This window comes from Pseudorhodoferax sp. (genome assembly GCF_047601025.1).
GTDB lineage: Bacteria > Pseudomonadota > Gammaproteobacteria > Burkholderiales > Burkholderiaceae_C > Pseudorhodoferax.
In genome coordinates this window covers 168,518-281,456 of the sequence record NZ_JASGJZ010000001.1, presented here as the reverse complement: position 1 = coordinate 281,456, position 112,939 = coordinate 168,518, and the positions used below count along the sequence as shown (strand labels likewise).

The window sequence follows — 112,939 nt, the reverse complement described above, 5'->3', positions numbered from 1 at the left end:
TTGTAGTCGGCCTGGGTGCGGATGGGGCGGACTTCCATGTTCACTCCTTGCTCTGGTCCACGGTGGTGGCATCCACCTTGTCGCAAATTGAGAACTGCGTCAGCAGATCTCGACGCCCGCGCGGGGACAGGATCACGATCGCTGTTCATGGCTTGCGTTCCGCGGCAGCCACGATGCGGCTGACCATGGAGACGGACAACCCCGCCTGCGCCGCCAGCGCGGACATCGTCATGCCATGCTGCCGATAGCCCAGCACCAACGCCCGGTTGCGATGGCCTTGGCTCTGTGCCAACAGCGTCGCCCAGTCCACGGGGCGCTGAGCCTGGCGCTGCACTTGAGGCGTTTCGGCGCTGCCCAGCCGAGGCGGTTCGGCCCGGGCCCGCATGCGCTGCGCAAAGTCCTCATCGCCCAGGAACACCTGCCCGTGAACGGCGCGTTCCCAGAAGCCGGCGTCATCGTGTCTTGCCTGCACCACGAGGCGGGCGTAGTGCTCGGTGGCCAGCGCGCGGTCTTTCGGGGTGGCGACCGGGCGGCCGAGCAGGTGGCCATGCAGGCCGTCACTGTCCAGCCACGGCGGCGTGGGCGCCAAGCCGATGTGGGCGCGGCAGCTGGACCAGGGCCAGTCGCAGGCCTGTTGCACCAGGCCTGCGGCCACAGGATTGCGCTCCACGTAGCGGCACAGCGCCAGGAGGTAGGTGTCGGTGTCGACCAGGATGGCCTTGAAGCGCCCTTGCAGCAGATGGCCCACCAGGCCATGCCGGCGGTTGAACGCTTGCGTATAGACGCCATTCACATGGCGCATCAGCCGCGACAGGTTGGCCTGCCGCGTGTGCAGCACCAGGTGATAGTGGTTGCCCATCTGGCAATACGCCAGCGCCTGGGCATCGAAGCGGTCCATCGCTTGCGCGATGACGTCCAGCTGCGCGACGCGGTCGTCGTCGCCCGGTAGATGGCTTCGCGGCGGTCACCGCGGGAGGTGACGTGGTAGACCGCGCCCGGGAACTCGATGCGCAGGGGGCGGGACATGACGCATCAGGGGCGCCGCAGTTCTTCGCGGATCGTCTTGCGGATCACGCTTTCGAGGCTCTCGGCCTGGATGGCTTGCTTCAGCGCTTCGTTGATCAGCGTCTGGTAGCCCCGGTCTCCGGCCTTCGCCTTGAAGTGCTCGATCACAGCGCCGTCGAGGAAGATGTTCACACGCTGCTTGTTGGGCAGCACGACTCCTGTGGCGTTGCGCTTGCGCAGCACCAGCTTGCCGGCAGCGATGTCTGCTCGCCGCAGGGGCGCGTCCTCGCGCGTTTCAGCCGAGGTTTTCGCGGCAGAAGCCTTGCTCATGTCGATCTGCCTTGCGCATTGAGATGATGCGAATGTGGTCCTCGGTTTCCGCCGTCACGATCACGACGAGCATGTCGCCCAGCGACCCCAGCGTCACGAATCGTTCCTCGCCGTAGTCGAAGCGGCGGTCCTCGAAGGCGACCGTCTGGCCCGACTCGATCACCTGCTGAGCGTCGGCCAAGTCGGAGGCCGTGCTTCCTGAGGTTGCTCGCTTGCTTGGCAGGGTCGAAGCTGTAGCGCATGGTGTGAGTGTGTGTATAAATATACTCACAGTCAAGCTGACAAGGAGAAGGGATGTTGGGGATTTTCGAGCAAGGTAATGCAAGGCAATGCAAAATTCAAGACCCGACCCCATCTCACATCTCCATCTCACGTGATGGGCCGATTAAGTGCGAGGAATATCAGTGTTGATCTGCTTTGTCACCACCGCGCTGGATCGAGCAAGCGGTAGAGCCAAGCTTCGGTTGCCTGCTCTCGGCCGAAACGGCCGGCGAACTCGGGGTGGTGCTGCAGCTTCAGCGGCCGCAACACCTTTTCCATAACGGCATACAGGTATGGAAAGTCACGCCGATTGCGATCGCCCAGTACTGGCTTGACCCCGGCGCGGAACAGCCCGGCGTACTGGAGCCGCTCATAGGTCACACCCTCCGGCAATTCGTGTGCTCGGTCGGGGTGATCCATCAACTGCGCCCAGAGATTGTGGCCTACCAAGGTGAGCCAGTTCGCGCCCTTGATAGCGTCGCGCATCAACGGTAAGGTCAGATTCAGGTCTTCCACCTCTACGCCTAGATAACGTTTAGCCCAAGCATAAATCTGGTCGAAGGCTGCGTTTTTAAGCCGCGCGTCGAACTGCACCGTATATCCGGCATGCCCGGACAAGAGCGGTAGCTCGTCCGCCAATCCGCGCGCCAGCCCATACAACACCTCGCAGTCAGTGTCTTCGGGTAGTTGGATCTGGCAAAAGGAAGCTGTGTCCGCCCCCAGCTTAGGATCCAGCCAACCCTGGATCCAGAACATCCAGTGCTCGGCCGGTTTACCGTCCCAGATCACAATGCCTTCGTCGTGGCGGCGATCCTGCATGCTCAGGCTGCGATGCACGTGACTGAGGTCGTCGGCGTCCAGCGGCAGGTACAACGGTGTCCTGACGGTCGTGATCAGGTGCCGGCAATCGGGTGGACAGTGATTCCGATAAACCGAGTAGGCGCGCATGACCTCGTCCCGGGTAGGCGCCTGCGGCAGATATAACGTGATACCGAAGGTGACGCGACATAGCACGTCACCCTTATAAAGTCGCTCCAGCAACATGCAGTGCCTTCTCGCTTTAACGCAGCTTTGCCCGCTCCTTTGCGATGCGGCGCTGGAGCAGTTCGACGTGATGCTCCAGATAGGCCATGAAGCTCGGGGAACGGTGATACTCGCGTGCGCGCGGGTCCCACCGAACTACGTCGGCTGTGCCGTCCGGTCTTTGCGTGGCCGGGTCGATATAGGCAATATCTGACCCGGAAATCGACGCGTTGATGATGAAACCGCGTAGGGCTGGATCGTCGTTCTCCTCTTGAATAGACCTAGTATCGGCAATGGAATCCGCCATAGCCCCAGGCGTCATCTGCTCGGCAGCTAGGATATCGTTCTCGCCAACGAATTCATGCCAACCATTATGCAGCTCGAGAAAAGCGCGATAGTCGGGTGGCAGCGGGAACCCTGCCACACGTTCGATCTGCGCTATCTGCTCGGGCGTGGCTGGACGGCTCAGTTCGTGAGGATCATCCCAATCCTGCAAATGACCTAACTCGTCAGTCAGCTCGCAGATGCGCGCGATTATCGACTTAAGCCGTTCCTTCAATTCGTCATTCATGGGATCAACTTCCTTCGCGATCATGAAATGATCTTACTGTCCGAGGTCTTCGGAGGCGCGCAGTAGGTCGCCTCCGCTGGACAACAGTCTGCCGAGACGCTTTGCTTCTTGGAGGCATCGTAGCTTTTGCCCACTGTAGCTGTGATGTTCTGGACGGACTTATTAACGCTGGGATCGAGCCAACGCAGATTACGTACATTGGTCGGATCTCCTCCGGCTTGGATTTCGTGAATATGGTCTGGCTCACCCATCTCCGCCGTCATCGTATAATTATTACTCTTTGCCTTGGCGTGCGCGCAGTCGGCATAGTACTGCTTCTTGATCGCTTCTTCATCGTGGGCGGCGAACACACCCGCAGCGGCGGCTTGGTTCCAACACCGGCGGTATTTCTTTGCAGCATCATTCCCCTCATCGCGTCGTTCATCGTAGTTATCAGGACGTTCTTCGAAAGTTTTGCGTTGCACCTGATCATCAACCTCGTCGATCTTTGCACAGTACTGCTCCAACTGACAACAATCCCAGTCCTTCTTTTTCGTTGAATTGACGTTACATTCGACAACAATTACCTCTGTTCCCGGAGTTGGTCCCTGAGCATTGGTTGCCATGCCGCACCTATAGGGTATTATCGTGATTGTGGGTCATTTTATCCCACAAACGGCAGGCATTCTGACCTTCAAACTTCACGTCGAAGGAATAGGAGATCCACTTAGCCTCCTTCATATTGACGCCCGATTTGACTCCCCCGGCCACGCCCGCTTCGTCTCCGTTGCTGCGCGAGTATTCCGATCCCTTGATGGCGGCGGACTGGCCATCGGTTTTGACAGTAGTAGTGCCGTTGGCCAAGCTGCTGGACATCGCAATGTTGGGGTAAGGCACTGGCACTGGTCCGCCCGGACTTGGCGTCTTACAGACATCCGGCGCCATGGCGGTGGAGATGCCGTTGCTGCCCTTGTGGGCAACACTTAGCGCAGGCCGAATGGCATTAATACCCACGGTCAGGGGCATGGCAGGCTTCCTGTTACTGCACCACACCGATCAGGGCTGCGGCCCGATGCGGCCCGTCGGAACTGGTCCATACGAGAAGGTGGTGGCCTCTGAGCCAGCGGCATTTAGCCGCTTGCCAAGCCAGCGCGAGCAGTTGGGCGCCAGTGGCGGCGCCCACGTCGCCCCAGCAGTCGGCCGGCGTGAGCGCAGCGGTTGCATCAACGAAGCTGCCGCTGGTACGAACTACTGCGAAGCCATACTCATCTGCGCGGTCCCACTCTCCGTTGAAGTCGCAAAAGACGTCGTCGACTAAAGCTGTGTCGGGTAGATAACCGATTGCATCCTGTATTGCTGTCGTGAGCCCCCATCCAAGGCAAGGCTCCTCGCCTCGACGCGGCACGGTCTCTGATGCCACGCCGGACCCAAGCACCTCTAACGTAGTGTCAGAAGATAGCGTACGCGATGTGTTGAGTACCACACAGAAACCTGCCCCTTCACCCGGGATGAATCCGTAAGGATTAGCCGCGTTGTGCAACCGGTCCTCTGCCTCCAGCCACTCCAGCGTTTCGGGCTCCAGCCACGAGTCCATGCCACCGAAGAGTGCCCAGCCTCCATATTTCTGCGATAACGCGCCACAGGCCTCGCGTAGCGCCACTAGACCGCCGGAGTGCCCAGCTTCAACCAGCGTCAGAGCGGGCTTGTACCCGGAGCGCACGATTTCGCGCACTACAGCATCGACCGCTCGCTCAATCGAGTGACGGTTCAGCCCCGGCCGCGCACTCGGCACAGCAAGAAATACTGGCACAGTACCGGAGGCCGATCGCTCCACATACCCCTCAATTGCCTCTAGCACCGCTTTGCTGGCGAGCATAGCCATTCGCTGTGCTGCGTCGGCACCATCGTCAATTCCTGGCATCTGTGCCACGACAACTCTGTCACCGGCGGAGTCAACCATCCAATCATGAACATTGAAGGCGCTCAGTCCGGCCCGCACTGCTGCCGCGCTGCTTCGCGCGCATAGGCCGAGGGCCGTACAGACCCCAACCGAAGCGATTCTCATGCGCCCGCCCTTCTTCGCATCTGCGCACCCAATCCGACGCGGGGTTTCTCGCGGACATGAATGCGGCGGATACGCGTCGCACGGCCATGGCAGCGCAAAGTGCTGACCCACGTCATCTCGACACGGCGCTCATCCGGCACCAATACAAGTGTGTGGAGTTGGGCACGATGCCCTTCAACATCCAAACCGATGGTAGTGTTCAAAGTTAGCCAAACCTTGGGTATTACGAACCGCAGTGAGCCGTCCGGCGTGAGATTCTCCAGGTACGCCGGTTCGCCGCCGATCAAATGCTGTCGTGGTTGCTGATCGGACGGTGCTGCGTTGTAGAAGCGCGGATCGAAATCTTCGGGTGGAAGTGGGAAACGCTTGCTGCGCCAAGCTTCATTGTGTGTTCCTGCCAACTCCACACGCGGCGACCAATGTCGCGAGATTGCGCCCAACCCAGCCGGAGCTTGGCGACCGTCTTCAGGCTCTATGTTGGGCAAGGGGTCGCCTTCTCTACGAAGCTCTGCAGCCTTGAATCCGCGGCCGATTGGATTGCGAGGGTCGCATGACCAGATGCCATCGGCCCTTGCAGCACCGGCGCTGCCACCGAAGGCTCGCTCGTACAAGAGAGGCACACGCTCGAACGGCAGCGGCGCGGACGCACTCCAACGTAGCGCGCTGCGCTCCCAGTGGCGATCTCCCCAGACTCGCAGCCGCTTTGCGATTGGCCCAACTTCCATCGTCACCATGGTTGACGTGCGGCGAGGTGCGCCCGCGTAGGCATGACCCGATACCAAAACATCGGTGGTCGGCTTGTGCAACACGAAGTCGGTATCGCGCAACAGACTAGAGCAGGCCGGGACGCCAGCGTATTGCGGCACCTGAACAATCGGCGTCTGCTCGCAATCAGGGCAGCATTGCCCGTCGGCGCGAATAACGAAGCTTCCCTTTGTCACCACCGCCAACGTCTCAGCACCGCTGGCGTCACGCAGCAACTGCGCCTCGACAGCATAGGGCGTGGTATTGGCAATGGTCCACATGGGAAGCTCAGTTCAGTTGTACCGACCCGCCCTTGACGCGGTTCACGCCGGTCGAGCGCGACAGCAGGTACGAGCCTTCGATCAGCACCTTGCCCGCCTTCGTCAGCGTGATGCTGGCCTTGCCGCAGCGCAGGACGAGTTGTTCCCTGGCGCTGACGACCAAACGCTGCCCGTCGGCATCGACCTGCACCGTGTCCGGCTTCTGGTCGGCCGGCCAGCCGGCGGCGCCGCGCAGCACGCCGATGACGATGGGCCGGCTGGGGTCGCCCGCTTCGTGCACCAGCAGCACGTCCTGCCCAATATGGGCACCGTGCAGGTCCACCGTGCTGCGCGCCGGCATGGCCGCTTGATCGTCGCCGCAGCTCACCAGCGGCGTGCGGCCCTCGTCGGTCAAGGCCAGCAGGCGGCCGACCACGACGCCCGGCAGCGGCACGCTGGGCATTGGGTTCGCGCTGCCGCGCAGCAACGGCGGCAGCAGGCTGGCCTCGTCCTCTTCGGGCACTGTCGCCGATGCCGGCAGGTCGTTCGGATGCATGCGCCGCTCCCCTTGCATCAGTTCTGCAGGATCTTCGATCCCTTGACAACCACGTCGCCCGACGCCTTGACGTTGATCTTGCCCGAGCCGTCGATCGTGATGTCCTTGCCCTTGATCTGGATCGTGCCGTCCTTCTTCATCGTCAGGCTGGCGCTGCCAGTCTTCAGCGTGATCGAGTCGCCGGCGTCGACGACCAAGTCCTTGCCCACCTTCAGGCTGTCGCCCTCGCCCACGCTGGTGCTGCGCGCCTTGGCCACGCTGGTGCTCTGCGCGCCGCCCACCTGCACGCTGCGGTCCGCAGCCACGTCGGTGCTCTGCTTCGCGCCCACGCTGGTGGATTGGTTCGCACCCACCGTGATGGTCTGCATCGCGCCCACGGCCACCACCTGCGCGGCGCCGATGGCAATCTCCTGCGCCGCGCCGATGGCGATGGTCTCGTTCACGCCCACCGAGTGCGTGCGCTGCAGCGCCACGGTGGCTGTCTCGCTGGCGCCGACCGTGATCGTGCGGTTCGAGCCGATGCTGATGGTCTCGTTGGCACCCACGGTCTCGGTGCGGTTGGCGCCGATGCTGATGGTTTCGTTGCTGCCCACGTCTTCGGTGCGGTTGACGCCGATGCTGATCTTCTCGTTGTTGCCCACGCTTTCCGTGCGGTCCACGCCGATGGTGATGGTCTCGTTGTGGTCCACCGTCTCGGTGCGGTCGTGCTTGACGCGCACGGTCTCGTCGTTGTCGATGGTCTTGCTGCGGTCGTGGCCCACCCAGTGGGTCTCGTCGTTCTCGACCTCGATGTCCTGGTTCTTCTCGGCGTGCAGCCACACCTGCTCGGCACCCTTCTTGTCCTCGAAGCGCAGCGCGTTGGCGTTGCCGTAGGCGCCGCCCTTGGACGAGCGCGACAGCACGCCGCTTTGCGTGGCGTTCGCCGGCAGCTCCCAGGGCGGCATCTGCTGGGCGTTGTAGACGCGGCCGGTGATCAGCGGCTGGTCGGGGTCGCCTTCCAGGAAGTCGACCACCACCTCCTGCCCGATGCGCGGCACGTGCATGAAGCCGAACTGCTGGCCGGCCCAGGGCTGCGACACGCGCACCCAGCACGAGCTCTTGCCGTCCTTCTGGCCCTGGCGGTCCCAGTGGAACTGCACCTTCACGCGGCCGTACTTGTCGGTGAACAGTTCCTCGCCCGACGGCCCCGTCACCACCGCGGTCTGCGGCCCCTGCACGAAGGGCTTGGGCGTGCGCCGCGGCGGGCGGAACTGTTGATCCGTAGGAATGGCCGAGAACTCGCACTGCCAGCTGCCGGCGCTGCCGCCGGTTTCATAACTGTCGTTGCGCGCGTGCACGGTGGTGCGCGTCACCAGGTATTCGGCGTTCTGGTTGTCGCACGGGTGGCGTTCCAGCGCCAGCAGGTGGCCGGTGGCTATGCCGTGCGCGTTGGTGCTGCCTTGCGCAGTCTCGTGGCGGGTCTGCTGTTCGTCCAGCCGGTCTTCGGCCCACTGCGTGCCGTCGGCCGCCTGCACGTAATCGCCTTGCCAGTCGTACTGTTCCAGCGCGCCGATCTTGTAGGGGGGCGATTTCTGCGCCTTCACTTCCAGCAGCGCCGAAGGCCGCTCGAAGTCGTAGCTGCGCAGCAGCGTGTGGTCGGTTTCCACGCTGCTGCCGAACTGCCAGCCCGAGACGCATTCGGTGTCCGGCGGCGCCTGGCCGGCGTCCTCGTAGTAGGGCAAGGCGGCGCAGCCCGGCGCGGCGTCGTGCACGCTCTTCGAATCGACCAGCACCAGCTTGTGCTGGCCGTCGCCGTGCTCCAGGTACCAGTAGATGCCCTCGTGCTCCAGCAGCCGGGCGACGAAGTTGTAGTCGCTCTCACGGTACTGCACGCAGTAGACCCACTTGCGGTAGCTGCGGAACAGCTTGAACTCGAAGCTGGCGCCGGCATGGTCCTCGAACACCTTCTTCACGATGTCGGGCACGCTCAGGTCCTGGAAGATGCGGCAGTCGGTGGTGCGCGTCAGGAACCACAGCCAGGGCCGCACGCTGGCCTGGTAGCCGTAGTAGCGGCCGCTGCGCGCGCCGATGGAAAAACGCGTCACGTAGCCGTGGAAGTAGCGCTTGGCGTCCTCGCGCAGCTGCACCGTCACGCCCATGGTCTTGCCCAGCAGGTCTTCGGGCTTCAGGTCTGACCGTGCGCTGACCAGCGCCAGCTGCATCTCGCCCAGCACGCTCAGGCCTTCGGCGCAGCTCATGGACTCGAACAGCAAGTCCTCGGGCGGCAGCGGGGAGGTGAGCGTGAACTGGGCCGGCATGGTGGGGGCGTGTTGCAGGGCAACGGTACGGGCCGCCGGCGGGGCCGCCAAGCGACCAAAGTCATCACGCAGGATGGACCGACTGACGCAGTGGGCCGGGCCGGCCCGCCCGGCGCCGGGCCACAGCTACTTGCCCCGCACCGGCCTCGCCGGGTAGTTCTGCAAGTACGCCAGCAGCGTCGACACCCGCTGCTTGACGAGGCGGTGGCGGTAGTCCGCACGCGACAGCGCAAACGAACTGCCGAAGTTCTGCGGCGTCCAGTTCCGGTCGATGAAGCGCAGTTCGGCGTCGCGAAACCGCAGCCACTCGCGCTGTGCCTGCACCAGCGCCTGCCGCGTGTCCGGCGCGTCCATCCGCGCCAGCAGGTCCTGGTAGGCCCGGTTCAGTTCAGCGTCCAGGAATGTCGAATACGCCGAGGCGGCTGCGGTCGTCTCGCTGGCGCTCGATGCCTGGGACAGCCGTTCCTCGTACGGCCGGGCACGCTCCAGGAACGCGGCGTTGTAGTCCGGCGCATCGGGGTTGTCGATGGCGTGGGCGGCTGTCCAGCACGACAGCGCCGCGGCAATCAGGATGCGGCGGCGCGTCGGCAGCAGCCCCAACGGTGTCACTTCAAACGGCAAGGCGCCTACTTGCACGTGCCGAGATTCAACGCGCTGTCAGCATCGCACGGCAGCAGGTTCTTGAGCGCACCGAGTCGTCCGGTGATGGGGCTGGTGCAGGCGATCTCGCGTTCTTTGGTATCGGTGCTTGTGATGCGCACACCGGCGCGGCGCTGGCCGTTTTCGTGGTAGTCGAAGACCGTGTATTCAGTGCCTTGGTGGTCGAAGCGGACCTCGACCCGATCGGTCTGGTAGCGACCGTACTCCGAGTACAGCATGGGCCCGGCTTGGGGCTGCGTGCTGGGTGGGTATTGCAGCTCGATGGCGCCGATGCGACCGAACCGGTAGAGAACCGATTTGTCAGCGGCGCTGCACAACGCCAGTACACGGCCGCGCGCTGTCGCACAAGAGAAGGCCGTTTCCGCCGGAGCGCAATGGGTCGGTTGGGCGTCATGTCCAGTTGCTGTCCTGCCGCAGAGCGCAAGGCACAAAAAAACGGTCACGCAGGCAATCGGCTTCATGGCAGCCTTGATGGATTGACCGGGGCAGCGGCAGGTTGGCCTACAGGCTGCACCGCTTTGGGCGCAAGTCGTTCGTAGGCGTTCTTGAGCTTGTCGTCATACAGGTTCTTCCGGTATCCCTTGCCGTTGTACGCCCTGGCGAAGCCGGCCCAGTCCTTTTTCTGCAACGCCTTCACCATCGCCGGGTTGTTGCTCACGAATCGGGCAAACGCCTTCAAGTGTTCGGCTTCGGATCGTGTCATGGCCAGCACGAACTGGCGAACGGATGTGAAGCCTGCAGCATGGTAGTTGCTGCCCATGATCTGGAAGCGCCCCCACGACGCCGAACTCAGAGCCGCATCGGCATCCAGGGCGAAAGCTTCCTCTAGTTTGTCGTACTGCGCCGAGAACTTGCCATAGCCGCCGGCCAATTTCGCCGAGATGGTGGCATGGCTCTGGTCGTATCGGCCACCGGTGAGACGATGAAAGTAGTGGCGCTCGAACAGGATGCGGGGCCGACCGAGCGTGTCGAAAGCCTTACCGGAGGTTTCCACTTCTGCCACAGCCTGGATCGTTGCGACGTCGACGCCAAGTGTTTTCGCTGCCGCGGCGTAGTCGTCGTCTGTCAGGCCGACCAATGGGTTCAGGCAACTGCGAAACAGCATGCCGAGATCGGCCTGCGCGATTTCGCGGCGTACAGCCGCAGACCATGAGGCATCCAGGCAAACCGGCCCTGGCGTTGGCGTCGACCACAGCGCCGACGTGCCGTCCCGTATGGACCAGGTCAGGTCCTCGACGCACACGGGACCTGGAATGCGAAAGCCGCTCATGGCATCACCCGAACTCGTAGTAGAAATCCCCGCCCTCCACCCCCACCCGGATGCGCGTCAGGCTGTCGCCCGCCGCCAGCCGGCTCAGGTACTCGTGCGACACGCGCGGCAGCACGGTGTTCGTCAGGATCGCGTCGATCACGCGGCCGCCGGATTCGGCCTCGGTGCAGCGCGAGACCACCAGCTGCACCACGTCGTCGTCGTACTCGAAGGGGATGCCGTGGTTCTCCTGCACGCGCCGCTGGATGCGGCCCAGCTGCAGCCGCACGATGTCGCCCATCATCGCGTCCGACAGCGGGTAGTAGGGCACGACCACCAGCCGGCCCAGCAGCGCGGCCGGAAACACCTGCAGCAGCGGTTCGCGCAGCGCGGCGGCGATCTGCCCGGGCTCGGGCGTACGTGCGGGGTCGCGGCACAGCCGCATGATCAGGTCGCTGCCAACGTTGCTGGTCAGCAGGATGATGGTGTTCTTGAAGTCGATGCCGCGGCCCTCACCGTCTTCCATCCAGCCCTTGTCGAAGACCTGGAAGAACAGCTCGTGCACGTCGGGATGGGCCTTCTCCACCTCGTCCAGCAGCACCACGCTGTAGGGGCGGCGGCGCACGGCCTCGGTCAGCACGCCACCCTCGCCGTAGCCCACGTAGCCGGGCGGCGCGCCCTTCAACGTGGAGACGGTGTGAGCCTCCTGGAACTCGCTCATGTTGATGGTGATGACGTTCTGCTCGCCGCCGTACAGCGATTCGGCCAGCGCCAGCGCGGTCTCGGTCTTGCCCACGCCCGAAGTGCCGCACAGCAGGAACACGCCGACCGGCTTGCCCGGGTTGTCCAGCCGCGCGCGCGAGGTGCGCACGCGGCTGGCGATCATCTCCAGCGCGTGCTTCTGGCCGATGACGCGCTGGTTCAGCGTGTCGGCCAGGCGCAGCACGGCCTCGACCTCGTTCTTGACCATGCGGCCCACCGGCACGCCGGTCCAGTCCTGCACCACGCTGGCCACGGCCTGCTCGTCCACGGTGGGCAGGATCAGCGGCGCGTCGCCCTGCAGCGCGGCCAGGCGCGCCTGCAGCGGGGTCAACTCGGCCAGCAGCGCTTCGCGGTCGGGCGGCGGCGCGGCGCCCTCGCCTACGGGCGCAGCCCCGTCAGTCGCAGGTGCTGCCCCATCGGCCACGGGCATTGCTCCCGACGTGGGCGCCGCTTCGGCTTGCGGCGCCCGCAGCAGCGCGCGCAGTTCCAGGATGCGGTCGACCACGGCCTTCTCCTCGGCGTGGCGCTGCTGCAGCACGGCCAGGCGCGTCTGTTCCTCGTCGATGGCCTGGGCGGTGCGCCGGCTGCGCGCGGCCGTGTCGATGCCGATGGCGGCCTCGCGGGCGATGATCTCCTGCTCCACCTGCAGCGCCTCCAGCCGGCGCTGGCAGTCCTCCAGCGCCGGCGGCGTGGCGTGCTGGCTCACGGCCACGCGCGCGCAGGCCGTGTCCAGCAGGCTCACGGCCTTGTCGGGCAGCTGGCGCGCCGGGATGTAGCGGTGCGCCAGCCGCACTGCCGCCTCGATGGCCTCGTCCAGCAGCGCGACGCGGTGGTGCTTTTCCAGGATGCCGGCCACGCCGCGCAGCATCAGCACGGCCTTGGCCTCGTCCGGCTCGGCCACCTGCACGACCTGGAAGCGCCTTGTCAACGCCGGGTCCTTCTCGATGTACTTCTTGTACTCGGCCCAGGTGGTGGCGGCGATGGTGCGCAGCTTGCCGCGCGCCAGCGCCGGCTTCAGCAGGTTGGCAGCGTCGCCGGTGCCGGCCTGGCCGCCGGCACCGATCAGCGTGTGCGCCTCGTCGATGAACAGGATGATGGGCTGCGGCGAGGCCTGCACCTCGTCGATCACGGCGCGCAGCCGGCTTTCGAACTCGCCCTTCATGCTGGCGCCGGCCTGCAGCAGGCCCACGTCCAGCATGTGCAGGCGCACGTCCTTCAGCTGCGGCGGCACGTCGCCGCGCGCCAGCCGCAGCGCGAAGCCCTCGACCACCGCCGTCTTGCCGACGCCGGCCTCGCCGGTCAGGATCGGGTTGTTCTGGCGCCGGCGCATCAGGATGTCGACGATCTGGCGGATCTCCTCGTCGCGGCCCGCCACCGGGTCGATCTCGCCGTTGCGCGCGCGTTCGGTCAGGTCGACGGCAAAGCGCTTCAGCGCCTCCTGCTTGCCCATCGCAGCCGGGGCGATGGCGCCGCTGGCTTCGCCGGGCGCAGCGCCGCCGGTGGTCGCGGCGCTGGCGGCCTGCCCCTCCTCGGGCGAGCCGGCGACGATCTTCGCGAAGTCCTGCGCCAGGGCGTCGGCCTGGATGCGCTCGAACTGGCGCGAGATCGAGACCAGCACCGCGCGCAGCCCGGTGGTCTTGAGCATGCCCAGCAGCAGCGTGCCGGTGCGCACGCGCGTGTCGCCGAACATCAGCGAGCCGTAGACCCAGCCGCGCTCCACCGCGCTCTCGACCCAGCTCGACAGGTCGGTGACCGACGAGGCGCCGCGCGGCAGCCGGTCCAGCGCGGCCAGCAGGTCCGTGGCCAGCGCCGCGGCGTCGATGCCGGCGTGCTGCACGATGCGGTGCAGGTCCGAGTCCTGTCCATTCAGGATCTGGTAGAGCCAGTGCTGCAGCTCCACCACCGGGTTGCCGCGCAGCTTGCAGAACACGGTGGCGCCCTCGATGGCTTTGTAGGCCGTGGCGTCGAGCTTGCCGAACAGCGCGGCGCGAGAGATTTCAGGCATGGTGGCCTCCATGGCGGCGCAGGAACGAAGAGCCGGGGCGCAGGTGCAGGTCGCCGCGATCACCTTGATCGCGCGGCGCACGCCGGCGGCCCAGCCAGCAGGCCACGCCCAGTGCGAGCTGCCGGCCCAGGCGCGGCGCGGGCAGCTCGGCCCGCGCCAGCACCAGCTGCACGTCCCAGCGCAGGTCCAGCCCGGCGTACTGGCGCACCCAGTCGCGCAGCGGCGGCCAGGCGCGGCCGGCGGGCAGGAAGTCGTGGTACTGCGCCAGCGTCAACGGGCCCAGCACCACGCGGAACCTGAACTGCCGGTCGGGCACGGCGTGGCCGGCGTTGGCGCTGCGGCCCAGCTGCGCGGCGGGGCGGGCCACGCGCTCGGGCCGGTTGCGCGCATGGCCCAGGCGGCTGCAGTCCTCCGGCGCGATCGTCAGCCGGTGCGCGACGTGCTCCTCGATGCGCACCGGCACGCGGAAGTACTGGGCCAGCAGCTTGGCCAGGCCCTCGGGGTGGCGGCTGCGCGCGCCCAGCAGCCCGGCCTGGAACAGCTGGGCCTGGCGCGGCAGCGCGCCCTGCAGCGGCGCCGCAGCAGCCTGCCCGAAGCCGGCGCCCAGCCAGGCGGCGAAGCGGTCGTGCCCGGGCCGGTCATGCTGCACGGTGGGTTGGGCATCGGCCCAGGCACGGTAGAACAGCGCCAGCATGCGGTGGTGGAACATGTCCAGGAAGCGCGCCGCCGTCGGGTCGTTGCGCCAACGCAGGCGTTCGCGCACGTACTCGGTCAGGTGCAGCGGCATCGGGCCCTGCGGGCCCAGCAGGCCGAAGAAGCGCACGCCCAGCCGCGGCGCCGGCATGTGCTTCTCGTGCGCGAAGCTGGCCAACGGGGCGGGCGCGAAGTCCAGTTCGGGTTCCTGCCCCAGGCGGATCGGCTCCTGCGACGGGCGCAGCGCGCGGCCGATGCGCGGGGCCTCGGGGTGCAGCGCTTCCAGCCGGCGCAGCAGCGCGAAGAAATCGTGCGCCCAGGGCGCGTCGCGCAGCGATGCGAACAGCGCCTCGCGCGCGGCGTCGCGCTGCGTGTTCGCTGGGGTATCTCCGCGCTGCGCGCTGCGGTGCTGAGCACCTTGGGGCGGCCCGGCGGCGCTCACACCCGCTCCCGCAGCCCGATGCGCGGCGGCCAGCGCATCACCTCGCCGCGCTGCGGCGTGCGCAGCACCAGCTGCGTGAAGGCATTGATGGCCGCGTGCCGCGCGAAGAAGCGCTCCAGCACGCTGGCGAACAGGAAGGCACTGCTGCCCTGGAAGGCCAGTTCGTCCAGCTCCAGCACGATCTCGATGCCGCTGCCGAAGCTCATCGGCCCCTTGAACGGCAGCCGCCGCACGATGGGCCGAACCTGCAGCGCCTGCACGCCGGCCACCTGGCGCGCCCAGGCCGCGTCGTCCGGCGGCGCGTACAGCCGCAGCATGGTGCGCAGCGCGGCGGCCGCGTCGGCCGGCGCCGCGCCGACCAGCGACAGGTGGTTCAGCCCCAGGTGGCTGACCAGCTGCCAGCCCAGCTCACCGACCGGCCGGCGCGACACCGGCCGCGTCGGCCCGCGCAGCGCGTCCACGCGCCGCACCGGGCCGGCCGCGTCCAACCGCCACAGCGGCGGGCGGTCCGGGCCGGCGCCCTGCGGCAGCAGCGTCGGCAGGTCGCGGTTGCTGACCCAGGCCGCCACCGAGAGCTGGCGGATGTCCTCGCGGTACGGCGCATGGCGCGGGTCGACCAGCGCCAGGTACACCTCCTCGCCGATGTACGACGAGCGCGTGCCCTGCTGCATCTGCCGCTGCGAGCGCACCCGCGGCTCGCGCCGCAGCGTGTAGTAGCCGTGTGCCGCGGGCCCATCGCCATGGCCATCGCCGCCGCCGGCCGCCTGCGGCGTGGCGTACAGCGGCAGGAACTGCTGCTGCGCCACGGCGCCGGTGCCGTGGCCGGTGACCGATTCCAGGCTGTGCACCTCGAAGTCCATCGGCCGCGTGCGGTCCGGCACCACGTGGTATTCCCAGGCGCCGGGGCCGAGCTGGATGCGGTCCAGCCGCTTTTTGAACAGGTTGATCGCCGGCGTGCAGTGCAGCGCCAGGCTGGCGCGATCGACCAGCGCTTCCAGCGGCGCGTCACCACGGCGCAGCAGCACCACCAGCTCCACCTCGTCGCCGCGCACGTGCGCCAGCCGCGCCGCCAGCTCGCCGATCTCGAAGAACAGCAGCCGCTGCGGCATGGCAGCCGCCTCCTGCAGCAGCCGGTAGCCGGAAAACGCGCGCAGCGACTCCGGCAGCAGTGCCTCGTCGGCGGCGAAGCCCAGCGGCCGCAGGCTGTCCGGCCCGCGCCAGGCCGGTAGTGCGTTGCCCGCGCCGCTCTCGCCGGTGGCAACCAGCGTGCCGGTGGCGGCGCCGTGCAGCAGCTCGTGCAGGCGCAGCGCCACCTCGTCGGGCGCACTCAGGTAGAAGGCCAGCCGGTCCATGCCCAGTTGGTCGAAGCCCAGGCCCCCGCCGGTGCGCAGCTCGATGCGCAGCCCGCCCTGCGTGCCCTGGGCCTGCGGCAGGCGGGCCAGCGGCAGGTCGGGCGCGTGGGTGAAGTACTGCACCGCCACCAGCTCCACCGGCCACAGCGTGGCGGCGTGCGCGGTGCGGAACTCGCAATGCGTGTCCTGCCCGCGCGCCAGCTCGGCCGTGATGGCGCTGCCGCGCGGCACCACGTGGCCGCGCGCGAGGTTCGGGTCCAGCACGTCGACGTCGAAGCGCGCCACCATCATCGACGGCACCGGCGCCAGGAAGTTGGGGTAGCTCGCCTCCAGCAGCTGCGCGATCAGGCGCGGCTGCTCGGCCTCGATCTTGAGCTGCACGTGCGCCGCCATGAAGGCGAAGCCCTCCAGCAGCCGCTCGACGTACGGGTCGGCGACCTCCACGCCCTCCATACCCAGCCGCGCCGCGATCTTGGGAAAGGCGTGCGCGAACTCGCCGCCCATCTCGCGCAGGTGGGTCAGCTCGTCGCTGTAGAGGCGCAGGAGGTGGGGGTCCATGCCGTGATAGCCGCTTGTGACCGCGTATTGCCGCTCAGGTCCGGGCGCGGCCGCTGCCCGCCGCATCCCGCACCTCCACCTGCCCCGCCTCCAGGTCCATCTGCGTGCGCAGCAGGATCTCCAGCGGCACCGGCTGCGACCACAGGCGGCCGCGGATCTCGAACTCGATCACGTTGTGCGTGTCCAGCACGCTGCTGGGCTCGACTGCGCGCACCTGCAGGCCTTCGGCGAGGATGCGCGGCTCGTAACGCAGGATGGCCTGGCGGATGGCGCGCTCCAGCACGCCGGCGTCGAGCCGGGACGCGAGTTGGCCCGACAACGCCGGCAACCCGAAGTTCAGCACGCTGCCCGCCACCTGCGGGTACGCTTCCGCCGCGCCGCCCAGCGGCTGCACGGCGTTGAACAGCGCGCCCAGGTCGCGCAGCACGGCCTGGCGCAGCTGCGCGCGGGACATCACGCGGCGGTCTTCCGCCTCGTGGCGCTCGCCGGGCGCGTCGTCGGTCAGCCGGTCCAGCAGGGCCGGCTGTAGGCGGTTGCGGACGTCCACGGTGGGCATGGCGTGGCCTTTCAACTGGGCAGGACTTCGTCGTCGAAGCTGAAGGTGCCGGAGCCCAGCCCGGCGCTCTCCTGGGGCTGGTAGGCGATGCCGACCTTGGTGAACGCGATCGACACCCGCTCCAGCGGCCGGCCGTCGTCGCCGACGTCGATGTCCACGGCCACCACGCGCGCGCCGTTCAGCGTCATCGTGAAGTAGTCCAGCGCCTCGCCGCCGGCCTTGCGCATGGTCAGCACCGCTTCCTTGATCTCGTCGTTGGTCGCCAGCGCGGCCAGCAGCGCGGTGGAGGCCGAATCGATGCCCTTGGTGACGACGAGCTGGCGGTACACGCGCCGCGCCGTGCGCTCGGTCGAGCCGATCGCGGTGTTGGCGCTGACGCCCCAGTTCCAGCGCAGCAGCTGGATCTCCTCGGCGTGGCCCTCGGTCGTGGCCTCGCCCTTGACCTTGCCGGCGCGCTTGGTCTGCACGCGCAGGAAGAGGTCGGACGCGGCGTCGCCTGCCGCTGGCGAGGGGAACATCTCAATGCTCCACGGCGCTGGCGCGCCACCCGCAGCGCAGGAGCCCAGGCCGCCCGCAGCGGTCCGAAGGGCCGCGGAGCCGGCCATGCCAGCGGCCGCCGCGGGGCGCGCGGGGCCGGACCGCCGGCGGCGCCCCCCGGGGGCGGATGGGACTTCCACGCGCCGTGAGGCAGTCCAGGCGGCGGCGAGTCACGTCACACCTTCTTGTTGGTCGTGATGTCCCAGCCGCCGACGACCTCGCCGCCCAGGCCGCCCTTGCCGTCCTGCGGCTTGTACTTGAACTCGATCTTCCCGTAGTTCAGCGATACCTGTTCCATCGGGATGATGTCCGCGCCGCCCGAGCCGCCGTTCTGGTAGCTGCTGACCATCACCGGCGAAAGGATGATGGTCAGGAATTCCTCCTGCTCGCCGCCGGCCTTGCGGCACACCAGCGTGGCGGTGGCCAGGTGCTCGCCGGTGCAGCACGCGGTCAGCAGCTTGGCCGAGGCCTTGTCGGTCTTCTTCACGAAGTGGAAGTCCTGCAGCGCGACCTTGCCGCTGCCGCCGCCGCCGCCGCTGTTGAACGAGCCGGCATTGCTGCCGCCCACGCTCCAGGATTCGAGCTCGATTTCGCCGGAGTGCTTGTCGTCGGTGCTTTCGCCTTCGACACCGTCGATTTTCAGGAAGTAGTCGACATGGGCCATGATTTCCTCGCTTCAGGGGTTGGGTTGAACGTCGTGTGGTGGACAGGGACGGCAGGCGCGCACGACGGCTCGCGCCGGGTCTCTTGGTGCCGGGTTCAGGCGCCTTTCTGCGACGGCAGCTTGGACACCAGCCGCAGCGACACCGTCAGCCCTTCGAGCTGGTAGTGCGGCCGCAGGTAGAACTTGGAGGTGTAGTAGCCGGGGTTGCCGGGCACCTCCTCGACGACGACCTCGGCGGCGGCCAGGGGCTTCCTGGATTTGGTCGCCTCCGACGAATTGGCCGGGTCGCCGTCCACGTAGTTCATGATCCATTTATTCAGCCACTTGGCCATGTCGGCGCGTTCCTTGAACGAGCCGACCTTGTCGCGCGCGATGCACTTCAGGTAGTGCGCGAAGCGCGAGCAGGCGAAGAGGTAGGGCAGGCGCGCCGACAGGTTGGCGTTGGCCGTGGCGTCGGGGTCGTCGTATTCCTCGGGCTTCTGCAGCGACTGCGCGCCGATGAAGACGCCGAAGTCCGAGTTCTTGCGGTGCAGCAGCGGCATGAAGCCGTTCTTGGCCAGCTCGGCCTCGCGCCGGTCGCCGATCGCGATCTCGGTCGGGCACTTCATGGCCACGCCGCCGTCGTCGGTCGGGAAGGTGTGCGTCGGCAGCCCTTCGACCGCACCGCCCGATTCCACGCCGCGGATGCGCGTGCACCAGCCGTACAGCTTGAACGAGCGGTTGATGTTGACCGCCATCGCATAGGCCGAGTTGGCCCAGGCGTAGGCCGAGTGGTCGGCGCCGGTGGTCGCTTCCTCGAAGTTGAACTCTTCCACCGGCGCGGTCTTGGCGCCCCAGGGCAGGCGCGCCAGGAAGCGCGGCATCGCCAGGCCGATGTAGCGCGAATCCTCCGAGGCGCGCAGCGAGCGCCAGGCCGCGTACTCGGGCGTGGTGAAGATCTTGGTCAGGTCACGCGGGTTCGACAGCTCCTGCCACGAGCCCATCTGCATCAGGTTGGGGCTGGCGGCGGCGATGAAGGGCGTGTGTGCGGCGGCGGCCACCTTGCTCATTTCGCCCAGCAGTTCCACGTCCGGCGGGCTGTGGTCGAAGTAGTAGTCGCCGACCAGCGCGCCGAAGGGCTCGCCGCCGAGCTGGCCGTATTCCTCTTCGTAGACCTTCTTGAACAGCGGGCTCTGGTCCCACGCCGTGCCCTTGAACTTCTTCAGCGTCTTGCCCAGCTCCTTCTTCGAGATGTTCATGACGCTGATCTTCAGCATCTCGTCGGTCTCGGTGTTGTTGACCAGGTAGTGCAGCCCGCGCCAGGCGCTTTCCAGCGCCTGGAACTCCGGGTGGTGCAGGATCAGGTTGACCTGCCGGGTGAGCTGCTCGTCCAGCTCGGCGATCATCGCCTCGATGCTGGCGAGCACGTCGCCGTCGATCAGCTTGGTGGAAGCCAGCGCCTGCTGCGCCAGCGTCAGCACCGCGTTCTGCACGGCGTTCTTGGCGTCGTCGGACTTGGGCTTGAACTCGCGGTTCAGCAGCGCGGCGAACTCGCCGCCCTGGTACTCGATGCCCTGCAGCGGCGCTGGGGTCTGGAGGGTGTCTGCGTCCATGGTGGGTATCTCCCGGGGGCGGATGGGGGGTGTCGTCGAGGCGGAAGGCTGCGGCGGCTCAGGCGGCGTCGGCCGGCTTGTCGGCGGCGTCCGCCGTGGCGTCGGGGAGCGCCTCGGGCTTCTTCGCGGCGGCCAGCGCGGCCAGCAGCGCCGGGTCGGCCATCACCCGGGCCAGCAGCTCCTCGGCGCCGGTCTTACCGTCCATGTAGGTCAGCAGGTTGGCCAGCTCCTGGCGCGCCTTGAGCAACTGCTTCAGCCCGTCGACCTTGCTCGCGATGGCGGCGGGCGAGAAGTCGTCCATGTTCTTGAAGGTCAGTTCCACCGCCAGGTTGCCCTGGCCGGTCAGCGTGTTGGGCACGGGGAAGCTCACGCGCGGCTTCATCGACTCCATGCGCGCGTCGAAGTTGTCGACGTCGATCTCCATGAACTTGCGCTCGCTGACCGGTGGCAGCGGGTCGGCCGGCTTGCCCGACAGATCGGACAGCACGCCCATGACGAAGGGCAGCTGCACCTTCTTCTCGGCGCCGTAGAGCTCGACGTCGTACTCGATCTGCACGCGCGGGGCGCGGTTGCGGGCGATGAACTTCTGGCTGCTGGTGGCCATGGCGGGCTCCTGGTGGTCGTTGCGGCGCGGTGGGCGGGTGGGTGTGGACGGGCCTTCGTTCAGGCCTGCTTGGTGGAACCGGTGAGCTTCTCGATCTGGCCCACGCCGTCGGGCATCAGGTCGCGGACGATCTCGAGGAAGTTCTTGGTCATCAGGCGCTGCGCACGCTGGATGAACAGCGGGGCAGGGTTGGCCGGCTCGTTGCGCTCGATCCATTCGCTGACCCGCTGCAGCATGCGGATCGCGTCCTCGCGCGTGGCGATGGCGCCGGGCGCTGCGGCGGCCGCCGGCGGCGCGGCGGGCACGGCGCCGCCAGGCAGCGCGGGCACATCGGCGGCCGCGCCCTGCGCCTGCCGGCCGGCCAGGGCCACGGCGCGCAGCAGCGCGAGCAACGGCTTGAGGTCGGGCGAGCGGCCGGCGCCGAGATGGCGGTCCAGCGCCGCGGCCATGCCCTGCACAGCCAGCAGGCCGGCCTGCATCGCCTCGGCCAGCGCCGGCACCTGGGCCTGCGCGGCGGCGATCGCCGGGGCCAGGCCCTCGGCGGTGGGCACCGCTTCACCGCCGTACGGCTTGGCGCCGCCGAAGGCCAGTTCCAGGTCGCGCACGGTGACGGCGCCGCGCGCAGGCGTCAGCGCCGCGCGGCGCAGGTCGGCCAGGCCGTCCGCGGTGAACAGCGGCCAGATCGCGCTGATGCGGGCCGTGGGGTCGTTGCCGTCGCTGGCGTCCAGCAGCGGGTGCACGTGCTCCCAGTGATGCTCCAGCAGGCCGTGCACCAACTGCAGGCCCTGCACCATGCCGACCAGGCCCTGCACGTGGGCGGCGCTGCGCGCCAGCCAGGTGGCGATGCGCAGGTCGTGGCTGCGGGTGGCCAGCGCCAGCGCATGCTGGTGCACGGCCGCCCAGTCCGGCGGCGCGGCGGCGATCACGGTCTGGCCGAACTGCCGCTCGGGTTTGCCGGCGCCCGCCGCCTGCAGCGCCAGGAAGTCCGGGTCGTGCTCGAGGTCAGGCCCGCCAGGCGCGGGGCCTGGCAGGGGAGCGAGCAGTCCGTCGAGGTCGAGCGCAGCGGGCATCACGTCGTGCAGCCGGGAGTGGCGATGCGATGCACTCTAGGCAGGCGCGAGGCGGTGCGCAGTGGTCGAAAGTCACTTTGGGGGTGGCGTACGGAGGCAGCGTGCGGGCGCGGCTGCCGCCTGCCGGGCCGTGGCGTGCGCTGCCATGCGGGTGGACCGCCGGCATGAGGCATCTCGCTCTTGGCTTGCGGCAGCTCCCCGGGCTGCTGCTCGCTGTTGTCCGGCGAGACGGCCTTGAGCCATTGGTACGAGCGGTAGGCCGCCCCCCCGATCCGGGCGGCGGCCGTCGTGACCGCGTACCCGCGCGCGTTCACCTGCCGGACCGCCTCTTCCTTCCTCGAGTTCCGGCGTCAACCTTGGAGTGCCCACTGACCACGCCTGGACCCGACGAACGCGGCCTGGCTGCGCGACCTCACTGTCAGCCGCGCCCGGGTCGCGCGGCTGGCCGTTCAGAGCTGAAACGCCACCGCCAGCAGCAGCCCCTCGGCCACGTCCCGCGCCAGCCCCGGCCGCTGCGGCCGGTACGGCCGTCCCAGCGCCCGCTGGCCTTCGATCCAGTGCGCCAGCCAGCCGATCTCCGCCGCGCCGTAGAACACCACGCCGGCCTCGTGGTTCAGCAGCAGGCTGCGCAGGTCCAGGTTGATCGAGCCGGCCAGGGCCAGGGTGTCGTCCACCACCAGGCCCTTGGCGTGCGACATGCCGGGCAGCAGGTGGAAGGCCACGCCGGCCTCGGCCAGCTCGCGCATCGCGCGGCTGCGCGCGAAGTCGGCCAGCCGGTGGTTGGAGACGGCCGGCAGCACGATGTCCACGGCCACGCCGCGGCGGGCCGCGCGGCGCAGCGCGTCGCGCAGTGCGTCGTCGGGGATGAAGTAGGGCGTGACGGCCAGGATGCGGTGCTCGGCGCGGTAGCAGGCGTCGATCAGCAGCGCGTCGGCCGTGTCCTCGGCCTGGTCCGGGCCGCTGGGCAGGAATTGCGCCGGCGCGCTCGTGGCCACCGGCGTGGCCGGCACCACCGCGCGCGGCGGGCTCTGGCGCACGGCGCTCCAGTCGCGCGCGAACTGCCAGGCCGCGGCGCTGGCGACCGGGCCTTCGATGTCGAAGGACAGGTCGGTCCAGGGCGGGCGGCCGTCCGCGCCCTCGAAGTACTCGGCCGCCAGGTTGCGCCCGCCGGTCCACAGCCGGTGGTCGTCGGCGACCACGAGCTTGCGGTGGTTGCGCAGGTTGCGCGGGCCGTGGCCGCGCAGGCTCAGCAGCGGGCGGAACACGGCGACCTCGCCGCCGGCCGCGCGCAGCCGGTCGAAGTGCCGGCGCGGCAGCCGCAGCGCGCCGAAGCCGTCCAGCAGCACGCGCACGCGCACGCCGGCCCGGGCGCGCCCGGCCAGGCGCTCGACCACCGCGTCGCCCAGCGGGTCCGCGCCGATGATGAAGGTGCAGACGTCCAGCCGGTGGCGGGCGCCGTCGATGACTTCCCACAGCGCCTCGCGCGCGGCGCGGCCGTCGGCATGCCAGCGCGTGCGGTTGGCGCCGGGCGGCGCGAGCTCGAAGCCGTCCAGCAGGTCCGCGGCCCAGTGGCTGAAGCGCGGCGGGCCGCTGCCGCGCAGCCGCGGCCGGCCGGCCGGGCGCAGCTTGCGCCGGCCGAACAGCAGGTACAGCGGCAGCATCAGGTAGGGCAGCAGCGCCAGGCCCATGACCCAGGCGATGGCCGTGGTCGGTGCGCGCGGCTGGCGGCGCGCGCGGTTGGTCAGCACGTAGACGAGCACGGCCAGCGCGCCGAACAGCAGGTGCTGCGAGACGCTGGGCAGCCACTCCAGCAGCGCGTGCGCCACGGCGCCGGCCGATCCTCAGGGCGGCGTCAGCCCCAGACCTCGCGCGCGGTCTCGACGACCAGGCGCAGCTTGTCCCACTGCGCCTGCATGGCGATGTTGTTGCCGTGCACGGTGCTGGAGAAGCCGCACTGCGGGCTCAGCGCCAGCTGCTCCAGCGGGGCGTAGCGGGCGGCCTCGTCGATGCGGCGCTTCAGGTCGTCCTTGCTTTCCATCTCGCCGAACTTGGTGGTCACCAGGCCCAGCACCACGGTCTTGCCCTTGGGCAGGTAGCGCAACGGGCGGAAGTCGCCGGAGCGGTCGTCGTCGTATTCGAGGAAATAGGCGTCCAGGTCCATCTCGCGCAGCAGCGCCTCGGCCACGGGCTCGTAGTTGCCGGCCGCGGCGTGGGTGCTCTTGAAGTTGCCGCGGCACAGGTGCATGGCCAGCAGCATGCCCGGCGGCTTGTGCGCGACCACCTTGTTGATGAACCGGGCGTAGCGGTGCGGCAGCTCGTTCGGGTCGTCGCCGCGCTGGCGGGCGGCCTCGCGCATCTTCTCGTCGCACAGGTAGGCGAGGTTGGTGTCGTCCATCTGCACGTAGGTGCAGCCGGCCGCGGCCAGCGAACGCAGCTCGTCGCCGTAGGCGCGCGCCACGTCGTCGTAGAAATCGGGCTCCAGCTCGGGGTAGGCCGCCTGGCTGATGCCGGCGCGCCCGCCGCGGAAGTGCAGCATGGTGGGCGAGGGGATCGTGACCTTGGGCGTGCAGCCGGCGGCGACCTGGCTCTTGAGGTACGCGAAGTCGGCGCGCTGGATGTCCTTGGCGTGGCGCACCTTGTCGGTCACGCGCATCACGGGCGGGGCCAGCTCCTCGGTGCCGTCGGGCTTGCGGACCGTGACCGGGACGTCGGTCTGCACGCCGCCCAGCTGTTGCAGGAAGTCGATGTGGAAATAGGTGCGGCGGAACTCGCCGTCGGTGATGCTCTTCAGGCCCACGTCCTGCTGGGCCTTGACGACCTCCGCGATGGCCCGATCCTCGACCTCGCGCAGTTGCTCCGCGCTGATCGTGCCCTGCGCCTTCTGCTCGCGCGCCTGCAGCAGGTAGGCCGGGCGCAGGAAACTGCCGACGTGGTCGTAGCGGGCGGGCAAGGCGTGCATGGCGGGTGGCTCCTCTTGGTGGTGGATGGGTGGGTCGGATGGCGGCGCAGTGTAAGCCGCGGTGCCGGCGCGCCGCGGCAATCACCCCAGCCAGTCGGCCAGTTGCGGCAGCGCCTGCTCGACGGCCTTCTCGCCCTGGGCGATGGCCAGGGCGGCGCGGTCGAAGTCCATGGCCGCGATGTCCGACAGGCGCGGCCGGATCAGCACGTCGGCTGGCTCGCCGGCCAGCCGGCTCTGGGTGATGCGCACCTGCATGATGTTCAGGCTGGTGGTCAGCACGTCCATCAGCGAGGGCATGGGCGGCGGCACGGCATCGGCGCCGCCGCCGTTGGCCGGGCTGGCGGCGCGCGGCGCCGGCTTGAGCCGCTCCAGCAGCGCGGCCAGCGGGCCGGGCGGCGCCAGGTTGGCGGTGGCGACGGCGGTGTCGTCGCTGGCGCGGGCGCGCCGGCCGACCAGGTCCCAGTTCAGGTCCACGGCCACGACCACGTCGGCGCCCATCGCGCGGCACAGCGACACCGGCACCGGGTTCACCAGTCCGCCGTCGACCAGCAGCCGCCCCTCGCGCAGCGCCGGCGTGAACAGGCCCGGCAGCGCGATGGAGGCGCGCACCGCGTCGATCACCGGCCCGTCGCGCAGCCAGACCTCGCGGCCGCTGGCCAGCTCGGTCGCCACGCAGCCGAAGGCCAGTGGCAGCTGGGCGATGCCCCGGTCCTCGAAATGGCGGCTGAAGAACTCGACCAGGCGGTTGCCCTCGATCAGGCCGCCGCCCATGCGCAGGTCCAGCAGCGACAGCACGCCCTGCCAGTTCAGCCGGCGCGTCCAGTCCTCCAGCCAGTCGAGCCGGCCGGCCGCGTGCACCGCGCCGACCAGCGCGCCGATGGAGCTGCCGCAGACGATGTCGGGCGCGAAGCCGGCGCGCACCAGGGCGCGGATCACGCCGATGTGCGACCAGCCGCGCGCCGAGCCGCTGCCCAGGGCCAGGCCGATCCGCGGGCGCCGCCTCATGGGGCGAGCGCCTTGAGCTTGACGAAGGCCAGCGCCGCCATGATCGCGTCGGACAGGGCGTCGTGCGCGTGGCGCTGCGGCAGGTCCAGGTCGGCCATCATGGTGGCGAAGCGCAGGTCGGTGTAGCCGTGCCGCGCATGCGCCTCGCGCAGGCGGTTCACGTGGTCGTAGTAGAGGCCGGAGACCTCGATCTTCGGCTGCGGCAGCCCGCAGCCCAGCAGCGGCAGCATCACGCGCTCGACCATGGCCACGTCGAACTCCAGGTAGTAGCCGACCAGCGGCCGGCTGCCGACGAAGCGCAGCAGCTGGCGCACGGCGTCGTCGGCGGGCAGGCCCTGGGCCACGTCCTGCTCGCGCAGCTGGTGCACGCGCACGGCCTCGGCCGACACGCGCTGGCGGCTCGGGCGCACCACCAGCTCCAGCCGCTCGCTGGTCAGCACGCGGTTGCCGCGGATGCGCACGGCGCCGATCGCGACGATCTCGTCGGCCTGCCGGTCCAGGCCGGTGGTCTCGCAGTCCAGCGACACCCATTCGTCCGGCGGCGGTGGATCCCACAGGAAGGCGAAGGCCGGGTCCTTGAGCCGGCGCAGGCCCCACCAGCGCCGGGCCTGGGCGGCCCAGCCGGTGGTGGGCATCGGCGCGGCGGTGGCAGCGGGCGCGGGCATCACATCTGGTCCAGGTGGAAGCGCGAGCGCAGCGTGCGGCGGAAGCGCTTGACGACCTCCAGCGTGTCCTTCAGCAGGTCGCGCTCCAGGCTGGACAGCCGCCGCAGGTCGATCCGGCCGCTGACGGGGTGGCCGGTGTCCATCTCGTGCAGGCCGGCCTGGAGCTTCAGGCCCATGAAGAAGTGCAGGCTGTCCACCACCTCGGCGGCCAGGGCGGGGTCGATCTGGCCGGCGGCCACCAGGGCTTCCAGCCGCGCGGCCGTGGAGGTCTCCTCCAGCCGCGCCCGCAGCGCCAGGCTGCGCACGCCGTGCACCAGCGGGAAGATGCCCTGCTTCTTCACGTCCAGGCCCTCGCGCCCGGCGCTGTCGCGCGCCAGCAGCCGGCTCCACCAGTGCGGGTCCTCGGCCGCGAACTGGTCGATCGCCGCCGCGAAGCGGGCCAGCATGCCGTCGTTGTCGGTGGCCAGCGCGAACAGCCGCGCGCGCACGGCGCCCAGCAGTGTGGCGTCGCCGCACACCGGGTGCGCGTCCAGGAAGATCGCCAGCGCCATCAGGTGCTCGCCGCTGGGCTGCAGCAGCCAGCCGCGCGCGCGCTCGGCGAACGCGGACTGGCTGCCGCGCCAGGCCGGGTTGGACAGCATCACGCCGCCGGCGCAGGGCGGGTAGCCGAAGCGGCCGAGTGCCTCCGAGAAGCGCGCGCACAGCGCCTCCAGGTCCGGCGGCGGCGCATAGCCGTCGCGCAGGATCAGGCCGTTGTCCTGGTCGGTGCGCAGCAGTTGCTCGCCCCGGCCCTCGCTGCCCATCACGAACAGGCAGCTGTTGGCCACCAGCTCGGCCGGCGCGATCAACTGCCAGGCGCGCTCGAACAGCCGCGCGTTCAGCGCCTGCACCAGGCTGGCGATCTGGCCCACGCGCGTGCCGCCGCGCGCCAGCAGCACCACCAGCCGCGTCACGTGCCCGGCCGCGCGCGCCAGCGCGTCCAGGTCCCCGGCCTCGGCGATGTCGCGGCTGATCAGGTAGGAGTGGTTGGACAGGAAGCTGAACAGGTCCAGCGCCTCCAGCACGCCGACGATGCGCTGGCCGTCGTGCGGGTCCAGCACGACGGCGCGGTGGATCTTGTGGCGCACCATCACCGTCAGCGCGTCGCCCACCGGGTCGCTGGCGCGCACGCCGATCAGCTCGAAGCTGGAGAACTCGCGCAGCGGCAGGCGATCCAGCGGCCGGCCGTCGAGCACCGCGCGCTGCAGCGCGTTGGAGGTGAAGATGCCGGTGCGCGGCGCCGGGCCCGCGCCGTCGCGCACCAGCACGCTGGTGGTGCGCTTCTCGCGGAACAAGCGCACGGCCGAGAGCACGTCGTCGTCCGCATCCATGAACACCGGGGCGCGCACGTAGGCCTGGTCCACCCGCGCCAGCGTCAGCGACTGCAGCTCGTGCCGGCCCTGGCGCTCGGCGATGGCGCCCAGCTTGTTCGACAGGTCCGCGAACAGCAGCGCGCCGAAGGTGGCGTTGCGGGCGATCAGCTCGCGCACCGCGTCGCGCGCGAGCTGGTAGCACAGCACCTCCTCGGCCGCGACGAAGCGCCCGTTCACCCGCCCGGCCACCAGGCTGCGGCCGTCGAAGCTGTCGTCCGGCCCGTAGCTGGCCACGGCCTGGGCGGCGTCGCCGTGCTCGTACTGCTGCACGAAGCCCTTGATGATCACGAACAGGTGCTCGGGCGCCGCACCGTGCGCCAGCACGGTCTCGCCGGCGCGGAAGTAGGCGATGTCGATGCGCTCGCGCACCAGCGCCTGCTCGTCGGGCGTCAGGCAGTCGAACGGCGAGGCGGAGAAGTTGAAGGCGCTGGGCATGGGCGTGGCGGCGGGAGGTTGCCGTTCATTCTGCGGCGCATGCCGGGCAGGATGCTTGTCGCGCGTCAATTCGTTGCAGGTCCTGGCCGCAGGCGCGTCCATCAATTGGATGATTCGCAGCGGGTTGTAGACGTTTCGCCTGCTTGTTGCACGATCCTCGCTTGTATACGATGCGGCGAGGAGGTGGGCCGTGCCGGATGTCTATTTGTCGTCGACCCTCGAGGATCTGAAGGCGGAACGCGCAGCCGTGCTGAAGGTGCTCACGGACCAGGGCTTTGGCGTCAAGCAAAGCTATGGCGCCAGCGAGACGGACCTGGTCAGCACCTGCGTCCGCGACGTGCGTGCCTGCCGCATCTACGTCGGCATCGTGGGCGACCGCTACGGCTACTGCCCGGCGAGCCCGATGCCCAATCCCGACGGCCTGTCGATCACCGAGCTCGAGTTCCAGGCCGCTGCCAAGCTCCCGTACCGCTTCGTGTTCGTCAAGGACCGCAGCGCCATTCCCGTCCCGTTCACCGACGTGGACAGCGGCGAGAACGGCGCCGGCAGCCGCATCGCCGATTTCCGCAAGCGCCTGGGCAACTCCGAGGGTGTCGTCGCCGGGCAGTTCAGCACCACGGAAGACCTGGAGAAGCTGGTGCTGGCCGCCGTGCTGAAGGTGCCCGCGCCCCAGGCCGATCCGCTGATGACGTCGGACGACCGCCATCCCAGGGAGATGATGACCCCCGTCGGCATCGTGGTCGACGCGCTGTCCTCGCAGCAACCGGCCGATGCCGAGCTGGCGCGGCAGGTGCAGGCCGACCCGCGCCTGCGGCTGATCGTGGTCGATCCGGAGCCGCCGCACTACCTGGCGCGGCTCGAGGAAGCCTGTGCCGGCTGCCGCGCCGTCGTCTGGCGGATGGACCGGCGCGCGCTGCCCATCTACCGCGACCTGGGCGCCTTGATGCCCGCCGCGCTGGCGGCCCAGCGCCTGCGCCGCGGCGGCGCGGGGCTGCTGCTGGCGGAGGACGTCGGCAGCGATCCCCTGCCGGCCGACTGGCAGGCGGACGCCGTGGTGCGCGTCGACGACACGCTGGGGCTGGCGTTCGACGAGCTGTGCCGCGGCCTGCGGCCGCACGTCGGCGCGCTGGCCACGGGGCTGGCGGATGCCCGGCCGGTGGCGGTGCCGGTTGTCGTGCTGGCGATGACGCAGGCAGAGGCCCGGTCGCTGGCCGACGGCACCGCGGCGGCGGCGGACGGCGGGCCGGACCCGCTGCGGCAGGAACTGGGCCGGCGGCTGGCGGCCCAGCAGGCGCTGGCCGCCGGCGGCGGCTGGCCGGCGGGGATCTACGGCCCGCAGCGGGAGGACTGGCACCCCTTCGGCCCGGGCCAGCCGGGTGCCATGGCCTTGCTGCGGTCCGCGCTGGAGCGCATCAACACCGAGCGCAGCAAGCGCGACCGCGTGTTCATCCGCCACGATGGCATCCGCCTGGTGCTGCACGTCTACCGCAGCGACGACGTGCTGCAGCCCGCCCACGGGGCGCAGAAGCTGCTGCGGCAAGTCCGCGACCGGGGTTGCCTGGTGCTGGTGGACGAGCTGAGCCTGCTGCATCCCCTGCTGCGCGAGCAGGCCGGCCTGCTGCTCAAGAGCGACAACGTGGCCGTGGTGTCGTCCCAGCCGCTCGACCCGCCGAGCGAGCCCCTGCGCGCGATGCTGGCCGAGCGCTCCTGCCTGGACGTGGGTGCGCTGCTGCGGCGCTTCGGCCAGGAGCACGACCCGCGCTGCGAGCTGACCGTCTCCAACCCCGAGCGCCTGCGGCGCTGGCTGCAGATGGTGCTGCCCGAACTGGTGTCCGTGCTGGGCGGGGCCGAGGTCAACCCGCGCTTCACGACACGGCATGACGAGCTGTACGCCCCGACGGGCGGCGCCGCATGATCTACACCTTCTATTCGTTCAAGGGCGGTGTCGGCCGCTCCATGGCCCTGGCCTCGGCCGCCTACCTGCTGGCCGAGCGCGGGCTGCGCGTGCTGGTGATCGACTTCGACCTGGAGGCGCCGGGCCTGGAGCGCTACTTCTTCGAGGAGAAGGATGCCGCCGGCGCCCGCGAGAAGCCCGGCCTGGTCGACCTGCTGCTCGACTACCGGCGCGCCCTGACCAACGAGGAGGATTTCGAGGCGCGCGCCTTCCGCCAGTGGTGGCAGTACGTGCAGGATGCCGCTCCCAGCGTGACCGGCGCCGGGCGGGTGGACCTGATGAGCGCCGGGCGCCGCGAGCCGCAGGCGCGCTTCGCCGCCTACGCCCAGGCCGTGCGCAGCTTCGACTGGCACGACTTCTTCCACCACTGGAACGGCGAGCGCTTCTTCGACTGGCTGCGCGCCGAACTCACCAGCCCGTCCGGCGGCCGCGGCTACGACGTGGTGCTGGTGGACAGCCGCACCGGCATCACCGAGATGGGCGGCGTCTGCGCCTACCAACTGGCCGACGCCGCCATCATGCTGTGCGCGGCGAACGACCAGAACATCGAGGGCACGCTGCGCGTGGCGCGCGACTTCCGCTCCGAGGCCACGCTGGCGCTGCGGCGCGGGCGGGAGCTGCAGCTCCTCGTGATCCCGGCGCGGCTGGAAGGCCAGAACGCGCGCCGCGGCGAGTTCCTGCGCACCTTCGAAGAGAAGTTTCCGCGCGCCACCTACCTGCCGGCCGCGCTGTACCAGCACGGCCTGGACTACACGGCGCTGGCACTGCCCTACGACCCGGAGTTCGCCGTCATCGAGCGCTTGGTCGGCGAGAAAGCCACCACCGCCGGCGGACAGGCCGTGCTGCAGAACTTCCGGCGGCTGGCCGATGCGCTGGTCTGGATGGCGTCGCGCCCGGGCAAGCTGAAGGCGCTGCAGGATGCGCCTGCGGCGGCGCCGGTGGTGCCGGTGGTCCCGCTGGCCGATCCCACGCGCAGCCATGCCGACTACGACTTCCTGCTGGACGACCGCTGCCTGGCGCTGGAGCGGCGCGGTGCCCTGCGCCAGGGCCTGCGGGCGCTGGGCCTGCGCGTCGGGGCGCTGGACGCCAACCTGCTGCCCGGCGTGGACATCGTGGAGGCCAGCCAGCGTTTGCTGGAGGCCAGCCAGGGGCTGGTGCTGCTGCTGGCGCCGCCGGGGCTCAGCGCATGGCAGCGCGCCGAGCTGACCCTGGCGTTGCAGCGCGGCCTGCGCGTCCTGCCGCTGCGCGTCGGCGCGGAAGGCGGCGCGGCAGATGCGGCCGAACTGCCGCCCGAGCTGGTGCAGGTGCACGTCGCCACCCTGGACGGCGATCCCGCCGCGTGGCCGGCGCGCATCGCCGCGCTGTGGCGGCCGGCGCCCGTGCCGTCCGATACGGCCGGCCCGCGCGCGGCCGACGACGTGCGCCAGGCCGATCCCTACCCGGGCATGCGCCCGTTCAGCAGCAGCGAGCAGGACCTGTTCTTCGGCCGCCAGGCGCAGGTGGCGCAGTGGGCGCCGCTGGTGGCGGCCAGCCGCGTCACGCTGCTGGCCGGTGCGGCCGGCATCGGCAAGACCTCGTTCGTGCAGGCGGGCCTGCTGCCGGCGCTGGCCGCCCTGGCTCCATCGCCCGGACGCCGCGTGCACCGGCTCGACCTGGCCGCGCTGGAGGGCGACTGGCCCCAGCCCGCGCCGGACCAGGCGGCCTGGTGGGTGCTCGACCACATCGACAGCTTTGCCGAGGGCGGCGATGCGGCGGCCGTGGCCGAACGCATCGACCGCGTCGGCCAACTGCTGGACCGCCTGGGGCCGCTGGACCGCGCCATCCTGGTCGTGCGCGATGCGTTCGCGCAGAGCCTGCTGGCCGAGCCGCCGGAGCGCTGGGCGCTCGGCACCCAGGGCCGCACGCTGCTGCGCATCCATTTGCCGCCGCTCGGCGACGACGACCTCGCCACCGCCATCGAACGGCCGCCGGCGCGCCTGGGCCACGTGGTCGAGCCCGGCGTGGTGCCGGTGCTGCAGGCGCAGTGGGGCGCGGCGCCCTCGGCCGTGGCCCAGCTCGCGCGCGTGCTGCCGGCGCTGTGGCACAGCCGACGCCGCGGCTGGCTGACGGCGCAGGCCGTGCAGGGGCCGGGCGGCATTCCGGCCGCCGTGCAGGCGGCCTGGGCGCGCTGGCATGCCGGCTGCACGCCGGCCGAGGCACGGGCCACCGAGGCGCTGGTGCGCACGCTCTCCACGCTGGGGCCGGCCATGCAGCTGGCCGGGCAGGCGCTGCCATGGGAGCAGCTGGCCACGCTGGGCGCCTGGCCGCCGGGGCTGGACCCGGTGGCGCTGCGCGACCGGCTGGTGGCCGCGCGGCTGCTGGACCTGTGGCGCGCCAGCGGCTCGGGCACCGGCCTGCCCGGCGGCGCGCCGCCGCGGCAGGGCGCGCTGATGGTGGGCCTGGCGCTGGACCAGCCGGCCTTGTGCGGCGAGGCCTTCGCGGCCCCCTTCGATGCCGGCTTCCTGCTGTGGCGGCGCGAGTTCGGCGCCTACGTCGACCGCTGGGAGCGCTCGCAGCGCCTGGATGCCAGCGCCCTGTCGGAGGCCGCCCTGCGCGAGGCCGAGGCCCAGGCCGGCCGGCATCCGGAACTGCTGACCGAGCCCGAGCACGAGCTGATCGCGCAGTCGCGGCAACTGCTGGCGGCGCAGGAGGCCGAGCGGCGGGAAGCAGAGCAGGTGCAGCGCGAGAGCGCGGCCTTGCGGCAGGCGCGGGACGAGGCGCTGAAGGCGCAGGGGCAGGCCGAGGCGGCGGCGCGGCGGGCGCAACGGCAGCGGTTCTGGACCATGATCGTCTCGGTGCTAGCCGTGGCGATGGCGGCGGGCGCCGCGTGGTATTACTGGGACGCGGACCAGAATAAGACGGCCGTGGCCGTTGGACGCGACACGGCCACCGCGTTCTTGGCACGTGCTTACATAGACGACGACCCCACGGCTGCGGCGTTGGTTTTGCAGGACGTGCTGAAAGCAGGGCGGCTCGCCGCGCCGGCGCGGCTGGTCCGCTTCGATGTGATGGATCGCAACCTGGCCAAGGTGGTGCTCAGCGGGCACACCGATCCTGTGTGGCATGCGGCATTCAGCCCGGACGGGCAGACGGTGCTGACGGCGTCCGCGGACAACACGGCGCGGCTGTGGGACCGCAGCGGCCAGGTGCTGGCCGAGCTGCGCGGACATACCGATCCTGTGTGGCATGCGGCATTCAGCCCGGACGGGCAGACGGTGCTGACGGCGTCCTGGGACAAGACGGCGCGGCTGTGGGACCGCAGCGGCCAGGTGCTGGCCGAGCTGCGCGGACACACCGGGCCGGTGGTGCATGTGGCGTTCAGCCCGGACGGGCAGACGGTGCTGACGGCGTCCTGGGACAAGACGGCGCGGCTGTGGGACCGCAGCGGCCAGGTGCTGGCCGAGCTGCGCGGACATACCGGGCGGGTGGTGCATGCGGCGTTCAGCCCGGACGGGCAGACGGTGCTGACGGCGTCCGCGGACAACACGGCGCGGCTGTGGGACCGCAGCGGCCAGGTGCTGGCCGAGCTGCGCGGACACACCGGGCCGGTGGTGCATGCGGCGTTCAGCCCGGACGGGCAGACGGTGCTGACGGCGTCCGCGGACAACACGGCGCGGCTGTGGGACCGCAGCGGCCAGGTGCTGGCCGAGTTGCGTGGGCACACCGAGCGGGTGGTGCATGCGGCGTTCAGCCCGGACGGGCGGACGGTGCTGACGGCGTCCGCGGACAACACGGCGCGGCTGTGGGACCGCAGCGGCCAGGTGCTGGCCGAGCTGCGCGGACACACCGGGCCGGTGGTGCATGCGGCGTTCAGCCCGGACGGGCAGACGGTGCTGACGGCGTCCGCGGACAACACGGCGCGGCTGTGGGACCGCAGCGGCCAGGTGCTGGCCGAGTTGCGTGGGCACACCGAGCGGGTGGTGCATGCGGCGTTCAGCCCGGACGGGCGGACGGTGCTGACGGGGTCCGCGGACAACACGGCGCGGCTGTGGGACCGCAGCGGCCAGGTGCTGGCCGAGCTGCGCGGGCACGCGGAGCCGGTGCTGCATGCGGCGTTCAGCCCGGACGGGCGGACGGTGCTGACGGCGTCCGAGGACAACACGGCGCGGCTGTGGGACCGCAGCGGCCAGGTGCTGGCCGAGTTGCGCGGACACACGGGGCCGGTGGTGCATGCGGCATTCAGCCCGGACGGGCAGACGGTGCTGACGGCATCCCGGGACAACACGGCGCGGCTGTGGGACCGCACAGGCCGGGCATCGGGAATCCTGCGGAGTGCTGCGGAAGCAGCGGGATTTAGAGGATGGATCAATACGTCGGGAGCAGACTGGAGCCCCGATGGCGGCCACGTCCTGACCTGGGAAGGCACCCGCGTGAGGGTCTGGCCGGTGACCGAACAAGGCTTCATCGATCGCGTGCGTGCCGTCGCCAAACCCTGCCTGACCCTCGCCGAACGCCGCCGCGCCTATCCGGACGAGGAAGAAGCCGACGCCAAAGCCGCCGTCACGCGCTGCGAAGCCGAAGCCGCCGCGCCTGCGGCCCGCAGCGGCCCGCGCTGAGTTCGAGACACAGCCCCCCAGCCCAGCCAGGACGACCACCATGCCCGACACCACGCCCCGCGAGATCACCTTCCTGATTCCCGGCCAGCGGCTCGCCGCGCGCGGCGGCGAGCTGGCGGAGGCGCCCGCGTCGTCGGGCCTGCCCGGCCACCGCAAGGCCTTCGTGCAGCTGGCCACCCGCCGCGACGGCGGCGCGCTGGTGCGCACCAGCGCCACGGTCGGCGAGGACGTGGTGGTGCTGCACGTCGAGGGCGGGCCGGAGCTGGTGCTGCATCCGCTGACGGCGCGCGACCTGCTGCTGGCGCAGGCCGATGGCCAGCCGCTGCAGCGGGGCGCGCCAGGGGAGCCGGCGGAGGAGCCTGGCGAGGTGCGCGTGCCGGCCGAGCTGCAGTGGCGCGGGCTGGAGAAGGCGGCGGCTTCGCGCAGCGCGGGCTTCCTGGGCCGGGTGGTGCTGCGGGCGGTGGAGATCGTGACCGGCTTGTTCGACGACGCCGGCGTGGCCGAACGGGCGGCCAGGGACATCGCCCAGCGTATCGACGCTGGCGTGGCGCCGGGCGTCTACCGGCTGGCGCCCGAGCGGCTCGGCACGCTCGGCAGGGAACAGGCGCTGCCCTGCATCGACGTACCGGCACCCGGCCGGCCCGTGCTGGTGCTGCTGCACGGCACCTTCGTCGACACGGCCTGCACCTTCGGCCAGCTGTGGGTGCAGCACCCGGCGCGCGTGCGCGAGCTGTTCGACCACTACGGCGGCCAGGTCTACGCGCTGGACCACGCGACGCTGGGCGACAGCCCGATCGACAACGCGCTGCAGCTGGTGCAGGCGCTGCCCAGGGGCGTGCCGGTGCAGCTGCATCTGGTCTCGCACTCGCGCGGCGGCCTGGTGGCCGAGGTGCTGGCGCGCGTGGCCGCCACGCGCGAGGTGACGGCGCAGGAGCTCGGCGTCTTCCAGGGCGAGCGCCATGCCCGCCTGCGCGCGCAATTGCAGGCGCTGGCCGCGGCGCTGGCCGAGCGCGAGGTGACGGTGGAGCGCGTGGTGCGCGTGGCCTGCCCGGCGCGCGGCACGCTGCTGGCGTCGCGCCGGCTCGATGCCTACCTGTCGGTGCTGCGCTGGTCGCTGCAGCTGGCCGGCGTGCCGGTGGCGCCGGCGCTGGTGAACTTCCTGGCCGCCGTCGCGCGCGAGCGCTTCGACCCCGAGACGCTGCCCGGGCTGTACGCGATGACGCCGGAGAACCCGCTGGTGCAGTGGCTCAACGACGCGCAGGCGCCGGTGCCGGGCGAGCTGCGCGTGGTGGCCGGCGACGTCGAGGGCGACTCGGTGCTGGGCTGGCTCAAGACGCTGCTGGCCGATGCGTTCTACTGGACCGACAACGACATCGTGGTCCAGACCAGCTCCATGTATGGCGGCGCGCCGCGCAGCGCCGGGGCGAGCTACCTGCTCGACCGGGGAGCGCACGCCACGCACTTCGGCTATTTCCACAACAAGCGCACGGCCGATGCGGTCGTCGATGGGCTGGTGCGCGACGCGCCGGCCGGCTTCGCGCCGATCGGGCCGCTGTCGTGGGAAGGACGCAGCGCGGACGGGCACCGCGGCGCGGTGCGCGGCGACCCCGTGCCGAGGCCGGAGCGGCCGGCCGTGTTCGTGCTGCCAGGCATCCTCGGAAGCCACATCGAGGTCGACGGCCGGCGCGTGTGGCTGGGCTGGCGCGTGCTCGGCGGCCTGCGCCGGCTGGAGTATGCGCCGGGGCAGTGGAACGTCCGGGACGGTGGGCCGCTCGGCGATTTCTACGACGACCTGATCGACGACCTGGAGCAGAGCCACGAGGTGATCCCGTTCGGCTTCGACTGGCGCCGGCCGCTGGAGGAGGAGGCGCGCCGGCTGGGCCAGCGCGTGCAGCAGGCGCTGGACGCGCGCGCGGCCAGCGGCATGCCGGTGCGCTTTGTCGCGCATTCCATGGGTGGGCTGCTGGTGCGCACCATGATGCTGGAGTGCCCGGAGGTCTGGAAGCGGGTGTGCCTGCACGAGGGCGGGCGCCTGCTGATGCTGGGCACGCCGAACGGCGGCTCCTGGGCGCCGATGCAGGTGCTGTCGGGGGACGATACGTTCGGCAACTTCCTGGTGGGGGTGGGCGCGCCGTTCCGTGGCCAGCAGGCGCGCCAGCTGATGGCGCAGTTCCCGGGCTTCCTGCAGCTGCAGGCCGGGCTGACGGACCGGCAGCTGGCGCTGTCGAGCGAGGAGACCTGGCAGAAGCTGGCCCGGGACGACCTGGAGCGGGTGCGCCAGGCCAGCTGGTGGCACCGCAATCCGCGCCCCACGGAGGCCGGCGACACGCAGCTGGCGGCCTACGAGTGGGGCGTGCCGTCCAAGTCGGTGCTGGAGCAGGCCGTCGCCCTGCGGCAGCGCCTGGACCGACAGCGCGACGAGGACCTGCCGCGCTGGGCCGACCGCATGCTGCTGGTGGTGGGGCGTGCGTCCTTCACCCCCGATGGCTACGAGTGGGCGGACGAGGGCTTCGTCTACCTCGATGCCGAGAACGGCGGCGACGGCCGGGTGACGCTGGCCTCGGCCCTGCTGCCCCAGGTGCGTACCTGGACGCTGGACGCCGAGCACGGCAAGCTGCCCTCGCGCAGGAGTGCCTTCGATGCGTTCCGCGAGCTGCTGGAAACGGGCGACACGCGGGGCCTGAAGGTGCTCGCAGCCGGCGCGCGGCGCGGCAGCGAACCCGGCGGCGCGCCGGCGCCGGTCGCCCACGTGCGCAGCCGGCCCTCGCGCGGCCGGCTGGCCGGCGAGCGCCCGGCCGATTCGGTGGAGGCGGTGTTCGACCGGGCGCCGGAGCGGCGGGCCGGCGCCGAAGCCGGCCCGCGTGCACCGGCCCTGCGCGTCACGGTGCTCAACGCCAACCTGGCCTTCGTGCGGCAGCCGCTGCTGGTGGGGCACTACACCGCTTCGCGGCTCACGGGCGCCGAACTGGCCGTGAACGCGATGGTGGGCGGGGTGATGGAGGACGCGCTGTCGGTCGGACGCTATCCGCAGACCGCCGGCGCCGCGCAGGTGTTCCTGAATCACGCGGCGCCGCGGCACGAGGCGCTGCTGCCGCGGCCCGAGGGCGTGGTGGTGGTCGGCCTCGGCGCCGAGGGCAGCCTGACCGAGGCGACGCTGGCCGAGACCGTGTGCCAGGGCGTGCTGGCCTGGACCGAGCGGCTGGCGGAAGCTGCCCACGGGCCGGCCGGCATCGAACTGGCGGCGGTGCTGGTCGGCAGCGGCGGCATCGGCATCGAGCCGGGCAACTCGGCCCGGGCCATCGCCACCGGCGTGCGCGCCGCCAATGCGCGCATCGCCCGCCTGAACCAGCGCCTCAAGCGGGCGGCCTGGCCGCACGTGGCGCACCTGTGGCTGGTCGAGCTGTACCTGGAGCGCGCTGCCGAGGCATGGCGCGGCCTGCAGGTGCAGGCTCTCGCGCGGCCGGGTGAACTCGATCTCGCGCCGACGATCGAGACCGGCACCGCCTCGCTCCGGCGCCAGGTCGATTCGGCCTACCGCGGCGCGGCCTACGACTTCATCTCCATCACCTCGCTGCGCGACCCGCGGGAGGAGGCGGTCGGAGCCGCGTCGTCGGGTGCCGAGTTGCTGGCCCATGCCGACATCCAGTTCCGGCTGGACACCCGACGCGCGCGCACCGAGCTGCGGGCCGTGCGCGCGCAGCCGCGGCTGCTGCACCAGATGCTGTGCAATGCTTCGAACGACCATCGCTGCGGACCGCAGGCCGGCCAGATCGGGCGCACGCTGTTCCAGCTGCTGGTGCCACTGGAGATCGAGCCCTTCCTGGCCGGGCGCAGCCAGATGCTGCTGGAGGTGGACCAGGGCACGGCCATCGTGCCCTGGGAGCTGCTGGACACCGCGTCGGAAAAGGGACGGGAGCACGATCACGTGCCCTGGAGCATCCGCAGCCGGCTGATCCGCAAGCTGGCGACCAGCAGCTACCGCGACGCCGTGCGCGACACCGGCCGCGAGGACGACGTGCTGGTCGTCGGCGAGCCGCTGTGTCCGCCGCGCTACGGCCGGCTGGACGGCGCGCTGCGCGAGGCCCGCGCCATCGCTGCGCTGATGAAGGGGCCGCGGGGCGTGGGCGCGGACCGCGTTGTCGGCCTGCTGGGCCAGGCCGATGCGACGGCCATCATCAACGCGCTGATGTCCCGGCCCTACCGGGTGGTGCACGTGGCCGGCCACGGCGAGCCGGGGCGCGATGGCGGCGTGGTGCTGTCCGGCGACACCGTGCTGGGGCCGCGCGAGATCGCACAGATGCGCGCCGTGCCCGAGCTGGTGTTCGTCAACTGCTGCCACCTGGCGGTGCGGCCGGAGCAGCAGTTCGCGTGGGCGCCGGACCCTTTCAGCCGCAGCGACTTCGCCGCGAGCACGGCCGATGCGCTGATCGCCATCGGCGTGCGCTGCGTGGTGGCCGCCGGCTGGGCGGTGGACGATGCGCCGGCCGAGCTGTTCGCGCAGACCTTCTACCAGGCCTTGCTGGGGGGCCGGAGCTTCATCGAGGCGGTCGGCGAGGCGCGCGAGGCCACTTGGCGCAAGTTTCCCCAGAGCAACACCTGGGCGGCCTACCAGTGCTATGGCGATCCGGAATGGCGCCTGCGCCGCCTGGACGACGACGGCCCCGGCCGGCCCGTGGCAGGCCTGGACCTGCAGGCCGAGTACGGCGCCATCGCTTCCGCCGTGGGCCTGAAGATTGCGCTGGAGAAGATCGCGATGGACGCCAGGTACGAGCCAGGCGACCAGCTCGTGCTGCAGGAGCACGTTCGCTACCTGGTGGCGCGCTTCGGCACGGTCTGGGGCCACGTGGGGTCGGTGGCCGAGGCGCTGGGTGCAGCCTGCATCGGGACCGGCCTGACCGAGGAGGGCATCGCCTGGTACGAGCGCGCGCTGGCCGCCAACGATGCCAGCGCCTCGCTGCTGGTGGCAGAGCAGTTGGCCAACCAGCGCGTGCGGCAGGCGTGGAGACAGGTGGATGCGCTGGAGAGCGGGGCCGGTACGCCGGCGGCGGGGCGCGAGGCGGTCCGCCAGGCGATCGAGCAGCAGCGCAGGGTCATCGCGGCGGCGACGCACACGCTGCAGTCGCTGCAGCAGCTGCAGCCCACGATCGAGCGCCATGCCCTGATCGGCTCGGCCTTCAAGCGCCTAACGATGCTGGAGCGCCAGGCCTCCGTCATCGAGCAGGCGTGGCTGGACGCCGACGCCGGTGACGAGGCGGCTTGCGCCGATCTGCGGGATCGCGTCACCCGGCTCCGGCAGGCCGAAGGCGAGGCGCTGACCGCCATGGCCCACGCCTACGACGCTGGCGTGCAGCTGGCCCGGGCGCTGCAGCATCCGCAGCTCTACTACCCGGCCATCAACTGCATGGCGGCGGAGTTGATCCGCCCGCAGGATCCGCAGGGCGGGCAACAGGCGGGGTTCTCGGACGAGGCCGTGGCGGCGGTGCGCAAATCGCTGGACCAGCAGCTGACCGACAAGGCCGACTTCTGGCTGGCGGTCAGCCGCATCGAGCTGGACATCTACGTGGCCCTGCAGCAGCGCACGCTGGAGCAGGCGCTGCCCAAGATCGCCGCGCTGTTCGACGACCTGCACGGGCGCGTGCCGTCCCCGGGGCTGTGGGGAACGCCGCGCGACCAGCAGGAGTTCGTGCTGGAGCGCTGGCTGGCCCGGAGCAACCCGTCCGCCGGTGAGCGCGCGGCCGCCGGGAGCCTGCTGCAGCTGCTGCTGCGCTATGCGCCGAAGAAGGCGCGGGCAGTCGCCGCGCCGCAACGAGGAAGCGCATGACCGAAAGCGACTGGAAACGCCTGCTGCGCCAGATCCGCAGCGGCTACGTGGTGCCGGTGATCGGCCCGCAGCTGCTGGCCGATGCGGCGGGCGCCTCCGCGCTGCAGCGCGTGCTGGCCGAGCGGCTGCTGGACCTGCACGGCGTGGCGGCCGGCGATCGGCCGGCGCTGCGGCCGTTCCGCGAACTCAACGCCGCCGTCTCCTTCCTGCTGGCCGGGCGGCTGGCCAAGCCGCAGGCGCTGTACGTGGACGTGGCCGACCTGCTGGACGACCTGGCGGGCGAGCCCGGCATGCTGCCCACGCCGCTGCGCCAGCTGGCCGAGATCACCGACCTGCGGTTGTTCGTCTGCATGACCGCCGACGGCCTGCTGGCCGAGGCGCTGCGGGCGGCGCGGCCGCGCCAGGCGCTGGGCGAGGTGGTGCACGCGCCGCGCATGCCGACCGACGAGTGGCGCGACCTGCCGGAGGACTGGAGCACGCAGCCGGCCGGGCCGGCCTGGGTGCTCTACATGTTCGGCCGGGCGCGACCGGCGCCGGTGTACGCGATCCACGACGAGGACGTGCTGGAGTACGCGCACAACGTGATGGCGCGCGGCAGCAACGTGCCGGTGAACTTCCTGCGCGCGCTGCAGGACCGCAGCCTGCTGATGCTGGGCTGCGGCCTGCCGGACTGGCTGGGCCGCTTCTTCCTGCGGCTGACCAACAAGGACCGGCTGTCGGAGAAGACGCGCCACGAATGGCTGATCGAGGCGCCGCGCGGCGCGCAGGCCGAGGACGAGCTGGCGACCTTCCTGAAGTCCTTCAGCGAGGACACCGAGTGCCTGGAGGGGCCGTCGCCGGCGGCCTTCGTCGAGGAACTGCACCGCCGCTGGCTGGCCGAGCAGCAGCCCGCCCCCGCCATGCCGGCTGCGGCGCCGGCGCCGGAGCTGCCGGAGGTGCCGCACGGCGCGGTGTTCTTCGTCAGCTACTCGCGCGCCACCGACGCCGCGGCCGCGCAGCAGCTGGTGGCGGCGCTGCGCACGCTGGGCTGCGGCGAGGCCGAGGTCTGGTTCGACCGCCGCGCCATCGAGCCGGGCGAGGACTTCGCGCGCGAGATCATGGGTGGCATCGCCTCGTGCCGCTACTTCCTGCCGCTGCTGTCGCTGGCCGCGCTGCAGCGCGAGGAGGCCTTCGTGTTCCGCGAATGGCGCGCCGCGCAGCAGCGCGCGCTGGGGCTGAACCGCAGCTTCGTCGTGCCGCTGGTGGTGGACGATCCCGCCGCCGACCCGGCGCGCTACGCCGGCGGCGTGGCCGACTGGGGCGGCCTGCATTTCGGCCAGGCGCCCGGCGGCGTGCCCGACGCGGCCACGCTGGCGCGGCTGCGCGAGCTGCTGCGCGACGCGCGCAACCCGGCGCGCGCGGGGGTGGCGTGATGGCCGCCGCCGCGGCAGCCCACGCCCCGGCCGGCCCGGCGCTGGACGACCAGCGCCCCTGGCCGGGCCTGGCGGCCTACGACGAGGCCTCGCAGGCCTGGTTCAAGGGCCGCGAGCAGGAGGCCGCGCAGCTGGCCGACCTGGTGCAGGCGCATGCGGTGGTCGCCCTGTACGGCAAGTCGGGGCTGGGCAAGAGCTCGCTGCTGCAGGCCGGCGCGTTCCCGCTGCTGCGCGCCGGCGGCTTCCTGCCGGTGCATGCGCGGCTGGACTTCTCGTGCAGCACCAGTCCCTGGGACCAGCTGCTGCAGCTGCTGCTGCAGGCCGCCGCCGCGGCCGGGCTGGAGTGCCCGCAGCCGGCGCCGGGCGAGGACCTCTGGTGCTTCCTGCACCGGCCGGACTTCGAGCTGTGGACGGCCGACAACCGGCTGGTGACGCCGGTGCTGGTGCTGGACCAGTTCGAGGAGGTGTTCTCGCGCACGGCGGGGCAGCCGGCCGCCGTGTTCGACGGCCTGGGCGACCTGCTGGAGCACCGCATCCCCTCGGCCATCGCCTCGGACAAGGCGGCGCTGGCGGCGCTGGACGTGCTGCATTGCCGCTACCGCTGCGTGCTGAGCTTCCGCGAGGACTACCTGCCCGACCTGCGCGCCTGGGAGCCGCGGCTGCCCTCGCTGCTGCGCCAGTCGATGCGGCTGCTGCCGATGACGCGCGCGCAGGCGGTGCAGGCCGTCGAGCGCGCCGGCCACGCGGTGCTGGCGCCGGGCGCGGCCGAGGCGATCGTGGACTTCGTCGCCAGCGCGCCGGCCGGCGGCGAGGCGGTGGTCGAGCCCGTCATGCTGAGCCTGTGCTGCGCGCAGCTGAACCGGCGCCGCGCCCAGGGCCAGCGCATCGACGCCGAGCTGCTGCGCGCGGCCGGGCCGAACATCATCGAGGACTTCTACGAGGAGGCCATCGCCGGCATGCCGGGCCGGGTGCGCCACTTCATCGAGGACTACCTGGTGCAGGGCCGCACGCGCGGCAGCTACGCGCGCGACGAGGCCATCGCCCAGGGCTTCATCGACGCCGCGGAGCTGGAGCGGCTGACCGCGCAGCACCGGCTGCTGCGCGTGGAGCCGGCCGGCGACGTGCCGCGCATCGAGCTGATCCACGACCGGCTGGTGGAGGTGGTGCGCCGCGCCGGCGACGCGCGCCGCGCGCGCCAGCAGGCCGACGCCGCGCGCGAGCGCGAGGACCAGCAGCGCCAGCGCCGCATCCGGCGCTGGACCGTGGCGGCGCTGTGCGTGGTCAGCGTGCTGGCGGCGGCGGCCGGCTACTTCGCGGTGCAGGCCGAGCTGTCGAACGCGCGGCTGGACGCCGCGCTGCGCGAAGCCATGCGCGCCAAGGAAGCCGCCACCGAGGAGACCAACGTCGCCCAGCAGCGCCTGCGCCAGCTGCAGCTCCTGACGCGCTACGGCTGGGCTGGCAAGGGCGACGCCTGGCTCTACGACAACGCGGCCACCGCCGATGCGCTGATCGGCCGGCTGACGCGCGCCGACAGCGCGCCGGCCGCCGGCCCGGGCAGTGGCGGCGCCGAGCTCCGCAACGCGCCGGCCGCCGGTGGGGGCGAGGGCAGAGGCGCCGCCGCGCGCCGCGCCGCCACGGTGCTGGAGATCTGGAGCAAGGACGTGGACCAGGACCGGGTGCGCACCGCGCTGTCGCAGCTGGGTTTCGAGGTGCGCGTGCGCCAGGGCCTGCTGCAGCAGGAAACCAATGCCGTGTGGTTCGGCACGCCGGTGCCGGTGCAGGACGTGCAACTGGTCGCGCTGGCGCTGATGCGCGCCGGCATCCAGGTCAAGGTGATCCAGCCGATGCCGTCGCAGCTGCCGGCGCACACCCAGGCGCTGGTGCAGGTCGGCGCCTGGGCCGACGCCAACGGTTGCCAGCCGTACAAGGCCGACGAGCTGATGGCGCGCACGGCCTTCCCGCCGCGCGGTGCCGCGCCGTGTGCGCGCTGAGCCGGCTCAGCCCTGCGGCTCGTACATCGCCTCGAACTTGGCCGCCTCGACCGCATAGGCGTCCGTGCCGTCCTCGGCGTTGGAGACCAGGTAGTCGCCGGCCGCGTAGTGGGTGCGGCCTTCCTTGGTGGCCACGCTGCCGGCGGCCGTGGCGCGCTCGGCCCAGACCGGCGCGGTCTTCACGTAGGCGCCGACGCCCACCGCGCGGTAGCTGCGCGCGAAGGATTCGGCATCGACCGTGTAGACCTCGCCGGCGTTGTCCACCAGCCAGTCGCCGGGCTTGCAGCGCTGCTCGGCGCCCCACTGGCGGTAGGCGAAGCCTTCGGTGTCGAGCCGCAGCTGGACGGCGGCGACGGGGCGGCCGGGGCGGCGGCGGTAGCGCTGGCGGGATGTCGTCATGCGCGCATTGTCAGGCCGCCTGCGCGGCGGCGGGCTGCGCCGCCTGCTGCTCCTCGGCCACCAGCCGCTCGATGATGCGGCGCGAGCGCACGCCGCCGGCGTCGATGTTCAGCGACAGCAGCTTGCGCCCGGGGAACGCCAGCAGGTTCTGCTGCTGCGCCTCCAGCACCGCCATGTCCTCGGCGAACACCTTGCCCTGGTTCTCGCGGATCTGGGCCGTCAGCGCCTTGTCCTTGACGTTGAAGTTGCGCGCCATGCCCCAGAAGTACCAGTGCGAGGTCTCGGTCTCCGGCGTGATGAAGTCGACCACGATGGAATAGACCTTCTGGTCGCTCGGGGCGTGGTAGCCGCCCTGGCCGGCCAGCGCCACGCCGACCTCGATCATCACGTGGCTGGGCGCGGTGAAGCGGCAGACCTGCCAGCGGTCCACCGGCTGGTCGTCCGGCAGGTGGTTGCCGCGCAGGTTGGCGCGCCAGAACGGCGGGGCCATCACGTTGTCCATGAAGCGGCTGGTCACGATCTCGTCGCCCTCGGTCTTGGTCGAGACCGGCGTTTCGTCGATCTCCTTCTGGCCGATGCTGGTGCTGTGCACGTAGGTCTCGTGCGTCAGGTCCATCAGGTTGTCGATCATCAGCCGGTAGTCGCAGCGCACGTGGTACAGGCCGCCGCCGTAGGCCCAGTCCGGGCTGTCGGCCCAGAACAGGTGGTGGATCCTGGCCGGGTCGGCCTGCGCCGGGTCGCCGGGCCAGACCCAGACGAAGCCGTGGCGCTCGACCACCGGGAACACGCGGATCGCCGGGAAGGCGCCGACGCGCTGGCTGGGCATCGAGACGGTCCGGCCGTCGCAGCCCATCACCAGGCCGTGGTAGCCGCAGACCAGCTGCCCCTCGCAGACCTGGCCCAGCGACAGCCGGGCGCCGCGGTGCGGGCAGAAGTCTTCCAGCGCGGCGACCTGGCCGTCCGCGCCGCGGTAGAACACGATGTGCTCGCCGCAGATCTGGCGGCCCAGGGGTTTCTCGTCGATTTCGTCGGGCGTGCAGGCGACGTACCAGGCATTGCGCGGGAACATGGGGTCTCCGTGGGTTTGAAAAATAATGGCGCTAATGTATACCTCGATGCACAAAAAACGCCAGAATGCCGCGATATCGACCGAATTTGTCAGATGAATGTATACATTGAAGCCGCTGGATCGCAGTCCCTGCGGGCCCAGCTGCGGCTGCGCGAGCTGATCCTGGCCGGCGCGCTGGCGCCGGGCGCGCGCATCGCCGAGCTGGCGCTGGTCGAGCGCATCGGCGTGTCGCGCACGCCGATCCGCGCGGCGCTGCTGCGGCTGGAGCAGGAGGGCCTGCTGCAGGCGCTGCCCGGTGGCGGCTATGCGGTGCGGGTGTTCTCCGAGCGCGAGGTGGCCGACGCCATCGAGCTGCGCGGCACGCTGGAGGGCCTGGCCGCGCGGCTGGCGGCCGAGCGCGGCGTGGCGCCGCAGGCGCTGGCCGAGGCGCGCGCGGCGCTGGCCGGCATCGACGCCGTGCTGGGCCAGGCCGCGCTGGACGACGCGCAGTTCCAGCGCTACGTGGCCTGCAACGAGCGCTTCCACCAGCTGCTGCACGGCATGGCCGGCAGCGCCGTGCTGGCGCGCGAGATCGAGCGCGTGGTGCGGCTGCCGTTCGCCTCGCCCTCGGCCTTCGTGGTGCAGCAGGCCGATTCGCCGCGGGCGCGCGACATGCTGATCGTGGCGCAGGACCAGCACCGCCAGGTGCTGGACGCGATCGAGCGGCGCGAGGGCGCGCGTGCCGAGGCCATCGTGCGCGAGCACGCGCGCATCGCCCAGCGCAACCTGCGCGAAGCCATGGCCGCGCCGCAGGAGGGCAGGGCGCCGGGCGTGCGGCTGGTGGTGCCGGAGCCGCCCGCGGCGGTGGCAGCAGTGCAGGATGCCGTCCCGGCACCGCGCCGGCGCGGCCGGCCGCGCCGTGCCATAGCGGATCGGCATAGCTGATAGATGCATGGCGGCCTCAGCATTAACCCTGTGGCAACCATGCCAGTGGTGAAGCAGCCTGTTTTGTGCAAGACACTCGCGCCATCGCGCGGCCGGTCCGCCGCACGAGTCGCCAACCCGAGGAGATGACTGCATGCATGCACCCACGACGCGCCGCACGGCGCTGACGCTGGCCGCCGCCGCGCTGGCTGGCCTGGCCGGCCAGACGGCCCTGGCCCAGGACAACGTGTTCAAGATCGGCCTGATCCTGCCGATGACGGGCCAGCAGGCCACCACCGGCCGCCAGATCGAGGCCGCCGCGCGGCTGTACATGGCGCAGCACGGCGATGCCGTGGCCGGCAAGAAGGTCCAGCTGATCGTCAAGGACGACACCAGCCTGCCCGACCAGACGCGCCGCCTGGCGCAGGAGCTGATCGTCAACGAGAAGGTCAACGTGCTGGCCGGCATGGGCATCACGCCCTCGGCCATGGCGGTGGCGCCGCTGGCCACGCAGTCCAAGACGCCGCTGGTGGTCATGGCCGCGGCCACCTCCAGCATCACCGAGGCCTCGCCCTACGTCGTGCGCACCAGCTTCACGCTGCCGCAGGCCTCCGTCGCGCTGGCCGACTGGGCGCCCAAGAACGGCATCAAGATCGTGGTCTCGCTGGTCTCGGACTACGGCCCGGGCCTGGACGCCGAGAAGTTCTTCAACGCCCGCATGGCCAACAACGGCGCCAAGGTCGTCGAGGCGCTGCGCGTGCCGCTGCGCAACCCGGACTTCGCGCCCTTCCTGCAGAAGGTGCGCGACCTCAAGCCCGACGCGCTGTTCGTGTTCGTGCCCTCGGGCGCCGGCGCGGCGGTGATGAAGCAGTTCGCCGAGCGCGGCATGGACAAGGCCGGCATCAAGCTGATCGGCACCGGCGACGTGACCGACGACGACCAGCTCAACGACATGGGCGACACCGCGCTGGGCGTGGTCACCTCGCACCACTACTCGGCCGCGCACCCGTCCGAGCTGAACCGCAAGTTCGTCGACGCCTTCCAGAAGGCCAACAAGGGCCTGCGGCCGAACTTCATGGCCGTGGGCGGCTACGACGGCATGCACCTGATCTACGAGGCGCTGAAGACGACCAAGGGCGCCGGCGGCGGCGAGGCGCTGATCGGCGCGATGAAGGGCCAGATCTTCGAGAGCCCGCGCGGCAAGATGTACATCGACGCGCAGACCCGCGACGTGGTGCAGGACATCTACCTGCGCAAGGTCGAGAAAAAGGACGGCCAGCTCTGGAACGTGGAGTTCGACGTCATCAAGGACGTCAAGGACCCGGGCAAGGCGAAATGAGGTTCCCCGGCTGTTCACGCCGCCGCGCGGCGTGTCGCTCCACTTTCCGGGGGGGGCGCGGCCGCGTCGGGGCGGCCCGGCGGCGGGCGCATGTCCTGCCGGTCGCGGCGGGTGCTGGCCGATGCTGACCATCCTCTTCGACGGCATCGCCTACGGCATGCTGCTGTTCATCCTGGCGGTCGGCCTGGCCGTGACCATGGGGCTGATGAACTTCATCAACCTCGCGCACGGCGCCTTCGCCATGGTGGGCGGCTACACCACGGTGCTGCTGATGCAGCGCGCGGGCTGGCCGTTCCTGGTCAGCCTGCCGATGGCCTTCATCGTGCCGGCGCTGCTGGGCGCGGTGCTGGAGCGGCTGCTGTACCGCCCGCTGTACCGCCGGCCGCACCTGGACCAGGTGCTGTTCTCCATCGGCCTGGTCTTCATGGCCGTGGCCGGCGTGGACTATTTCATCGGCTCCACGCAGCAGATCATGCAGCTGCCCGAATGGCTCAAGGGCCGCACCGAGGTCGGCTCGGGCGCGCTCGCGCTGGGCATGGGGCACTACCGGCTGTTCATCATCCTGGTCTGCGCGGCGCTCACGCTGGTGCTGCAGTACGTGCTGTCGTCCACGCGCTTCGGCAGCCGGCTGCGCGCCAGCGTGGACGACCAGCGCGTGGCGGCCGGCCTGGGCATCAACGTGAACCTGGTGTTCCTGGCCACCTTCGCCGTCGGCTCGGGCCTGGCGGGCCTGGGCGGCGCGCTGGGCGCCGAGGTGCTGGGGCTGGACCCGCAGTTCCCGCTGAAGTTCATGGTGTACTTCCTGATCGTGGTGGCGGTGGGCGGCACCTCGTCCATCACCGGGCCGCTGCTGGCCGCGCTGCTGCTGGGCGTGGCCGACGTGGCCGGCAAGTACTACATCCCCAAGATGGGGGCCTTCATCGTCTACAGCCTGATGATCGTGATCCTGATCTGGCGGCCGCAAGGCCTGTTCGTGCGCAAGGGAGGCAAGTGATGGCTGCCGATACGCGAGCCTCCATCCTGAACATCAGCCGCATGCGGCCCTGGGAGCCGGTGCTGTGGCTGCTGGCCTTCGCCGCGCCCTTCGTGCTGCCCAGCCATGCGCTGATCGTCAACGAGATCGCCATCGTCGCGCTGTTCGCGGTGTCGCTGGACCTGGTGCTGGGCTACACCGGCATCGTCTCGCTGGGCCATGCGGCCTTCTTTGGCATGGGCGCCTACACGGCCGCGCTGTTCGCCAAGCACGTGATGCCGGACCCGCTGGTCGGCCTGGCCGCCGGCGTGGCCACGGCCATGGCGTTGGGCGCCGCCTGCTCGTTCACCGTCATGCGCGGCACCGACCTCACGCGGCTGATGGTGACCATGGGCGTGGGCCTGATCATGCTGGAGCTGGCCAACAAGCTGGACTGGCTGACCGGCGGCGCCGACGGCCTGCAGGGCGTGGTGATCGGCCCGGTGCTGGGCCGCTTCGAGTTCGACCTGTACGGCCGCACCGCCGCGCTGTATTCGCTGGTGGTGCTGCTGGTGTGCTTCCTGCTGGTGCGCCGGCTGGTGCATTCGCCGCTGGGCGCGACGCTCAAGGCGATCCGCGACAACCGGCTGCGCGCCGGCGCCATCGGCATCCCGGTCAACGCGCGCATCGTCGGCGCCTACACCATGGCCGCGGCGCTGGCCGGGGCGGCCGGCGCGCTGCTGGCGCAGACCACGGGCTTCGCCTCGCTGGACGTGTTCGAGTTCCACCGCTCGGCCGACGTGATGCTGATCCTGATCGTGGGCGGCACCGGCTGGCTGTACGGCGGCGTGCTCGGCGCCATCGTGTTCAAGCTGATGTACGACGTGCTGGCCTCGATCACGCCGCAGTACTGGACCTTCTGGCTCGGCCTGTTCCTCGTGGTGCTGGTGCTGGTCGGCCGCGATCGGCTGTTCCGGCCCTGGACCTGGTTCGGCGGCCGGCGGGGGGCGGCGCCATGACCGATACCGTCCTGTCCGCGCAGAAGCTGGTCAAGCGCTTCGGCGGCATCACCGCCACCAACGACGTCACGCTGAACCTCGCGATGGGCGCGCGCCATGCGCTGATCGGCCCCAACGGCGCCGGCAAGACCACGCTGATCAACCTGCTGACCGGCGTGCTGGAGCCCTCCGGCGGGCGCATCGAGCTGTTGGGCGAGGACATCACGCGCCTGGCCCCGCACGCCCGCGTGCGCCGCGGCCTGGTGCGCACCTTCCAGATCAGCCAGCTGTTCCAGACCATGACGCCGCTGGAGACGCTGGCCATGGTGGTGTCGCAGCGCCAGGGCCTGGGGGCGCGCTGGTGGGAGCGCCTGGGCGCGCGCGCCGGCGTGGCCGAGCGCTGCGAGCAGCTGCTGCAGCAGTTCCACCTGGCCGACGTGATGCACCAGCGCACCGAGCACCTGGCCTACGGCAAGCGCCGGCTGCTGGAGATCGCCATCGCGCTGGCCTGCGAGCCGCGCGTGCTGCTGCTGGACGAGCCGGTGGCCGGCGTGCCGCCCGGCGAGCGCGAGGAGCTGCTGCAGACCGTGGCCGCGCTGCCGGCCGACGTGTCGGTGCTGCTGATCGAGCACGACATGGACCTGGTGTTCGACTTCGCCAAGCGCATCACCGTGCTGGTCAACGGCACGCTGCTGACCGAGGGCACGCCGCAGCAGATCGCCGCCGACCCGCAGGTGAAGGCCGTGTATCTCGGCGAAGGAGAGCTCCATGCCTGAGTTGCTGCAGATCGACAACCTGTCGGCCGGCTACGGCGAGGCGGTGGTGCTCAGCGGCGTGGACCTGTCGCTGCCCGAGGGCCGGACGCTGGCGCTGCTGGGCCGCAACGGCACCGGCAAGACCACGCTGATGAACACGCTGGCCGGCGCCACGCGCCAGCACGGCGGCCGCATCGCACTGGCCGGCGTGGCGCTGCACGAACTGCCTTCGCACGAGCGCGCCGCGGCCGGCATCGGCTGGGTGCCGCAGGAGCGCAACATCTTCAAGTCGCTGACGGTGCACGAGAACCTCACGGCCGTGGCGCGGCCGGCGCGCGCCGGCATGCCGCAGTGGACGCCCGAGCGCGTCTACCAGATGTTCCCGCGGCTGGCCGAGCGCAAGGCCAACCTCGGCACGCAGCTGTCTGGCGGCGAGCAGCAGATGCTGGCCGTCGGCCGCGCGCTGGTGCTCAACCCGCGCCTGCTGCTGCTGGACGAGCCGCTGGAAGGCCTGGCGCCGATCATCGCGGAGGAGCTGCTCAAGGCCATCCGCCGCATCACGCGGGAGGAGGGCCTGGCGGCCATCATCGTCGAGCAGCACCCGCAGGCGATCCTGGCCATCTCCGACGTGGCCGCCGTGCTGGACCGCGGCACCGTGGTGCACCGCGGCACCGCGGCCGAGCTGCGCGCGCAGCCCGAGCTGCTGGACCGGCTGCTGGGCGTGGTGCGCTGACCGGCCCTTGTCGCGCGTCGGCGCAGCGCTCTTTGGCAGGCCGGACATGAAAGCACTCGACTCGCTGCGCATCTTCGTGACCACGCAGAAGAAGGGGAGTCTTTCTGCGGCGGCGCGCAGCCTGGGCCTGTCGGCTGCCACCATCTCGCGCCGGATCACCGCGCTGGAGGATGAGCTGGGCGTGCTGCTGGTGGACCGGACCAGCCGCAATCTCAAGCTGACCGAGGCCGGGCAGGCGTTTCTCGAGCGCGCCGAGCACGTGCTCGAAGCCATGTCCGAGGCAGAACAGGCCGCGCGCGATGCCCGCCGGCGGCCCGAGGGCCGGCTACGCATCCACTCGCGCACGCAGATCGGCATCCGCGTCATCGCGCCGCTGCTGCCGCGCTTCGCGCAGCAGTACCCGGACATCCAGGTCGAGTACGAGCTGTCCGAGCACCCGGTCAACATCATCGAGCAGGATTTCGACATCGACATCCGCACCGGCGAGTCGACGGACTCGGGCTTCGTCATCAAGCGCCTGCTCAGCAGCGACGAAGTGCTGGTCGCCAGCGCTGCGTTCGCGAAGCGGCATCCGAACATCCGGCACCCGCACGACCTGCACCTGCTGCCGTGCCTGACCTATCGGCGCGACCAGGAGCCGACGACCTGGAAGTACATCGACGAGCACGGTGCGCAGCATGCACTGCCGATCAAGGGCGTGCTGAGCACCAACAACGGTGAGGTGCTGCGCCTCGCCGCCATGGGTAGCATGGGCATCGCCCTGTTGTCCGAGCCGGTGGTGCGTGCGGACATCCAGGCGGGCACGCTGGTGCGGCTGTTGCCAGGCTACCGGTTCGCCGTGCGTCAGTTCTCCAATGGTGTGTTCGCCGTCTTCCGGCAGAACCGCACGCTGCCGCTGAAGGTGCGGGCCTTCGTGGACTTCATGGCCGACGCGCTGCGCGAGCCTGGTGCAGGCTAGGCGTTCGGGCTGCGCTGGCACGTTCGCGCTATTCGACTTCGATGCGCACGCCGCTGTCGACCAAGGCCTGCAGCTTGCGCGACTCGGCTTGCAGGAACGCCGCGAACTGTTGTGGCGTGCCCGGTGACAGCTGCACACCTGTCTCGGCGATCGCCGCCTTCACCGCCGGATCGGAGAGCGCCGTGCGGATGTCCGCGTTGAGCTTGCCCTCGATGGCGGGTGGCGTGGCCGACGGAATCAGCATGCCGTACCAGGTGGCGTAGAGCAGGTCCACGCCCAGTTCCCTGAAGGTCGGCACCTCCGGTGCTTGAGGATGGCGGCGCTCCGAGGCGATCGCGATCGCGCGTAGCGCGCCCGAACGAGCCAGGGGCATGGACGAGCTGCCGTCGAAGATGCCGTCGACCACGCCGGCGATCACGTCGTTCTTGGCCGGCGCGGCGCCGCGGTAGGGCAGGTGCAGGATCTGCGCGTCGATCGCGCGGCCCAGTAGCTCCAGCGCGATGTGCGGGCTGGACGCATTGCCCGACGAGGCCAGCCGGAGTTGACCAGGCCCGGCCTTCGCCCGGCTCACCACGTCCTTCAGGTTCTTCATCGCTGATCGGCCCGAGACGAACAGGATCAGGGCGTTCGAGCCGATATGGACGAGCGGCTTGAGCGCATCGGCGGCGTAGGGCATGGTCGGCCGCAGGATCGGGTTCGACGTGTAGGCGTAGGCGGTGAACAGCAGGGTGTGGCCGTCGGGTGCGGACTTGCTGACGTACTGCGTGCCGATCAGCGTGCCGGCCCCGCCGCGGTTCTCCACCACGACCGGCTGGCCCCACATCTGCGACAGCTTGGCGGCAAGCACGCGGGTGTGGCCATCGGTCGGGCCGCCTGCCGCGTACGGCACCACGATGGTCACCGGCCGCGTCGGGAAATCGATGGCCGCCGTCCCCGGGTTCGACTGCGCCAGCAGCGCGGCGGCGCCGAATGCCTGCAGCAGTTGTCTCTTGTTCATGCCCTACGTCCTGTGGTGATGCTCGATGCCTGGTGGCGAGGATGGCGGCCTTCGAGCCTGGCCACAGTGTGGCCAGAACCTGGCGCGTGGCGCACGCGCTGGCGCAAAGTTGCTTTGCAGGACTCGATGTATCGGCCGCGCTGGTGCTCCCTAGCATCGGGCCTTCAAGTTTCTGCAATGCCATCGAGCGCTCCCCGGGGGCGCAGGAGACGATCCATGCCACACCCGACACGCCGCGCCTTCTTGGCCGCGTCCGCGCTCGCCGCCACCGCCGGCTTCAGCACCGCAGCCTTCGCCACCTACCCGGACAAGCCGATCCGGCTGGTAGTGCCGTATGGCGGCGGCGGCATGGGCTCGGTGTTCGGGACGCTGGTGACCGAGGTCTTGAATGCGCAGCTCAAGTCCGCGGCGTATGTCGACTACAAGCCCGGCGCCAATGCCGTGATCGGCACCGACCTGGTGGCCAAGGCCCCGGCCGATGGCTATACGCTGCTGATGGCGACGACGAGCTCGATCGCGATCAATCCGGCCTTCCTGCCGAATGCCCGCTACGACCCGCTCAAGGACTTCGTGCCCGTGGCCATCGTCTGGACTTCGCGCAACGTGCTGTTCGGCAGCGCGGAGCTCAAGTCGGTCAAGGATCTCGTGGCGTTGGGCAAGAAGCGCCCGCTGCAGTACGGCTCGCTCGGCGTCGGCACACTGGCGCATCTGAGCTCGGAGATGCTGCTGCGGGCCACCGGCATCGAGGCCGTGCACGTGCCGTTCAAGGGGCAGGGCCAGATCATGACGGAGGTGGCGGCGGGGCGACTGGACTTCGCCTTCACCGACCCCACGGGCCTGGCATTGGCGCAGGGTGGCAAGGTGAATGCGCTGGCCGTGACCGGCAAGGCGCGCCTGGGCGTGGCGGCCAGCGTGCCGACGCTGGCGGAATCGGGGTTCCCCACCGTCGGCACCGAGAGCTGGATCGCGATCCTGGCGCCCGCCGGCACACCGAGGGATGTGGTGGAGAAACTGAGCAACGCCCTGAGCGCGGGCTTCTCCACCGAGGCGATGAAGGCCAAGGTGGCGGCCACCGGCTCGGAAGTCGCGCCCAACATGACGCCCGCGTTCTTCGACCGCGAGCTGCGCAGCGAGCTGGTGCGCTGGAAGAAATTCCAGCAGGAGACCAGGATCACCATCGAGCAGTGAGCCGCCACCACAGGAGAACCACCATGCGACCTGCCCATCCCGACACCGTGGCCGCCCATGCACGCGTGCGCGCCGAACTCGACTTCAGCGACCGCGGCGACTACGACGACGTGCGCCGCGGCTTCATCGCCACCTTGCCGGATGCGCACATCGATGCCGACGGCGGCGGCGTTTCCTGGAGCATGCAGCCCTACGGCTTCCTGGCCGGCGAGTCGCCGGACACCGTCAACCCCAGCCTGTGGCGCATGTCGCAGCTGAACGCGGTACACGGGCTGTTCGAGGTCAAGCCACGCGTCTACCAGGTGCGCGGCTTCTCGCTCGCCAACGTGACCTTCATCGAGGGCGACACCGGCGTCATCGTGGTGGACCCGCTGCAGTTCACCGAGCATGCGCGCGCCGCCATCGCGCTGTACCGCGCGCACCGAGGCGACCGGCCGGTGGTCGCGGTGATCTATACCCATAGCCACCGCGACCACTACGGCGGCGTGCGCGGCGTGATCGGGCCGGGGGACGTGCGCCAAGGTGTCAAGGTGATCGCGCCGAACGGCTTCACCGAAGAGTCGTTCTCCGAGTCCATCCTGGCCGGTGTTCCGATGCGCCGACGCGCGCTGTTCCAGTTCGGCTGGTCGCTCGAACCCGGCGCCATGGCGCACGTGGACAGCGGCCTGGGCAAGGCCGTGGGCCGCGGCGGTGACGGCTTCATCGCGCCGACGCAGCTGATCCGCGAGTCGGTCGAGCGGCATGTCATCGACGGGGTGGAGATCGTGTTCCACCTCACGCCCGGCACCGAGGCGCCGGCCGACATGAACATGCACTACCCGGGCCTGCGCGTGCTGAACCTGGCGGAGAACGCCTGCCACACCATGCACAACCTCTGTCCGCTGCGCGGCGCCAAGACGCGCGACGCCCTGGCCTGGGCGCGCTACCTGGATCAGGCGCTCGATGCCTTCGTGCCGGAGGTGGACGCGCTGATCGTGCAGCATCACTGGCCGGTGTGGGGCGGCGAGCGCATCGCCCAGTACGTGGCCGGGCAGCGCGACATGTACCGCTACCTGCACGACCAGACGCTGCGCCTGATGAGCCACGGCCGCACGCCGCGCGAGATCGCCGAAGAGCTGATGATGCCGAGCGAACTCTCCAAACAATGGTTCGCGCGCGGCTACTACGGCGCCGTGGCGCACAACGTGAACGCGGTGTATGCCCACTACCTGGGCCCCTACGATGGCAACCCGGCCAACCTGAACCTGCTGCCGCCCGCGGCGTCGGCCGTGAAGTACATGGAGTACATGGGTGGCGCCGACGCGGTGGTGGCCAAGGCGCGGCAGGACTACGAGGCGGGGCAGTTCCGCTGGGTGGTGGAAGCGTTGAACCACGTGGTGTTCGCGGAGCCGGGCCACCAGGCAGCGCGGCAGCTGTCCGCCGATGCGATGGAGCAGTTGGGCTACCAGGCCGAATCGGCCACGTGGCGCAACTCGTACCTGCTGGCCGCGCGCGAGCTGCGCAGCAGCTCGGCTGCCTCGACCCCCAAGGGCGTGTCGATCAGCCCGGACATCGTGTCCATCCTGCCCTTCGGCAGCTTCCTGGAGTACTTGGGCATCCGTGTCAACGGGCCGAAGGCGCAGGGCTTGAAGGCGCGGTTCGACTGGCAGCTGAGCGATGCGTCCGGGATCGACACGCATCGGCTGACCTTGTCCAACGGCGCGCTGAACCATCTGCCGGGCAGCCATGGCGCAGCGGCCGACGCGGTGGTGCGCATGTCGCGCGAGCAACTGGGCCAGCTGTCGGCGGGGCGCAGTGCGCTGCTGGCGGCGCTGGACCGCAGCGAGCTGGACGTGCACGGCGATGCAGCGCTGTTTCGCAATTTCGTGGAGTGCCTGGACGAGTTCGATCCGATGTTCAACATCGTGGAGCCGTAGGCGGGTCGGGCGCGGGGCGCCCTCCTGCAAACCGTAGGCCAAGGCTAGATGGCGAACATTGCCGAAGCCGGTACGGCATTTGTGAGAACCCAGGTCCCAGGATGCGATGTCTGGCCGCATGTCGTCGACATCCAGACCGATCTTCTGCGCAGCCTGGCAATGCGTTTCGTGGTTCCGCTCGCTCCGACATCGCTGATGCCTGCCAGCCTGCCGCGGCGGTCGTGTCCTTTGATCAAGGTGGCCGGTGTTTCGCCGATGCTGGTGCCGTACGAAGCGGCGCCACTGGGCAAGCGGTCTCTCAACGCCAGCAAAGGGTCGGCGAAGGATCGAGCCCGCGCTATCGCCGCCGCCCTGGATGCGGTGGTCAGCGGCGTGTGATGACCGGCCGGAGCCGCTGGCATTGGGCCACGCAGGCGGATCGCCCTACACCGACCGCGCCCCCAGCCACCCCACGATGTGCGGCCAGGTCCGCGTCGCTGCCGCCGCCCCGGTCACCAGGCTCACATGCCCGCCCTTGATGACCATCTCTTCCTTGTCCGGGCTGCCGGCCAGCCGCACCAGGTCGGCCGACGCCGCGGCAGGCACCACGTGATCGTGCTGCGCCACCACGTGCAGCAGCGGCACGCGGATGCGGGCCAGGTCGCAGGCCGTGCCGCGCACCTCCAGCGTGCCCTGCACGATCTTGTTGTCCAGCACGAAATCGCGCGCGAGCTGGCGAAACGCTTGGCCGGGGAAGGGCAGGGCGTTGGCACCCCAGCGCACGATGCGCAGGTGCGCCTTGACGTATTCCGGGTCGTCGAGGTGGTTCAGCAGCGTCGCCCGGCCCGAGGCCTTCTGCAACGGGCGCAGCATCTGGAATGCGCCTTCGACCATGCGCGAGGGAATGTTGCCCAGCGTGTCGACCAGCCGGTCCACATCCAGGCCCCGGGCCTTCAGCAGCTTGCGCTGCAGCGCCATGCCTTCGCCGTTGATCGGCGTGGCCAGCAGCAGCAGGTTCTTCAGCGGCCCGCGGTGCGCGCGCGCGGCGTACAGCGTGGTGAAGATGCCGCCCAGGCAATAGCCGACCAGGCTGACCTGGCCTTCGCCGCAATGGGTGCAGAGCTGGGCGATGCAGTCGGGCAGCAGGTCGGCCACGTAGTCGTCCAGGCCCAGCGTGTGGTGTTCGGCGCGCGGCGTGCCCCAGTCGATCATGTACACGTCGAAGCCCGACCGCACCAGGTGCTCGATGAAGCTCTGGCCAGGCGTCAGGTCGAAGATGGTGGGCTTGCTGACCAGCGACATCACGATCAGCAGCGGCACGCGGTAGACCGTGTCCGTCTGTGGCAGGTAGTGGTACAGCCGCATGGTCCCGCGGGCGTACACCAGCTCGCGCGGCGTAACGGCGGTCTCGCGCACCATCTCCTCTTCCAGCGTGGCCATGGCAGCGCGCTGCCGGTCCAGCAGCGGGGCCGGCATCTTCATCGCCCGGCCTGGCGCGGCACGGGTGCCGGCGCCTTGCGCGTGCGGGCCGGGCGCGGGGTGGCCGGCGGGGCCGTGCGGTTCAGGCTCGCCTCGACGCGCGCCACGGCGTCTTCGAGCCGTCCGATGCGTTCGGACAGCGCCAGCACGTCCTCGCGCGAGGGCAGGTTCATCATGCCCAGCGGGCCGGCCATGCTCTCCTGCAGCATCTTCTGGCGGTGCAGGCCGGCGTGGATTTCCTGGCCCATGCGCCTGGCCAGCTGCTCGTCCTGCATCAGGCGCGTGAGGCCCTCGCTCCATTGGCGTTCGGACTGGACGAACCAGTCGCGCCACGCGGCCATCGGGTCGGTGGCCATCTCCTGCGGTTTCTTGCTCATGCGACGTTTTCCTTCCACCGCAGTTCGTGCTTCATCGTCAATGGATTCAGCTGCTCGCGGGCGCGTGCCAGCGCCGCGTCGCGCGCGTCGGGCGAGGAGCAGGCCACGGTTACGCGGATCAGGCTGCCGTGCACCGCGTGCGCAGCCACGCTGACCTCGAGCTCGCAGCCTTCCTTCTCCAGGAAGGCCAGTAGACGGCGCACGGCGCGCTCGGCGGCGTCCAGCCGCAGGGCCGGCTTGAAGACCTTGCCGACGGCCGTCAGCGGCATCGCCCCGACGCAGTACAGCTGCACCGGCACGGCCGCGCGTTCCGGCGTGCGCGCGGCGGCGTACTGCAGCACGTCTTGCGGCTTGGTGTTCGCGTGGTCGGGCTTGAGCTGCACATAGGCCACCGGCAGCTCGCCGGCATAGGCGTCGGGCTCGCCCACCACTGCGGCCACGGCCACGGCCGGATGCTGGTACAGCACCTCCTCGATGCCGGTGGGGTCGATGTTGTGGCCGCCGCGGATCACCAGGTCCTTGGCGCGCCCGGTGATCCACAGGTAGCCGTTGGCGTCGATGCGGCCCAGGTCGCCGCTGTTGACCCAGCCCGGTGCGACGAAGGGTGCGTCGGGCGCGCCCGTCGCATAGCCCGAGAACACGCCCGGGCCCCACATGGCCACCACGCCGATCGTGCCGGGCGGGCAGTCGCGCAGGCACTTGCCCTTGCCGTCCACCTCGACCACGCGCACGCGGCTGTAGGGCAGGGGGTGGCCCACCGACCCCAGGTACACCGGCCGGTCGGCGTACGAGATGGTGTGGCAGCTGGATGCCTCGGTCATGCCATAGGTCTCCAGGATGGGGAGGCCGAAGCGGTTGCGGTAGGCGTTGGCGATCGGTACCGGAATGGCGGAGCCGCCGCCCGTGGCGGTGCGGATGCTGGACACGTCGTGTCCTTCCATCGGCACGTTCAGTACCGCGCCCAGCACCGTGGGCACGCCGCCCAGCAGCGCGGGCCGGAAACGTTCGACCAGGCGCCAGATGTTGGGCATGGCGTTCTTGTTGCGCCAGCCCGCGGCCGACAGCACGACCAGCGTGCCGCCTGCGCTGAGGTGCTGCAGTCCCTGCGTCAGCGCGCCGCCCACGTGGAACAGCGGCAGGCCCATCAGCAGCGTGTTGCCGGGGCGGGTGCGGAGCATCAGCGCCATGCCCCAGGCCTGGTAGACCTGGTTGCCGTGCGTCAGCGGCACGAGCTGCGGCACACCGGTGGTGCCGCCGGTGTGGAACAAGGCGCCGACCTCTTCCGGGGCGATCGTCCGGCCGCTGACCAGACGGTCCGCGGGCTGCGCGTCGGCCAGGGCGTCGAAGTCGTGCTCCAGCGCACGCAGCGGCCCCATGCGGCTGACCACCAGGATGGCCTTCAGGTCGGGCAGCTCCTTGCGGATGCGGGCGACCTTCTCCCAGATGTCGTAGCCATCGCGCGGGCCCAGCGTGACCAGCACCTTGGTGCGCGCGGCGCGCAGGATGTGCGCGATGTGGTCGGCTTCGAGGAAGGTGTTGATCGGGTTGGCGATGCCGGCGGCCTGCGCGCCGTACAGCGCGCAGAAGGCCTGCGGCACCAGTGGCAGCATCAGGCTCACCACGTCGGTGGGGCCGACACCCAGGCCGTGCAGCATGTTGGCCACCTGCGTCACGCGGCCGAAGAATTCGCCGTGCGTCATCGGCACCGGCTCGTCGTCCGGGCTGGCATTGGCCAGGAACTGCAGGGCCGAAGCCTCCGGGTCGTGCGCGGCGCCCAGGCGCAGCGCGTCGTAGGTGCTGCGCGCGGCGATGCGCTCTGCGTAGGGGATGGCCTCGAATGCACGCAGGTCGGCCTCGGTGGCAAGGCTTGGCCACTCCGCGCCGATGGCGCGGTCGAGCAGGTGCATTCCAGGCATGTCGTGTCTCCAGTTTGGAACGCCACGAATCTAGTGGGGCCGAACGTTCGTGGCGCACCGAAGTACGCAAACCATCGTTGCAGAAACTGCGGGTCACGGGAGCTGTGGCCGCTCCATACTGCGCCGCAGCCCGGCCCCGCCGTGGCCGTGCAACACATCCATGGGAGACGCATCTGATGAGAGCAGCAGTTCTGCAGGAGTTCGGCCAGCCGCTGGTGATCCAGGAGATGGCGATCGCCGCGCCCGGGCCGGACGAGGTGCTGCTGAGAACCGCCGCCGTCGGCCTGTGCCACAGCGACCTGCACTACATGCAGGGCATGCGCAAGATCCCGTTGCCCGGCGTGCTGGGCCACGAGGTGTCGGGCGTGGTCGAAGCCGTGGGCGAACGCGTGCGGGACCTGCAGCGCGGCGACCATGTGGTCGGTGCGCTGTCGGTCTTCTGCGGCCTGTGCCGGCAGTGCCTGGGAGGCCGCTTCGCGCTGTGCATGGACACCGAGGTCAAGCAACCGCCCGGCAAGGCGCGGCGCCTGTCGCACGGCGCACAGCCGGTCAGCCAGGTGTTCAACCTGTCGGGCTTTGCCGAGCAGATGCTGGTGCACCGCAACGCGCTGGTGCGGATCCGCAAGGACATGCCGCTGGACCGCGCCGCGCTGCTGGGCTGCGCGGTGATCACAGGCACCGGGGCCGTGTTCCGCAATGCCCAGGTGCCGGCCGGCGCGTCGGTGGCGGTGGTGGGCTGCGGGGGCGTGGGCTTGGCGGCGGTGAACGGGGCCTCCATCGCCGGCGCGGCGCGCATCATCGCCATCGACAACGTGCCCGGCAAGCTGGAGCTGGCGCGCAGGTTCGGCGCCACCGACACGCTGCTGGCCAGCGAGGGCGATGTGGTCGCCCGGGTGCAGGAGATGACCGAGGGCGGCGTGGAGTTCTCCTTCGAATGCATCGGCCTGCCCGCCACGGTGGAGCAGTGCTTCCGCATGCTGCAGCCGGGCGGTACCGCCACCATCGTCGGCCTGTTCTCGCCCGGCGCCAAGGCTTCCATCGAGGGCAGCGAGTTCTTCCTGGAAAAGAAGATCCGTGGCTCGGCGCTGGGCTCGGCCCGTATCCGCGACGACATTCCGCGCCTGGTCGAGTTGTACCTGCAGGGCCGGCTCAACCTGGACGACATGGTGTCGCGCCGCATCCGGCTGGAAGACATCAACGACGGCTTTGCCGCCATGCAGCGCGGCGAGGTGGCGCGCAGCGTGATCGTGTTCGACGGCGTGGGAGAGCGAGCTTGACGGAGGTGCCGCGCAGCCCCGAGCTGTTCGCGCAGGCGAACGGGCTGCAGCTGTGCTACCAGACCTTCGGCCGGCCGTCGGACCCGCCGATGCTGCTGATCATGGGCATGGGCGCGCAGATGGTGGGCTGGGACGACGAGTTCTGCGAGGCCCTGGCGCTGCGGGGCTTCTGGGTGGTGCGTTTCGACAACCGCGATGCCGGCCGCTCGACCCGGCTCGACAGCGCCGGCGTGCCCAACGTGACGCTGGCCATGACGCGCGCCTGGCTGCGCCGGCCCGTGGCCGCACCCTATCTGCTGCGCGACATGGCGCGCGACGTGACCGGGCTGATGGACGCTCTGGGCATTGCCAAGGCGCACTTGGTGGGCGCCTCGATGGGCGGCACCATCGCGCAGACGCTGGCCATCGCGGAGCCGGCGCGTGTGCGGACGATGACCTCGATCATGTCCACCACTGGCGCGCCCGATCTGCCGGCGCCGCAGTACGGCGCCATGTCGGCCATTTTCAAGCCGGCACCGAGTTCGCTCGACGGTTATACGGCCCACTACATCCAGACCTGGAAGCAACTGCGCGTTGGCCTGTTCGAGGAAGAGGAGGCCCGCGACCGTGCGCGCGCCCTGCGCAACCACACGCGCGGCCTGCACCCGGCGGGGGGCGCTCGACAACTGGTGGCGATCCTCGCCTCGGGCAGCCGGCGCGAGGCGCTGAGGAACGTGACCGTGCCGACGCTGGTGATCCACGGCGACGTGGACCCGCTGGTCCCCCTGGCGGCGGGGCGGGACACGGCCGCCAGCATTCCCGGTGCCGAGCTGATGGTGCTGCCCGGAATGGGCCACACACTGCCCTTGCGCATGTGGCCGCGCATCCTGGACGGCATTACCCGATTGGCGCAACGCGCCTGAGATGCTTCATAACGAGGAGACTTGCATGCATGATGCTCATATCCACCGGCGGACCCTCCTGGCGTCCGCACTCGCCCTGCTGGGCACCCCGGCGCTGGCGCAGGGCGCCGCCTGGCCGAGCAAACCGATCCGCCTGGTCGCACCGGGCGCCGCCGGCGACGGCGTGGACATCTTCGCGCGCATGCTGGCCGGGCCGCTGCAGGAGGCGCTGAAGCAGCCGGTCTATGTGGAAAACAAGGTCGGCGCCAACAGCGTGATCGGCAACGACTTCGTGGCCAAGGCCGCGCCCGATGGCTACACCATGCTGCTGTCGCCGTCGTCGTCGATCGCGATCAGCCCGATCGTGCTGCCCAAGATGCCCTACGACACGCAGAAGGACCTGCTGCCGGTGGCCCAGGTGGGTGCCAGCGGCGTGCTGCTGATCGCCAACCCGGCCAGCGGCTTCAAGAACCTGGCGGACATGGTGCGCTACGCGCGCGCCAACCCGGGCAAGCTGTCCTACGGCAGCTGGGGCAATGGCTCCACCGGCCACCTGGCGATGGAAGGCATCAAGGCTTACTACGGGCTGGACATGCCGCACGTGCCCTACAAAGGCACGGCCACCGAACTGAACGACCTGCTGGCCAACAACATCGGCGTGGGCTTCCTCGACATCGCCTCGCCGGTGCCGCACATCCAGACCGGCAAGCTGGTGGCGCTGGGCGTGACGGGGACCGGCCGCGGCCCGGCGCTGCAGCAGGTGCCCACGCTGACCGAGCAGGGCTACAAGTTCGACGTGGACGGCTGGTACGGCGTGTTCGTGCCGGCGAAGACGCCGCAGCCGATCGTGCAGCGGCTCAACCAGGAGATCAACCGCATCCTGGCGACGGAGGAGACCCAGAAGAAGTTCGCCGCGCTGAACATGCCCAAGCCGCCGATCAAGACGGCCGAACAGTTCGCCGCCACGGTCAGCAGCGACATCGCGACCTGGCAAGGGCTGGCGAAAACGGCCAAGCTCACCAACGAGTAGGCGCGCCCTTGCCCTCAGGCACTGCGCCTGCTTTGGCGGGTTCAGGCTTTGCAGCAGCGGCACCAGCGGTCGGACCCGGCTCGCATGCAGCGGGCCAGTTCCTCCAGCGTGTCCCCTGGAGTGCCCGGAAAGCGGTGCGCGGCGCTGCCGTCAGCCGCCGGGCGCCGGCGGGGCGCCCGCGCCCGCGTCCCGGACCTGCTGGAACACGTCGGCCCCCAGCGCGGTCCCATGCACGGCCAGGTGGGCGCCGAGTTGGATGGCCTGCTGCAGTTCGGCCGCCGGCACGCCCTGCGCCAGGGCGGTGGTCACGATCTGCCGCACCGCCTCTGCGTTGAACGCGGTGAAGCACGCGTGCAGGGCGAGCTGCACGATGCTGCGCTCGGCCGGGGTCAGCCCGCCCTCGGGACGGCCGTGCTCGATGAAGTCCAGCAGCACCTCGGCATAGCCCGGGTCGCGGCGCGCCAGGCTGGCCAGGGACAGGGCGTGCGCGGGGCCGACGCGGGCGATGCGCTGCTGCAGCCGGGCATCGATGGCCGGCTCACCAGGCGACGCCGTCAGCTCGGCCAGGATGTCGCTGGCCTGGCACACGCTGGCCACGCCTTGCACGGCGACCAGGTGCAGCACGTCGAACAGGTCGGCCTGCGTGGCGCCGACCTCGAGCGCGCGCCGCAGGTGGGTCTGCAGGCCGGACGCGAACAGGTGCGAGGACGAGGCGTCCAGTGCCACGTAGACCAGCTCGACCATGCGCGGCGTCAGCGGCCCGGTGCGCGCCGGGTAGCCGGCGTAGCGCGCGTACTGTTGCAGGAAGCCGGGGCTCAGGTCGAGCAGGGTCTCGGTCCACGGCCGCCAGTAGCCGCGCTCGGCGATGAAGAAGGCCTTGATCTGCGCGCGCAGCGCACCGTCGGCGATGCCCGTGGTGTTCATGCGGCCTCCTGGGTTGCGATGTCTCGGCAGACCAATGTCTGCCCGGTCAGGTATTGCGCGGCGGCCCCGCACACGTAGCGCAGCAGCGCATGCAGGGACTGCGGCTCGGCGTGGGGCGGGACTTCCAGCGCGTTGATGCGCAGCGCGCGGCCGCCCCATTCGCAGGCCAGGGTCGCCACCAGCATGCGGGCGGCGGCGGCGTCGCCCGCGTCCTGCCAGCGGGTGGGCCGTGCGCGCGGCAGCAGCAGGGTCAGGCTGGCCCGTTGCGTGTGGCGCGCGGCGAAGCGGCTGGCGGCCGCGTGCACGGCCTGCAGCAGGCTGGCCGGCGCCGCCTGCAGCGGCGACAGATCGAGGCAGGCGGCGTAGTGCGTGGCGGATGGGCTGGCGGGCGCGGCGGCCTGCCACGGCGCTGCGTCGCCCCCTGCGACCTCCAGTTGCAGCGGCAGGTCCAGGGACTGCGGCGCCAGCTCCGCCGGCGCGAAGCGCTGGCTGCCGCCGTAGATGGACGAGCCGCCGTTCACGGCCAGCACCTGCCCGCTCAAGGGCCGTGCTCCGCGGCTGGCCAGGAAGTACAGCGCCTGCGCCATCTCGGCCGGCGCGGCCATGCGGCCCAGCGGGATCTTGCCGACGGCCGCGTCGGGCTGCAGCCGGCCGGCCTGGATCAGCCCGTCCACCAGCTCGGTGCGCACGAAGCCCGGCGCCAGCACCGTCACGCACCACTCCGGATGCGCCTGCGCCAGGGCCTGCGTCTGGGCGATCAGCCCGGCCTTGCTCGGGCTGTAGGCACCGCGCCAGGGGATGGCCTGCAGGCCGGCGCCGGAGGACACGTTGACCACCCGCGCGCCGGGTCGGAGCAGCGCGCTGCAGGCATCGACCACGGCAGCGGGCGCAGCCAGGTTGAGCGCCAGAAGGCGGCCCATCTGCGCTGCGTCCTGCTGGGCCAGCGGCGTGTTCGACGCGTCGGACATGCCGGCGTTGTTGACGATGGCGTCCAGCGCGGGCGTGCCCTGGGCCAGCGTGGCGATCTGCTGTCCATCGGTCAGGTCGACGCAGCGCAGCACGTGCGCACCACCAGTCGGCGCGGGCAGGGCCGCGCCGACCTGCTGCAAGGCGGCGGCGTTGTGGTCGACCAGCACGCATTGCCAGCCGGCGGCGGCGAACAGCCGTGCCGTGTCGCGCCCGATGCCGGATGCGGCGCCGGTGATCAGAACCGTCTGCATGTTCCGGCCCCGCGCGTCAGATGTTCGTCAAGGTGATGCCGCCGTCGACCGTCAAGGCCTGCGCCGTCATGAAGCTCGCCTCGTCGCTGGCCAGGAAGCAGATGGCGCGCGCGATGTCCTGCACGGTGCCCAGCCGGCCCAGCGGCGTGCGGGCGATCCGGTTGGCGTCGCGCTCGGCGTTGCGGTTGCGCTGCGTGCCCTCGGTGGGCACGGCGGACGGGCAGACCGCGTTCACGCGGATGTTGCGCGCTCCCAGCTCGGCTGCCGCCGCGCGGGTGATGCCCAGGATGCCGGCCTTGATGCCCGAATACACCACCGAGTTGGCGGCCGAGCGCAGCGCCGCGACCGAGGCCACGTTGACGATGGCGCCGCCGCGCTGCGGGTCCATCACGGCCACCGCCTCCTGCAGGCTCCAGATGACGGACTTGAAGCCCACGTCCAGCATGCGCTCGATGGTCTCCGGCATGATGTCCGCAATGGCCTGGTAGCGCACCCAGGCCGCGTTGTTGACGAGGATGTCCAGCCGCCGGGCGTGCGCGAACGCGCGCTGGATGGCCTCGCGCATGCCCTCGCGGCTGGCGATGTTGACCGGCGCGCCGAAGGCCTGGCCGCCGCGGCCGTGGATGTCGTCGACCACCGGCGCGACCAGTTCCTCCTTGAGGTCGTTCACGCAGACGATGGCGCCGCGCGCGGCCATCTGCAGCGCCGTCTCGCGGCCGATGCCGGCGCCGGCACCGGTGATGAGGGCCACGCGGCCGAGCAGGTCCTGGTGCATCGGTGTTCCTTGGGTTCAGGCGGAGTGGATGAAGTCGCGGCCGACCTGGCGGGCCAGCGCGCCGGAGCCGAAGGCGGCGTCGAACTTGCGCACCTCGCGCAGCGACACATGCAGCGGCAGCTCCCAGGTGAAGCCCATGCCGCCATGCAGGTGGATGGACTTCTCCAGCACGAAGGCGGCGCTGGACAGGGCGTTGGCCAGCACCGGCCGGGTGGCGCGCGGCTGGCCGTACTCGTCCGCATCCAGCACGCGCTGGATGCCCGCGTGGGCGGCCTCCTGCAGCAGCCGCATGCGCGCCAGCAGGTGGCGCACGGCTTGCTTGGCCGACAGCGGGCGGCCGAACTGCACGCGGGTCGCCAGGTAGGCGGCCGTGGCGGCGAGCGCGCCCTCGGCGGCACCGTGGACGAGGCCGGCCACCAGGATGTCGCGCTCGCGCTGCAGCGCGCCGAACGCGGCGGCATCCAGCGTGGCCAGCACCCGGGCGTGGTCCAGTCCCAGCCAGGACTGCGGGTGGTCCGGGTCCAGCGCCGGGTCGTCCTCGATCCGGACGGTGGCCAGGTCGAGCAGGGCCGCGCCGCCCTGGCCGTCGGCCACCAGCACCCAGTCGCTGGCGCGGGCATGGCGCGCCTGGCCGGCATAGCCGTCCTGCAGGCTGCCCTGCAGCGCCCAGGTGGCGATGCGCGTGCCGCCGGCCAGCTCGGCCGCCAGCGCGGAGCTGCCCAGCGCCTTGGCGACGAGGATGGTTTCCAGCAGCGGCCACTGCAGGCGCAGCCTGCCGGCTTCGGCCACGATGGGCAGCGCGAACGCGGTGCCCAGGGCCAGGCCGCCCGCGTCCTCGTCGGCGCACACGCCGCACAGCCCGGCGCCGGCCAGCACCCGGGCGGCCTCGCGGAAGCTGCGGGCCTGCGCGTCGGCGATGGCCGCGGCCGCGGCCTGGGCGAATTCCTCGGGCTGGAGGTCTTGGTCCGACATGGTCAGAGGTCCTTGGGCAAGTGCATGATGCGGTCGGCGATGATGTCCAGCTGCACTTCCGTGGTGCCGGCGTAGATGGTCTCGGCGCGGGCGAACAGGTAGCCGGTGCTGAAGTGCTGGCGGGCGCGCCGGGCCAGCGCGCTGGAGCGCGGCGTCACGTGCGACACCAGCGACAGCGCCAGGCCGGCGAAGGCCTGGTGGCACTCGGACCAGTACAGCTTGGTCAACGAGCCGCGCGCGCCGATCTTCTCGCCCGCGACCATCTGGCGCACCGTGCGCTCGACCAGGCCCTTGAGCGCGTCGATCTCGCCCACCACCTCGCCGATGCGGCGCTGCGTGTGGCCGTCGTCCAGCAGCGTGGCCAGCAGCGGGTCGGACCGGCAGGCCGCGACCAACTGGCGCAGCTCGCACTCGAAACGCCAGGCGCGGTACATGCGGTTGGTCGCGCGTTCGATGGACAGCACGCGGATGGCCGCGTTCCAGCCCTCGTCCGGCGCGCCCAGGCGCGCGCCGTCGGGCACCACCACGTCGTCGAAGAAGACTTCGGCGAACGACTCCTTGCCGTCGATGGACTTGATCGGCACCACGCGGATGCCGGGTGTGTCCATGGGTACGGCGAACATCAGCAGGCCGCGGTGCTTGTCGGCCACCGTGCCGGTGCGCGTCAGCAGCAGGCAGTAGTGGGCCTTGGCCGCGCCGCTGGTCCAGATCTTCTGGCCGTTGATGCGCCAGCTGTCGCCTTCGGGCACGGCCCTGGTGCGCAGCCGCGCCAGGTCGGAGCCGGCGTCGGGTTCGGAAAAGCCTTGGCACCAGAAATGCCGCATGGCCAGGATGTTCGGCAGGAACAGCTGCTTCTGCTGCTCGGTGCCCACGGTCTGGATGATGGGGCCGGCCAGTTCCTTGCCGATCGAGCTCACGCTCTCGGGCATGGCCAGCGCGCCGATCTCCTTGTTGACGGCCAGGTGCTCGCGCAGCGTCAGGCCCAGGCCGCCGTAGGCCTTGGGCCAGGTCATCCCGGCCAGGCCGGCCCGGTGCATCGCGGCTTCCCAGTCGCGGCATTCGTCCAGCGTGGGCGTGCGGTAGTCCAGGCTGTCCGCGCGCATGTGCGCGGGCAGGTGGGCGCGCAGCCATTGGCGCGCGTACTGGCGGTAGGCGGCCGGGCCGGCGGCGGCGTCCGGGATGGCCGGGTTCTGGTCCATGTGCATGGGGCCTTCAGTGGGTGGGGGCGGGCACCATCAGCGCGTCGAGCACGAGGACGCCTTCGCCCTCGGGCCGGACCAGGATGGGGTTCATGTCGATCTCGGCCACGTCGGCGGCGTGGCGGCAGGCGAACTCGGAGAGCCGGGCCACGGTGCGCGCGGCGGCGGCCACGTCGGCCTTGGGCTGGCCGCGTGCGCCGTCCAGCAGTGGGAACATCCTCAGGCTGCGGATCATGCGCAGCGCTTCGTCCTCGGAGACCGGCGCCACCTGGACCGCCACGTCCTTGAGGATCTCGGCATAGATGCCGCCCAGGCCGACCATGACGACCGGGCCGAACACCGGGTCGCGCGAGACGCCGGCGATCAGCTCCACGCCGCCGCGCACCATGGGCGCCACCAGCACGCCGTCCAGCCGCGCCGCGGGGGCGTGCTGCCGCGCGCTGGCCATCAGGCGGTCGAAGGCCTCGCGTACGGCCGCGTCGTCCTGCAGGTTCAGCGCCACGCCGCCGATCTCGGTCTTGTGGGCGATGTCCTCCGATGCGATCTTGAGCACGACGGGGTAGCCCGTGGCGCGGGCGCTGCGCACGGCTTCGTCGGCCGAGCCCACCACCTCTTCGCGCGGCACCGGGATGCCGGCCGCGGCGAGGGCCTGCTTGGCATGGAACTCGTTGCGGAACACGGCCGGGTCCACCGGGTCGCGCGGGCCATCGTAGGCCGCCGCGGCGGGCAGGGCGGCGAGCCGGCCCAGCCGCACCAGGCCGGCCAGCCCGGTCGCCGCCGCCGGGATGCCGGGGAACACCGGGATGCCCAGCGCACGGATTTCGGCCACCGCGTCGGGCGGGCCCTGGCTGATCAGGACCAGCAGCCGATCGGGGTGGCTGGCGCGGATCTTCTCCAGCGCCTCCAGGTACACGCCGCGCAGGCGCGGGTTGTACAGCGACAGGGCCAGCAGCAGCACCAGCGTGCTGCCGTTCGCATCGTCCTGCAGCGCGGTCAGCATCTTCAGCAGGATGTCGGGCCGTGCCGACATCTGGGCCGAGGCATCCACCGGGTTGTGGGTGCCCGCGGTGGGCACGGCCTCGCGGATCCGCGCCCGGGTGCTGTCGGCCAGCGCGGGCAGCGTCATGCCGGCCTGCACCATCGCGTCGGCCATCATGATGCCGAAGCCGCCCGAGGCCGCGACCAGGGTCACGGCGTCGGTCGAGGGCAGGCGTTCCGCGCCGAGCAGCACGGCGGCGTGGCCGACGTCGAGCAGTTCCTCGAACGAGTGCACGCGCAGCGCGCCGTAGCGGCGGAACACGGCGTCGAACACCGCGTCGGAGCCGGTCAGCGCGCCGGTGTGCGAGGCGGCCGCCGCCTGGCCCTGCGCGGTGGCGCCGATCTTCAGCACGATGACCGGCTTGCGCCGGTGGCGCGCCATGTCCAGGGCCTCGGCCAGCCGGCCGGCGTGGCGGCAGGTCTCCATGCAGCACAGGATGATGGTGGTGGCCGGGTCCTCGGCCAGCGCGGCGATGCCGTCGGCCACGTCCACGTCGGCCTCGTTGCCGGTGGCGACGAAGCGGCTCACGCCCAGGCCGCGGTCGGCCATGTTGCGCATGGTGAAGCTGCCGATGTTGCCGGACTGCGAGACGATGCCCACCTGGCCCGCAGGCGGCAGGCTCTGCTCCAGCGCGATCGAGAACGAGCCGACCAGCTTGTCCACCACGCTCACGGCGCCCAGGCAGTTCGGGCCCAGCAGGCGCATGCCATGCGTGCGCGCCACGTGGACCAGCTCGGCCTGCAGCGCGGCGCCCTCGGGACCGGCCTCGGCGAAGCCGGTGGACAGCACGATCACGCCACGCACGCCGCGCGCGGCGCAGTCGCGCACGGCCTGCAGCGTGGCGGCGGCCGGCACGGCCAGGATGGCCAGTTGCGGCGCCGTGGGTGTGTCCAGGATCGAGGCATAGGCCGGCAGGCCCTGCAGCATCCCGCCCCTGGGATTGATGGGGTAGATCGCGCCGGCGTAGCCGTACTTGCGCAGCAGCTGCACCGGGCGGCCGCCGATCTTGGTGATGTCGTCGGAGGCGCCGACCACGGCGACGCCGTCGGCCTGGAAGAACGCGTCCAGCCCCGCGCCGGGGGCGGCTTGCACCTGGGCCGGCATGCTCAGCGCCCCTTGAAGACGGGCGCGCGCTTTTCCAGGAAGGCCATGCGGGCTTCGCGTGCGTCCTCGGTCTTGGACAGGGCGACGGTGAACTCCTGCTCGAAGCGGTAGGCGTCGCGCTGCGGCATTACGTCGACCATGTTGGCGGCGCGCTTGGCGTACGCGATGGCCAGCGGAGCCTTGGACGCGATCTCGCGCGCCAGCGCCGTGGTCACGGGCAGCAGATCCTTCTCGGCGACCACGTCCTCGATCACGTTGCGCTTGAGCAGGTCGTGTGCGGTCAGGCGCTGGCCGGTGAAGAACATGCGGCGCAGCGTGGAGCGGCCGAACAGGGTCTTGAGCATCGAGGCGCCGCCGGCCAGGCCGACGTTGATCTCGGGCATGCCGACCGTGGCGTTCTCGGACGCATACAGGATGTCGCAGGCCGCCGCCAGGCCGAAGCCCGCGCCCAGGGCCGCGCCGTTGATGGCGGCGATGACAGGCTTGGTGCATTCGCGGATCGCGTTGCCGGTCTCGCGGGTGATGCGGTTGTGCTCCAGGAAGTCGCCGGCGATCTCGGCGCTGGGACGGTCCTTCAGGTCGGCGCCGGCGCAGAACATGGTGCCGGTGCCCGTCAGCACCGCGCAGCGGATGTCGTCGCGCTCGGCGATGGCATCGAAGGTGGCCACGATCTGGCGGCGCATGGCGCGGTTCAGCGCATTGACCGGCGGGCGGTCCAGCGTGACCAGGCCGACACCGTCGGACACTTCCAGGCGAACCCATTCTTCACTCATGCACCACCTCTGTTTTTGAAAGCCGGCTTGCCGCGGCAAGAATCACAGGACATCGCACCGGTCGACAAACAGCCCGTTCCGGCGCGGGAAGTTCTGTCCTGGCTTCGCAGACCGGGCGGCTTGCGCTGGTTTGTCTCGAGGGCGATACGCTGGCTGGATTGTAGAAATGGCGCCTGACATCACTCCTGTCGAATCCGCGGTACTGTTCTGCAAGAAATGCAGGACTCGCGGGGCGGCGTGGGAGATGGCCTGGCTATCATCCAGCAGGCTGATATTCAATGGATGGAGAATCGAATGATTTCAGCCGCTGTGAATTGAATCTGCAGTTTCAGGGTTTGCCAATCGACCATGAATATCCAGCGCCTTGGAGATTTGAAAACCGCATTGGGAGAATCCCCGGTATGGCATGGCGGGCGGCTGTGGCTGCTGGACTGCCGCGCCGGGCTGGTGCTGGCGCTGGATCCGGACACGGGCGCGGTGGCCGCGCGCCACCCCGTGCCGCCCCCGCTGGGGTCGTTCGCGTTCAACGGCGACGACGGCGCGGGCATCGTGCTGGCGTTGAAGGAAGAGATCGCCGCGCTCGACCTGCGCAGCGGGCAACTGCGCACGCTGGCGCGCATCGAGGCCAGCCATCCGCAGCTGCGCCTGAACGACGGCACGGCGCTGGCCGACGGCAGCTTCGTGGTGGGCACCATGCATGTGCCGCGCGAGCCGGGCGAGGTGCCGCTGGGCGGGCTGTACCGGCTCGATCCGCAACTGCATCTGCACAAGCTCGACGACGGCCTGGGCATCAGCAACGGCCCCTGCGTGAGCCCGCTCGACGGCCGCCTGCATGTGGCCGACAGCAGCGAGCGCGTGGTCTATTCGTACCGGATCGAGGCCGACGGCCGCCTGGCCGACAAGCGCGTGTTCCTGCGGACCGAGGCGTATGGCTCGGGGCCGGATGGCTGCGCTTTCGACACCGCGGGGGGGCTGTGGATGGCGCTGGTGCGGGTGGGGGCCCTGGCCCGCTTCGACCCGCAGGGGCGGCTCACGCACAGGATCGACCTGCCGGTTACCCATCCGAGCGCGCTGTGCTTCGGCGGCCCGGGCATGGCCGACCTGTTCGTCACCAGCATCAGCGACAGCGGGCGGTTGCAGGCCACCGGCCCGCTGGACGGCGCCGTACTCAAGCTGAGCGGCCTGGGCTTTGCCGGCATGGCGCGCCCGGTGTGCCAGCTGCGCTCACCAGATATAGATAGACGGCCGCCGTCCTGACGGGCTGCGGTGCGAGCGCCTTCGGGCGGCCGGGCGGCGCCCAGGGCTCAGTTGCCGGCGCTCGGGGCATGCAGGCCGGCGGCCTTGCCATGGGCGGCGAAGCGCAGCTCGGGCCCGGCCACGTGCTCGGCCACGAAATCCAGGAACAGGCGGATCTTCGCGGGGATGATGGGTGTGTCCAGGATGGTGGCGTACATGCCCTCGTCGAAGCCCTTGTTGCTGATCCGGTAGCCGTCCAGCACGCGCACCAGCCAGCCCATGCGGATGTCGTTGGCCACGGTGTAGTCGTCCAGCAGCACCAGGCCTTCACCCAGGCGCGCCAGTTCCAGCAGCGCGATGCCGCTGTTGCTGACATGGCGGGGCTGGAACGCGATTTCGCTGAGCTGCCCGTCCCGCTTGAACATCCAGGTGATCTGGTCGCCGGGCAGCTGGTAGGCCAGGCAGTCGTGCGCCAGGATGTCCTCGGGCTGGCGCAAGGGCGGTTTGCCGGCCAGGTAGGCGGGCGTGGCCACCAGGTGGCGGTCGCTCTGGAACAGCATGCGCCGCTTGACACCGGCTTCCACCGGCGGCGAGATGCGGAAGTCGATGTCGAACTGGTCGCGCCGCAGGTCCACGGCGGCCTCGGTCAGCGTCAGCTCGATGTGGATCGCCGGGTAGCGCTTGCGGAAGGCCGCGATCAGCGCCGGCAGCACGCCCAGGCCGAACATCACGCGCGAATGCACGCGCAGCAGGCCCTGCGGCGCGGTGCTGATGGCGGTGATGTTGCTCTGCAGCTCCTTGATGCGCCACAGGATGCTTTCGAGCTCACGCGCGTACTCCTGGCCGGATTCGGTCAGCGTGACTTGGCGCGTGGAGCGCAGCAGCAGCTTGACCTTCAGCTCCTCCTCGATGTCCGTGATCATGCGCGACACGCCGGTCGCCGAGATGCCGAACCGGCGCGCCGTCTCCGAAAAGTTGCGCGTCTGCGAGATCGACAGGAACAGTTCCATGGCGCGCAATCTATCCATGAATCCTCCGGATTTTGCAGTTCACATCTGCAGTTTCTGCGATAGCCAGAACAGCTTGGCTCCCTAGAATTTGACAACCCTTGCGGCTGCACCTTTTGCGGAGAAGATTCATGGAATTCGGCGTATTCATTCTTGCCCAACAGCGGGGTTATCACCAGACATCCCAGCAGGTCATCAATAACTCGATCGAGCAGACCATCGCGGCAGAACAAGCAGGTTTCCATAATGCCTGGTACGCCGAGCACCATTTCAACAATTACTCGCTGTCGCCCTCGCCGCTGATGATGGTGGCCCACATGGCGGGCAAGACCCAGCGCATTCGCCTGGGCACGGCGGTCTGCATCCTGCCACTCTACCAACCCGCGCGCTTCCTGGCCGAGGTGGGCTTTGCCGACACCGTGTCCAACGGCCGGCTCGACCTGGGCGTGGGCTCGGGCTACCAGCAGTTCGAATTCGAGCGCTTCGGCGTGCAGATCGCGGACGCCAGCACCATCTACAACGAATTCCTCGACATCCTGCACCAGGGCATGACCGAGAAGATCTTCTCGTACGAGGGCAAGTTCCTGAAGATGCCGCGCAGTTCCATCGCGGTGCGCTGCGTGCAGGAGCCGATGCCGCCGCTGTGGATCACCTCCGGCAACCCGGTCGCGCTGGGCCGCGGCGTGCGCGAGCACCACAACCTGTTCGTCACCGCGCTGCTGAACGGCAACGAGGCCATCGGCAGCCTGCGGGAACGCCTGGTGAAGGTGGCCGACGACAACGGCAAGGATCTGGACCGCGACGTGAAGTTCGGCTTTCTGCGCTGCGCCTACGCGTCCGACAACGACGCCGAGATCGCCGCCTATCTGGATTGCGCGCGCTTCCAACGCCGCATCTCCGAGAGCCTGAAGTACCGCCGGGCGCAGTCCGAGGACGGCTACATGGTCAGGGAGGTGCCGTCCGATACCGACCCGACGATGGAGCAGCTGCGCAAGAACCTGCCGGTGGGCTCGGTCAACCAGGTGATCGACAAGATGCTGGAGGAGATCAGCATCCTGCGGCCCAAGCACATCGCGCTGCAGACGCAGCTCGGCGACTTCGACCAGAAAACCATGCTCAAGCAGATCGAGCTCTGGGGCGAACGGATCATCCCGGCCATCCAGAAGGAACTGGCGCGCAGCCCCGTTGCCGCGCAGGCCGTGGGGGCCTGAGCCCTTCACCGAACAATCAAGGAGACTGAATGATCCCGACTTCCATCCACCGACGAACCCTGCTGCTCGGCGGCCTGCTGCTCGGCACCGGAATCCAGGCCGAGGCCGACACGGGCGACTGGCCGGCACGGCCGGTCCGCATCGTGGTCGCCGGATCGGCGGGCGCGGGCGGCGACATCTTCGCGCGCCTGATCGCCGAGCCCTTGTCCAAGGCACTCAAGCAGCCCGTCGTGGTGGAGCCCAAGGCCGGCGCCAACGGCCTGATCGCGTGCGACACCGTGGCCAAGTCGCCGGCTGACGGCTACACACTGCTGTTCGCGCCGTCGTCCGCCATCCTGATCAATCCGGTCATCCACGCCAAGATGCCGTACGACACGGAAAAGGACCTGACGCCCGTGGCGCAGGTAGGCGCGGCCGGCATCCTGCTCGTGGCCAACCCCAGCACGGGCTTCAAGAACCTGGCCGACATGGTGGCCTATGCCAAGGCCCACCCGGGCAAGCTGGCCTATGGTTCCTGGGGTACCGGCTCCTCGGGCCACCTGGCCATGGAAGGCATCAAGGCGCACTACGGGCTGGACATGCCGCACGCGCCCTACAAGACGCTGGTCTCGGAAGTGGCCGACCTGATCGGCAACAACATCAGCGTAGGCTTCACCGACATCCAGTCGCCGCTGCCCCACATGCGCGCGGGCAAGCTCGTGGGGCTGGGCCAGACTGGCTCGCAACGCTGGCCGGCCACGCAGGACTTGCCCACGCTGTCCGAGCAGGGCTACAAGTTCGAGGCCGATGGCTGGTATGGCGTATTCGTCCCGGCCGGCACGCCGCAGGCCATCGTCGACCGGCTCAACGAAGAGATCAACCGGCTGCAGAAGACCGATGCGGTGCGCCAGAAGATCGAGGGCCAGAACATGATCGTGCCAGTGAGCCGGACGGCCAGGGAGTACGCGGCGTCCATCAAGAAGGATGCAGAGATCTGGCAGGGTCTGGCCCGCGTGACGGAGTTGAAGGACAAGTAGGGCGGCTGACCGCCGTGCGTTCGTTCAACCGGGGCCACGGCCCCGGTTTTCGTTGGCGCGTGCGGCCCGTCGCGGCGGTCGATCCCGCAGTTTTCTGCAGGACTGAACCACGCCGCTTCCATATTCCCGATGGACAGGGCCAGCCACAGAATTCATCGCATCGGACCGCCCTCTTCAGCAACGGAGCACCCCATGGAATTCGGCGTCTTCATCCTCGCGCAGCAACGTGGCTACCACCAGACTTCGCAACAGGTCATCCAGAACTCGATCGAGCAGACCGTGGTGGCCGAGCAGGCCGGCTTCAACACCGCCTGGTATGCCGAGCACCACTTCAACAACTACTCGCTGTCGCCTTCGCCGCTGATGATGATCGCGCACATGGCGGCCCAGACGCAGCGCATCCGGCTGGGCACGGCGGTGTGCGTTCTTCCGCTGTACCACCCGGCCCGCTTCCTGGCTGAGGTCGGCTTCGTGGACACCGTGTCCAACGGCCGGCTGGACCTGGGCGTGGGCTCGGGCTACCAGCAGTTCGAGTTCCAACGCTTCGGCATCGGGATCGACGATGCGGCCGCGATCTACGACGAGTTCCTGGACATCATTCCCAGCGGGCTGACGCGCAAGGCCGTGGCCTACGATGGCCGGTTCCTGCAGCTGCCGCCCAGCTCGATCGCGGTGCGCCCGGTGCAGGACCCGATGCCGCCGCTGTGGATCACCTCGGGCGACCCGGCCGCGCTGGGGCGCGGTGTGCGCGAGGGCCACAACCTGTTCGTGACGGCGTTGCTCCAGGGCACCGAGGCCGTCATGGCGCTGCGCGAGCGCCTGGTGAAGGTGGCCGACGACAACGGCAAGGATCTGGACCGCGACGTGAAGTTCGGCTTCCTGCGCTGCGCCTACGCGTCCGACAACGACGCCGAGATCGCCGCCTATCTGGATTGCGCGCGCTTCCAACGTCGCATCTCCGAGAGCCTGAAGTACCGCCGGGCGCAGTCCGAGGACGGCTACATGGTCAGGGAGGTGCCGTCCGATACCGACCCGACGATGGAGCAACTGCGCAGGAACCTGCCGGTGGGCTCGGTCAACCAGGTGATCGACAAGATGCTGGAGGAGATCGGCATCCTGCGGCCCAAGCACATCGCGCTGCAGACGCAACTGGGCGACTTCGACCAGAAGACCATGCTGCGCCAGATCGAGCTGTGGGGCGAGCGCATCATTCCGGCGATCCGCCAGGAAGTCGAATCCATGAACGCGGTGGCCGCGTGATGCCCATGCAGTTGCCGACGTTCGACAGCCGGGCCTTGCGGGGCAGCGTGGCGGTCGTCACCGGCGCATCCGGCGGGCTGGGCCTGGCCATCTGCCAGCAGCTGCAGGCCATGGGGGCGCAGGTGGTGCAGGCCGACATCCGCCACGCGGCCGCACCAGGCGAGATGGACGGCGCGCTGGCCGTGCACTGCGACATCGCGGACCCGGCCTCCATCGCCGCGATGGCCGAACTGACGCGCGCGCGCTTCGGCCGCTGCGATGTGCTGGTCAACAACGCCGCCATCACGGCGCAGCCGGTCGGGCTGGAAGACCTGCCGATCGACCTGTGGGACCGCATCTTCCGCGTGAACCTGCGCGGCGCCCTGCTGTGCGCGCAGGCGCTGGTTCCGATGATGTTCGCGCAGCAGGCGGGCAGCATCGTCAACGTGGCCTCGATCGCCGCGCAATCGCCCTCGCGTGTCGGCGCCTACGGCCCGACCAAGGCGGCGCTGCAGGCATTGACGCGCCAGATGGCGGTGGAGTGGGGGCCGCGCGGCCTGCGTGCCAACTCGGTCAGCCCGGGTATGGTGCGCACGCCGCTGTCAGAGCCGCACTACCGCGACGAGGGCGTGCTCCAGCGCCGCACCGCGCGCATTCCCGCGCGGCGCCTGGGCCTGCCGGCCGACATCGCCGGCGCGGTGGGCTTCCTGGCCAGCGACGCGTCTGCCTACGTCAACGGGCAAGACCTGGTGGTCGACGGTGGCTTCCTCAAGGCTTCGCTCAGCAACCTTTACCAACCCGACCGATGAGACACGCCATGGAATCGCCCAAACGCCTGCAGAACGTGTTCGTCGTGGCCGAGCGGCCCGCCGAACTCCACGCCTTCTATGCCTCGGCTCTCGGCCTGCAGCTGAAGTTCCGCGACCAGGACCGCTGGATCCAGTACGCCGTGGGCAACACCAGCGTGGCACTGGCCTGCCGCGCAGAGGCGGTGCCCGCCACCTCTGGTGTCGTCATGGTGTTCGAGGTGGACGACTTCACCGCCACGGCCGAGCGCGTGGCCGCTGCGGGCGGTGAGGTGCTGGGCACGCGCGACATGGGCACGCACGGCGTGGTGCTTTCGCTGCGCGACCCCGAGGGCAACATCGTTCAACTCTTCAAGCGCCAGGAGACACCTGCACCATGACCGATCCGACGACACCCGCCACGGTCATCGATCCCAAGCTGTTCCGCCAGCTGCTGGGCTGCTTTCCGACCGGAGTGGCCGTGATCACCACCACCACCGCCGAGGGCCGGCCCGTGGGCCTGACCTGCAACTCGTTCAGCTCCGTGTCGCTGGAGCCGCCGCTGGTGCTGTTCAGCCTGCGCAAGGCCAGCAGCCTGCTGGGCACCTTCGTGGCGGCCGAGAACTTTGCGATCAACATCCTGTCGCAGCGCCAGGATGCGCTGTCCGGCCGCTTCGCGTCGAGCAGGATCGCCGACAAGTTCGAGGGCGTGGACTGGGCTCCCGGTCCGCTGGGCACGCCGTTGATCGACGACTGCCTGGCCAGCTTCGAGTGCCGCGTCCATGCACGCCACGAGGCCGGCGACCACGACATCTTCATCGGCGAGGTCCGGCACATGGGCACCGGCTCCAGCGAGCATGCGCTGGTGTTCTACAAAGGCGCCTACATGATGCTGGCCGAGTCGCTGCGCAAGCGGGTGCTCGAAGGCCGGCTGGACACGCCCGCCATCGACGAGGCTTACCGCGCGCTGTACGGCACCTTGCTGCGTCTGGCCTGCGCGCGCGCTTCGGAGGCCGAGGTGGACGCGGTGGAGGCGGCCACGCACGAGATCGAGCAGCTCCAGGGCGCGGAGGCTCTGCCGCAACGCATCGAGGCGATCGCGCGCTTCTTCTCGTCGATTGCTCTGGCCGGCCACAACGAGGCCTTGGGCTTGATGGCGCAGACCATGACGGCCGTGCTGCGCGAGCGCTTGACGCATGTCGTGCCGTCGCCGGCCAGGCCCGACGTCTATCCGCTGCGGCGCAAACTCGTGCGCTGCCTGCGCGTGCGCGATGCGGACGGCGCTGTCGCAGCGCTGGACGAGTTGATTACCACTTTGCGCAGAGACAGCGGGGCGTGGGCCGCGACGGACGCGGTGGCCGTGCCGTCCTGAACCCGGTCCACAGCCGCCGGCAGGTGCGCGGCCTTGCGCCACAATCCCCGGCGGATGCGCCAAATGGCAGCGCATCGCCAACCGAAAGGGATGCATCGCATGTGGAAAAGACGAGACCTGCTGGCGGCCGGCGCCGCAGCGGTACTGCTGCCGTGCGCCGCCCGGGCGCAGACCTTCCCGTCCAAGCCGATCAAGATCGTGGTGCCCAACGCGGCCGGCGGCGGCGCCGACCTGACCGCGCGCACCGTGGGCCAGAAGCTGGCCGAGGTGCTGGGCCAGCCCGTCATCATCGACAACAAGCCCAGCGCCGGCGGCATCGTCGCCGGTGAGCAGGTGGCGCGTGCGCCGGCCGACGGCCACACGCTGCTGCTGGTGTCGGCCGGCACGGCGGTCAGCGAGGCGCTGTTCAAGTCGCTGCCGTTCGACACGCTGAAGGACTTCAAGCCCGTGTCCATGATGGCCAGCTTCGACCTGGCGATCGCGGTGGCGCAGAACAGCCGCTTCAGGACACTCGGCGATCTGCTGGCCCATGCCAAGGCGCACCCGGGCCAGCTCAACATCGGCACGCCGCAGATCGGCACCACGCAGAACCTGGCGACCGAGCTGTTCAAGACCACGGCCGGCATCGATGCGCAGATCGTGCCGTTCAACGGCACGCCGCCGGTGATCACGGCGCTGCGCGGCGGCCAGCTCGACGCGATGATCGACCTGCTGGGCCCGCTGATGCCGCAGATCACCGGCGGCGCGCTGCGCCCGCTGGCCGTGCTGGGTGCCAAGCGCGCGGTGCAGCTGCCGGACGTGCCCACCGCGCGCGAGACCGGCGGCAGCCTGGCGCAGTTCGACGTGTCGTCGTGGAACGGCCTGTCCGTGCCGGCCGGCACGCCGGCCGACGTGGTGGCGCGCCTGAACAAGGCCGTCAACACCGTGGTCGCCCAGGCCGACGTGAAGGACAAGCTGCTCAAGCTGAACCAGGTCGCCCAGGGCAGCACGTCCGAGGAAGTGCAGGCCCGCCTGGAGCGCGAGATCCGCCGCTGGAACGAGGTGATCGCGCGGGCCAACATTCCCAAGCAGTGAACCGTCTGTGATGTGACGGCGGCGTCAGGCCGTGGCGACGGCACGGCCCTGGCGGCCGGTCACGCCGGGGGCCGGGCGGGTTCCGTACGGCGCAGGACGCCGGGGCGCCGCAGCTCGACGTGGCCCAGGTCTTTCAGGCTGCGCCAGCTGCCGCCCCAGACCAGGCCGGCGGACTGCGCGACGGCGCCGTACAGCGCATAGCCGCGGGCCGCCCGCGGGTCCTGCTCGCTGATGACGATGCGGCCGTCGATGATGAAGGCGCTGTCGGCGGCCAGTCCGTACTGGTGGTAGCTCGCGCCCGCGGTCGCGTAGGTGACGGTGGGGCCCAGGGCCGCGAGTTCGGCTTGGCGCTCGGGGCTGCGGTAGCCCTCCAGCAGCACCATCTCGTAGCCGTGCTGGTCGCGCATCACCTGGTAGACGGCGAGCAGGCGGCTGCGGAACTCGGCGTCGAGCAATTCCCACTGGCGGCTTGCCGTCGCGATGGCCGGGCGGGCGCGCTCCAGCTCGCGCGTCATGAACAGCTCCGGCGGCAGCGGCGCCGGCGGCACCAGGTTCTCGCCTTCGAGCAGGCGAGCCACCTGCGGATTGACGCCGCGGCTGGCGGTGTGGTCGTAGCCGTCGTAGGCATTCCGGTCGCGCAGCCAGAGCGTGGCGGCCGGGACTGCCGCCAGCACCACGGCGGCGGCGCAGACCCATCGCGCCGACGCGCGCAGGCCGATGCGGGCCGCCGCTGCCGCCCAGGGGCGCAGCCGCCAGGCCGCGCGTTCGCGGACCCGCTGCCACAGGCCCGGCATCGCGAGCCGCGCGGCCAGGGCGGACACGAGCAGGACATAGACGGCAGCGGCAAGAAACAGCACGGCGGGAAGGTCGGGAAGGAGGCGGCATGGGATTGTCGATTTGAAACCAAACGTATCCATGTATGCAATCGGTGAACTTTCGACACTTATGCGCAATAGTGGCGGTGTGCTCCCGTGTCGCCGAAGGGCTCCCGGCGCCGGAGCGGGCGCAGAGCGCCGCCAGGCGGTGCCTTGGTAGCAGCGGGCGGGGCGCGTCGAGGCCGGATCGGCCGGCCGCTTCTCGGAAGCGGTGAACTTGGAAACAGCCGTTGACTGGTCGGAACGCGGGCAAGTACTTGCTGCCCTTTGGAATGGATCGACTGTGCGGCTCACCCATTCGGAACTGCGCCGCAGTTGCCGAAAACGGCCGCAACCCCGTGCCAATACTTGTTTTTTCTTGTTTTCGACATCACCCAACTGCCGTTTCTCGGGTGAATGGATCGATCGCGCCCACGACGGGGAGCGCCAGGCCACAGGCGTAGGCGCGAGCTGTGCAGTCCTGGCAGGTCACCAGGACAACGACTGCAATGCCCGCAGGGGGCTTGGCGTGCCTCGGCCTGAACTTCTCAGGCGACGACGCGGTTGCGGCCGGCGTGCTTGGCTTCGTAGAGCGCGCGGTCCGCGGCCTGCAGCATCTGGTCGAGCTGGGCCGGGGCGGGCGAGGCGGTGTCGACGCCGATGCTGACGGTCACCGTCAGGCGGCGGCCGTCGCCGATCGCCACGGGACGGTTGGCGCAGGCCTGGCGCATGCTCTCGGCGATCCGCATGGCCTGCTGCGCGTCGCATCCGGGCAGCAGTACGGCGAATTCCTCGCCGCCGAGGCGGCCGAGCAGTGGCGGGCCGGGGGGCAGCCGGCTGCGCAGCGCATGGGCCACGTGCACGATGACCATGTCGCCGGCCGAGTGCCCGTAGTTGTCGTTGACGGACTTGAACCGGTCGATGTCCAGGATCAGCAGCCCGGCCGGCTGGCCGGCCTCGCGCGCGGCCGCCAGCGCCCGGCCGGCCTGCTCCGCGAAGGCACGGCGGTTCATCATGCCGGTCAGCGGATCGTGTTCCGCCATGTGGCGCAGCCGCGCCAGCAGCGCGGTGTTCGCCGCCACGGCGCTGGCCACGGCGATCGGCGACAGCGCGATCATCGTGATGCCCACGCGGACCGACATCAGCATCTGCGGCGTGTCGATCGCCACCGCCATGTTCAGGTGGCCCCTGGAAAGGGCCACCAGCGTCCAGGCCGTGGTCAGCAGCGTCAGCACGGAGGTGGTGAACACCCCGTAGCGCATGCCGCACCACAGCAGCGCCGGCACCGGAAACGCCAGCGCGCCCGGGCCGCCGACCGCCAGCGCGCAGCCCAGCGAGGCGAGCAGCGCCAGCAGCGGCCCCAGCCGCCGCCAGTGCGGCAGGTTGGCGCGCCACTGGCGCGGCACGCGCCGGGGCACGGCGGCCGGTATCGACAGCATCGCGGGCAGGATGGCGATGTAGTTGAACATCTCGCTGACGAACCAGGCGCAGGCGGACTGCAGCGCCGGGCGGCCGAAGGCGATCGGCCCGACGACGGCGCCGGCGGCAGCGGCGGCGCCCGCGGCCAGCATGACGACGAGCAGCATCTGCAGCACGCTGCCGACGCCCTGCAGCCGGCGCGCCTCCGAGCCCGGCCTGGCCATCAGCAGGTAGCAGCTCACCACGCTGGCGAAGTTGCACAGCGTCAGCAGCACCGAGATCGGCAGGGCATCGCCGGCCAGGTAGCCCGCCAGCAGATAGCCCGCGGCCGCGCCGACCCAGCCGGCGGTGGTGTCCAGCCGTGGATAGCGCAGCATGATGCCCAGCAGCAGGGCGTTGGCCGGCCAGAACACGGCCAACTGGCCGGTCAGCCGCGTCCAGACGCCGAACAGGCAGGCGGCGGTGACGATGGCGGCGACCACCAAGCCGCCTGCCAGCTGGTCGCCAAGACTCGCCGATGCAGCGGCCGCCGCGCCAGGGTGGTCGGCCTGCTGCAGCGAGTCGCGCTGGGAATCCATGAAATACATCGCGTCATCTGCCGGGTCGCCTGAGTATGCCTTGGCGCGCGCCACCGGTGCAGCGCCGGCGCGCCGGGTCAGGCGCCGGCCGGCGGCTCGCCCAGCGCCACGCCGATCTGCCGCGCGCAGCGCAGCAGCGGATGGTCCGCCGGCACCTGCCGGCTGCGGCCGGCCACGCTGGCCACCGGCACGCTGGTGAGCCGGCCGTGCTGCAGCGTGACCATGCGGTCGAACTGCCCCTCGATCACCAGCTGCGCCGCGGTGTTGCCGTACTGGGTGGCCAGCACGCGGTCGAAGGCCGTGGGCGGGCCGCCGCGCTGCACGTGGCCCAGCACCGTGGTGCGCACCTCGCTCGCGATCAGCGGCTGCAGCTGCGCCTGCAGCGCATGGCCCACGCCGCCCAGGCGCACCGGCTCGGGGCTGCCGGCGATGCGCTCGCGCACGGTCTGCGCGCCGCCGCGCGGCTTGGCGCCCTCGGCGATGCAGACCACGGTGTGGCGCCGGCGCGCCGCGCGCGTGCGGCAGACGTCGGCGACGGCTTCGACGTCGTAGTCGATCTCCGGCAGCAGGATCACGTCGGCCGCGCCGGCGATGCCGGCCTCCAGCGCGATCCAGCCGGCGTTGCGGCCCATGGTCTCCACGATCATCACGCGGCCGTGGCTCTGCGCCGTGGTCTGGATGCGTTCCAGCGCCTCGGTGACGGTGGCCACGGCGGTGTCGAAGCCGAAGCTGCGGTCGCAGCCCGCGATGTCGTTGTCGATGGTCTTGGGCACGCCGACCATGGGCAGGCCACGCTCGGCCAGCGCGTGGCCGATGGTCATGGTGCCGTCGCCGCCGATCACGACCAGCGCCTCCAGCCCCAGGGTCTCGCGCGCGTAGCGCACCACCTCGTCGCGCCGGTCGCGGCCCTGCCAGTCGAGCGGGCTGGCGCGGTTGTGGGTGCCCAGCACCGTGCCGCCCACGGCCACGATGCCGCTCACGTCGTCCCAGCCGAGCGGGCGCACGCGCTGCTCCATCAGGCCGAGGAAGCCGTCCTCGATGCCGACGACCTCGGCCCCGCACTGGCGGATCAGCGATTTGGTGACGGCGCGCAGCACCGCGTTCAGGCCCGGGCAGTCGCCGCCGCCGGTCAGCATTCCGATGCGCATGGGCAATGGTTCCGTGGAGTGAGGGTGCCGAGAGGGTAGTTCAGAGTGGGTGCCGCCGGTGGCGCGGCGGGTTCAGGGCCTGCCGGGCCGTCGCGCTTGCGCTTCTGTCAGGGGGGCGACGATGGCCGCAGCCAGTTCTCGACCACAAGGCCTGGCACGCGGGCGAAGTGCCGCGTGTTGTCCGTGACCACGACGGCCCCGCGCGCGAGCGCGTGCGCCGCGATCATCTCGTCGAAGTCTCCGATCGGCTGGCCGCGCGACCGCAGGTCGGCGCGCAGGACGCCGTGCCGGTCCGCGGCGTCGGCGTCCCAAGGCAGCACGGGTGCGATGCGCAGGAATTCATCCACCAGCTGGTGCAGCCGCGTGGCTTCGGGGCGGAGCGCCGCGCCGAAGCGGATTTCCGACCGCGTGACCGCCGAAATGCACCATCGGCCGGGCGCCAGCGCCTGCAGCCGTGCGTCGAATGCAGGGTGGCCGCGCATGGCTGCGCTGGCGGCATTCGTGTCCAGCAGATAGAGGGTCACTCGTTCCAGCCTGCGAACGGGTCGCGCGTCTCGCTGCCTTGCCGGCGTTCGTCGGCACCGAGGAAGTCGTCCGGCACGTTGGCCCCGATCCGGGCCCGCCGCTGCATGAAGGCCTCCCAGTCGGCCGGAGCCCGGGCGGACAGGATCACATCGCCCGTCGCGGTGTCGCGGCGGATGTAGACCTCCGAAAGATCGTCGAAGCGGAACTCGGCCGGAAGCCGTACGGCCTGGCTGCCGCCCGAGGCGAACAGCTTGGCAGTCGCAATGGGCATGTCACTCCCTGGTGGATGAATGTAGCTACCAATGTAGCTACATTCGGCGGTGCGATCAAGCGCTCGACATCCGGGGCCGACGTCGCCGCTCAGCCCGCCGCCGTGCGCCGCTCGCGCACCAGCAGCACCGGCACCGGCGCGATGCGCGCCAGCTGCTCGGCGTCGCTGCCGATCAGCAGCCGCTCGACGCCGCGGCGGCCGTGCGTGCCGAGCACGACGAGGTCGGCGCCGATGCGGGCGGCGTGGGCGGCGATCAGCTCGGACACGCGCTCGCCGGCGCTTTCGACCAGCGTGGTCTCGCTCGCGATGCCCTGGGCCTGCAGCGCCTGGGCGGCGCGGTCCAGCAGTTCCCGGCCGGCCTTGAGGAAGCGCGGCCGGATGTCGCCGATGTGCACGGCCGGCGGCTCGAAGCCGGTGATGTGCTCCATCGCGTCGACGATGTGCAGCAGGTGCACGCGGGCGCCGGACAGCCGCGCCAGCGCGGCGGCCTCGTCGAGCGCGAGCTGCGCGGTGGCGCTGCCGTCCAGCGGCACGAGCAGGGTCTTGTACATGGTGCGTGGTCCTCGTCTTCGGTGTCGGGGGAGGGGAGGGGAAAGGGTCAGCCGCGCGGGCCGTCGAGCAGCCGCTGGGCGTGCCGCGCCGCGATCCATTCCTCGTTGGTGGGCTCCACGGCCACGCGCACGCGGCTCGCGGCGCTGGAGATCACGGGCGCGTGGGCGGCGTTGGCGGCGGGGTCCAGGTCCACGCCCAGCCAGGCCAGGCCGGCGCAGATGCGCTCGCGCAGCGCCACGCTGTGCTCGCCGATGCCGGCGGTGAAGACCAGCATGTCCAGCCCGCCCAGCACGCCTGCCAGCGCGCAGGTCTCGCGCACCATGCGGCGCACGAACAGCTGCAGCGCCAGCGCGGCGCGCGGCTCGGCGGCCTCGCGCTCCAGCAGCACGCGCTGGTCGGCCGAGATGCCGGAGACGCCGAGCAGCCCGCTCTCGTGGTACAGCACGTGGCCGACCTGCTCCAGCGTGAGCTTCTCGATCTCCATCAGGTACAGCACGGCGCCGGGGTCCAGCGCGCCGGTGCGCGTGCCCATCATCAGCCCGTCCAGTGCCGAGAAGCCCATGGTCGTGGCCTGGCTCCGCAGGTCCTGCATCGCGCACAGGCTGGCGCCCGAGCCCAGGTGGGCGACGATGGTGCGCCCGCGCGCGGCGTCGCCGTGGCGCTCGGCCAGCGCCACGGCCATGTACTCGTAGGACAGGCCGTGGAAGCCGTAGCGTCGCAGCCCGCGCTCGAAGGCCGCGTACGGCAGCGGCAGCAGCTGCTCGACCACCGGCACCGTGTGGTGGAAGGCGGTGTCGAAGCAGGCGACCTGCGGCAGCCCGGGCCGCTCGCGCAGCAGGATCTCGATGGCCTCCAGCGCGAACGGCTGGTGCAGCGGCGCCAGCGGGATCAGCGCCTTCAGCTCGGCCAGCACCTGCGCGTCCACGCGGATCGGCGCGAAGTGCCGGGGGCCGCCGTGCACCACGCGGTGCGCCACCGCGGCCACCGGCCGGCCGGCCAGCCAGCGCAGCAGCTCCTCGCGGATGATCTGCAGCGCCGCGGCGTAGGGGTGCTCCGCGCCCAGGTCCACCGGCCGCACGGGCACGGTGCTGGCGCCGAAGTCGGGCCGGGGGCCGCCGATGCCCTGCACCTTGCCGTTCCAGGCCGGCGTGCGCGCGGGGCTGGCGGCGTCGAACACGCCGAACTTGATGCTCGACGAGCCGCAGTTCAGCACGACGATGAAGGAGGATGCGGGGGCGTTCACGGCGGGTTGCTCCGGAAGTGGTGCGCCAGCAGCACCGCGATCGCGCAGGAGGCGATGCGCGTCTCGCGGCTGTCGGCGCGGCTGGTCAGGATGATCGGCAGCCGCGCGCCCAGCACGATGCCGGCCGTGGCCGCGTCGCCCATGTACTCGAGCTGCTTGGCCAGCATGTTGCCGCTCTCCAGGTCCGGCACGACCAGCACGTCGGCCTGGCCGGCCACCGGCGAGGCGATGCCCTTGGTGCGCGCGGCCGCGGCCGAGACGGCGTTGTCGAAGGCCAGCGGGCCGTCCAGCACGGCGCCGGTGATCTGGCCGCGGTCGGCCATCTTGCACAGCGCGGCGGCGTCCAGCGTGGCCGGCATGGCCGGGTTGACGGTCTCCACCGCGGCCAGGATGGCCACGCGCGGCTCGGCCACGCCGATCGCGTGCGCCAGCGTGATGGCGTTGCGGATGATGTCGGCCTTGTGCTGCAGCGTGGGCGCGATGTTGACGGCGGCGTCGGTGATGATGAAGGGCCGCGGGTAGGCCGGCGTCTGCATCAGGAAGCAGTGCGACAGCCGGCGCTCGGTGCGCAGGCCGGCCGCGGGCGCCAGCACCGCGCTCACCAGCTCGTCGGTGTGCAGGCTGCCCTTCATCAGCGCCTGCACGTCGCCGCGGCCGGCGATCTCGGCCGCGCGCGCGGCGGCGGCATGGCTGTGCGGCACGTCCTCGATGGCGATGCCGTCCAGGCTCAGGCCCGCGGCGTCGGCCGCGGCCTGGAGCCTGGCGCGCGGGGCCACCAGCACCGGCTCGATCAGGCCGGCCGCGCGCGCGTCCAGCGCGCCGCCAAGGCTCAGCGCGTCGCAGGGGTGGACCACCGCCACGCGGATCGGGCCCAGCGGCCGCACGTGCTGCAGCAGCCGCGGCAGGCCGTCGGCGGTGCGCAGCCGCACCTCGGGCAGCGTCGCGGCCGGGCGCTCGATCTTCTCGACGGGGGCCAGCACCGTGGCCTCGCCGTCGATCACGCACTGGCCGTCCTGGTTCACGCAGTGGCAGGCCAGCCGCAGGTGGTGGCTGGCCTCGTCCTTGGCGGTCACGCGCACGGACACGGTCAGCCGGTCGCCCACGTGCACGGGGTGGTGGAAGGCCAGCGTCTGGCCCAGGTAGATGGTGCCGGGGCCGGGCAGCCGCGTGCCGAGCACGGCCGAGATCAGCGCGCCGCCCCACATGCCCTGGGCGATGACGCCGTGGAACTGCGTGGCCGCGGCGTATTCGGCGTCCAGGTGGGCCGGGTTGACGTCGCCGGACATCACGGCGAACAGCTGGATGTCCTCCTGCGTGAGCTGGCGCTCGATGCTGGCGCTGTCGCCCACGGCGAGCTCGTCGTAGGTGCGGTTGCGCAGCATCGGCTGCGGCGTGCCGGAGACAATGGGGTCAGGCGGCGTGTCCTGCATCGGGCTTCCTTTCTGGGTTCGGGGGCTGCGCCCGCCGGTTCTGGTTCATCCATTCATCATGCATACCGTTGAGACCGTGCTGCTGGTGCTCCTGCTGGGGGCGTTGACCGGCATTGCGGCGCGCTACCTGCGCGCCATTCCGCTGCCGCTGATCCAGATCGCGCTGGGCGCGGCGCTGTCCTGGCCGCAGGACGGGCTGCACATCGCCTTCGATCCGGTGCTGTTCCTGGCGCTGTTCATCCCGCCGCTGCTGTTCGCCGACGGATGGCGCATTCCCAAGCGCGAGTTCTTCGCGCTGCACCGGCCGATTCTGCTGCTGGCGCTGGGCCTGGTGCTGTTCACCGTGGTCGGCCTGGGGGCGTTGATCCACTGGCTGATCCCCTCGATGCCGCTGACGGTCGCCTTCGCGCTGGCCGCGGTGGTCTCGCCGACCGACGCGGTGGCGGTCTCGGCGATCACCCGCAACCTGGGCATGCCGGCCAAGACCATGCACCTGCTGGAGGGCGAGTCGCTGCTGAACGACGCCTCCGGCCTGGTGGCGCTGAAGTTCGCGGTCGCGGCCACGCTGACCGGGCTGTTCTCTTGGACCGAGGTGGCCAAGGAATTCCTGTGGATCGCGCTGGGCGGCCTGGGCGTGGGCGCGCTGCTGGGCTGGGGCTTCGCGACCATGCGCGAGACCGTCACGCGCCGCGTGGGCGACGTGGCGGCCACGCAGATGGTGCTGCTGCTGGTGCTGCTGCCGTTCGCGGCCTACCTGCTGGGCGAGCACATCGGCGTCTCCGGCATCCTGGCGGCGGTGGCCGCCGGCGTCACCACCAACCTGGCCGACCTGCGCCGCGGCGAGTACGTGGCCGAGCGGCTGCAGACCGAGGGCACCTGGACCATGGTGGAGTCGGCCTTCAACGGCGCGGTGTTCCTGCTGCTGGGCCTGCAGCTGCCGTCCATCGTCGGCACCACGCTGGCCGAGGCCGGCGGCGACTGGTGGCGGCCGGCCGGCCAGGCCGTGCTGATCACCGTGGCGCTGCTGGGGCTGCGCTGGATCTGGCTGACGCTCGGGGTGCGCGGCAGCCTGTGGCGCGCGCACCAGCGCGGCTCGATGACCGAGGCGCCGTCGCCGCTGCTGACGCTGGCGACCACGCTGGCCGGCATCCGCGGCGCGGTGACGCTGGCCGGCGCGCTGTCGATCCCGCTGCTGCTGCCGGACGGCAGTGCGTTCCCGGGCCGCGACCTGCTGGTGTTCCTGGCCACCGGCACCATCTTGCTGACGCTGGTGGCCGGCAGCATCGGCCTGCCGCTGGTGCTGCGGCGGCTGCCGCCGGCCGGCGAGCCGGCCGCGCTGCGCGAGGAGCGCGGCGCCCGGCTGGCCGCCTGCAAGGCCGCCATCGCCCACCTGGGCCGGGAACTGCCGCCGGCCGGCGCCGACCCGGAGCGGCAGGCCCAGCTGCAGGAGGCCGTGGGCCGGCTGACGCAGGACTACCGCAAGCGCATCGACCTGCTGGAAGACCCGGCCACGCCCACCACGCCCGAGGCCCAGGCCGAATCGCCCGAGGCCGTGCGCCAGCGCCGCATGCGCTACGTGGTGGAGCTGGAACTGCGGCTCAAGGCGCTGCACGTGGAGCGCAACGCGCTGTACGCCGAGCGCCAGGCGCACCACATCAACGACGATTCGCTGCGCGCGCTGGTGGCCGAGCTGGACATGTCCGAGCTGTCGCTGCGCAAGCGCCTGGCCGTGGCGCAGAGCGCCGCCGGCCGGGTGCCCGCGGCGCGCGCAGCCGACGAGGGTCACTGACCGGCGCGCGGCGGCATCCAGGCCTGCCAGGGCCGCAGGAAGTCCTGCATCGCGTGCGTGGCCGGGCTGCTGCCCTGCGCGGCGTCGCCGCCCAGCGCCTGGGTGGCCTGGGCCTGCCACTGCTGCACCGCGTCGACCAGGCCGGCGGCGTATTCGGCCTGGGTGTGCGCGGCCTGCTCGGCCATGGCCTGCGAGCGGCCGAATTGCAGCTGCAGCTGGCGCCAGAAGGCCTCGGCCGGCAGCGCGGCCAGGGTCTGCCAGTTCGCCGTGCGGCCCATTTCCCCGGCCTCGCCGAAGGCCTGCGCGGCGTCCTGCTGCAGCGCCGCGCTGCCGAAGTCCAGCCACTGGCGGCTGGCCTGCTGGCGCAGTTGCTCCAGCCGCATCAGCAGATCCAGGTTGGCCTGGTACAGCGCGAAGGGGGTCGGTACGGATGAGCTCATGGACATCTCCTGTTGAAATCGTTGCGGTACGCGGCGCCTGCGGGGCAGGGCGGGCCGCGCCGGGCGGGGCTGGCCGGAGGACGCGGGGATTGCGCCTCATGCCATCTGCGCGATGGTCCTGCGGAATCGCCGCAGCGACAAGACGAACAGCACGCTGCCGATCACCAGCAGCCAGACGAACCGGGGCCACACCACGTCCAGCCCGGCGCCGCGGAACAGGATGGCCTGGCCCAGCTCGACGAAGTGCGTGGTCGGCGCGGCCAGCATCACGTTCTGCACCAGCACGGGCATGCTCTCGCGCGGGGTGTTGCCGCCCGACAGCATCTGCAGCGGCAGCAGCACCAGCACCACCAGCATGCCGAACTGCGGCATGCTGCGCGCCAGCGTGGCCATGAAGATGCCGAGCGAGGTGGTGGCGAACAGCAGCAGCGCCGCGCCCGCGAAGAACAGCGTCAGCGCGCCGGCCACCGGCACCTGCAGCAGCCCCTGCACCACGAACCGCAGCGACAGCGCCGCCGCCACCAGCACCACCAGCCCCATGGACCAGACCTTGGCCAGCATGATCTCCGCCGGTGCCACCGGCATCACCAGCAGGTGCTCGATGGTGCCGTGCTCGCGCTCGCGGATCAGCGCGGCGCCGGTCAGGATGATGGACAGCATGGTGATCTGGTTGATGATCTGCGACAGGCTGCCGAACCAGGACTTGTCCAGCGTCGGGTTGAAGCGCGCGCGCAGCGCCAGGTCCACCGCCGGCGTGGCGGCGGCGCGGTAGCGGCCGGCGAACTCGGCCACCTCGCCCAGCGCCACCTGCTGCACGTAGGCGCTGCCGGTGAAGGCCTGCATCATGCGCGTGGCGTCGGTGTTGAGCTGGATGCTGGCGGCGCGGCCGGCCAGCACGTCGCGTTGTAGGCCGGAGGGGATGACCAGCACGAAGGTGTAGATGCCGGCGTCCAGCCCCGGGTCCACCTCGGCGTGCGAGATCATGGCCGGCTTGGAGAACGCCGGCGGGTAGAACGCCGACACGATGCGCGCCGACAGCTGCGACTGGTCCTCGTCGACGATGGCCAGCGGCGCGTTCTGCAGCGTCTCGGGCATGCCCTTGGCCGCGGTGTAGACCGAGAAGGTGAAGCTGAACACGATCAGCACCAGCATCACCGGGTCGCGCCACAGGCTCCACAGTTCCTTGACGCCCAGGTGCCAGACGTTGAGCAGGCGCTGCTTCATCGTTCCTGCTTGCGCAGCAGCGCGATCGCCATGCCCAGGATCACCGGCACCGACAGCGCCAGCGGCCACAGCGAGCCGGCCAGTTCGTGCCAGCCCAGCGCCTTGTTGAACACGCCGCGGCTGACCGTGAACATGTGGCTGGCCGGGTAGACCTCGCCGATCACGCGCGCCGCCCCCTGCAGGGAGGACACCGGGTCGATCATGCCGCCGAACTGCGTGGCCGGCATCAGCGTGCCGACCATCGCGAAGAACAGCGCGGCGATCTGGCTCTTCGTGACCGCCGAGGCCAGCAGGCCCATGCCGGTGGCCGCGAAGGCGTACAGCAGCGCGGCCAGCGACAGCGTCGCGAAGCTGCCGGTCAGCGGCACGCCGAACAGCGTGACGGCCATGCCTGCCATCAGCAGGAAGTTCAGCATCGCCAGGCCGACGTAGGGCAGCTGCTTGCCCAGCAGGAACTCGCTGCGCGACAGCGGCGTGACGTACAGGTTCAGGATCGAGCCCATCTCCTTCTCGCGCACCACCGCCAGCGCCGTCAGCATGGCCGGGAACATCAGCAGCAGCAGCGGGATCACGGCCGGCACCATGGCCGGCAGGCTGGCCACGTCGGGGTTGTAGCGAAAGCGGCTCTCCACCGCCACCTGGCTGGCCGCGGCCGTGCCGCCGCGCCGGCGCGCCTGCTCGGCCAGCCAGTGCTGGTGCAGGCCCTGCAGGTAGCCCTGCACGGTCTCGGCGCGCTGCGGCATGGCGCCGTCGAACCAGGCGCCGACGGCCACCGGCCGCCCGCGCAGCAGGTCGCGGCCGAAGCCGGGCGGGATCTCGATCGCCAGCGCCAGCTCGCCGCTGCGCAGGCGCCGGTCCATGTCGGCCGGGTCGAGGATGGGCGCGCGCTCGACGAAGTAGCGCGAGCCGGAGATGTCCAGCTGGTAGCTCTGGCTCAGCGTGCTGTGGTCGCGGTCCAGCACCGCGTAGCGCAGCTGGTTCACGTCGGTGCTGATGCCGAAGCCCATGACCAGCAGCAGGATCAGCGAGCCGGCCAGCGCCATCGTGGCGCGCACCGGGTCGCGCTGCAGCTCCAGCGCCTCGCGCCACATGGTGCTCAGCAGGCGCTGCAGCGAGAAGCGGGGCGGGCGGGCCGGCGCCGGCGCGGCCCCCGCGGCCGGCGCGAGGGCCACGGCCTCGTCCGCCGGCGCGTCGGCGTCGCCCACGCCGGCCTCGGCCAGGTAGCCGATGAAGGCTTGCTCCAGCGTCTTCGCGCCGCGCTTGCGCACCAGCCGGGCCGGCGCGTCGCTGTCCAGCACCCGGCCGGCGTGCATCATGGACATGCGGTCGCAGCGCTCGGCCTCGTTCATGAAGTGGGTGGAGATGAAGATGGTCACGCGGTCGCGCCGCGACAGCTCCGCCAGCAGCCGCCAGAACGCGTCGCGCGCGACCGGGTCCACGCCCGAGGTCGGCTCGTCCAGGATCAGCAGCTCGGGCCGGTGCACCATGGCCACGGCCAGCGACAGGCGCTGGCGCATGCCCAGCGGCAGCGCCTCGGGCAGCGCGTCCTGCACCTGGGTGAGCCCGAAGCGTTCGCACATCTCGCGCACGCGCTGCTCGATCTCGCCCTCGGGCACGTGGAACAGCCGCGCGTGCAGCACCAGGTTCTGGCGCACCGTCAGCTCGCCGTACAGCGAGAACGCCTGCGACATGTAGCCCACGCGCCGGCGCGTGGCGATGTCGTGCGGGTCCACCGGCTGGCCGAACAGCCAGGCCCGGCCGGCGCTGGCCGGCAGCAGGCCGGTCAGCATCTTCATCGTGGTGGACTTGCCGCAGCCGTTGCTGCCGAGGAAGCCGAAGATCTCGCCGCGCCGGATGCGCAGGCTCACGCGGTCCACGGCCGTGAAGTCGCCGAAGCGCATGGTCAGGTCCCGGGCCTCGATCGCGATGTCCTCGGCGCCCTGCCCGTCGGGCAGCGGCGGGATCTCGACCGGCGCATGGCCGCGCCGCCGCTCCTCGGGCAGCAGCGCGACGAAGGCCTGCTCCAGCGTGCGGCTGCCGGTGCGTGCCAGCAGCTCGGCCGGCGTGCCGGTGGCGCGCACGCGGCCGGCGTCCATCGCCACCAGCCAGTCGAAGCCCTGCGCCTCGTCCATGTAGGCGGTGGCCACCAGCACGCTCATGTGCGCCCGCCCGGCGCGGATGCGCGCGATCAGCGCCCAGAACTGCGCGCGCGCCAGCGGGTCCACGCCGGTGGTCGGCTCGTCCAGGATCAGCAGGTCCGGGTCGTGGATCAGCGCGCAGCACAGGCCGAGCTTTTGCTTCATGCCGCCGCTGAGCTTGCCGGCCGGCCGCGCCAGGAAGGCCTGCAGCCCGGTGCTGCGCGTGAGCTGGTCGATGCGCCGGCGCCGCTCGGCCGCGCCGTGGCCGAACAGCCGCGCGAAGAACTGCAGGTTCTCCTCGACCGACAGCGTGGGGTACAGGTTGCGGCCCAGGCCCTGCGGCATGTAGGCGATGCGCGGGCAGGCGCGCGCGCGGTGGCGCCGGTCGGCCATGTCGCCGCCGAGCACGTGGACCCGGCCCTGCTGCACCGCGCGCGCGCCGGCGACCAGCGACAGCAGGCTGGACTTGCCGACCCCGTCCGGCCCGATCAGCCCGACCATGCGGCCGGCCGGCAGGTCGAGGTCCACGCCGTCCACGGCCACGGTGGCGCCGTAGGCCAGCCGCACCGCCTGCAGCCGCGCCACCGGCGGTTCCGCTCCGGCCATGCGCCGCTACTCCGGCTGCACCAGCCGGTCGAGCCCGGCCGGCCAGGGCGCCTGCGGGTCCAGCCGCACCCAGGCCACGCCGGGCAGGCCGGTCTTGACCTGCTCCAGCCGGCTCTTGAGCAGCGCCGGGTCGATGCGCGCGCGCACGCGGAACATCAGCTTCTCGCGCTCGCTGGCGGTCTCCACGGTCTTGGGCGTGAACTGCGCGGTGCTGGCGACGAAGCTCACGCGCGCCGGGATCGCGAGCTGCGGCGCCGCGTCGAGCACGATGCGCACCTCCGCGCCCAGCGGCACGCGGCCGGCCACGGTCTCGGGCAGGAAGAAGCCCATGTACACGTCCGACAGGTCCACCAGGTTCAGCACCTTGCCGCCGGCGGCCAGCACCTCGCCGGGCTGGGCCAGGCGGAACTGTACGCGGCCGTCGCGCGGCGCGCGCAGCGCGGTGTCGGCCAGGTCGGCGCCGATGCGGTCGACCGTGGCCGAGGCCGCCTCGACGGCCGCCTCGGCGCCGACGTGCGCGGCCCGCGCCGCGTCGACCGCGGCCTGCGCGGCCGCCACCTGGGCGCGCGCGGCGTCCACCGCGGCCCCGGCGTTGCGCACGCGGGCGCGGTCGTCGTCCAGTTCCTGCATCGCGGCGGCGCCCTGGCGCGCCAGCGTTTCCGAGCGGGCCAGCCGGCGCCGCGCGGCGTCCAGCTCGCTCTCGCGCTGCACCACCTGGGCGCGCGCGGCGGCGCGCTCGCTCTCGCGCGCGGCCACCTGCGCCTGCGCCTGGGCCACGCCGGTCTGCGCCTGCTGGCGCATCGCGCGCGCCTCGGCGGCCTGGGCGTTCAGCATGTCGATCTGCATGTGCGCCAGCGGCTGGCCGGCCTGCACGAAGGCGCCTTCGTCGACCAGGATCTCCTGCACGCGGCCGCCGGTGCGGGTGGCGACGTCGACCTCGGTGGCCTCGATGCGGCCGTTGCCGCTGGCAAAGCCCGGGCCGGGGCCCTGCGGCCGGCTGGACTGCCAGGCCCACCAGCCGCCGGCGGCCAGCGCCAGCACCAGCACGACGGGCCAGCGTTTCTCAGCCCAGGACCGCAGGCCCCGCGGCGCGGGTGGGGACGATGGGGTCACGGCTTCTCATTTCTCCAGGACGTACTGGCCGGGCGCGTCGGCCACCGGCTTGTAGTGGCCCGCGCCCATGCGCGGCGGCTTGGCCGGCGCGCCCGAGCGCTCCGCCAGCCACTGCTGCCAGGCCGGCCACCAGGAGCCCTGGTGCAGCGGCGCGGCGGCCAGCCACTCGTCCGGCGCGAGGTACGTGCCACCGGCCGGCCGCGTCAGGACCTGGTAGGTGCGGTGCGAGCCCGGCACCGGCGGGTTGACGATGCCGGCGTTGTGCCCGCCGCTGGTCAGCGCGAAGGTGATCTCGGCCGGGCACAGGTGGTGCAGCTTGTGCACCGAGCGCCAGGGCGCCACGTGGTCCGTGGTGGTGCCGACCATGAACACCGGCAGCCGGATGGAACTCAGCGCCACCGGGCGGCCGTTCACCGGGTAGCGGCCCTCGCTCAGGTCGTCGTTCAGGAACAGGCGGCGCAGGTACTCGGAATGCATGCGCGCGGGCATGCGCGTGGCGTCGGCGTTCCAGGCCATCAGGTCGTTCATGCTGGCGCGCTCGCCGAGCAGGTAGTCGTGCACCAGGCGCGACCACAGCAGGTCGTAGGAGCGCAGCATCTGGAACGCGCCGGCCATCTGGCTGGCCTTGAGGTAGCCGGTGGCGGCCATCTGCGCCTCCAGCAGGCTGACCTGGCTCTCGTCGATGAACAGGGCCAGCTCGCCGGGCTCGCTGAAGTCGGTCTGCGCGGCGAACAGGCTGACGCTGGCCAGCCGCGCGTCGCCGTCGCGCGCCATGGCTGCGGCCGCGATGGCCAGCAGCGTGCCGCCCAGGCAGTAGCCGGTGGCGTGCACCTGGCGCTGCGGGCAGATCGCGTTCACGGCGTCGAGCGCGGCGAAGAAGCCGTCGCGCAGGTAGTCGTCCATGCCCAGGTCGCGCTCGGCCTCGCCCGGGTTCTTCCAGGAGATGCAGAACACGGTGTGGCCCTGGTCCAGCAGGTACTTGACCAGCGAATCGTGCGGCGAGAGGTCCAGGATGTAGTACTTCATGATCCAGGCCGGCACCAGCAGCACCGGCTCGGGGTGCACCTCGGCGGTGGTCGGCTGGTACTGGATCAGCTCCATGACCCGGTTGCGCAGCACCACCTTGCCGGGCGTGGCGGCCAGGTCGCGCCCGACCGCGAAGCCGCCCGGCGCGGCCAGCGCCTCGCCGGTGGCGGCCTGGGCCAGGTCGGTGAGCAGGTGCTGGGTGCCGCGCACGAGGTTGGCGCCGCCCTCGGCCAGCGTCGCCTTGATCACCAGCGGGTTGGTGGCGATGCGGTTGCCGGGCGAGCACATGTCCAGCCACTGGCGCGCCCAGAACGCGACGACGCGCTCGTGGTGCGGGTCCACGCCCGGCACGCCGTGCGTGGCGGCATCCCACCACTGCTCCACCAGCAGGAAGGACTGGTGCCACAGGTTGAATGGCCACTGGCGCCATTCGGGCGCGGCGAAGCGGCGGTCCTGCGCCGGCGGCGCCACCAGCGCGCGTGCGTCGCCGGGGCGCGTGCTCAGCGCCTCGGCCAGGTACCAGGCCAGCGCCTGGGCCTGCGTGGCGGCCAGGCTGGCCAGCGCCATCTGGCGGCCGGGCGAGCCGGCCAGGTGGGCCACCCAGTCCTGCCAGGCCAGCAGGGCCGACGTGGGCGAGAGCGAGCCGCTCATGCGGGCGAGGGCGGCGTGGACCAGGGTGTCGAGCTGTTGGGTCGGAGCAGGCGCGTTGGGCAGGGACATGGCGGGAACTGTCGCGGCGCGGTGGGCGCCACGATTGATGCAAGTCAAGGGAGCACGATATTCGAGCGAATATCCCCAGTCTAGCGCGCTGAATTCGCTCATTCCGTGACGCGGCTGTGTTCCATTGACGCCATGGCGACCGATGTTTCTTCCCCCGCGGCCGAGCCGGCCGCCAGCGACTGGCATGCCCTGCCGGCCGACGACGTCCTGCAGCGGCTCGACAGCCGCCGCGAGGGCCTGACCGCTGCCGAGGCCGCCGCGCGGCTGGCCCGCCACGGCCCGAACGAGCTGCCGGCGCCGCCGCGCGTGCACCCGTTCCGGCGCTTCCTGGCGCAGTTCAACAACGCGCTGATCCTGTTCCTGCTGTCCGCGGCGGTGGTGGCGGCGGTGCTGGGCCACTGGGTCGACGCCAGCGTGATCGTCGGCGTGGTGCTGGTCAACGCCATCGTCGGCTTCGTGCAGGAGGGCAAGGCCGAGCAGGCGCTGGATGCGCTGCGCGCGATGCTGGCGCCCAGCGCGCGCGTGCTGCGCGAGGGCCGGCGCCTGGCCGTGCCGGTGGCCGGCCTGGTGCCGGGCGACGTGGTGCTGCTGGAGGCCGGCGACCGCGTGCCGGCCGACCTGCGCCTGCTGCGCGCGCGCGGCCTGCTGGTGGACGAGGCCATCCTGACCGGCGAGTCCGTGGCCAGCACCAAGTCCGAGGCCGCCGTCGACGCCCGGGCGGCGCTGGGCGACCGCGACGGCATGGCCTATTCCGGCACGCTGGTGGCGGCCGGGCAGGGCCTGGGAACGGTGGTGGCCACCGGCGTGCACACCGAGATCGGCCGCATCAGCAGCCTGCTGGGCGGGGTGCAGCCGCTGACCACGCCGCTGCTGCGCAAGATCGACGCCTTCGGCCGGCGCTTCACGGTGCTGTGCATCCTGCTGGCGGCCGTGCTGTTCGCGTTCGCCGTCGGCGTGCAGGACATGGAATGGGTGGCGGCGCTGATGGTGGTGGTGGCCGTGGCCGTGAGCCTGGTGCCTGAGAGCCTGCCGGCGGTGATCACCATCACGCTGGCCATCGGCGTGCGCCGCATGGCGCGGCGCCAGGCCATCGTGCGCCGGCTGCCGGCGGTGGAGACGCTGGGCGCCACCACGGTGATCTGCTCCGACAAGACCGGCACGCTGACGCGCAACGAGATGACCGCCTGCCGCGTGGTGACCGAGGACGCGCGCATCGCGGTCGGCGGCTCGGGCTATGCCCCGGTCGGCGCGCTGGAGCTGCCCGAGGGCCAGGACGCGCTGGCCGTCAACGCGCGCACGCTGATCGAGGCCGCGCTGCTGTGCAACGACGCCCAGCTCGCGCAGGACGCCGCCGGCCAGTGGAAGGTCGACGGCGACCCGATGGAAGGCGCCCTCGTGGCGCTGGCGATGAAGGCCGGGCTCGACGCGCGCGCGCTGCGCGCCGGCCATCCGCGCAGCGACGAGATCCCGTTCGACGCGCAGCACCGCTTCATGGCCACGCTGCACGCGCGCGCGGACGGCCAGGCCGAGCTGTTCGTCAAGGGCGCGCCCGAGCGCGTGCTGGCCATGAGCCGCGGCCAGCTCGGCGCCGACGGCCGGGTGCACCCGCTCGACGCGGGCTACTGGGAACGGGCCATCGCGGCCGCCGCCTCGGACGGCGAGCGCGTGCTCGGCTTCGCGCTGCGCCGGCTGCCGCGGGCGCCGGACCAGCTCGACTTCGGCGCCGCGGCGGAACTGGTGTTCCTGGGCCTGGTGGGCTTCATCGACCCGCCGCGCGCCGAGGCGCTGGCGGCGGTGGCCGACTGCCGCTCCGCCGGCATCCGCGTGAAGATGATCACCGGCGACCACGCCGCCACCGCCGCCGCCATCGCCGCCCAGCTCGGCCTGGCCGAGCGCCCGGTGGTGGCCACCGGCGCCGACGTGGACGCCGCCTCCGACGCCGAGCTGCGCGGCCTGGCGCGGCGCGCCAGCGTGTTCGCGCGCACCAACCCCGAGCACAAGCTGCGCGTGGTGCGCGCGCTGCAGGCCGAGGGCGAGGTCGTCGCCATGACCGGCGACGGCGTGAACGACGCGCCCTCGCTGAAGCAGGCCGACGTCGGCGTGGCCATGGGCCACAAGGGCACGGACGCCGCCAAGGAGGCCGCGCAGATCGTGCTGGCCGACGACAACTTCGCCTCCATCGTCGCCGCCGTGCGCGAGGGCCGCACCGTCTACGACAACATCCGCAAGGTCATCGCCTGGACGCTGCCGACCAACGGCGGAGAGGTGCTGGCCATCGTCGCCGCGCTGGTGCTGGGCCTGACGCTGCCGATGACGGCGCCGCAGATCCTGTGGGTCAACATGGTGCTGACGATCACGCTGGGCCTGTCGCTGGCCTTCGAGCCGGCCGAGCCGGGCGTGATGGAGCGCCCGCCGCGCGTGCCGGACGCGCCGCTGCTGTCGCCGTTCATGCTGTGGCGCGTGGTCTTCGTCTCGCTGCTGTTCACGGCCGGCACCTTCGGCATCCTCGCCTGGGGGCACTGGCGCGGCCACGACGACGCGCTTTCGCGTACGCTGGTGGTCAACATGCTGTGCGTGCTGGAGATCTTCTACCTGTTCAACGTGCGCTACCTGCACATGCGCTCGTTCACCTGGACCGGCGCGCGCGGCACGCCGGCCGTGCTGGGCGCGGTGGGCGCGGTGGTGCTGGCGCAGCTGGCCTTCACCTACGCGCCGTGGATGCAGGCGCTGTTCGACACGCGCGACGTGCCGCTGGCCGACGGCGCGCTGGTGCTGGCGATCGGCGCGGCCTCGATGGTGGTGCTGGAGATCGAGAAGGCGCTGCTGCGGCGCTGGCAGGTGTTCGACGAACTGGCCGTGCACAAGGAGGCATCCGCATGAACGATCCCTCGGCCGATCCGGCGGCCGGCCACCCGCAGGACCGCCCGGCCGTGCTGCTGGCCACCGACCTGAGCCCGCGCAGCGACCGCGCGATGGACCGCGCGCTGCAGCTGGCGCGCCAGTGGCAGGCGCCGCTGGTCGCCCTGGCGGTGCTGCCCGGCGGCGCCGGGCTGATCTCGCATCCGGTGCTGGCGCTGTCGTCCGACGCCGTGGCCGAGCGCGCCGCGCGGCGCCGGGCCGAGCGCCGGCTGCACGCCGACCTGGCCGACGCGCGGGTGCCGCTGGCCGTGCGCGTGGAGCGTGGCGAGGTCGCCGCCACCGTGCTGGCCGTGGCCCGGGCCGAGCACTGCGGCCTGGTGGTGACTGGCGTGGCGCGCCACGAGTCGCTGGCGCGCGCGCTGCTCGGCTCCACCGTGGACACGCTGGCGCGGCGCTGCCCCGTGCCGCTGCTGGTGGTGCGCGAACGCGCCCGCGCCGCCTATGCCCAGGTGCTGGTGACCAGCGACTTCTCCGAGCACGCGCGCCGTGCGCTGCAGGCCGCCGCCGCGCTGTTCCCCGAGGCCGGCTTCACGCTGTTCCACGCCTTCGGCAACCCGTATCCGCTGCTGGCCGGCATGGACGTGGAGCAGGCCCGCCAGGCCGGCCGCGCCGCCGCCGAGGAGCAGGCGCGGCTGTTCCTGGACGCGACGCCGCTGCCGCTGGCCGTGCGATCGCGGGTCCGGCTGCGGCTGGCGTACGGCGACCCCGGGCTGCTGCTGCGCGAGCACGGGGCGGAGCATCCGGGCGAACTGATCGTGCTGGGGACGCAGCGGCGCTCGGGGTTGACCGGGCTGCTGCTGGGGAGCGTGGCCGAGCGGGTGCTGGAGCTGGCGGAAAGCGACGTGATGGTGGTGCCGCCGGAGCAGTGAACAGCCCGGGCGCCGGGCACATCACTCGCGGAATCCGGCCCAGGGATCGACCACGGGCAGCGCCGGATCGATGGCCTGCGGCCGTGGGCGCAGCGACTGCGCCGGCGTCACCGCCAAATTGAAGGCCGCCTTCAACGGCGGCGGCTCCTTGCCGTGGAAGGCCTCGTCCTCGGCCGGCTTGCCGATGCCCTCGGCCCTGGCCACGATGCGCGGCTCGGTGGCCGAGCCCTTCCTGCCGGCCGTCTCGACGATCACGTCGTAGACGGTGCCGTTGCTTCAAGCCATCCGGCTCGACTCAATAGACCATGCAGGCCGCGTTGATCAGGCCCGTGACCGACGACACGCCGCCCAGGAAGCTGCCATGCGCCAGGTTGCCCTCGTCGATGCCATCGGTCAGCCGCGGCACCAGGTGCGTGGCCAGCACATAGGCCAGCAGCTGCACCACCAGGGCGACGCCCGCCCACACGCACATGTCCGCCAGGCTCACGCTGTGGGCGATGCAACTGGCCAGCGGCATGGCAAAGCCCAGCACGGCGCCCAGCAAGGCCACGGTGGCGGCCATGTTGCCCTGGCGGATCAGCGCGATCTCGGCATGCGCCGTGATGCGCAGGTAGACGAGGACGAACGCGGCCAGCAGGCCCATGGCGCTGGCGAAATAGGCCAGGAAGGCCGGCAGGGTACTGAGGAGGTGCATGGTGGTGGGGAAACAGTCCGGTCAGAAGCGGTGAAGGGATCGATCGCGCCCACGACGGGGTGCGGCGGGCCGCAGGCGCAGGCCGATGCCCTGGCCAGCGCCAGGGCCAGGACCGCAACGCCCGCATGGGAGGCCTGGGCGTGCCCCGGCTCGCAGGGCGAGGTTCCGGGCGCGGCGTCGGCGAAGCAAATGGACGTTCATCGGAGGGCCTCGCGTGGGTGTGAGGAATGCGTTCTCACCGCTCAGGCGATGTAGTGCGGCACGAAACGGCTGGTGTCGCGCGTGATGGCGGTGGCGTCCTCGCGGACGCCCAGGCCCGCGGGCTCGTCGTGCACCATCCAGCAGCCCAGCACGGTGTGCTGGCCGTCGAACACGGGCAGCGGCGCGAGGGCCTGCCAGACGGTGGGCTCGCCGGCATGCGGGCCGGGGGTTTCCAGGGCGGCGCCCGCGCCCAGGATGGCGATGTTCTGCCCCTCGCGCGAGGACAGCGGCTTGCGCACGCAGGGCAGGGGCAGGTCGGGCGCGAAGCTGGCCGCCAGCAGGTTGGGGTGGCCCGCGTGGCGCTCCCACAGCAGCGGCAGCAGCGCCTTGGAGGACAGCAGCATCTTCCAGGCCGGCTCGATGGGGCGCAGCCCCGCCGGGCCGATGAGCGGGCCGAACTCGTCCTGCAGCAGCCATTCCCACGGGTAGAGCTTGAAGCAGCGAAGCACGGGCAGGTTGCGCTCGTCCACGAAGCGGCCGAGCCCGCGGTGGTGGCCCAGCGCGGGCAGCGGCAGCAGGCGCGCGCGCACGCCGGCCTGCTGGGCCACGTCCTGCATGTAGCGCAGGTTGCCCAGGTCCTCCTCGCTGTCGTTGGCGAGGAAGTGCACCGTCTGGCCACACGCCAGCTCGGCCCAGCGCGCCAGCAGCTTCTCGTGCAGCGAGTTGTACTGGTCGGCCTGGGGCATCACGTCCTGCAGCCAGAACCATTGCGCCACGCTGGCCTCGGGCAGGCTGGTGGGGGTGTCGGCGTTGTATTCCAGCAGCCTGGGCGCGCCGGTGCCGTTCCACGAGAAGTCGAAGCGGCCGAACAGGTCCGGCTCGCCGCGCCGCCACGAATCGCAGATCAGCGCCAGCGCACCGTCGGGCAGGCGGTACCGCGCCACGTCGCCGCTGCGCACCAGGTCGGCCACCAGGTCCAGGCCCATGGCGTGCAGCTCGGCGCTGGCCCGCTCCAGCGTCTCGATCTGCGCCAGCGAGAAGGCGTAGGCGGCCGATTCGTCCCAGTACACGCCGTCGATGCTGTGCCAGCCGAAGCCGACGGCCTCGCAGCGTTCGCGCCAGCCCGGGCGCGGCGCCATGCGCACGCGCCGCATCAGCCGCCGCCCGAAACGCGCGCGCCCGTGCGGCCGAAGCCCGCGCGCGTGACCGTGTCGGCGCCCGTGGCCGACCACGGCCGCGCGGTGGCGGGGCGGTCGCCCTGCTCGTAGCTGGGGCCGAGCCAGGCGCCGCGGGCGCCCCCCATACTGCCGCTGCCGCTGCTGCCGCCGCCCGACGAGGATGTCTGCTCGGGCGTGCATTCGTGGCCATGGGGGCCCCAGTCGGCGCGGCAGTCCTCCTCGCTCCCATAGCGATCGCGCACGACGGGATGGTGGTAGGCAATGAACCCCGCCGTGGCTGTGGCCGTGGCCGCCAGCCCCAGCCCGATCCATTTCGATTTCTTCCCCTGCGGCTCCTTCTTCTTGTTCTTGTTCATGGTTCTCCCTCACGGTCACGCATGGCCCGATTGTCCATGGCCGGGCACCGGGTTCCCGGCGCCCACCGCGTGCTGCGCATGGCGTGGGCGACGGGCGCGTTGGCGTTGCACTTCGCGGCGTACCCGGCCGACATGGGGGCATGGTTTTGCGCATGCGCTTGAACTGCCTGGCATGCGCGTGGCGCCCGATCCGTGCGGCCGGCCACAGTGCCAAGCGGTGGTTGATCCGCTCGTCCAACCACGGGCGGAACAGTTCGGCCGTTTGCCGCTGCGAAGGCTTCGACCGATCGGACTGCCCTGAGGAATTCGCAAGAAAGCGGCCTTGGGTGAAACCAGGCCTTGCGAATCCCGTGGCCGCCAAGCCGAAAAACTGCAAGCTGGATCAGGGGCTTGCGCGTTGTTCGGAGCGGACTAACCAGGCGCTTTTATCTCGCCAAGCTCTACCAGATCCCTTGCGCGCCCATTCGCGGAATCGTAGATGTACAGGCGTTTTCCCTGCTTGGGGTAGTTGCAAACGTCAAAGACCGGCCGATTGCCGCCAACCAAATAGACCAGGTCGGCCGTGCCGGTGTTGCGCATCGAATGCGAAGGGCCGCGCGCGGGGAGTCCGATGAAGTCGCCTGCAGCAACGGAAAACTCTTCTTCGTTCAGGAAAACCGTGGCAGCGCCCGACAAGATGTAGATGAATTCGTCGACGAACTCGTGGCTGTGCAGTACCGTGGTCATGCCGCCCGGCGCAACGACGTTGAGATGAATGCCAACGGTTGCCAATCCAGTCGAGTCTCCGAGCGAGATGGCCCGGCGCGCCGCTTCGGCATTGAGCGGATGGGAAACAGTTGCTGCCTTCCTGACTTTCGCAACAGCATTGCGAATGATGTGCTTGGATTCTTGCAGAAGGCCTCCTGATGCTTCGCGAATGAATGAAGCCGCGTTGCGGAGCAAGGTCGGCTTGAATGATTTCTGCAGGGGTGTTGCACTTCAGCTTTGAAGTCGCCTTTGAATTCGGCGGCAGCCGTAGGCGGTTTGCTGTAATATTGTGTTAGATTTTTATTGGTTTATCGCTTTCGGCGGTGGCCTTGGGTCTACCTGGTGGAACCCATGCGACGCCATAAACGTGTCGCATTAGTGGACTAGTTATTCGGGCGGTGATGGATAACTTCCCGCCAACAACTTCTTTTTGTATATGAGCCCGTTCTATCTCGCTTTGAACGACATAGTCAATACCCTGAGAAAAACTCGCAACAAAGAACTGTGCGTCGCTTTCGGCCAGCCGATATTCACGTGGAAAACGAAATTGGATTTCTATGTCTTTTGCGCGATTGACTGGAATAACCCCGTCAAATGCAGCATAGCGTCTACCTCCAATATCGACTTCAGGTATTGACTTGGTTTCCTCCAAATAGGTTGCACATAGATGTTTTCCTCGGAACGAACAAAAGTATTCAATAGAGTCGCCAGCTACCGGCGGGGGGGTGAAAAGAACATTGGCAGTAACTCCGTAGGCTGTGTGTTCCTCGTATTCAATTTTAAAGTCAAAGCTTTTGGATGATTTTATAATCTCAAAAGTCAATTCAATTGATTTTTGGTCGTCGTCGGTCTTGTCAGTTGAAAAATCATTCCATCGAGAAATCTTTAATGGCTTGTTGAAATTTTTAGTAAAGTCAATTGTCCGTTGCATTGAGTGTTGCCAGTAAAATTCCGCGCCTTCTCTCTCTAATTCATAAAGATGGCTGACTCTTTGGGCAATGAACTCGGTAACCTCTTGGGATAGAAGCAACTCGTGATCGGAAAGTGCTCCCAGTTTGAAGTTGTGTATCGATGAAATAGCTCTCCTGAGAAAATCATTCGTCCAGAGTTTTGTTCTATCAAAGACGAAGTGTGTTCCGTAATTGCTGAGAAAGCCGTCAGAGCGTACGTTTTCTTCTTTGAAGATCAGCAATGGTTTTTTAAGCTGTATGCGAAAGATATTTCATTGCTTACTGCCTCAGGCATAAAAAATTGATTTGTGCCACCGAGCTTGCTTCTTGCAGGCGCAATTGCGATCACGGCATCTGCTTCTCCAATCATGCTAAGCGCCTTATCAGGAGGTAATTCAGAATAGCCCCCATCTACGTTGTGGCATGCGACGTCAAGTCCCTCGCAAATCGCGCGGAAAAAGTTGTTCACTTCCTTATCGGCATCTCTGAATGAACATGAAAAAAATGCTTTAACTGATGCTGACTTCATTGTCATTCTCCCACATGTAAACCGAATAGAAATCTAATGCTGAAGTTCGGCCATCGCCGAAGGAGGTCCGCTGGAGCGAATACGAAGGGACTTCCCCAGTCCCAAGACGGTGTCCAGGCACCAAGCCGTCCAGGGCCAGAAAACACGCTCAACGTTCATGGCGTCAGATAAACCTCGTTGGACTGAACCGCGGACCACAGGGCGTGGCGCTGGTGTGCCACAGGGGAATGCTCGGCGCGAAGCCTCGCACGGCGCGGGCCATTATGGGCACGACGGCTGCGCCTGGCATCCCCCATTTGGCGTACGCCGCATGAGCGGCCCGTCGGCATTGCCGCCAGCGCACGGCGCTGGCCTCGCCAGGGCCTGGACGCAAGCACGGGCAATGCCCGGCCTGCACCGCCGCGGCGGCGCGTTGCCAGGCATCGGCGCAGCGTCGCTCAAGGTGGCCCCCGGTTGTGCCCCGGTGCAGCGGCGGGCCCAGGCAGTGACTTCGGCGCGGCCAGCGTCTGCACGCAGCGCAGCGTGCCCTGCTTGCAGCACGGGCACTGCAGCGCATCGATGCGCGCCACACGCTGGAGGAAGTCTCGAGCCGACGCGATGGCCTGTGGGCTGGGCGCCGGCATCTGCAGGTCCCGGCTGCCGCGGCCAAATTCCTGCCCCTGCACGCGGCGGCCAACACGCCGTAGTGGCGGATGCGCTTGATGCCGGTGGGCAGCACGTGCAGCAGCACGCGGTCGGCGTGTGCGCCAGCACGCTGGAGCGCTGGCAAGTGTTGAGCGAAGCCTGGCTGTTGCGCGAGGCCGCCGCCAACCTGGTGCACAACGCACAGCAGCACGCCGGCCGCGGGCTGCTGCGCGTGCGGTTGCTGCCGGTTGCCTCTACCAATTCGCGGCACGGCAATGGAAAACGGCCGCTCGCGCGGCCGTTCGCAGGTGCCATGGCGCGCGGGGCGCGCCGGCAGGCTACCTACAGGTTCACCTGGCTGATCTTGGCGCCCTGCAGCGCCACGCCGGCCTCCAGGCCGGCGTTGGTCAGCACGTAGCCCACCACGGGCTGGCGGATGGTGTTGCTGTCCACCTGGCCGTTGGCGCCGACCGTGGCCAGCGCCACCGTGGCGTCGGCGCCGACCGTCCAGCCCTTGCTGGCGCGGAACTTGGCCAGCGCGTCCTGCGTGCTGAAGACGTAGATGATCGCGCGCGACTGCGCGCCGGCCTGCCAGCCGACCGAGCCGGCCGTGGTGCTGTAGTAGCCGACGGTGCGGCCGCCCTCGCGCAGCGCGCCGCGGCCGTACTCGGCGCCCACGCCCAGGGCGGCGCTGATGACCGAGGGGAAGACCAGCACGCCGGCCGACTTGGCGACCATCTCGCGCGAGCCCGGCACGTTGGCGTACAGCTTGGACAGCGCGGCGTCCACGTCGGCGTCGATGGCGGCGCGCGAGGAGGCCGGCGTGCTCGTGTGTTCGGGCCGGGTCGTGGTGCAGCCGACGAAGGCGAGGCTGCAGGCGGCCAGCAGCGCGGTGCCGGCCAACGTGCGCACGGAGGCGGGACGGATCTGGATCTTCATGGGTATGGCTCCTTGGGAGCCCTCCGGCCTGGGAGCGCCGGGGGCGGGCGCCATCCTAGGGCCGCTGCGGCGCGGCGCTGCACGATCGCGGTGCCGGCCTACAACCGGACGGGCAAACGGGCTCGGGGCAAACCCTGTCGGAAATGCGCGCATCTGTACGGAAGATGGACATCCGGCATGCCTGCGTATCGGCCAAAGTGTCGGATGTTCCGCCGAAAACACATGGTGAATCAATCACTTGCCCGCATGGCATGGGTTGTGCGGATTTCAGCCATATCCACTCGGAGACGACACCATGCATCGACGCCATCTGGCACGCCTGTCCGCCATCGCCGCACTGGCCCTGGCCGCCGGCTGGGCGCAGGCCCAGCCCAAGGAGATCCGCATCGCCCACGTCTACGGCAAGACCGGGCCGCTGGAGGCCTACGGCAAGCAGACGCAGGTCGGGCTGATGATGGGCCTGCAGTACGCCACCGGTGGCACCATGCAGGTGAACGGCCGCAAGCTCGTGGTGATCGAGAAGGACGACCAGGGCAAGCCCGACCTCGGCAAGTCGCTGCTGGCCGCCGCCTATGCGGACGACAAGGCGGACCTGGCCATCGGCACCACCGGCTCCGGCGTGGCGCTGGCCATGCTGCCGGTGGCCGAGGAGTACAAGAAGATCCTGCTCGTCGAGCCGGCCGTGGCCGACTCCATCACCGGCGACAAGTGGAACAAGTACGTGTTCCGCACCGGCCGCAACTCCAGCCAGGACGCGATCAGCAACGCCGTGGCGCTGGACCAGCCGGGCACGCAGATCGTGACGCTGGCGCAGGACTGGGCCTTCGGCCGCGACGGCGTGGCGGCGTTCCGGGACGCCGTCAAGAAGGCGAAGATCGTGCACGAGGAGTACCTGCCGCCGGCGACGACCGACTTCACCGCCGGCATCCAGCGCATCGTCGACCAGCTCCGGGACAAGCCCGGCCGCAAGGTGGTCTGGGTCGTGTGGGCCGGCGCCACCACGCCGTTCAACGCGCTGGCCGACGCCGACCTGCACAAGCGCTACGGCATCGAGGTCGCCAGCGGCGGCAACATCCTGCCGGCGATGACCGCGTACAAGCGCTTCCCGGGCATGGAGGGCGCGACCTACTACTACTTCGGCCTGCCGAAGAACCCGGTCAACGAGGCGCTGGTCGCGCAGCACTACAAGGAATACAAGTCGCCGCCGGACTTCTTCACGGCCGGCGGCTTCACGGCCGCGATGGCGGTCGTCACGGCGCTGAAGAAGACCGGCGGCGAGACCGGCACCAACAAGCTCATCACGGCGATGGAGGGCATGAGCTTCGACACGCCCAAGGGCACCATGACCTTCCGCAAGGAAGACCACCAGGCCATGCAGAGCATGTACCACTTCCGCATCAAGGCGGACCCGGCCTTCGCCTGGGGCGTGCCGGAGTTGGTGCGCGAGATCAAGCCCGAGGAAATGGCCGTTCCGATCCGCAACACGCGCTGAGGAGCGGTGAACGCATCCCTCACCCCCACGCGCGGCCCCCGATGAGCGTCCACCTGCATCGCCGCCGCCGTGCCCGGGGCCTCGCCCCGCGGGCCGGGGCGCGCCAGGCCGCACGCGGGCGTCGCAGCCCTTGCCCCGGCACCGGCCAGGGCGGCGCCCTAGGCCTGCGGCCCGGCGCGCCCCGTCGCGGGCGCGGTCGACGCATGCACAGCGTCTAGGCCCTGGCGTGCTGGAAACCAGGGAACTGACGATCCGCTTCGGCGGCCATGTCGCCGTCGATGCCGTCAGTTGCGCGTTCGCGCCCGGCACGCTGACGGCCATCGTCGGCCCCAACGGCGCGGGCAAGACCACCTACTTCAACCTGATCTCCGGCCAGCTCGCGGCCACGGCCGGCGCGGTGGCGCTGAACGGGCGCGACCTCTCCGGCCTGCCGCCCTCGGCGCGCACCCGCGCCGGCCTGGGGCGGGCGTTCCAGCTGACCAACCTGTTCCCGCACCTGACGGTGCTGGAAAACGTGCGCCTGGCCGTGCAGGCCACGCGGGACGGCGCGCACCGCCGCGGCCTGAACCTGTGGAGCATCTGGAGCGACCACCGCGCACTGACGGTGCGCGCCGGCGCCATCCTCGACGAGGTCGCGCTGGCGGCGCGCGCGGACGACACCGCGGCCAGCCTGCCGCACGGCGACCAGCGCAAGCTGGAGGTCGCGCTGCTGATGGCGCTGGAGCCGCAGGTCTTCATGTTCGACGAGCCCACGGCCGGCATGAACGCGGCCGAGGCGCCGGTGATCCTGGACCTGATCCGGCGCCTCAAGCGCGACCGCAGCAAGACCATCCTGCTGGTGGAGCACAAGATGGACGTGGTGCGCGAGCTGGCCGACCGCATCGTCGTGCTGCACAACGGCCGGCTGGTGGCCGACGGCGAGCCGGCCGAGGTCATCGCCTCGCCCATCGTGCAGCAGGCCTACCTGGGGGCGGCCAAGGCATGAACCTGCTGGAACTGCAGGGCGTGCACACCCACATCGGCGCCTACCACATCCTGCACGGCGTGGACCTGGCCGTGCCGCGCGGCCAGGTCACGATGCTGCTGGGCCGCAACGGCGCCGGCAAGACCACCACGCTGCGCACCGTGATGGGCCTGTGGAAGGCCTCGCAGGGCAGCGTGCGCTTCGCCGGGCAGGACATCACGCAGCTGCCCACGCCGCGGATCGCCGGCCTGGGCCTGGCCTACGTGCCCGAGAACATGGGCATCTTCGCCGACCTGACGGTGCGCGAGAACATGCTGCTGGCGGCGCGCTCCGCCCGCCGCGCCGAGCAGATCGACGGCGCGCGGCTGCGGTGGATCCAGGGGCTGTTCCCGGCCGTCGGGAAGTTCTGGCACCACCCGGCCGGCAAGCTCTCGGGCGGGCAGAAGCAGATGCTGGCCGTGGCCCGCGCCATCGTCGAGCCGCGCACGCTGCTGATCGTGGACGAGCCCAGCAAGGGCTTGGCGCCGGCCATCGTCGACAACATGATCCAGGCCTTCGCCACGCTGAAGGGCGAGGGCGCGACCCTGCTGCTGGTCGAGCAGAACCTGGACTTCGCGCGGCGCCTGGGCGACCAGGTGGCCGTGATGGACGACGGCCGCATCGTGCACGCCGGCACCATGGCCGCGTTCGCGCAGGACGCGGCGCTGCAGCAGTCGCTGCTGGGGCTGGCGCTGTGAGCCGCGTGGACTGGAAGCCCCTGGCCCTGGTGCCGCTGCTGGCCCTGCTGGCGCTGCCGCTGGTCGGCTCGCCCGCGACCTGGGTCACGCTCACCGTCGCCGGCCTGGCCATGGGCATGATCGTGTTCATCATCGCCTCCGGCCTGACGCTGGTGTTCGGCCTGATGGACGTGCTGAACTTCGGCCACGGCCTGTTCATCGCGCTCGGCGCCTTCGTGGCCAGCAGCGTGCTCGGGGCGATGGGCGACTGGACCGGCTCGCAGCAGCTGTGGCGCAACCTGGCGGCGGTGTTCCCGGCCATGCTGGCGGCGATGGCGGTGGCCGCCGCCGTCGGCCTGGCGTTCGAGCGCTTCATCGTGCGCCCGGTCTACGGCCAGCACCTCAAGCAGATCCTGATCACCATGGGCGGCATGATCATCGGCGAGGAGTTCATCAAGATGGTCTGGGGCCCGGCGCAGCTGCCGCTGCCGCTGCCCGAGGCGCTGCGCGGCTCGATCTTCTGGGGCGACGCCGCGATCAGCCGCTACCGGCTGCTGGCCGTGGTGGTGGGCGCGGCGGTGTTCGCGGCGCTGGCCTTCCTGCTGGCGCGCACCAAGATCGGCCTGCTGATCCGCGCCGGCGTGCAGGACCGCGAGATGGTGGAGGCGCTCGGCTACCGCATCGGCCGGCTGTTCGTCGGCGTGTTCGTGGCCGGCAGCGCGCTGGCGGGCCTGGGCGGCGTGATGTGGGGGCTGTTCCAGCAGAACCTGGTGCCGCAGATGGGTGCGCAGGTCAACGTGCTGATCTTCATCGTCATCATCATCGGCGGCCTCGGTTCCACGCTGGGCGCGCTGATCGGCGCGCTGCTGGTCGGGCTGCTGGTCAACTACGTCGGCTTCCTGCTGCCGGTGGCCACGCAGTTCGCGGCCATCGCGCTGATGGTGGCGGTGCTGCTGTGGCGGCCCCAGGGCGTGTACCCGGTGGTGGACCGATGAGCCCGGCCCGGCCGCCCGCAGGGGCCCGTTCCGTCCCGGAGGGAGCGGCCCGCAGGCCCGCGGGGGTGCACCGGTGAGCCGCATCCTCTCGCACGACCTGCCGCGCAGCCGCGTGCTGGCGCTGGTCCTGGTCGCGCTGCTGCTGGGCCTGGCCTTCGCGCCGTTCCTGTTCCCCGGCGTCAAGGCGCTGAACGTGGCCGCCAAGGTGCTGGTGTTCGTGGTGCTGGTCGCCAGCTTCGACCTGCTGCTGGGCTACACCGGCATCGTCAGCTTCGCGCACACCATGTTCTTCGGCATCGGCGCCTACGGCGTGGCGATCGCGTCCACGCGCATGGGCCCGGGCTGGGGCGCGCTGGCCGCGGGCACCGGGCTGGCGCTGGCGCTGTCGTTCGTGCTGTCGCTGGCGGTCGGGCTGTTCTCGCTGCGCGTGCGCGCGATCTTCTTCGCGATGATCACGCTGGCCGTGGCCTCGGCGTTCCAGACGCTGGCCTCGCAGCTGTCCGGCTTCACCGGCGGCGAGGACGGGCTCACCTTCAAGATGCCCGAGCTGCTCTCGCCGGGCTTCGAGCTGGCCGAGGAGCCCTTCCTCGGCGCCTCGCTGGACGGCCGGCTGATCTGTTACTACGGGCTGTTCCTGCTGGCCCTGGGCCTGCTGCTGGCACTGCTGCGCATCGTGAACTCGCCGTTCGGCCGCGTGCTGCAGGCGATCCGCGAGAACGAGTTCCGCGCCGAGGCGATCGGCTACCGCGTCGTCGTCTACCGCACCACGGCGGTCGTGCTGTCGGCGCTGTTCGCCACGCTGGCCGGCGCGATGCTGGCGGTCTGGCTGCGCTACAACGGGCCGGACACCTCGCTCAGCTTCGAGATCATGGTGGACATCCTGCTGATCGTCGTGATCGGCGGCATGGGCACCATCTACGGCGCGGCCATCGGCGCGGCGCTTTTCGTCGTCGCGCAGAGCTACCTGCAGGACCTGCTGCGCCTGGCCAACGAGGCCACCGCCGGGCTGCCGTGGCTGGCCGCGCTGTTCACGCCGGATCGCTGGCTGCTGTGGCTGGGGCTGCTGTTCGTGCTGTCGGTCTACCACTTCCCGACCGGCATCGTCGGCCGGCTGCGGGCGCGCGCGGCGCGGCGCTGAGTTCGTTCCACCCGAGGAGACAGAGACCATGCGACACCACCAGATCCTGGGCGTGCTGGCCGCGGCGCTGGCCGCCGGCTGCGGCGGGGGCGGCGGCCTCCAGCCCAATGCCAGGCCCGACTTCGTCGGCGCCGTCACCCACGTCGAGTACGACGGCGTCGGCGACGACCTGCTGACGGCCGGCCTGGGCAAGACCGGCCTGCAGGGCGCGGCGCCAGGCTATGCCGACGCCGCCGCGCCGACCGCCGCCGAACTGCGCCGCAACGCGATCCACGGCAACTACCGCGCGTTGCTGGACATGACCCCCGCGGGCGGCTACGGCGTGCTGTACGGCCCCAACGTGGCGCTGGACGGCAGCGTGACCGCGGACGAGGGC

100 protein-coding genes (2 of these 100 cut by a window edge) are annotated in these 112,939 nt (G+C 70.7%); 35 read left to right on the top strand and 65 right to left on the bottom strand.

Annotated features, from left to right (window positions below):
• From QM782_RS01295 to QM782_RS01155, 29 genes are all read right to left on the bottom strand, one after another.
• Window positions 1-38, bottom strand: partial view of a helix-turn-helix domain-containing protein gene (locus tag QM782_RS01295; protein ID WP_415201133.1) — the start only. It extends 337 nt beyond the left edge of the window; only the first 38 of its 375 coding nucleotides appear in the window; its start codon is at window positions 36-38; the stop codon falls past the left edge of the window.
• 107 nt (window positions 39-145) lie between these two features.
• Window positions 146-898: a transposase gene (locus tag QM782_RS01290; protein ID WP_415201132.1), complete on the bottom strand. Its 753-nt coding sequence runs from the start codon at window positions 896-898 to the stop codon at window positions 146-148.
• A gap of 134 nt (window positions 899-1,032) precedes the next feature.
• Entirely contained in the window at window positions 1,033-1,335 is a 303-nt protein-coding gene (locus QM782_RS01285) for a BrnA antitoxin family protein (RefSeq protein WP_415201131.1), read from the bottom strand.
• Window positions 1,301-1,516, bottom strand: a complete 216-nt coding sequence (locus tag QM782_RS01280; RefSeq protein ID WP_415201130.1) for a BrnT family toxin — start codon at window positions 1,514-1,516, stop codon at window positions 1,301-1,303. Before QM782_RS01280 ends, QM782_RS01285 begins: the two co-directional genes overlap by 35 nt.
• Window positions 1,517-1,755: 239 nt before the next feature.
• Window positions 1,756-2,640 carry a type VI immunity family protein gene (locus tag QM782_RS01275; protein ID WP_415201129.1) on the bottom strand — a complete coding sequence of 295 codons (885 nt, stop codon included), beginning with the start codon at window positions 2,638-2,640 and terminating at the stop codon, window positions 1,756-1,758.
• A gap of 16 nt (window positions 2,641-2,656) precedes the next feature.
• Entirely contained in the window at window positions 2,657-3,190 is a 534-nt protein-coding gene (locus QM782_RS01270; RefSeq protein WP_415201128.1) for an SMI1/KNR4 family protein, read from the bottom strand.
• Window positions 3,191-3,210: 20 nt separating this feature from the next.
• A complete protein-coding gene (locus QM782_RS01265; protein ID WP_415201127.1) occupies window positions 3,211-3,795 on the bottom strand; it encodes a hypothetical protein in 585 nt (194 codons plus the stop codon).
• Between the two features lie 7 nt (window positions 3,796-3,802).
• Window positions 3,803-4,195: a DUF4150 domain-containing protein gene (locus tag QM782_RS01260; protein ID WP_415201126.1), complete on the bottom strand. Its 393-nt coding sequence runs from the start codon at window positions 4,193-4,195 to the stop codon at window positions 3,803-3,805.
• 13 nt (window positions 4,196-4,208) lie between these two features.
• The gene (locus QM782_RS01255) at window positions 4,209-5,129 is read right to left on the bottom strand and encodes a hypothetical protein (RefSeq protein WP_415201125.1); all 921 of its coding nucleotides are present in this window, start codon (window positions 5,127-5,129) and stop codon (window positions 4,209-4,211) included.
• A gap of 101 nt (window positions 5,130-5,230) precedes the next feature.
• Window positions 5,231-6,259 carry a DUF2169 family type VI secretion system accessory protein gene (locus QM782_RS01250; protein ID WP_415201124.1) on the bottom strand — a complete coding sequence of 343 codons (1,029 nt, stop codon included), beginning with the start codon at window positions 6,257-6,259 and terminating at the stop codon, window positions 5,231-5,233.
• Window positions 6,260-6,266: 7 nt separating this feature from the next.
• Window positions 6,267-6,794 (bottom strand): DUF6484 domain-containing protein, encoded by a 528-nt coding sequence (locus QM782_RS01245; RefSeq protein ID WP_415201123.1) that lies wholly within the window; start codon window positions 6,792-6,794, stop codon window positions 6,267-6,269.
• A 17-nt stretch (window positions 6,795-6,811) separates the two neighbouring features.
• On the bottom strand, window positions 6,812-9,091 hold the full coding sequence (locus QM782_RS01240) for a type VI secretion system Vgr family protein (protein ID WP_415201122.1): 2,280 nt from the start codon (window positions 9,089-9,091) through the stop codon (window positions 6,812-6,814).
• 126 nt (window positions 9,092-9,217) lie between these two features.
• The gene (locus QM782_RS01235) at window positions 9,218-9,712 is read right to left on the bottom strand and encodes a lysozyme inhibitor LprI family protein (RefSeq protein ID WP_415201121.1); all 495 of its coding nucleotides are present in this window, start codon (window positions 9,710-9,712) and stop codon (window positions 9,218-9,220) included.
• A 5-nt stretch (window positions 9,713-9,717) separates the two neighbouring features.
• Window positions 9,718-10,212, bottom strand: a complete 495-nt coding sequence (locus QM782_RS01230; RefSeq protein ID WP_415201120.1) for a hypothetical protein — start codon at window positions 10,210-10,212, stop codon at window positions 9,718-9,720.
• Window positions 10,209-11,021 carry an N-acetylmuramidase family protein gene (locus tag QM782_RS01225; RefSeq protein ID WP_415201119.1) on the bottom strand — a complete coding sequence of 271 codons (813 nt, stop codon included), beginning with the start codon at window positions 11,019-11,021 and terminating at the stop codon, window positions 10,209-10,211. The genes QM782_RS01230 and QM782_RS01225 overlap by 4 nt, the downstream gene beginning before the upstream one ends.
• Before the next feature lie 4 nt (window positions 11,022-11,025).
• Window positions 11,026-13,767: a type VI secretion system ATPase TssH gene (gene tssH, locus QM782_RS01220; RefSeq protein ID WP_415201118.1), complete on the bottom strand. Its 2,742-nt coding sequence runs from the start codon at window positions 13,765-13,767 to the stop codon at window positions 11,026-11,028.
• A complete protein-coding gene (tssG, locus tag QM782_RS01215) occupies window positions 13,760-14,902 on the bottom strand; it encodes a type VI secretion system baseplate subunit TssG (RefSeq protein WP_415201117.1) in 1,143 nt (380 codons plus the stop codon). The genes tssH and tssG overlap by 8 nt, the downstream gene beginning before the upstream one ends.
• A complete protein-coding gene (gene tssF, locus QM782_RS01210) occupies window positions 14,899-16,812 on the bottom strand; it encodes a type VI secretion system baseplate subunit TssF (protein ID WP_415201116.1) in 1,914 nt (637 codons plus the stop codon). The genes tssG and tssF overlap by 4 nt, the downstream gene beginning before the upstream one ends.
• A gap of 34 nt (window positions 16,813-16,846) precedes the next feature.
• The gene (tssE, locus tag QM782_RS01205) at window positions 16,847-17,368 is read right to left on the bottom strand and encodes a type VI secretion system baseplate subunit TssE (protein WP_415201115.1); all 522 of its coding nucleotides are present in this window, start codon (window positions 17,366-17,368) and stop codon (window positions 16,847-16,849) included.
• Between the two features lie 11 nt (window positions 17,369-17,379).
• Entirely contained in the window at window positions 17,380-17,886 is a 507-nt protein-coding gene (locus tag QM782_RS01200; RefSeq protein WP_415201114.1) for an Hcp family type VI secretion system effector, read from the bottom strand.
• Window positions 17,887-18,080: 194 nt separating this feature from the next.
• Entirely contained in the window at window positions 18,081-18,569 is a 489-nt protein-coding gene (locus QM782_RS01195; RefSeq protein WP_415201113.1) for an Hcp family type VI secretion system effector, read from the bottom strand.
• 95 nt (window positions 18,570-18,664) lie between these two features.
• Window positions 18,665-20,161, bottom strand: coding sequence for a type VI secretion system contractile sheath large subunit (tssC, locus tag QM782_RS01190; protein ID WP_415201112.1), 1,497 nt, complete (start codon window positions 20,159-20,161; stop codon window positions 18,665-18,667).
• 58 nt (window positions 20,162-20,219) lie between these two features.
• Window positions 20,220-20,765, bottom strand: a complete 546-nt coding sequence (gene tssB / locus QM782_RS01185; RefSeq protein ID WP_415201111.1) for a type VI secretion system contractile sheath small subunit — start codon at window positions 20,763-20,765, stop codon at window positions 20,220-20,222.
• Between the two features lie 59 nt (window positions 20,766-20,824).
• Window positions 20,825-21,835 (bottom strand): type VI secretion system protein TssA, encoded by a 1,011-nt coding sequence (tssA, locus tag QM782_RS01180; protein ID WP_415201110.1) that lies wholly within the window; start codon window positions 21,833-21,835, stop codon window positions 20,825-20,827.
• A gap of 449 nt (window positions 21,836-22,284) precedes the next feature.
• Window positions 22,285-23,661 carry a phospholipase D-like domain-containing protein gene (locus QM782_RS01175; protein WP_415201109.1) on the bottom strand — a complete coding sequence of 459 codons (1,377 nt, stop codon included), beginning with the start codon at window positions 23,659-23,661 and terminating at the stop codon, window positions 22,285-22,287.
• A 26-nt stretch (window positions 23,662-23,687) separates the two neighbouring features.
• Window positions 23,688-24,794, bottom strand: a complete 1,107-nt coding sequence (locus tag QM782_RS01170) for a 5-methyltetrahydropteroyltriglutamate--homocysteine S-methyltransferase (protein ID WP_415201108.1) — start codon at window positions 24,792-24,794, stop codon at window positions 23,688-23,690.
• Window positions 24,795-24,875: 81 nt separating this feature from the next.
• On the bottom strand, window positions 24,876-25,799 hold the full coding sequence (locus tag QM782_RS01165; protein WP_415201107.1) for a patatin-like phospholipase family protein: 924 nt from the start codon (window positions 25,797-25,799) through the stop codon (window positions 24,876-24,878).
• Complete coding sequence (locus QM782_RS01160; RefSeq protein WP_415201106.1) at window positions 25,796-26,464, bottom strand: 3'-5' exonuclease; 669 nt, start codon at window positions 26,462-26,464, stop codon at window positions 25,796-25,798. The genes QM782_RS01165 and QM782_RS01160 overlap by 4 nt, the downstream gene beginning before the upstream one ends.
• Entirely contained in the window at window positions 26,464-28,311 is a 1,848-nt protein-coding gene (locus QM782_RS01155; RefSeq protein ID WP_415201105.1) for a putative nucleotidyltransferase substrate binding domain-containing protein, read from the bottom strand. The genes QM782_RS01160 and QM782_RS01155 overlap by 1 nt, the downstream gene beginning before the upstream one ends.
• A 190-nt stretch (window positions 28,312-28,501) precedes the next feature.
• On the opposite strand from QM782_RS01155, the gene QM782_RS01150 reads away from it, so the two are divergent.
• The 5 genes from QM782_RS01150 to QM782_RS01130 are packed head-to-tail and all read left to right on the top strand — an operon-like array spanning window position 28,502 to window position 44,084.
• Window positions 28,502-30,226 (top strand): DUF4062 domain-containing protein, encoded by a 1,725-nt coding sequence (locus QM782_RS01150; RefSeq protein WP_415201104.1) that lies wholly within the window; start codon window positions 28,502-28,504, stop codon window positions 30,224-30,226.
• Window positions 30,223-34,860 carry a KGGVGR-motif variant AAA ATPase gene (locus tag QM782_RS01145; protein WP_415201103.1) on the top strand — a complete coding sequence of 1,546 codons (4,638 nt, stop codon included), beginning with the start codon at window positions 30,223-30,225 and terminating at the stop codon, window positions 34,858-34,860. The genes QM782_RS01150 and QM782_RS01145 overlap by 4 nt, the downstream gene beginning before the upstream one ends.
• Before the next feature lie 40 nt (window positions 34,861-34,900).
• Window positions 34,901-40,681: a CHAT domain-containing protein gene (locus tag QM782_RS01140; RefSeq protein WP_415201102.1), complete on the top strand. Its 5,781-nt coding sequence runs from the start codon at window positions 34,901-34,903 to the stop codon at window positions 40,679-40,681.
• Window positions 40,678-42,093 (top strand): toll/interleukin-1 receptor domain-containing protein, encoded by a 1,416-nt coding sequence (locus tag QM782_RS01135; protein ID WP_415201101.1) that lies wholly within the window; start codon window positions 40,678-40,680, stop codon window positions 42,091-42,093. The genes QM782_RS01140 and QM782_RS01135 overlap by 4 nt, the downstream gene beginning before the upstream one ends.
• The gene (locus QM782_RS01130; protein ID WP_415201100.1) at window positions 42,093-44,084 is read left to right on the top strand and encodes a hypothetical protein; all 1,992 of its coding nucleotides are present in this window, start codon (window positions 42,093-42,095) and stop codon (window positions 44,082-44,084) included. The genes QM782_RS01135 and QM782_RS01130 overlap by 1 nt, the downstream gene beginning before the upstream one ends.
• A 6-nt stretch (window positions 44,085-44,090) precedes the next feature.
• Here QM782_RS01130 and QM782_RS01125 read toward each other — a convergent pair whose 3' ends face one another.
• The gene (locus QM782_RS01125; protein WP_415201099.1) at window positions 44,091-44,483 is read right to left on the bottom strand and encodes a hypothetical protein; all 393 of its coding nucleotides are present in this window, start codon (window positions 44,481-44,483) and stop codon (window positions 44,091-44,093) included.
• 10 nt (window positions 44,484-44,493) lie between these two features.
• Entirely contained in the window at window positions 44,494-45,552 is a 1,059-nt protein-coding gene (locus QM782_RS01120) for a Rieske 2Fe-2S domain-containing protein (protein WP_415201098.1), read from the bottom strand.
• Window positions 45,553-45,645: 93 nt separating this feature from the next.
• Here QM782_RS01120 and QM782_RS01115 point away from each other — a divergent pair, with 93 nt between their 5' ends.
• The 7 genes from QM782_RS01115 to QM782_RS01085 all read left to right on the top strand — a co-directional run bounded on the left by QM782_RS01115 (window position 45,646) and on the right by QM782_RS01085 (window position 52,190).
• The gene (locus QM782_RS01115) at window positions 45,646-46,476 is read left to right on the top strand and encodes a GntR family transcriptional regulator (protein WP_415201097.1); all 831 of its coding nucleotides are present in this window, start codon (window positions 45,646-45,648) and stop codon (window positions 46,474-46,476) included.
• A 133-nt stretch (window positions 46,477-46,609) separates the two neighbouring features.
• Entirely contained in the window at window positions 46,610-47,794 is a 1,185-nt protein-coding gene (locus QM782_RS01110; RefSeq protein ID WP_415201096.1) for an ABC transporter substrate-binding protein, read from the top strand.
• Window positions 47,795-47,915: 121 nt separating this feature from the next.
• Window positions 47,916-48,788 (top strand): branched-chain amino acid ABC transporter permease, encoded by an 873-nt coding sequence (locus QM782_RS01105; RefSeq protein WP_415201095.1) that lies wholly within the window; start codon window positions 47,916-47,918, stop codon window positions 48,786-48,788.
• The gene (locus QM782_RS01100) at window positions 48,788-49,765 is read left to right on the top strand and encodes a branched-chain amino acid ABC transporter permease (RefSeq protein WP_415201094.1); all 978 of its coding nucleotides are present in this window, start codon (window positions 48,788-48,790) and stop codon (window positions 49,763-49,765) included. The genes QM782_RS01105 and QM782_RS01100 overlap by 1 nt, the downstream gene beginning before the upstream one ends.
• On the top strand, window positions 49,762-50,520 hold the full coding sequence (locus QM782_RS01095) for an ABC transporter ATP-binding protein (RefSeq protein ID WP_415201093.1): 759 nt from the start codon (window positions 49,762-49,764) through the stop codon (window positions 50,518-50,520). Before QM782_RS01100 ends, QM782_RS01095 begins: the two co-directional genes overlap by 4 nt.
• Window positions 50,513-51,232 (top strand): ABC transporter ATP-binding protein, encoded by a 720-nt coding sequence (locus QM782_RS01090; protein WP_415201092.1) that lies wholly within the window; start codon window positions 50,513-50,515, stop codon window positions 51,230-51,232. The genes QM782_RS01095 and QM782_RS01090 overlap by 8 nt, the downstream gene beginning before the upstream one ends.
• Before the next feature lie 46 nt (window positions 51,233-51,278).
• Entirely contained in the window at window positions 51,279-52,190 is a 912-nt protein-coding gene (locus tag QM782_RS01085; protein WP_415201091.1) for a LysR family transcriptional regulator, read from the top strand.
• Window positions 52,191-52,218: 28 nt separating this feature from the next.
• Here the strand turns inward: QM782_RS01085 and QM782_RS01080 are convergent, their stop codons facing one another.
• On the bottom strand, window positions 52,219-53,187 hold the full coding sequence (locus tag QM782_RS01080) for a Bug family tripartite tricarboxylate transporter substrate binding protein (RefSeq protein ID WP_415201090.1): 969 nt from the start codon (window positions 53,185-53,187) through the stop codon (window positions 52,219-52,221).
• Window positions 53,188-53,403: 216 nt separating this feature from the next.
• Here QM782_RS01080 and QM782_RS01075 point away from each other — a divergent pair, with 216 nt between their 5' ends.
• Genes QM782_RS01075 through QM782_RS01065 form a run of 3 tightly spaced genes read left to right on the top strand, consistent with a single transcriptional unit; the run spans window position 53,404 to window position 56,669 of the window.
• Window positions 53,404-54,375, top strand: coding sequence for a Bug family tripartite tricarboxylate transporter substrate binding protein (locus tag QM782_RS01075; RefSeq protein ID WP_415201089.1), 972 nt, complete (start codon window positions 53,404-53,406; stop codon window positions 54,373-54,375).
• 23 nt (window positions 54,376-54,398) lie between these two features.
• Window positions 54,399-56,291 (top strand): alkyl/aryl-sulfatase, encoded by a 1,893-nt coding sequence (locus QM782_RS01070; protein ID WP_415201088.1) that lies wholly within the window; start codon window positions 54,399-54,401, stop codon window positions 56,289-56,291.
• 48 nt (window positions 56,292-56,339) lie between these two features.
• Window positions 56,340-56,669, top strand: a complete 330-nt coding sequence (locus QM782_RS01065) for a CcdB family protein (RefSeq protein ID WP_415201087.1) — start codon at window positions 56,340-56,342, stop codon at window positions 56,667-56,669.
• Between the two features lie 45 nt (window positions 56,670-56,714).
• On the opposite strand, the gene QM782_RS01060 is transcribed toward QM782_RS01065, so the two are convergent.
• Genes QM782_RS01060 through QM782_RS01050 form a run of 3 tightly spaced genes read right to left on the bottom strand, consistent with a single transcriptional unit; the run spans window position 56,715 to window position 60,042 of the window.
• Window positions 56,715-57,752 carry an alpha/beta fold hydrolase gene (locus tag QM782_RS01060; protein WP_415201086.1) on the bottom strand — a complete coding sequence of 346 codons (1,038 nt, stop codon included), beginning with the start codon at window positions 57,750-57,752 and terminating at the stop codon, window positions 56,715-56,717.
• Complete coding sequence (locus QM782_RS01055; RefSeq protein WP_415201085.1) at window positions 57,749-58,126, bottom strand: hypothetical protein; 378 nt, start codon at window positions 58,124-58,126, stop codon at window positions 57,749-57,751. Before QM782_RS01055 ends, QM782_RS01060 begins: the two co-directional genes overlap by 4 nt.
• Window positions 58,123-60,042 carry an acyl-CoA synthetase gene (locus tag QM782_RS01050; protein WP_415201084.1) on the bottom strand — a complete coding sequence of 640 codons (1,920 nt, stop codon included), beginning with the start codon at window positions 60,040-60,042 and terminating at the stop codon, window positions 58,123-58,125. Before QM782_RS01050 ends, QM782_RS01055 begins: the two co-directional genes overlap by 4 nt.
• Window positions 60,043-60,218: 176 nt before the next feature.
• Here QM782_RS01050 and QM782_RS01045 point away from each other — a divergent pair, with 176 nt between their 5' ends.
• From QM782_RS01045 to QM782_RS01035, 3 genes are read left to right on the top strand one after another with little or no spacing between them, the layout of a single operon-like run.
• Window positions 60,219-61,319 (top strand): Zn-dependent alcohol dehydrogenase, encoded by a 1,101-nt coding sequence (locus QM782_RS01045; RefSeq protein WP_415201083.1) that lies wholly within the window; start codon window positions 60,219-60,221, stop codon window positions 61,317-61,319.
• Window positions 61,320-61,324: 5 nt separating this feature from the next.
• Window positions 61,325-62,221: an alpha/beta fold hydrolase gene (locus tag QM782_RS01040; RefSeq protein ID WP_415205563.1), complete on the top strand. Its 897-nt coding sequence runs from the start codon at window positions 61,325-61,327 to the stop codon at window positions 62,219-62,221.
• A gap of 25 nt (window positions 62,222-62,246) precedes the next feature.
• Window positions 62,247-63,230, top strand: coding sequence for a Bug family tripartite tricarboxylate transporter substrate binding protein (locus tag QM782_RS01035; protein WP_415201082.1), 984 nt, complete (start codon window positions 62,247-62,249; stop codon window positions 63,228-63,230).
• A 150-nt stretch (window positions 63,231-63,380) separates the two neighbouring features.
• On the opposite strand, the gene QM782_RS01030 is transcribed toward QM782_RS01035, so the two are convergent.
• From QM782_RS01030 to QM782_RS01000, 7 genes are read right to left on the bottom strand one after another with little or no spacing between them, the layout of a single operon-like run.
• On the bottom strand, window positions 63,381-64,154 hold the full coding sequence (locus QM782_RS01030; RefSeq protein ID WP_415201081.1) for a carboxymuconolactone decarboxylase family protein: 774 nt from the start codon (window positions 64,152-64,154) through the stop codon (window positions 63,381-63,383).
• Window positions 64,151-65,374 carry an SDR family NAD(P)-dependent oxidoreductase gene (locus tag QM782_RS01025; protein ID WP_415201080.1) on the bottom strand — a complete coding sequence of 408 codons (1,224 nt, stop codon included), beginning with the start codon at window positions 65,372-65,374 and terminating at the stop codon, window positions 64,151-64,153. The genes QM782_RS01030 and QM782_RS01025 overlap by 4 nt, the downstream gene beginning before the upstream one ends.
• A 16-nt stretch (window positions 65,375-65,390) precedes the next feature.
• Window positions 65,391-66,149, bottom strand: coding sequence for an SDR family NAD(P)-dependent oxidoreductase (locus tag QM782_RS01020; RefSeq protein ID WP_415201079.1), 759 nt, complete (start codon window positions 66,147-66,149; stop codon window positions 65,391-65,393).
• A gap of 15 nt (window positions 66,150-66,164) precedes the next feature.
• Window positions 66,165-67,121 (bottom strand): acyl-CoA dehydrogenase family protein, encoded by a 957-nt coding sequence (locus QM782_RS01015; RefSeq protein ID WP_415201078.1) that lies wholly within the window; start codon window positions 67,119-67,121, stop codon window positions 66,165-66,167.
• Between the two features lie 2 nt (window positions 67,122-67,123).
• Window positions 67,124-68,326, bottom strand: coding sequence for an acyl-CoA dehydrogenase family protein (locus QM782_RS01010; protein WP_415201077.1), 1,203 nt, complete (start codon window positions 68,324-68,326; stop codon window positions 67,124-67,126).
• Window positions 68,327-68,333: 7 nt separating this feature from the next.
• Entirely contained in the window at window positions 68,334-70,463 is a 2,130-nt protein-coding gene (locus QM782_RS01005; protein ID WP_415201076.1) for an acetate--CoA ligase family protein, read from the bottom strand.
• Window positions 70,464-70,465: 2 nt separating this feature from the next.
• On the bottom strand, window positions 70,466-71,236 hold the full coding sequence (locus QM782_RS01000) for an enoyl-CoA hydratase/isomerase family protein (protein ID WP_415201075.1): 771 nt from the start codon (window positions 71,234-71,236) through the stop codon (window positions 70,466-70,468).
• A gap of 384 nt (window positions 71,237-71,620) precedes the next feature.
• Here QM782_RS01000 and QM782_RS00995 point away from each other — a divergent pair, with 384 nt between their 5' ends.
• Entirely contained in the window at window positions 71,621-72,493 is an 873-nt protein-coding gene (locus QM782_RS00995) for an SMP-30/gluconolactonase/LRE family protein (protein WP_415201074.1), read from the top strand.
• Between the two features lie 47 nt (window positions 72,494-72,540).
• On the opposite strand, the gene QM782_RS00990 is transcribed toward QM782_RS00995, so the two are convergent.
• Window positions 72,541-73,482: a LysR family transcriptional regulator gene (locus QM782_RS00990; RefSeq protein ID WP_415201073.1), complete on the bottom strand. Its 942-nt coding sequence runs from the start codon at window positions 73,480-73,482 to the stop codon at window positions 72,541-72,543.
• Window positions 73,483-73,610: 128 nt separating this feature from the next.
• Here QM782_RS00990 and QM782_RS00985 point away from each other — a divergent pair, with 128 nt between their 5' ends.
• The 7 genes from QM782_RS00985 (at window position 73,611) to QM782_RS00955 (ending at window position 80,176) form a co-directional block, all read left to right on the top strand.
• Window positions 73,611-74,690, top strand: coding sequence for an LLM class flavin-dependent oxidoreductase (locus tag QM782_RS00985; protein WP_415201072.1), 1,080 nt, complete (start codon window positions 73,611-73,613; stop codon window positions 74,688-74,690).
• Between the two features lie 29 nt (window positions 74,691-74,719).
• Entirely contained in the window at window positions 74,720-75,706 is a 987-nt protein-coding gene (locus tag QM782_RS00980) for a Bug family tripartite tricarboxylate transporter substrate binding protein (protein WP_415201071.1), read from the top strand.
• Between the two features lie 192 nt (window positions 75,707-75,898).
• A complete protein-coding gene (locus QM782_RS00975) occupies window positions 75,899-76,966 on the top strand; it encodes an LLM class flavin-dependent oxidoreductase (protein WP_415201070.1) in 1,068 nt (355 codons plus the stop codon).
• A 5-nt stretch (window positions 76,967-76,971) separates the two neighbouring features.
• On the top strand, window positions 76,972-77,754 hold the full coding sequence (locus QM782_RS00970) for an SDR family NAD(P)-dependent oxidoreductase (protein WP_415201069.1): 783 nt from the start codon (window positions 76,972-76,974) through the stop codon (window positions 77,752-77,754).
• Between the two features lie 8 nt (window positions 77,755-77,762).
• Entirely contained in the window at window positions 77,763-78,131 is a 369-nt protein-coding gene (locus QM782_RS00965) for a VOC family protein (RefSeq protein WP_415201068.1), read from the top strand.
• Entirely contained in the window at window positions 78,128-79,102 is a 975-nt protein-coding gene (locus QM782_RS00960) for a flavin reductase (protein WP_415201067.1), read from the top strand. The genes QM782_RS00965 and QM782_RS00960 overlap by 4 nt, the downstream gene beginning before the upstream one ends.
• Window positions 79,103-79,201: 99 nt before the next feature.
• The gene (locus QM782_RS00955) at window positions 79,202-80,176 is read left to right on the top strand and encodes a Bug family tripartite tricarboxylate transporter substrate binding protein (protein WP_415201066.1); all 975 of its coding nucleotides are present in this window, start codon (window positions 79,202-79,204) and stop codon (window positions 80,174-80,176) included.
• 59 nt (window positions 80,177-80,235) lie between these two features.
• On the opposite strand, the gene QM782_RS00950 is transcribed toward QM782_RS00955, so the two are convergent.
• From QM782_RS00950 to QM782_RS00915, 8 genes are all read right to left on the bottom strand, one after another.
• Window positions 80,236-81,033: a M15 family metallopeptidase gene (locus QM782_RS00950; RefSeq protein WP_415201065.1), complete on the bottom strand. Its 798-nt coding sequence runs from the start codon at window positions 81,031-81,033 to the stop codon at window positions 80,236-80,238.
• Between the two features lie 545 nt (window positions 81,034-81,578).
• Window positions 81,579-83,027 carry a diguanylate cyclase gene (locus QM782_RS00945; protein ID WP_415201064.1) on the bottom strand — a complete coding sequence of 483 codons (1,449 nt, stop codon included), beginning with the start codon at window positions 83,025-83,027 and terminating at the stop codon, window positions 81,579-81,581.
• 77 nt (window positions 83,028-83,104) lie between these two features.
• Entirely contained in the window at window positions 83,105-84,175 is a 1,071-nt protein-coding gene (locus QM782_RS00940) for a 6-phosphofructokinase (RefSeq protein WP_415201063.1), read from the bottom strand.
• 107 nt (window positions 84,176-84,282) lie between these two features.
• Window positions 84,283-84,699, bottom strand: a complete 417-nt coding sequence (locus QM782_RS00935; RefSeq protein WP_415201062.1) for a type II toxin-antitoxin system VapC family toxin — start codon at window positions 84,697-84,699, stop codon at window positions 84,283-84,285.
• Window positions 84,696-84,971, bottom strand: a complete 276-nt coding sequence (locus QM782_RS00930) for an antitoxin (RefSeq protein WP_415201061.1) — start codon at window positions 84,969-84,971, stop codon at window positions 84,696-84,698. Before QM782_RS00930 ends, QM782_RS00935 begins: the two co-directional genes overlap by 4 nt.
• Window positions 84,972-85,060: 89 nt before the next feature.
• Window positions 85,061-85,522 carry a universal stress protein gene (locus tag QM782_RS00925; protein ID WP_415201060.1) on the bottom strand — a complete coding sequence of 154 codons (462 nt, stop codon included), beginning with the start codon at window positions 85,520-85,522 and terminating at the stop codon, window positions 85,061-85,063.
• A gap of 47 nt (window positions 85,523-85,569) precedes the next feature.
• Entirely contained in the window at window positions 85,570-86,766 is a 1,197-nt protein-coding gene (locus tag QM782_RS00920; RefSeq protein WP_415201059.1) for an acetate/propionate family kinase, read from the bottom strand.
• Window positions 86,763-88,196 carry a bifunctional enoyl-CoA hydratase/phosphate acetyltransferase gene (locus QM782_RS00915; protein WP_415201058.1) on the bottom strand — a complete coding sequence of 478 codons (1,434 nt, stop codon included), beginning with the start codon at window positions 88,194-88,196 and terminating at the stop codon, window positions 86,763-86,765. Before QM782_RS00915 ends, QM782_RS00920 begins: the two co-directional genes overlap by 4 nt.
• Window positions 88,197-88,254: 58 nt before the next feature.
• On the opposite strand from QM782_RS00915, the gene QM782_RS00910 reads away from it, so the two are divergent.
• The gene (locus tag QM782_RS00910) at window positions 88,255-89,985 is read left to right on the top strand and encodes a Na+/H+ antiporter (RefSeq protein WP_415201057.1); all 1,731 of its coding nucleotides are present in this window, start codon (window positions 88,255-88,257) and stop codon (window positions 89,983-89,985) included.
• Here QM782_RS00910 and QM782_RS00905 read toward each other — a convergent pair.
• The 5 genes from QM782_RS00905 to QM782_RS00885 form a co-directional block, all read right to left on the bottom strand.
• A complete protein-coding gene (locus QM782_RS00905; protein WP_415201056.1) occupies window positions 89,979-90,425 on the bottom strand; it encodes a hypothetical protein in 447 nt (148 codons plus the stop codon). The two genes, QM782_RS00910 and QM782_RS00905, sit on opposite strands and share 7 nt — an antisense overlap.
• Window positions 90,426-90,521: 96 nt before the next feature.
• Complete coding sequence (locus tag QM782_RS00900; RefSeq protein WP_415201055.1) at window positions 90,522-91,649, bottom strand: ABC transporter permease; 1,128 nt, start codon at window positions 91,647-91,649, stop codon at window positions 90,522-90,524.
• Window positions 91,646-94,393 (bottom strand): ribosome-associated ATPase/putative transporter RbbA, encoded by a 2,748-nt coding sequence (rbbA, locus tag QM782_RS00895; protein ID WP_415201054.1) that lies wholly within the window; start codon window positions 94,391-94,393, stop codon window positions 91,646-91,648. Before rbbA ends, QM782_RS00900 begins: the two co-directional genes overlap by 4 nt.
• Before the next feature lie 6 nt (window positions 94,394-94,399).
• Window positions 94,400-95,440: an HlyD family secretion protein gene (locus QM782_RS00890; RefSeq protein WP_415205562.1), complete on the bottom strand. Its 1,041-nt coding sequence runs from the start codon at window positions 95,438-95,440 to the stop codon at window positions 94,400-94,402.
• A gap of 72 nt (window positions 95,441-95,512) precedes the next feature.
• Window positions 95,513-97,252 (bottom strand): PHA/PHB synthase family protein, encoded by a 1,740-nt coding sequence (locus QM782_RS00885; RefSeq protein WP_415201053.1) that lies wholly within the window; start codon window positions 97,250-97,252, stop codon window positions 95,513-95,515.
• A gap of 132 nt (window positions 97,253-97,384) precedes the next feature.
• On the opposite strand from QM782_RS00885, the gene QM782_RS00880 reads away from it, so the two are divergent.
• Both QM782_RS00880 and QM782_RS00875 read left to right on the top strand, forming a co-directional pair.
• A complete protein-coding gene (locus QM782_RS00880; protein WP_415201052.1) occupies window positions 97,385-100,132 on the top strand; it encodes an HAD-IC family P-type ATPase in 2,748 nt (915 codons plus the stop codon).
• Window positions 100,129-101,040 carry a universal stress protein gene (locus tag QM782_RS00875; protein WP_415201051.1) on the top strand — a complete coding sequence of 304 codons (912 nt, stop codon included), beginning with the start codon at window positions 100,129-100,131 and terminating at the stop codon, window positions 101,038-101,040. Before QM782_RS00880 ends, QM782_RS00875 begins: the two co-directional genes overlap by 4 nt.
• Before the next feature lie 21 nt (window positions 101,041-101,061).
• On the opposite strand, the gene QM782_RS00870 is transcribed toward QM782_RS00875, so the two are convergent.
• From QM782_RS00870 to QM782_RS00830, 9 genes are all read right to left on the bottom strand, one after another.
• Entirely contained in the window at window positions 101,062-101,295 is a 234-nt protein-coding gene (locus QM782_RS00870; protein ID WP_415201050.1) for a hypothetical protein, read from the bottom strand.
• 40 nt (window positions 101,296-101,335) lie between these two features.
• Window positions 101,336-101,734, bottom strand: coding sequence for a DUF350 domain-containing protein (locus tag QM782_RS00865; RefSeq protein WP_415201049.1), 399 nt, complete (start codon window positions 101,732-101,734; stop codon window positions 101,336-101,338).
• Window positions 101,735-101,976: 242 nt separating this feature from the next.
• Window positions 101,977-103,074 carry a glutathionylspermidine synthase family protein gene (locus QM782_RS00860; protein WP_415201048.1) on the bottom strand — a complete coding sequence of 366 codons (1,098 nt, stop codon included), beginning with the start codon at window positions 103,072-103,074 and terminating at the stop codon, window positions 101,977-101,979.
• 14 nt (window positions 103,075-103,088) lie between these two features.
• Window positions 103,089-103,469 (bottom strand): hypothetical protein, encoded by a 381-nt coding sequence (locus QM782_RS00855; protein WP_415201047.1) that lies wholly within the window; start codon window positions 103,467-103,469, stop codon window positions 103,089-103,091.
• 411 nt (window positions 103,470-103,880) lie between these two features.
• Complete coding sequence (locus tag QM782_RS00850) at window positions 103,881-104,411, bottom strand: cupin domain-containing protein (RefSeq protein WP_415201046.1); 531 nt, start codon at window positions 104,409-104,411, stop codon at window positions 103,881-103,883.
• Between the two features lie 97 nt (window positions 104,412-104,508).
• Complete coding sequence (locus tag QM782_RS00845; RefSeq protein ID WP_415201045.1) at window positions 104,509-105,408, bottom strand: hypothetical protein; 900 nt, start codon at window positions 105,406-105,408, stop codon at window positions 104,509-104,511.
• Window positions 105,402-105,695 (bottom strand): hypothetical protein, encoded by a 294-nt coding sequence (locus QM782_RS00840; RefSeq protein WP_415201044.1) that lies wholly within the window; start codon window positions 105,693-105,695, stop codon window positions 105,402-105,404. Before QM782_RS00840 ends, QM782_RS00845 begins: the two co-directional genes overlap by 7 nt.
• Window positions 105,696-105,858: 163 nt before the next feature.
• On the bottom strand, window positions 105,859-106,413 hold the full coding sequence (locus QM782_RS00835; RefSeq protein ID WP_415205561.1) for a hypothetical protein: 555 nt from the start codon (window positions 106,411-106,413) through the stop codon (window positions 105,859-105,861).
• Window positions 106,414-106,661: 248 nt separating this feature from the next.
• Window positions 106,662-107,258 carry a YSC84-related protein gene (locus QM782_RS00830; protein ID WP_415201043.1) on the bottom strand — a complete coding sequence of 199 codons (597 nt, stop codon included), beginning with the start codon at window positions 107,256-107,258 and terminating at the stop codon, window positions 106,662-106,664.
• Between the two features lie 295 nt (window positions 107,259-107,553).
• Here QM782_RS00830 and QM782_RS00825 point away from each other — a divergent pair, with 295 nt between their 5' ends.
• The 6 genes from QM782_RS00825 to QM782_RS00800 form a co-directional block, all read left to right on the top strand.
• Window positions 107,554-108,750 carry a substrate-binding domain-containing protein gene (locus QM782_RS00825; protein ID WP_415201042.1) on the top strand — a complete coding sequence of 399 codons (1,197 nt, stop codon included), beginning with the start codon at window positions 107,554-107,556 and terminating at the stop codon, window positions 108,748-108,750.
• 226 nt (window positions 108,751-108,976) lie between these two features.
• Complete coding sequence (locus tag QM782_RS00820) at window positions 108,977-109,735, top strand: ABC transporter ATP-binding protein (protein ID WP_415201041.1); 759 nt, start codon at window positions 108,977-108,979, stop codon at window positions 109,733-109,735.
• Window positions 109,732-110,451: an ABC transporter ATP-binding protein gene (locus QM782_RS00815; protein ID WP_415201040.1), complete on the top strand. Its 720-nt coding sequence runs from the start codon at window positions 109,732-109,734 to the stop codon at window positions 110,449-110,451. Before QM782_RS00820 ends, QM782_RS00815 begins: the two co-directional genes overlap by 4 nt.
• Window positions 110,448-111,425 (top strand): branched-chain amino acid ABC transporter permease, encoded by a 978-nt coding sequence (locus tag QM782_RS00810; RefSeq protein WP_415201039.1) that lies wholly within the window; start codon window positions 110,448-110,450, stop codon window positions 111,423-111,425. Before QM782_RS00815 ends, QM782_RS00810 begins: the two co-directional genes overlap by 4 nt.
• Before the next feature lie 73 nt (window positions 111,426-111,498).
• Window positions 111,499-112,563: a branched-chain amino acid ABC transporter permease gene (locus QM782_RS00805; RefSeq protein ID WP_415201038.1), complete on the top strand. Its 1,065-nt coding sequence runs from the start codon at window positions 111,499-111,501 to the stop codon at window positions 112,561-112,563.
• A gap of 28 nt (window positions 112,564-112,591) precedes the next feature.
• Window positions 112,592-112,939, top strand: partial view of a 3-hydroxybutyrate oligomer hydrolase family protein gene (locus QM782_RS00800; RefSeq protein ID WP_415201037.1) — the 5' end (the start) only. It continues 1,755 nt past the right edge of the window; 348 of the gene's 2,103 nt are visible here — the first part of the coding sequence; its start codon is at window positions 112,592-112,594; the stop codon falls past the right edge of the window.

What these genes read in the sequence shown, in the direction of transcription:
- QM782_RS01290 (WP_415201132.1), bottom strand. Translation starts at nt 898, where the DNA reads ATGGACCGCTTCGATGCCCAGGCGCTGGCGTATTGCCAGATGGGCAAC.
- QM782_RS01285 (WP_415201131.1), bottom strand. Translation starts at nt 1,335, where the DNA reads ATGAGCAAGGCTTCTGCCGCGAAAACCTCGGCTGAAACGCGCGAGGAC.
- QM782_RS01275 (WP_415201129.1), bottom strand. Translation starts at nt 2,640, where the DNA reads ATGTTGCTGGAGCGACTTTATAAGGGTGACGTGCTATGTCGCGTCACC.
- QM782_RS01270 (WP_415201128.1), bottom strand. Translation starts at nt 3,190, where the DNA reads ATGAATGACGAATTGAAGGAACGGCTTAAGTCGATAATCGCGCGCATC.
- QM782_RS01265 (WP_415201127.1), bottom strand. Translation starts at nt 3,795, where the DNA reads ATGGCAACCAATGCTCAGGGACCAACTCCGGGAACAGAGGTAATTGTT.
- QM782_RS01260 (WP_415201126.1), bottom strand. Translation starts at nt 4,195, where the DNA reads ATGCCCCTGACCGTGGGTATTAATGCCATTCGGCCTGCGCTAAGTGTT.
- QM782_RS01255 (WP_415201125.1), bottom strand. Translation starts at nt 5,129, where the DNA reads ATGGTTGACTCCGCCGGTGACAGAGTTGTCGTGGCACAGATGCCAGGA.
- QM782_RS01250 (WP_415201124.1), bottom strand. Translation starts at nt 6,259, where the DNA reads ATGTGGACCATTGCCAATACCACGCCCTATGCTGTCGAGGCGCAGTTG.
- QM782_RS01245 (WP_415201123.1), bottom strand. Translation starts at nt 6,794, where the DNA reads ATGCATCCGAACGACCTGCCGGCATCGGCGACAGTGCCCGAAGAGGAC.
- QM782_RS01240 (WP_415201122.1), bottom strand. Translation starts at nt 9,091, where the DNA reads ATGCCGGCCCAGTTCACGCTCACCTCCCCGCTGCCGCCCGAGGACTTG.
- QM782_RS01230 (WP_415201120.1), bottom strand. Translation starts at nt 10,212, where the DNA reads ATGAAGCCGATTGCCTGCGTGACCGTTTTTTTGTGCCTTGCGCTCTGC.
- QM782_RS01225 (WP_415201119.1), bottom strand. Translation starts at nt 11,021, where the DNA reads ATGAGCGGCTTTCGCATTCCAGGTCCCGTGTGCGTCGAGGACCTGACC.
- tssH (WP_415201118.1), bottom strand. Translation starts at nt 13,767, where the DNA reads ATGCCTGAAATCTCTCGCGCCGCGCTGTTCGGCAAGCTCGACGCCACG.
- tssF (WP_415201116.1), bottom strand. Translation starts at nt 16,812, where the DNA reads ATGGACCCCCACCTCCTGCGCCTCTACAGCGACGAGCTGACCCACCTG.
- tssE (WP_415201115.1), bottom strand. Translation starts at nt 17,368, where the DNA reads ATGCCCACCGTGGACGTCCGCAACCGCCTACAGCCGGCCCTGCTGGAC.
- QM782_RS01200 (WP_415201114.1), bottom strand. Translation starts at nt 17,886, where the DNA reads ATGTTCCCCTCGCCAGCGGCAGGCGACGCCGCGTCCGACCTCTTCCTG.
- QM782_RS01195 (WP_415201113.1), bottom strand. Translation starts at nt 18,569, where the DNA reads ATGGCCCATGTCGACTACTTCCTGAAAATCGACGGTGTCGAAGGCGAA.
- tssC (WP_415201112.1), bottom strand. Translation starts at nt 20,161, where the DNA reads ATGGACGCAGACACCCTCCAGACCCCAGCGCCGCTGCAGGGCATCGAG.
- tssB (WP_415201111.1), bottom strand. Translation starts at nt 20,765, where the DNA reads ATGGCCACCAGCAGCCAGAAGTTCATCGCCCGCAACCGCGCCCCGCGC.
- tssA (WP_415201110.1), bottom strand. Translation starts at nt 21,835, where the DNA reads ATGCCCGCTGCGCTCGACCTCGACGGACTGCTCGCTCCCCTGCCAGGC.
- QM782_RS01170 (WP_415201108.1), bottom strand. Translation starts at nt 24,794, where the DNA reads ATGCACGCCTTGCCCGCCCGCTACGACCACGTCGGCAGTTTCCTGCGC.
- QM782_RS01165 (WP_415201107.1), bottom strand. Translation starts at nt 25,799, where the DNA reads ATGAGGCGGCGCCCGCGGATCGGCCTGGCCCTGGGCAGCGGCTCGGCG.
- QM782_RS01160 (WP_415201106.1), bottom strand. Translation starts at nt 26,464, where the DNA reads ATGCCCGCGCCCGCTGCCACCGCCGCGCCGATGCCCACCACCGGCTGG.
- QM782_RS01155 (WP_415201105.1), bottom strand. Translation starts at nt 28,311, where the DNA reads ATGCCCAGCGCCTTCAACTTCTCCGCCTCGCCGTTCGACTGCCTGACG.
- QM782_RS01145 (WP_415201103.1), top strand. Translation starts at nt 30,223, where the DNA reads ATGATCTACACCTTCTATTCGTTCAAGGGCGGTGTCGGCCGCTCCATG.
- QM782_RS01140 (WP_415201102.1), top strand. Translation starts at nt 34,901, where the DNA reads ATGCCCGACACCACGCCCCGCGAGATCACCTTCCTGATTCCCGGCCAG.
- QM782_RS01135 (WP_415201101.1), top strand. Translation starts at nt 40,678, where the DNA reads ATGACCGAAAGCGACTGGAAACGCCTGCTGCGCCAGATCCGCAGCGGC.
- QM782_RS01130 (WP_415201100.1), top strand. Translation starts at nt 42,093, where the DNA reads ATGGCCGCCGCCGCGGCAGCCCACGCCCCGGCCGGCCCGGCGCTGGAC.
- QM782_RS01125 (WP_415201099.1), bottom strand. Translation starts at nt 44,483, where the DNA reads ATGACGACATCCCGCCAGCGCTACCGCCGCCGCCCCGGCCGCCCCGTC.
- QM782_RS01120 (WP_415201098.1), bottom strand. Translation starts at nt 45,552, where the DNA reads ATGTTCCCGCGCAATGCCTGGTACGTCGCCTGCACGCCCGACGAAATC.
- QM782_RS01115 (WP_415201097.1), top strand. Translation starts at nt 45,646, where the DNA reads ATGAATGTATACATTGAAGCCGCTGGATCGCAGTCCCTGCGGGCCCAG.
- QM782_RS01110 (WP_415201096.1), top strand. Translation starts at nt 46,610, where the DNA reads ATGCATGCACCCACGACGCGCCGCACGGCGCTGACGCTGGCCGCCGCC.
- QM782_RS01105 (WP_415201095.1), top strand. Translation starts at nt 47,916, where the DNA reads ATGCTGACCATCCTCTTCGACGGCATCGCCTACGGCATGCTGCTGTTC.
- QM782_RS01100 (WP_415201094.1), top strand. Translation starts at nt 48,788, where the DNA reads ATGGCTGCCGATACGCGAGCCTCCATCCTGAACATCAGCCGCATGCGG.
- QM782_RS01095 (WP_415201093.1), top strand. Translation starts at nt 49,762, where the DNA reads ATGACCGATACCGTCCTGTCCGCGCAGAAGCTGGTCAAGCGCTTCGGC.
- QM782_RS01090 (WP_415201092.1), top strand. Translation starts at nt 50,513, where the DNA reads ATGCCTGAGTTGCTGCAGATCGACAACCTGTCGGCCGGCTACGGCGAG.
- QM782_RS01085 (WP_415201091.1), top strand. Translation starts at nt 51,279, where the DNA reads ATGAAAGCACTCGACTCGCTGCGCATCTTCGTGACCACGCAGAAGAAG.
- QM782_RS01080 (WP_415201090.1), bottom strand. Translation starts at nt 53,187, where the DNA reads ATGAACAAGAGACAACTGCTGCAGGCATTCGGCGCCGCCGCGCTGCTG.
- QM782_RS01075 (WP_415201089.1), top strand. Translation starts at nt 53,404, where the DNA reads ATGCCACACCCGACACGCCGCGCCTTCTTGGCCGCGTCCGCGCTCGCC.
- QM782_RS01070 (WP_415201088.1), top strand. Translation starts at nt 54,399, where the DNA reads ATGCGACCTGCCCATCCCGACACCGTGGCCGCCCATGCACGCGTGCGC.
- QM782_RS01065 (WP_415201087.1), top strand. Translation starts at nt 56,340, where the DNA reads ATGGCGAACATTGCCGAAGCCGGTACGGCATTTGTGAGAACCCAGGTC.
- QM782_RS01060 (WP_415201086.1), bottom strand. Translation starts at nt 57,752, where the DNA reads ATGAAGATGCCGGCCCCGCTGCTGGACCGGCAGCGCGCTGCCATGGCC.
- QM782_RS01055 (WP_415201085.1), bottom strand. Translation starts at nt 58,126, where the DNA reads ATGAGCAAGAAACCGCAGGAGATGGCCACCGACCCGATGGCCGCGTGG.
- QM782_RS01050 (WP_415201084.1), bottom strand. Translation starts at nt 60,042, where the DNA reads ATGCCTGGAATGCACCTGCTCGACCGCGCCATCGGCGCGGAGTGGCCA.
- QM782_RS01045 (WP_415201083.1), top strand. Translation starts at nt 60,219, where the DNA reads ATGAGAGCAGCAGTTCTGCAGGAGTTCGGCCAGCCGCTGGTGATCCAG.
- QM782_RS01035 (WP_415201082.1), top strand. Translation starts at nt 62,247, where the DNA reads ATGCATGATGCTCATATCCACCGGCGGACCCTCCTGGCGTCCGCACTC.
- QM782_RS01030 (WP_415201081.1), bottom strand. Translation starts at nt 64,154, where the DNA reads ATGAACACCACGGGCATCGCCGACGGTGCGCTGCGCGCGCAGATCAAG.
- QM782_RS01025 (WP_415201080.1), bottom strand. Translation starts at nt 65,374, where the DNA reads ATGCAGACGGTTCTGATCACCGGCGCCGCATCCGGCATCGGGCGCGAC.
- QM782_RS01020 (WP_415201079.1), bottom strand. Translation starts at nt 66,149, where the DNA reads ATGCACCAGGACCTGCTCGGCCGCGTGGCCCTCATCACCGGTGCCGGC.
- QM782_RS01015 (WP_415201078.1), bottom strand. Translation starts at nt 67,121, where the DNA reads ATGTCGGACCAAGACCTCCAGCCCGAGGAATTCGCCCAGGCCGCGGCC.
- QM782_RS01010 (WP_415201077.1), bottom strand. Translation starts at nt 68,326, where the DNA reads ATGCACATGGACCAGAACCCGGCCATCCCGGACGCCGCCGCCGGCCCG.
- QM782_RS01005 (WP_415201076.1), bottom strand. Translation starts at nt 70,463, where the DNA reads ATGCCGGCCCAGGTGCAAGCCGCCCCCGGCGCGGGGCTGGACGCGTTC.
- QM782_RS01000 (WP_415201075.1), bottom strand. Translation starts at nt 71,236, where the DNA reads ATGAGTGAAGAATGGGTTCGCCTGGAAGTGTCCGACGGTGTCGGCCTG.
- QM782_RS00990 (WP_415201073.1), bottom strand. Translation starts at nt 73,482, where the DNA reads ATGGAACTGTTCCTGTCGATCTCGCAGACGCGCAACTTTTCGGAGACG.
- QM782_RS00985 (WP_415201072.1), top strand. Translation starts at nt 73,611, where the DNA reads ATGGAATTCGGCGTATTCATTCTTGCCCAACAGCGGGGTTATCACCAG.
- QM782_RS00980 (WP_415201071.1), top strand. Translation starts at nt 74,720, where the DNA reads ATGATCCCGACTTCCATCCACCGACGAACCCTGCTGCTCGGCGGCCTG.
- QM782_RS00975 (WP_415201070.1), top strand. Translation starts at nt 75,899, where the DNA reads ATGGAATTCGGCGTCTTCATCCTCGCGCAGCAACGTGGCTACCACCAG.
- QM782_RS00970 (WP_415201069.1), top strand. Translation starts at nt 76,972, where the DNA reads ATGCAGTTGCCGACGTTCGACAGCCGGGCCTTGCGGGGCAGCGTGGCG.
- QM782_RS00965 (WP_415201068.1), top strand. Translation starts at nt 77,763, where the DNA reads ATGGAATCGCCCAAACGCCTGCAGAACGTGTTCGTCGTGGCCGAGCGG.
- QM782_RS00960 (WP_415201067.1), top strand. Translation starts at nt 78,128, where the DNA reads ATGACCGATCCGACGACACCCGCCACGGTCATCGATCCCAAGCTGTTC.
- QM782_RS00955 (WP_415201066.1), top strand. Translation starts at nt 79,202, where the DNA reads ATGTGGAAAAGACGAGACCTGCTGGCGGCCGGCGCCGCAGCGGTACTG.
- QM782_RS00945 (WP_415201064.1), bottom strand. Translation starts at nt 83,027, where the DNA reads ATGGATTCCCAGCGCGACTCGCTGCAGCAGGCCGACCACCCTGGCGCG.
- QM782_RS00940 (WP_415201063.1), bottom strand. Translation starts at nt 84,175, where the DNA reads ATGCGCATCGGAATGCTGACCGGCGGCGGCGACTGCCCGGGCCTGAAC.
- QM782_RS00930 (WP_415201061.1), bottom strand. Translation starts at nt 84,971, where the DNA reads ATGCCCATTGCGACTGCCAAGCTGTTCGCCTCGGGCGGCAGCCAGGCC.
- QM782_RS00925 (WP_415201060.1), bottom strand. Translation starts at nt 85,522, where the DNA reads ATGTACAAGACCCTGCTCGTGCCGCTGGACGGCAGCGCCACCGCGCAG.
- QM782_RS00915 (WP_415201058.1), bottom strand. Translation starts at nt 88,196, where the DNA reads ATGCAGGACACGCCGCCTGACCCCATTGTCTCCGGCACGCCGCAGCCG.
- QM782_RS00910 (WP_415201057.1), top strand. Translation starts at nt 88,255, where the DNA reads ATGCATACCGTTGAGACCGTGCTGCTGGTGCTCCTGCTGGGGGCGTTG.
- QM782_RS00905 (WP_415201056.1), bottom strand. Translation starts at nt 90,425, where the DNA reads ATGAGCTCATCCGTACCGACCCCCTTCGCGCTGTACCAGGCCAACCTG.
- QM782_RS00900 (WP_415201055.1), bottom strand. Translation starts at nt 91,649, where the DNA reads ATGAAGCAGCGCCTGCTCAACGTCTGGCACCTGGGCGTCAAGGAACTG.
- rbbA (WP_415201054.1), bottom strand. Translation starts at nt 94,393, where the DNA reads ATGGCCGGAGCGGAACCGCCGGTGGCGCGGCTGCAGGCGGTGCGGCTG.
- QM782_RS00885 (WP_415201053.1), bottom strand. Translation starts at nt 97,252, where the DNA reads ATGTCCCTGCCCAACGCGCCTGCTCCGACCCAACAGCTCGACACCCTG.
- QM782_RS00880 (WP_415201052.1), top strand. Translation starts at nt 97,385, where the DNA reads ATGGCGACCGATGTTTCTTCCCCCGCGGCCGAGCCGGCCGCCAGCGAC.
- QM782_RS00875 (WP_415201051.1), top strand. Translation starts at nt 100,129, where the DNA reads ATGAACGATCCCTCGGCCGATCCGGCGGCCGGCCACCCGCAGGACCGC.
- QM782_RS00865 (WP_415201049.1), bottom strand. Translation starts at nt 101,734, where the DNA reads ATGCACCTCCTCAGTACCCTGCCGGCCTTCCTGGCCTATTTCGCCAGC.
- QM782_RS00860 (WP_415201048.1), bottom strand. Translation starts at nt 103,074, where the DNA reads ATGGCGCCGCGCCCGGGCTGGCGCGAACGCTGCGAGGCCGTCGGCTTC.
- QM782_RS00855 (WP_415201047.1), bottom strand. Translation starts at nt 103,469, where the DNA reads ATGAACAAGAACAAGAAGAAGGAGCCGCAGGGGAAGAAATCGAAATGG.
- QM782_RS00840 (WP_415201044.1), bottom strand. Translation starts at nt 105,695, where the DNA reads ATGAAGTCAGCATCAGTTAAAGCATTTTTTTCATGTTCATTCAGAGAT.
- QM782_RS00830 (WP_415201043.1), bottom strand. Translation starts at nt 107,258, where the DNA reads ATGAAGATCCAGATCCGTCCCGCCTCCGTGCGCACGTTGGCCGGCACC.
- QM782_RS00825 (WP_415201042.1), top strand. Translation starts at nt 107,554, where the DNA reads ATGCATCGACGCCATCTGGCACGCCTGTCCGCCATCGCCGCACTGGCC.
- QM782_RS00815 (WP_415201040.1), top strand. Translation starts at nt 109,732, where the DNA reads ATGAACCTGCTGGAACTGCAGGGCGTGCACACCCACATCGGCGCCTAC.